Here is a 108,890-nt window from a genome sequence, read left to right as displayed (position 1 = left end):
GCCAGGTGCTCGTCCGCCAGCGCGACCAGCCGCTCCGCGGACGGGCGGTCCTCCGGGTCCTTCGACAGGCAGGACGTGACGATCGCGGCCAGATGCGCGTCGTTCTCGGGCAGCGCGCCGAGGTCCGGCTGCTCGTGGACGATGCGGTACAGCAGCTCGAGACCGGAGCCGTCACCGAACGGCGGCCGGTTGTTGGCGGCGTACAGCAGCAGGCTGCCGAGCGCGAACACATCGGCCGCGCCGGAGAGTTCACGACTGGCGACCGCCTGCTCGGGAGCCATGTACGCGGGCGTGCCGACGACCATCCCGGTCTTGGTGAGCCGGCTCTGGTCCGCGGCGCGGGCCACTCCGAAGTCGATGAGCGTCACGCCGTCCGCCGTCAGCATCACGTTGGACGGCTTGAGGTCGCGGTGCACCATGTCCGCCGCGTGCACCACCACGAGCCCCGCCGCCGCCTCGCGCAGCAGCCGCCACAGGGCCGGGCCGGGCAGCGGGCCGTCGTGGAGCCGTACCGCCTCGCTCAGGGTGATGCCGGGGATGTACCCGGTCGCGAACCATGGCGGCCGCGCGGTGCGGTCGCTGGCGAGGAGTCGGGCGCCGGCGTTCCCGGGCAGCCGGGCCAGGTTGTCCAGCTCGTGCCCGAAGTGCCGCAGGAAGTCCTGGTCCTCGGCCAGCGCCGGCAGCACCTGCTTGACCGCCGCGTACGAGCCCGGCCGCCCGGCCTCACCCCGCGTGGCGCCGAGATACACCCGGCCCATGCCGCCCGCGCCCAGCAGCCCCAGCAGCCGGAAGGATCCGATCCGTCGCGGATCGTCCGGTTGCAGCGGGGTGGCGCCGCTGCCGGTCAGAGTGACGTCGTGGTCCGTTCCCCCGGTCATGCGGGACAGGCTATCGGCTGTGATCCAGGGGGAGTTGGCCGGAGCGGCCCTCGGGGGCTAACCCCCGGCGAGGTCCGGCTGCTGCCCGGATGGGACGGTGACGCTCCGTCAGCAACTCTTGTCCCATGACCACTTACCGATGCACCACCACCCTGCTGGCCGCCCTGTCCACCGCCGTCGTCGTCGGCGCCCTGCTGCCCATGACCCCCGCCTCCGCCGTGTCCCCTTCCCCCGCCGCCCCGCTCGACTGGACGGCCTGCGGGCCCGAGGGGCAGGGCCAGGAGTGCGCGAAGCTGACGGTGCCGCTGGACTACCGCGACCCGGCCGGCGAGCAGATCGCCCTCGCCGTCACCCGGATCCGCAGCACCCGGCCGGAAGCCCGCCGCGGCACCCTCATGATGATCCCCGGCGGACCCGGAGGCTCCGGGGTGGAGCGGCTCACGCAGAAGGGCCCGCGGCTCGCGCAGGAGACCGGCGGGGCGTACGACCTCGTCGCCTTCGACCCGCGCGGCGTCGGCGGCAGCACCCGGGCCAACTGCCGGCTCGACGCCGCCGACCGTCTGATGGTGACCCTGCGGTCCTGGCCCGCCGCGGACGGCCGCGTCGACGAGAACATCGCGCGCTCCCGGCGTACCGCCGAGGCCTGCGCCCGCAACGGCGGCGCGATCCTCGACAGCCTCACCACCGCCAACCAGGTCCGCGACCTGGACCGGCTGCGCCGCGCCCTCGGCGAGCGGCGGCTCTCCGCCTGGGGCACCTCGTACGGCGCGTACGTCGCCGCCCAGTACGCCCAGAAGTTCCCGCACCGCACCGACCGCATCGTCCTCGACAGCAGCGCCGACCCCGACCCGAAGCGGGTCGCGCAGGGCTGGATGCGGGACATGGCGAAGGGCGCGGAGGACCGGTTCCCCGACTTCGCCGCCTGGGCCGCGCACGCCGACCGCGGCGGACTCCGGCTCGCCGAGCGGCCCGAGGACGTGCGCCCGCTGTTCCTGGCCCTCGCGGCCCGCCTGGACCGGGAGCCGGTACCGAGCACGACGCCCGGGGTGGCGGTCGACGGGAACGTCCTGCGGCAGGCCCTGCAGAACGCCCTCTACAGCGACGGCGCGTTCTCCTCCATGGCCCGGCTGATCAAGGCCGCCCAGGACCCGGCCGCCGGTACCGACCCCACCCGCCGGCCCGTCCTGCCGCCCGCGCTCACCGGGCCGCTCGGCGACGAGGACGCGGCGATCACGGTCGGCGTCATCTGCAACGACGTCCGCTGGACCGGCACCGTGGCGGACTACCGTACGGCCGTCGCCGCCGACCGCACCGCGCACCCGCTCACGGCCGGCATGCCGGCCAACATCACGCCGTGCACCTTCTGGAAGACCCCGGCCTCGGCGGAGGAGCCCACCCGCCTGACGTCCGACGGCCCGTCCGACATCCTGATGATCCAGAACCGCCGCGACCCCGCCACGCCGCACTCCAGCGGCCTGAAGATGCGCGCGGCCCTCGGCGACCGCGCCCGCCTCGTCACCGTCGAACGGGGCGGCCACGGGGTCTACCTCGGCAACGGCAACGCCTGCGGCGACGCGACGGTCACCCGCTTCCTGCTCACCGGCGAGCGCCCGGAGCGGGACACGACCTGCCCGTAGTGGTCCACGTGCTACCGCACGACGTCGAACACGTTCTTCTGCACCCCGTTGGCGTACGCCTCGGCCTCGACCAGCTTCAGCTTCTGGACGTCCTTGTCCGTCGTGCTGAACAGCCGCTTGCCCGCGCCGAGCAGCAGCGGGAAGACCAGCAGGTGGTAGCGGTCGATCAGCCCGGCGTCGGAGAGGGCCCGGTTGAGGGTGGCGCTGCCGTGCATGATGATCGGCCCGCCGTCGGTCTCCTTCAGCGCGGCGACGTCCTCGACGGACCGCAGGATCGTGGTCTCGCCCCAGTTCGACACCAGGTCGTCCTCGGTGAGGGTGGTGGAGACGACGTACTTCGGCATCAGCCGGTAGTCGGCGAATTCCTCCATGTCGGGCCACACGGGGCTGAACGCCTCGTAGCTGGTCCGTCCCAGGAGCATCGCCGCGGCCTCCTTCTGCTCCCGGCCCTTGATCTCGTACGCCTCGGGCAGGAACTCGGTGTACTTGAACGTCCACCCCGAGTTCCGGTAGCCGGGCTCGCCGCCGGGGGCCTCCACGACGCCGTCGAGGGAGACGAAGGCGGTGCTGATGAGAGTACGCATGTGAAGCTCCTGAGGAACGGCGTTGTGTTTCCCGGTATTTCCGGCCGGTCGGCCCGCATGGTGCGTGCCTGCATGAAGGGGGACCGGGTCCGGGTCGAAAACTCATCGCCCGCGCTCGAACCGATTCGGCACGCGTGCGACGCTGCCCGCGCCGGGGGGCGGCGTGGGCCGTGGGGCATGTGCCGTGCGCTACGGCCGCCCCGCACTCGGCGGGAAGATCTGCAGCCGGGTCACGGGGGTGTACGGGAACTCCCCGGCGGGCAGGCAGCTGTCCTCCCGGACGGTGCTGAGACCGTCGCAGTGCTCGGCGCTCAGCCGCATGAAGACCGTACTCGTGTGCCGGCCGATGCTGAGCGCGTCCAGCGGACCTGCCGCGAACGAGGCGAAGAGGAAGCCGGACGCCTGGTCGGTCGAGGTGCGGCGCAGGACCTCCGGGCCGAACGAGTAGGTGCGCTCCCGGCGGGTGCCGATGTCCTGGACGATGCGGACGCCGAGGAGCTTGGCGCGGAAGTCGCTCATGGGGTCGTCGGGCAGCGAGGTCGTGTAGTCGGACGGGTACAGGAGCGGCGGGTCGCCGGCCTGGCGGGGCTGCGCGGTGCCCCAGCTCGGGAAGGAGCGGTACAACGTCTCGTCGGAGAACGCCTCGCGGCAGTCGGGCGGCCCCACGATCCGGTCGGTGATGCCGAGAAACGAGTTGAGCTCGGTCCCGTCGGGGGAGAAGCAGATGTGCTCCCGGGGCGGGACGGCCCGTGCGGTGGCGGCGGTGGCGGTGGTCTCGCCGGCTGCGGGCGGCGCTGTGGTGGCCCGGGCGGGGCCGGCCACCGTCGCGGCGAGTACGCCCGCGAGGGCGGCGGCGAGGGCTGCGGCGCGGAGGCGGGCGGTCAAGGCGGATCTCTTCCTGCGGGTGTACATGGGTTCGCCTTTCGACTGGGGACGACGCCGGTGAGCGTGTGGCACGCAGGAGGGGTGGTGCGGGGGACACGCCGCCGGTCCGCCACTTGCCGGATCGATGATCAGGCGATTGCCGGGCAGATGGCGGCCGTCCCACCCCGGGCACTACGGTGCGGGGCCATGACTGCTTTCGTACTCGTCTCAGGGGCATGGCTCGGTGCGTGGGCGTGGGAGGACGTCGCGGCGGAACTGAGGGAGGCAGGGCACGGCGCGTACCCGGTGACGCTGTCCGGGCTGGCGGAGAAGCGGGACCTGCCGGCCGGGCAGCAGACGCACGTGGCCGACATCGTGGCCGAGGTGGAGCGGCTCGGCGCGGAGGACGTCGTCCTCGTCGGCCACAGCTACTCCGGCATCCCGGTCGGCCAGGCCGCGGAGCGGATCGGGGACCGGCTGCGGCGGGTCGTCTTCGTCGACTCCGCGGTGCCGGAGCACGGCGCGTCGATGGCCTCCGCGTGGTGGCAGGGGCAGTCGGCCTTCGAGTCGGCGCTGGCCGAGAACGACGGGTACTGGATCCCGCTCACCGCCCCCGAGTTCGCGGGCCAGGACCTCACCGACGACCAGATCGCCCGCATCGTCGCGGGTGCGACGCCGCACCCCGGGGCGACGACCACCGAACCGGCCGTCCTGACGGGCTCGTTGGCGGACCTCCCGGCGACGTACGTCAAGTGCCTCATGGACGGCGAGGAGCCGTCGCCGGACGTCGCGGAGCTGCTGAAGAGCGACCGCTGGCGCCTGGTCGAGATGGACACCGGCCACTGGCCGATGTTCTCCCGCCCGCGCGAACTGGCGGGCATCCTGCTGACGGAGACGGCGGGGGCGTGAGGGGTGGGAGCGGGCGCGAGCGGGTGCGTGGGCGTGAGCGGTGTGAACGGGCGGGTGGTCGTAAGGGCGTGAAGGGCGGGAACGGGCGTGTGGGCGTGAGGGGCGGGAACGGGCGTGCGACGATCACCGGATGAGTGAACTTCGTGTCCGCCTCGCCGGTGATACGGATCTGCCCACCCTCGTCCGCCTCCGCGACGACGCGGCGCGCTGGATGCTGACCCGGGGCATCACCGGCCAGTGGCGCCCGGGCGAGTTGGACGAGGACCACTTCCGCCGCGTGATGACGCGGGGGGAGGTCTGGCTCGCGGAGGACGCCGGAGGCGTCATCGGCGGGTGGGAGCTGTGGTGGGACGACGAGGCCGCCTGGGGCCCGCAGCCACCGGTCGCCGGGTACGTGCACCGGCTCATGGTCGACCACGCCACCGCCGCGCCGGGCACCGGCCGGCGCCTCCTGGCCGCCGCCGAACAACGGGTGGCCGAGGCGGGCCGGACGCACGTACGCCTGGACTGCCTGGCCGGCAACGTTCCCCTCAACTCCTACTACCGGCAGGCCGGTTACCGCGTGGTCGGGCACAAGGCGGGCAAGCCCCAGCCCGGCGGCCCCCCGAAGTCCTTCACCCTCCTGGAGAAGAACATCAGCGGGTGTACTCCTTGAGCTCGCGATTCCCCTCGTGGGCCGATTCGCGGATCGCTTCCGCGTAGGCGCGGACGCGGGCGGCGGGGAGGACGGGGGCGGGCCGGGCCGGGGCGGGCGGCACGAGGGTGTCGCCTCTGCAGGGCCCGCACTCGCCGCCGACCAGGGCTTCGACGTACCCCGGTGCCCGGCACTTGGCGCACTCCAGGAGCCGCAGGGGTGGTGGTTCGCGGCGCATGGGCGGGGGCGGGATCTTCGTGGTCAGGCGGTTGCGGACGAGGCCGGCCGGGTGGTGGACGGCCGGCGGCAGCCCGGTGGTGAGGGAGCGCAGTACGTCGGTGTCGGTGGCGTCCCGGGCGAACCACTCCTCGACGAGCGGCGCGAGTACGCGGCAGTCCGCGTGGGAGAGCGAGAGGGCGGAGTTCTCCCTGCCGAGCGCGGCGAGCAGGATGTACGCGCGGGAGCGTGTCGGCGGGCTCTTCCTGGGTGGTGCGTCGCCCCGCTCGAACGCCGACCACCACGTGTCGTCACGAGCCGTACGGGACCACCACGTTCGGGTGATCCAGCGGCCGGCGAGGCATTCGCGTCCGCGCCGGAGGTGGCCTGCCCGCTGGATCCGGTTGAGCGCGGTGCGGAGGGCGCACTGCCCGTAGGGCAGCTGCTTGGCCAGCGTCTTCACGGAGATGTCGGCGCCGTCGGGCAGCCGGTCGATGTACGCGGCGACGGCGGCCTCGCGAGGAGGCAAGTGCCGCCAGTCGTCCGGCCGGGGCGGATCCTCGTACGGCGCGGTGCGTTTTCCGTAGCCGGGGTTGGCGAGGGGGTGGGGGGCGCTACTAAAGTCGGCAACAGCCATGGATCGAACTCTCAGGCTTTCGATCTGGTTGGTGAGGCCCTCGTTCGGTGTTGGCGCACCGGCGGGGGCCGCTCTATGTCTGGATGTCGCTCACCGTAGAGGCATATGACGCTGCGTGGCAAGTCGCTCGCGGAGCGTCAACTCCCCGGGTGGGTGGGCGGGTTCAGTCCGGAGCCGTACCCATTCCTCAGAAGTAGGGCCCGAGGCTGAGGGCTTGAGCTTCGGGGGCGAGGAAGGGGAGGGGGTAGTCGGGGTGGGGGTGTCTGGTGGGCTTCTGGTGCGGCCGCCCTCTTTCCGAGTGTGGCCCCTGGAGGCACCGCGTCAAGGGCGCTCCTCCGTCGCGTCGCTTCGCGATTCCGCTAAAGCTCCACCCTTGACCCGGCACCTCCAGGGGCCTTTTCACACTCGGAGGGCGGCCGGGGGGCAGGGTCCGCGCGTAACCCTGCGATAGTGCCTGGCCGCCGCGGGCGGCTGGCGGGTGGGCACGCGGTCGTTGAGTGGGGCGCCCAATGCCGTCTCGGCGCCTGGAAGGCCGTCGCGGAGTACGGCACATGCCCGGCTGGTCATTGTCCGTGGGGATGGGGACGGGCGGGGGAACCGCGGCGAGGTGGTCTCTGCCCTTTCGCGCCACTGAAGCGAGCCGCGGCACCTCGCGAGTCACACCAACCCCGCCCCTTCACTCCCGTACCACTCCGGTGCGTTGGGAGCACCGAAAGGGCAATGGTGAGGGCAGGACCATGGTGTGTGCCCCCAGGGGCTGGGTGGGTCGAATAATGCGTTGGCAGCCCCGAAGGTGCCCGCTAGCCTGAGTGGGTCGTTCTGATTCGTTCTGGGCCTGTGTGCCCATAGAAAAGGGTGTTTGATGACCCGGCCCGCGCCGAGTGCGCCTCGCCGTACCGCGTAACCGTCCGTAGCTTCCGCTGCCCGTACTTCCGGGCCGCTGCCGGACGTGTCCTCCGGTGCTCTGACCTGCCTGTCCGCCGTTCCGCGGCGCCGTCGGGCTGCTCTTTGACGAGGCCACTCGGCCTGCTCTTGCTGTCTTGACCCATTCCCAGCAAGGAGCACCCGGGTGTCCAACCACACCACCAAGAACAACAACACTCTCAGCCTCAGCACCTTCGCCTGCGCGTGGTGCGGTCTGACCGTGTCCGCGTACGCCGCCGACGGCACGCCGCGTAACCACTGCCCGTCCTGCCTGCACTCCCGGCACGTTCTCGACCACGTCGAGGGCGGTCCGAGCGACTGCGAGGGCCGGATGTCCCCGATCGCCATCGCCGTGCTCCGCACCGGTGACTGGAGGGTGATCCACCGCTGCGTCCGCTGCGATGAGCTCACCTCCAACCCGGTCTGCACGGACGACAACCAACTCATCCTGATGCGCATGGCGGTCCGCCCGCTGGCCCAACCGCCTTTCCCGCTCGAAGCGTTCGGAACCCTCTGACCTTCCGAGAAGGAAAGGAGCACCCTCATGTCGCGCAACAACCGCAGCTACCGTGGGCGCCGTCGCCCGCAGCGGCTCAAGGATGTCCTGCACACTCAGGGCGGCCACCGGGCCAACGACTTCCGGTGCACGGCCTGCCGCCTCGATGTCTCCCTGGACGCACCCGGCACCGCGCACCGCAACCACTGCCCCAACTGCCTGGCCAGCCTGCACGTCGACCGGAAGATCCCCGGCGACCGCGACGCCGACTGCCATGGCCGGATGGAGGCCCTGGGCATGTCCGTCCGCCCGGACGGCGAGTGGATGATCATCCACCAGTGCGTCTCCTGCGGTGAGCTCAGCGCCAACCGCATAGCCGGTGACGACAATCCGCTCGCCCTGATCCGCCTCGCCCTCAGACCCCTCGCCGACCCCAAGGCCGCCGGCCGCGCCCTGCTCACCCTGTGACCGGGGCGGTTCCGGCAGCATGCAGACGGAAGACCACACAAGGAGGACGCATAGATCCCGATGAGCCGATGTACCGGTTCCGGCGCGATGCCACGGGGCAGGAGGGCATCCCGAACCCACTGGACGTGACAGAGGCACACGGTCTGGCCCAAGCCGCCGGCATCGCGAGCTTCTGGATCCGTAAGGGCGTCTCCGACCGTGTCGACGTACTCAACGGGGAACAACTGGTCCTGTCGATCTCACGATTCGACGTCCGCGTGCTCGATGAGCCGCCGGGACAGAGCACGTATCACGTCCGGACGCTGGACCGACAAGGCGCCTTGCTCCACCTCGGCCACGCCGCCCACCTGCGAGACGCATTGCTTGTCGCCGACGAGCAGTTGCTGTCCCGAGGTGAGTACGTCGTCGAGGTGGAGATCCGCAGGGACCGCAACCTCGTCGCCCTTCTGACCCGGGCGGACCGCGGCCGGGTGTGGCCCGGACGCCGCGTCGTCTCGACGTAGTCGGCGTCTGTCGTTTCGGTGCTGCGGAGCGAGAAGTGAAGGCTCCTGAGTCACACAGGTCTCGTCTCCTCACTCCCGCGTCGTTCCGGGGCGTTGGGAGCACCGAAACGGCAGGCTCCGGTTTGCCGACGTCCACGGACAATGACCGGCCGGGCATGTACCGCACCCCACGACGGCCTGGTCGCCGCCGAGACGGCAATGGGCACCCCACTCAACTGGTGCGTGCCCACCCGCCGGCCGCCCACGGCGGCCAGGCACCACCGCAGGGCTACGCGCGGACCCGCACCCCCGGCCGCCCTCCGAGTGTGAAAAGGCGGCTGGAAGGGGCGGGTCAAGGGTGGAGCGCAAGCGGAATCGCGAAGCGACGCGACGATAGGAGCGCCCTTGACGCGCCCCTTCCAGCCGCCACACTCGGAAAGAGGGCGGCCGCACCAGAAGCCCACCCGCAACCTCCGCCCCCAGCACCCCTCCCTACGGGCTCCCCACCGGGAACCGGCGCCTCCCGCAGGGCGTTTCAGTGAACGTGATTGCTGATGCGGGTGAACTGATCGACGACTGGGAGTCGATCTACCAGGGGTACTTCCTCGGGGAGCACGACGAGACCCTGCTGGACTGTGCGGAACGGCTCGACTCGGCGCGGGCTGCCCCGCCGGCCGACGATCCGGACGTGACGGCGTTCTACACGCTCGGCCTGGTGTGGACGTACGCCCACGCCGCCACCGAAGCCGACCCCGACGTCGCCCGCCGGGTCGTCGCCGCGCTGTCCACCGCAGGCGGCGCCGCTCCCGCAGCGTGCGATCACGACGCGCATCCGTGCGACGACGACCTGGACACGCACCTGGAGTCCTTCGAAGTCGTGCTCTCGTTGCTGGCCGGGCGCGACGCCGGCTACACGTGGCAGGACCTCGACGGGGGCGCCGGCTGGCGCTGCCCCCGCAACGTGGCCGGCTTCGCGCGCGCGGCCGCGGCCGCGATCGGGCGGTAGCGAAGAGGCGAAGACGTCAGCAGGAGCCTTCCGTCACTGACGTCTGGAGCGTCCGCTCGGCATACACGGGGCTGATCGGGTCCTTCTCCAGCAGCAGCTCCTTGACCTGCATGCAGAACTCCACCGTCGTGTCGTCCGTGCTGATCTCGTACTGCCCCTCGTCGTACTCGAACACCTTGACCCCCAGGTCGGGACCCACGCCGGTCTCCTCCACGGCATCCCGGATGTGGATGCTGACGGAGGAGTGCACGTACGGGGCGTGGACGCTCCCGTCGAGCGTCCGGTTCGCCTGCCGAACCGCGTCGCGCAGTTCGCCGTCGCTCCACGACGACTCGGCCTGCATGAGGAACAGCGCGCCGAACGCGATGATCGGCGTGAGGATGATCAGTGCGAGACCAACCGGGTTGTTGTGGTTGTAGACGTACCGGCTGGTCCCCCACTTGCTCCGTATGAAGACGGGCTCTTCGCTCAACGCCCTACCCGCACACCGCCGATGAACGCGGCCCAGGCGTCCGCCCGGAACACGAGCTTCGGACCGTCCGGGTTCTTGGAGTCCCGTACGGGGACGAGGCCGGGGTGGTCCTCGGAGATTTCGAGGCAGTTGCTGCCGTCGCCCGCGCTGTACGACGACTTGCGCCAGGTCGCGACCTCGACGCAGTCGCCACCGGTGGCGTCACTGAAGCTGGACCGGAACCACAGGGCTGTACTCAGTTCGCACTCAGTGTTTTCGATCTTCATGGGCGTAATCCTCCGCCACGGACTCGATCAGGGCCAGGGAATCGCTGGGTGGCAGCGCGACGGCTGTGAGCAGATCGTAGGTGAGGGTGTGTCGCGTCACCGTGGCCGGATCGTCTTCCAGCCGACCGGAGCCGAGGCCCTGGAGGTACGCCAGGGGCGGGGCATCCTTGAAGGACATCAACTTGAGTGGGCCGCCCAGCGATGCATGGGCTCCCGCCGTGAACGGGAGTACCTGGAGGATCACGGCGTGATTGCGCGTGAGCGTGGCCACGTGTCGTAGTGCCTCCGCCATCACCGCTGCCCCGCCCACTTCCTGCCGAAGCGCCGCCTCGCCGAGCATGACCCACAACAACGGCCTTGTTGGCTTGTCCAGCAGGCGACGACGTGTGAGTCGTGCCTCCACGAACTCGTCGCTCTGTGCTTCGTCGGCCGTCGGTCGGTACGCGCGGAACAACGCCTGCGCGTACGCCGGCGTCTGGATCAACCCCGGGATCAGCAGGGGCTCGAACTCCTTGATTGTCGTGGCCACAGCTTCCGCCTCCGCCGCCTCCGCAAAATGGTCCGGGTACTTCGACCTGTTCGCCGCCCGGCAGTTCCGCGCGAAGAAGCCCCCTGTCCCCAACACCTCGTCCAGTTGGGACGCGATGTCCTGCGGGATGCGTCTCGTTCCCGCCTCCATCTGACCGATGTACGAGCCGCTGACGAACAGCAGCTCGCCCAGCGCCTCCTGGCTGAGGGCCTTGCGGTCGCGGGCGTGGCGGAGTTCCGCGCCGATTATCGCTCTGGGGGAGGCAGAAGGGTCGGGTTTCCTCGGGCCGCCGGTTCCGGCCAGGGTCATCAACTCCCGCTCGTTGGAGCGGCTGCGTGCCGCGCAGCAGGTCGTCGATCAGCTGAAGGCGGCGCTGGACGCGGTGGACGTCGTCCTGCCGTCGATGGGTGTCGATCCGCTGACCATCGGCGGCAGCGGGCCCGCGGCGCCGTATCCGCTGATCGAGCTGGGACGGTGCAACATGGACACTGCGCGGCAGCTCGTGGCAGTCCTGAGTGGGAAGCGGCCTCAGGAGGAACCCGCGTCGCCCGGAGACGTACTGCGCGCCCGGGTGCGGGCGGTCAACCGCGAGTCGCTGCTCCCTTGAGGGCCGTGCCCGGCGGGCCGGATCCGGCGGCAGGGTGGCAGGGTTGCGGGATGCGGATGCCCAGAAGAGCGGCGAGAGTCGCGGTCGTGGAGCCGGCGGGGTCGGTCTTCCTGTTCCGGTACGACAACGAAGAGGTCGGCGTCCATTGGGCGATGCCCGGTGGCGGGCTGGATCCGGGGGAGTCGCCGCTGCAGGCCGCCGCGCGCGAGTTGCGCGAGGAGACCGGGTGGACCGACATCGAGATCGACGGCACCTTGCTGTGTCTGTGGGAGCACGACTTCACCAGGGCGGGAGTGCCGGTGCGCCAGCATGAGCACGTTTTCCTCGCGCGGGGGCCCCGCCGGGACCCGGTCGGTGACCTCGTCGCGTCCCACGCCGCGGACGGGATCCTGCGGTGGCGGTGGTGGTCGCCGGCCGAACTGGCCGGTGACGGTGAGCCGTTGTGGCCGCCACAGCTCCCGGGGCTGCTGGCTGGGGTGCGGGAGGACGGTGCAGGGGTGACACCCGTCGACCTCGGCTTCGTCGGGAACGGGGTCAACCGCGAGGGGCGGCTTCCCTGAGGCGGCGTTCCGGCGTCCACTCCGTCCGCTTCCTACGCTCCGCGAGCCACTCCCTCGTCTCGCGCGGAGCGCGGGGGCGGTAGCCGGGGCCCTCGCCGCAGCAGCCGGTCCGGTGGAAGCGGACGCCGGATTCGAGAAGCATGGTGAGGGCGCGCCACGCGGCGGTGTCCCTGCGGCGGGGCGGGGCGAAGGCGGAGCCGACGTGGATCATCGGCTCCGCGCAGCGCGGGCAGCGGCGTTCGCGTGTGCTGCCGTGGCTGTCGTGATCCTGCTTGTACGAGGCGCGGCACGGTACGCAGACGTACGAGGTCTTTGCATGGCCCATCGGGCCAGCGTACGAGCGGGCGGCGCCGGGCTCCACAGGGTTTCAGCGGGCGAGGACCCGGCGGAGCCAGCGGGTCCGGGCCTCCAGGGCGTCGCGGCTGATCGTGGCCTTCGGGACGATGGTGTCGTAGCCGCCGGCCGCCGGAGGTCGTCGCCCCTCCCTGATCTTCCCAGCCTTGCCGTTCTTTCAGGCCGCGGGCCGGGCGACGAAGGCGACTTCCTCCGAGTCGTCGTCGAGGGAGATGGTGAGGGACGCCTCGAGGGCGCCGGCCAGGCGGCGGAGCAGGGAGAGGGTCGGTACGGCGTCGGCTCCCTCGATGCGGGAGATCTTCGCCTGCGTCAGCCCGGCGCGGGCGGCGACCTCGACCTGGGACAGGCCCAGCTGGGTGCGACGGTCGTACACGGCCTTGGCGAAGGCCATGGCCAGCCGGATCTCCGCGCGCTCGGCAGCGATCTCGGGCGTCTCGGCGAGACCTTCGGCCAGTGCGCGGGCGCGCGGCGACTTCCAACGGGCGTGGCTCATGGGCGACTGCCTTTCTCGACTCGCTGGTACTCCACGTGCATGCGGGTTTTGCGGAAGACCGTCAGAAGGACGATGCGGCCGCCGGGGGCGAACCAGTAGCTGATCCGCGTGTCCTCTCCCTCCAGTGTCGGCCGCAATTCATAGACCCCGTCACGTAGCGGGCGCGCGAAAGGCATGGGTGTTCTCGTTCCGAGGGAGGCCAGGAGTGCGGCCTACTCCTCCACCTTGCGGTACTGCCTGTCCGGAAGGCTGTCCAGCCATGTGTGTACCTCTGGCTCCAGCTCGATCGTGTGCAGGTCCTCCATGCCGTGGACCGTAATATGTCGTTGACGACATATTACGGTCGAGGCGGGAGTTTCGTCCTTCAGGTGACGCGGGCTCCTCGTGCCTCGCCCGGGGCCGGGCCGGGCTCAGGCGCGGCGCCGGGCTCGACGTCGGGCTTCGGTTCCGCGTTCCACTCCGTCAGGAGTTCGTGGCTGAAGCCGAAGGCGTACGTCGCGGCGAAGCCCGTCGCGTAGCCGACCAGGAGGCCGCCGGCGTAGATCGCGGCTGTTTCGGCGAGGCCCTTGTCGCCCTGCAGGAGGGGGAAGAGGGCCCAGCCCGACGGGCCGATGGCCGTGGCGCCGACCTTGGTGCCGAGCATGTTGAACAGGCCGATGAAACCGCCGCCGAACGCGCCGCCCACGCATGCCGTGACGAACGGGCGGCCCAGGGGGAGCGAGACGCCGTAGATGAGCGGTTCGCCGACGCCCAGGAGGCCCGGGGGGAGCGCCGACTTCACCGTGCGGCGGATCGAGGCGTTGCGGCGGAGGCGTACGTACACCGCGAGCGCCGCGCCCACCTGGCCCGCGCCGGCCATCGCCAGGATCGGGAGCAGGACCGTGTAGCCCTGCTGCTCGATCAGCGTCGTGTGGATCGGGATCAGGGCCTGGTGCAGGCCCAGCATCACCAGCGGCAGGAACAGGCCGCCGAGCGCGAAGCCCGCCACCGCGCCCGCGTTCCCCAGGAGCCGGTTCGCCGCCTCCCCGATCGCCGTGGAGACCTCGCCCGCCACGTACATCAGGCCGTAGACCGTCGCCAGACCGGAGAGGAGGACGGTCAGCGTCGGGGTGAGCAGGACGTCCAGGGACTCCGGGACCCACCTGCGGCACCACTTCTCCACCTGCACCGCCAGCGCCGCCGCCGCCAGCGCGCCCAGGACCCCGCCCTGCCCCGGCGACAGCGACTGGCCGAACGCGTCGATCTTCGCGACCCCCGGGAACACCACGATCGCGGCCACCGCGCCGCCCAGGACCGGCGTGCCGCCGAACTCCTTCGCCGTGTTCAGGCCCACGAAGACCGCGATCAGGGCCATGAAGCCGGAGGCGATGGCCGCCAGCGCGGGGGTGACGGAGGGGAGCCACTTCAGGTTGATCAGCAGGCCGTTCAGGCCCGCGATGATGCCGCAGCCGATCAGGGCGGGGATCAGGGGGACGAAGATGTTCGCGATGCGGCGGAGAAGGTGTTTGAGGGGGGTGGCGTTCGCCCTCTTGCGCGAGGCTCTGAGCGCCGCGCCTCTCGCCGCCAGGTCCTCCGCCGAACGGTCCTCCGCCGAACCGTCCCCTGCCGAATGCCCCTCCGCCGAATGGCCCTCTGCCGAGCGGCCCTCCGTCGCCCCGCCCCCCGCCGACCCGCCCCCCTCCACCAGTGACGCGAACTCCCGCGTCACCCTCCCCACCACACCCGGGCCCAGCACGACCTGGTACGCGTCGCCGTCCGCCACCAGGCCCAGTACCCCAGGCAGCGTCCGCAGCTCTTCGTCGCGGGCCAGGGTGCGCTCCCGCAGGCCCAGGCGGAGGCGCGTCATGCAGTGTGCGACCGATTCCACGTTCTGCGCGCCGCCGACCAACGGGAGGATCTGTGCCGCGAGGGCACTGGGGTGCGGTGCGTCTGCTGTGCTCATGGGGCCTTACTGTCCCGCGGTCAGCGCCCCCCGCAGGTGACCGCGGCTCTCGGCGAGTCGGCGTTCCGCGCTCTTCGCGTCCACGTCCGCGAGGATCATCAGGATCGCCGTCTTGACCTCGCCGTCCGCCTCCGCGAGTGCCCGCTCGATGTCCGCGTCCGCCGCGCCGGTCGCCAGCGAGACGATCCGGCGGGAGCGGGCGTGCAGTTTGTCGTTGGAGGCGCGGACGTCGACCATCAGGTTCCCGTACGTCTTGCCGAGCCGGATCATCGTGATCGTCGAGATCATGTTGAGGACGAGCTTCTGCGCCGTGCCCGCCTTCAGCCGGGTGGAGCCGGTGAGCAGTTCGGGGCCGGTGACGATCTCGATGCCGTGGTCGGCGGCGGCCGCCAGCGGGCTGTCGGTGTTGCAGGACAGGCCGATGGTCAGCGCCCCGGCGGACCGCGCGTGGGCGACCGCGCCGACGGCGTACGGGGTGCGGCCGGAGGCGGAGATGCCGACGACCGTGTCGTCGGGCGCGAGGCCCAGCTGTTCCAGGTCCGCCGCGGCCAGTTCGGCGGAGTCCTCCGCGCCCTCGACCGCCTCCACCATCGCGGACGGGCCGCCCGCGATCAGGCCGACCACGCGGGACGGGTCGGTGTTGAAGGTCGGCGGGCACTCGCTGGCGTCCAGGACGCCGAGCCGGCCCGCGGTGCCCGCGCCGGCGTAGATCAGCCGGCCGCCGCGGGCCATCCGCGCGGCGGTGGCGTCGATCGCGGCGGCGATCTCGGGGAGCCGGGCCGCGACCGCGCCGGGCACGGTGGCGTCCTCGCCGTTCATGGTCCGGGCGATGTCGAGCGTGGGCAGCCGGTCGATCTCGGCGAGCTCGGGGCGGAACGCCTCGGTGGCGAGGGAGGCGAGCTGGGCCTGGAGGGCGGAGTAGTCCTGGGTGGTCATGGGGCGGGGGGCTCTTTCGACGTACGCCGGAGGGGTGCGAAGGAGGGGTCCGAACGAGGGGTGCGGAAGGGGCCGGCGCTCAGCGGCCGCGCGGGGCGTGGCGGTGGGCCAGGGCCTCGTACGACGCCGCGAGCGCGGGCGCGGCCGTCTCGTACGTCCGCTGGCACACCCCGGTGAACAGGCAGTCCACGACGAGGAGTTGGCTGGTGCGGGAGGACATCGCGGCCGGGCGGAGTTCGCTCTCGCGGGCCGTCGACGTGGTGAGTATGTGGTCCGCGTACTGCGACACCGGGCCGTCGGGTCTGCCCGTGATCGCGACCGTGGTCGCCCCGTGGTCGAAGGCCACCCGGAGCGGTTCGATCACGTCGCCCGTCGAGCCGGAGTGGGTGATCGCGACGGCGACGTCGCCGGAGCGGAGCTGGACGGCGTTGGTGACCGCGAGGTGAGGGTCGCTGTGCGCGTGGGCGATCAGCCCGATGCGGAGCAGTTTCTGGACCAGGTCCTGGGCGACGAGTCCGGACGCGCCGATGCCGTACACATCGATGCGGCGGGCGGCGGAGAGCGCGGTGACGGCCGCGCCGAGCTGCACGGTGTCCAGGTTCGCGGCGGTGTCGGCGAGGGTCTGCTGCTCGTCGTAGGCCAGCTTGGCGACGACGTCGGCGATCGGGTCGTCGACGGCGATGTCGGCGGTGACGGACGGCGCGCGGCCGGACTGCTGCTGGGCGGCCAGGCCGGCCAGGGCGAGCCGCAGGTCGCGGTAGCCGGGGTAGCCGAGGAGGCGGGCGGTGCGGACCACGGTGGCCTCGCTGGTGCCGGTGAGCTCGGCGAGGCCGGTGACGGTGAGGGCGGCGCAGCCGGCCGGGTCGCCGGCGACGGCCTCGGCGACCCGCTGCATGGAGCGGGTCATCGACGGCGCGAGGGTGCGGACCTTGGCGGCGAGGGCGGCGGGCGCGGGGGGTGCGTCGCCGGGGGGTGCGGAGGCGGTCGGCGCGGGGCCGGCGTCCGTACCGGTGAAAATTTCCTTCACGTCATTGGTCACATTTGAAAGATATTTTCGGTCCCGGGGGACCGTCAACCCCTCGTCCGGCCCGGGTGGCCCGGGTGGACAATGGCCTCATGGACGACATCGACCCCGTCGAGCAGGCGCTGCACACCGCTCGCGCGCTGGTGCTGGCCGATCTCGTGGCGCGCGACGTCGCCCAGGCGGAGGTCGTCTCGGTGGTGGAGGACGCGGTGACGCACCGCCGTTGGTGGGTGGAGCAGTGGCCGGACGGCGTGGCGTACGTGGCCGGGCTCGTCGCCCAGGACGTCCAGGACGCGCTCCTCGAGCGGTACGGCCGCTGGCCGCTCTGTCCGGTCTGCGCCACCGGCGACCCGCACGCTCTCGACGTGGAACCGGAGCTGGGTCCCGACCCGCACTGGGTGTGCGGGAAGCAGGGCGTGGTCGTCGCTCCGGTCGGCGGTCTGTCGTGACCTGTGATCCTCTGAGCCCATGACTCTCTACATCGACCCGCCTCAGTGGCCGGGCCACGGACGGATGTGGTCCCACCTGGTCAGCGACGTGTCGTTCGAGGAGCTGCACGCCTTCGCGGCCTCGATCGGCGCGCCCTCGCGCGCCTTCGACGGCGACCATTACGACCTGCCGTCCGAGCGGTACGCCGATGCGGTGGCGGCGGGTGCGGTCGAGATCGGCTCGAAGGAGCTGGTCCGCCGGATCACGGAGGCGGGGCTGCGGCGTCCGAAGCGGCGTGGGGAGCGTCGCGCTGTGGCGGATCCGGCGGCGCGAGGCTGAGGGCTCACGGCTGACAGGGCGGCTCCGGTCCGCCTTACCGGCTCCGGTCCGCCTTACCGGCGCTGCTTCGCCGGCTCCTGCTGCTCCGTGGCCGCCTCCGTCGTCGCCCCCATCACCACCCGCGAGCCGCTCGCCCGCCGCTGCAGCCGCAGCGCCACGGTCACGGCCGCGAGTGCGACCGCGGTCATCGCCGCGCCCGCCCACGCGGGCGAGGCGAAGCCGAAGCCGGCGTCGATGACGCTGCCGCCCAGCCAGGGGCCGCCGGTGTTGCCGATGTTGAACGATGCGGTGGCGGTGGCCCCGGCGAGGGTCGGGGCGGCGCCCGCGACGTTGAAGATACGGGCGTTGAGTGCCGGCGCGGTGTAGAAGCACGAGACCCCGAGCAGGAAGCTCAGGACGATCGCGGCGACCGGGCTGGAGGCCAGCAGCGCCAGCGCGACCAGGATCACCGTGGACGCCGTGATGCCGCTGAGCAGCACGCCGAAGGGATGTGCGTCGGCGACCCGGCCGCCGATGTACGTACCGATCAGCGCGCCGATGCCGAACAGCCCGAGGACGCCGGAGACCCAGCCGGCGTCGAGTCCGGCCACGTCGGTGAGCAGCGGGGCCAGGTAGGAGAAGGCGCAGAAGACGCCGCCGGCGGCGAGCGCGATGATCGTGACCGTGAGCAGCACCTGGCGGTCGCGGTAGATCGTCAGCTCGTCGCGGAGCCGGGGCGTGGTCTCGGGCAGCTGGATGTGCGGGATCCGGGTCAGTACACCGACCAGGGCGATCGCGGAGGCGGCGGCGACGGCCCAGAAGGCCGACCGCCAGCCCAGGTGCTCGCCGAGGAACGCGCCGGCCGGGACGCCGAGCACGTTGGCGATCGACAGTCCGCCGATCATGACCGCCATCGCCTTGGCCCGCGCGCCGACCGGCACCATGGCGATGGCGACGCCCGCGCCGACCGCCCAGAACCCGGCGCAGGCGAGCGCGCTGATCACGCGGGACGCGAAGAGCACCTCGTACGTCGGCGCGAGCGCGCCGGCGACCTGCCCGAGGCCGAAGACGGAGATCAGCGCGACGAGCGTGGTCTTCCGCGGCAGCCGCAGCGTGGCGGCGGCCAGGACCGGCGCGCCGACCACCATGCCGATCGCGAACGCCGAGATCAGCAGCCCGGCCTGGGGGATCGAGACGCCCATGTCGTCGGCGATCGGCGGCAGCAGCCCGGACAGCATGAACTCGCTCGTGCCGAGCGCGAACACGGACAGGCCGAGGATGTAGACGGCCAGGGGCATGCGGGCGGGCGGCGGCGATGACGTCGACGGTGAGGGCATGACATGGGTAAACCGGGGGTTTGTGCCTGTCATTCCCGGCGGGGGGACCGTCTCACGATGTGGATGGGAGGAGGGTCAGGCGGTCGGGTCCGCGGGACCGGTGGGCTCCGTCGGCTCCGTCAGCTCCGCCAGTTCCCGTTCCAGGTTGTGGCGGGCCCGGGTCTCCCACTGCTTCGCGCCGTACGGCGTGTGGAACAGGCGCGGCAGGGCGAGCAACTGGCGCAGGACGTCCGCGCGGCTGGCCCGGAAGAGGTCGTCCGGGACGAAGCCGTACTCCTCGCGGACCGCCCGCACGTACCCCCCGTAGGTGTCGGCGTCGCTCGCCAGGATCGCCAGGTCCGCGTCGCAGAGCAGCGCGCCGTCGGTGTCGTCCGGGGCCGGGTGGTGGGTGACGGTGAGGCGGACGAGGCGGGCGACCTCGGCGGTGACGGCGTCGGGGAGTCCGGCCTCCGGGAGGGCGCGCTCGGCGAGCGCCGCGCTGCGCTCCTCGTTCTCGGAGCGGTCGGGGCGGTACACCGCGTCGTGGAACCACGCCGCCAGGCGGACCACCGCGAGGTTCGCCGACTCCGGGGCGTGCGGGGCGAGTTCGTCGATGCGCCGCAGGACCGCCCGCAGGTGCGCGGTGGTGTGGTACCGGCGCTGCGGCTCGGCCCAGCGGCCGAGCAGGTCGAGGCCGTACGGGGCCGGGTCCGGGCCCTCGCCGCCGGCGCGGGCGGTGAGCAGGGCCGAGGCCCACTGGTGGAGGAGGTCCGCCTCGTCCGGGGGGAGTGCTGCGTCGGCTGCCATGGCGGCATTCTGCCGTGAGTTCCCTCAGCCCTCTGTGGTGCATACCCCCGGTGGGTATATTGCAGTGCCGCGGAGTGCCTCCTGGGGGTATGCCTCGGGGTCCGTTTCCCATGATCGTCGGCTCCGTCGTCGCGGCAGCGGTGCAGAGCGCCGTCGTCGAGATCGTCGGACGTGCCGTCCAGGGCGTCGGCGGCGCGCTGATCGCGCCCTCCGTGATGACCCGTGGGCTCGGCGCTCGGCCTGGCCGCGCTGACCGCGCTCGCGATGTCGCAGGGCGCGGACCGGCTCGGGAACCTGCCGGCCCTCACCGACGGCTTCTCCGCCGCGTTCGTGGGAGCGGCGGTGATCGCCGCCGTGGGTGGTGTCGTGACGCTGGTCGTCATGAAGCGCGACAGGGCTGCTGCCGGTGCTGCCGCCACACCAGCCTTCTCCGCCGCGTCGGCGGAGAAGGCTGGTGTGTGAGTGACAGGGGGTGCGTGGCCCCCTGTGCTGGCGGACCCGAAAGGGGCCGCCCTCCCGGAGGGCGGCCCCTTTCGGGTGTCGTCGTCGTGCGCGGGGTGGTGCGTGCTGGTCGACTGGGGTCGTCCGTCGTCCTCCGTCCACTGAGAGCGGTGTTCTCACCATGGCCGTACTCGTCGTCATCGACATCCCCGGCGGAACCAAGGAGCAGTACGAGGCGAACCACTCCCGGATCACCAGCGCGCCCTGGTTCCCGCCCAAGGGTCTCGTCTCCCACGTCGGCGCGCCCAACGACGGCGGGTGGATCATCGTCGACGTCTGGGAGTCCCACGACGACTTCCGCGCCTTCGCCGAACAGGCCCGCCCCATCTTCGCGGACACCGGCACCCCGCCGATGGAGCCGAAGGTCTACGAGGCCCTGAACGTCGTCATTCCCTGAGCGTCGTCATGCCCTGAACTCTCGCGTCCCGGGCGGTGCCGACCAGGCCCGCCTCGTACGCGATGATCACCAGGTGGACCCGGTCGCGGGCGTTTAGCTTCGCCAGCAGCCGGGTCACGTACGTCTTCGCCGTCGCGACGCTGATCACCAGCCGCTCCGCGATCTCCGTGTTCGTCAGGCCGCTGCCGACCAGCGTCAGCACCTCGCGCTCCCGGTCCGTCACCGCGTTCAGCGGGCGGGCCGGTGCGGGGTCCGCCGGGCGGCCCGCGAACTCCTTGATCAGCCGGCGGGTGACGCCCGGTGCGATCAGCGCGTCGCCCGCCGCGACGACGCGGACCGCGGTGAGGATCTCGTCCATCCCCATGTCCTTCACCAGGAAGCCGGACGCGCCGGCGCGCAGCGCCCCGTAGACGTACTCGTCCTCGTCGAAGGTCGTCAGGACGAGGACGCGGGCGGCGGCGTCGGCCGTGGTGATCCGGCGGGTCGCCTCGATGCCGTCCATGCCGGGCATCCGGACGTCCATCACGACCACGTCCGGGCGCTCCGCCGCGGCCAGCCGGACCGCCTCGTCGCCGGTCCCGGCCTCGCCGGCGACCTCCAGGTCCGGCAGCTCCTCGATGACGAGGCGCAGCGCGGTACGGATCAGGGGCTGGTCGTCCACCAGCAGGACGCGGACGGGCTCGCGGGCGCTCACGCTCACACGGTCTCCTCGGGTGCGGGAACAGGCAGTCTGGCGGACACCCGGAAGCCGCCCTCGGGGCGGGGGCCGGCGGCGAACTCCCCGTGCAGCAGGGCGACTCGCTCGCGCATCCCGGCGATGCCGTGCCCGGCGCCGGGGGCGTCGGGCGACCCGCCGCGGCCCTCGTCCGTCACGGTGACGGCCAGGTGCTCCTCGCCGAAGGCGACCCGCACCTCGCAGGACGGGGCCCCGGAGTGCCGTACGACGTTGGTGACGGACTCCTGCACGATGCGGTACGCCGACAGCTCCAGCTCCGGCGGCAGCGCCCGCTGTTCGCCGTCCCGCCGCAGGTCCACCCGTACGCCTGCGGCGGTGGTCGTGGCGGCCAGGCGGTCCAGGTCGGCGAGGGTGGCGGCGGGATTCAACTCGGCTGTGTTCCGGGCGGGTTCGTCCTCTCGCAGGGTGCCCACCATCCGGCGCAGGCCGGACAGCGTCTCGCGGCCCGCCGTCTCCACCGCCAGCATCGCCTCGCGGGCCCTCTCGGGGCGGGTCTCGACGATGCGGGCGGCCGCGCCCGCCTGCAGGGCGACGATGCCGATGGTGTGGGCGACGAGGTCGTGCATCTCCCGGGCGATGCGCAGCCGTTCGGCCGTGACCGCCTGTCGTTCGGCCTGCGCCGTCGCTTGTGCCGTGTGCTCACGCGACTGGCGCGCCGACCGGCCGAGGAGCCAGGCGACCACCGCGACGAGGGCCACCGCCAGCTCCGCGGACATCCCGGCCGGCCAGTGCCTCAGCAGGCGGTAGCCCTGGTGCAGGGCGAGAGTGCCGAGTGCCAGGGTCAGCGCGTGCCTCGCGGTGCGGCGCGGGTGCGCGGCGGCGATCGCGTACAGGGCGAGGTCGACGGTCACGAACTGAGCCATCGGTATCTCGCTCACGCTCAGCTGGGACGTGGCCGTCACCGACCCCAGCAGCATCAGTGCGAGTGCTCTGAGCGGGCGGCGGTGCAGGAGGTAGCAGCCGTACACCGTCAGCGCGGTCGCCAGGCCGAAGAGCACGGGGCCGTCCCAGCGGAACAACTGGGACCCCGCTCGGTACTGCGGCTCGCTCTCGCCGGGCAGGCGCAGCCTTGCCAGGATCGTGAGCGTCAGGCCCACACACCAGACGACTGCCGCCCATTCGCCGGGCGACAGTCGTGTGACCAGGGGGTGGTGGGCTGACGGGGTGGCGGGCATGTGGGTGAGCGTAGGCGGGAGTCGGTGGGTGGTCATCCGGCCTCGGGTGTACATCCGTGGTCGACACCGCCGGCGTGGTCTGTGCCGCGTGCGACGTTCCGGGGGTCGCATTCGGGACCGCATGATTTACGGCGCGCTCGGGTCGCTGGAGTTGGAGCCGTTTCTGCCGCGCCACACAACACGCTTTACGTCCCGAACGCGACCCCCTCCCCGTCCCCCGCTCCCGTTCGTGGTGCGCTACCTGTCCGTGGGCTGGAAGCCGCGGAGGCGGAGGCTGTTGCCGACCACGAAGACCGAGGAGAAGGCCATCGCCGCGCCCGCGATCATCGGGTTGAGCAGCCCGGCCGCGGCCAGGGGGAGGGCGGCCACGTTGTAGGCGAAGGCCCAGAACAGGTTCGAGTGGATGGTGCCGAGGGTCTTGCGCGCGAGGCGGATCGCGTCCGCCGCGGCGCGCAGGTCGCCTCGTACGAGGGTCAGGTCGCCGGCCTCGATGGCGGCGTCGGTGCCGGTGCCCATCGCCAGGCCCAGGTCGGCCTGGGCGAGGGCGGCGGCGTCGTTGACGCCGTCGCCGACCATGGCGACCGAACGGCCCTCGGTCTGCAGCCTCTTGACCACGTCCACCTTGTCCTGCGGCATGACCTCCGCGATCACGGTGTCGATGCCCACCTCGGCGGCCACCGCCTCGGCGACCGTCTTGTTGTCGCCGGTGAGGAGGATGGGGGTGAGGCCGAGGGACTTGAGGCGGCGGATCGCCTCGGGGCTCGTCTCCTTGACCGCGTCCGCGACCTCCAGGACCGCGCGGGGCTCGCCGTCCCAGGCGACCGCGATGGCCGTCCGGCCCTTCTTCTCGGCCTCCTGCTTGGCGGACTTGAGGGGCTCGGGGAGTTCCATCGCCCACTCGGCGAGGAGCTTCTCGCGGCCGACGAGGACGGCGTGGCCCTCGACGATGCCCTGGACGCCGAGTCCGGGGACGTTCGCGAAGTCCTCGGGCGTCGGGAGCGTGCCGAGTTTCGCGGCGGCTCCGGTGGCGACGGCCTGGGCGATCGGGTGCTCGGAGGAGTGCTCCAGGGCGCCGGCCAGGCGCAGGACGTCGGTCTCGGTCACGTTCTCCGCGGAGTGCACCTGCAGCAGGGTCATCCGGCCGGTGGTGACGGTGCCGGTCTTGTCCAGGACGATGGTGTCGACCTTGCGGGTGGTCTCCAGGACCTCCGGGCCCTTGATCAGGATGCCGAGCTGCGCGCCGCGGCCGGTGCCGACCATGAGGGCGGTCGGGGTGGCCAGGCCCAGGGCGCAGGGGCAGGCGATGATCAGGACGGCCACGGCGGCGGTGAACGCGGCGGTCAGGCCCTGCCCGGTGCCGAGCCAGAAGCCGAGGGTGCCGAGGGCGAGGGCGATCACCACGGGGACGAAGACCGCGGAGATCTTGTCGGCCAGGCGCTGGGCGGCCGCCTTGCCGTTCTGCGCGTCCTCGACGAGCCTGGCCATCCGGGCGAGCTGGGTGTCCGCGCCGACCCGGGTGGCCTCGACGACCAGACGGCCGCCCGCGTTCAGGGTGGCGCCGGTGACGGAGTCGCCGACGGTGACCTCGACCGGGACGGACTCGCCGGTGAGCATGGAGGCGTCGACGGCGGAGGAGCCCTCGACGACCGTGCCGTCGGTGGCGATCTTCTCGCCGGGGCGGACCAGGAAGCGGTCCCCGACCTGGAGTTCGGCGGTCGGGACGGTGAGCTCCTGGCCTCCCCCGAACTCTCCGCTTCGCTCGAGCAGGGGGGACCCCCGTCGCAGGACGGTGACCTCCTTCGCGCCCAGCTGCATCAGCGCCCTGAGGGCGGCGCCCGCCTTGCGCTTGGAGCGGGCCTCGAAGTAGCGGCCCGCCAGGATGAAGGCGGTGACGCCGGCCGCGGCCTCCAGGTAGATGTTCCCGGCGCCGTCGGTGCGGGCGATCGTGAACTCGAAGGGGTGCGTCATGCCGGGTGTGCCGGCGGTGCCGAAGAACAGCGCCCACAGCGACCACGCGAACGCGGCGATCGTGCCGACCGAGATCAGCGTGTCCATCGTGGCCGCGCCGTGCCGCGCGTTGGTCCAGGCGGCCTTGTGGAACGGCCAGGCGGCGTAGACGACCACCGGAGCGGCGAGGGTGAGGCTGAGCCACTGCCAGTACGAGAACTGGAGTGCCGGGATCATCGCCATCGCGATCACCGGGACGGCGAGCGCGACGGCGGTGATCAGGCGCTGCTTCAGGGGCCGGAGTTCGGCGTCGGCCTTCTCCTCGTCGGAGGGGCCGTCCGCGGCACCCGAGGTCTCGCTCTTCGGCGGCTCCGGCTCCTGGGCGGTGTAGCCGGTGGCCTCGACGGTGGCGATGAGGTCGGCGACGGAGACGTCGGCGTCGAAGACGACCTTCGCCTTCTCCGTCGCGTAGTTGACGGTGGCCTCGACCCCGTCCATGCGGTTGAGCTTCTTCTCGATGCGCGCGGCGCAGGAGGCGCAGGTCATGCCGCCGATGGCGAGCTCGACCTGGGCGGCGCCGGATGTCGTGGTGGTCATGAGTGCTGCTCCTCGTGGACGGATGCGTCGGGTCGGGGTGCGTCGGTTCAGGCGCGGCCGGTGAGCTCGTAGCCCGCGTCGTCGATCGCCGCGGCGATCCCCGCCTCGTCGGGCTCGCCGGTGGTGGTGACGGTGACCAGACCGCCGGCGATGTCGACCTCGACGGCGAGCACGTCGTCGAGCGCCGTGACCGCGCTGGTGATCGCGGTCCGGCAGTGGCCGCAGCTCATGCCGGAGACGCGGTAGGTGGTGAGGGTGCTCTCGGTGACGGACATGGCGGCCTCTTTCGGTGTGGGATACCCTTGGGGGGTATCGGCTCGGGTTCATGTATACCCCCCTCCCGTACTTCGCGCAAGCGCCTCGGCCCGCTTGACTTGATACCCCCCAGGGGTATGGTGAGGTGCAGGGAAAGGGCATGCGCAGTCATCAGGATGGGAGAGCCGCCATGTACACCGGAGTGAAGATCACCGCTTTCGCCGCCGCCCTGGCCGCGACGTTCGGGACCGCGTACGGGGTCGGCGCGGCCGTCGGTCCCGTGGACGGGCCGAAGAAGGCGGCGGAGCGCGCGCAGGCCGGCGACGGTCATGGGGGGCATGAGGGGGCCGCCGCCGCCGAGCCGGGGGCCGCCGATCCTGCCGCGGGCGGGCTCCAGGTCTCCGAGGGCGGTTACACGCTCGCGCTCGAGACGCCGAAGCCGGCGCAGGGGAAGAGCGTGCTGAAGTTCTCGGTCAAGGACGCGGCCGGGAAGAAGGTCACCGCGTACAAGACGGAGCACGACAAGGAGATGCACTTCATCGTCGCCTCGCGCGACCTGACGGTCTTCCGGCACCTGCACCCGGTGCGGGCGGCGGACGGCACGTGGTCGACGCCGGTGGATCTGCCGGCGGCGGGTGCGTACAAGGCGTTCGCGGACTTCGTGCCGGCGGCGAAGGGCGCGAAGCCGGTCACGCTCGGCGTGGACGTCTCGGTCCCGGGCGCGTACGCCCCGCAGCCGCTGCCGGCCGTCGCGCCGACGGCCACGGTGGACGGGTACCAGGTGCGGCTGGGCGGCACGCTGGACCCGGGGAAGGCGGGCGAGTTGAAGCTCACCGTCTCGAAGGCCGGCCGGCCGGTGACGGACCTGGAGCCGTACCTGGGGGCGTACGGGCATCTGGTCGCGCTGCGGGAGGGCGACCTCGCGTACCTGCACGTCCACCCGAACGAGGGCGGGCCCGGCCCGGACGTCTCGTTCACCGCGACGGCGCCGAGTGCGGGGGCGTACCGGCTCTTCCTGGACTTCCGGCACGAGGGGAAGGTGCGGACGGCGGCGTTCACCGTGTACGCGGGTGGGCAGGGTGGTGCGCACGATGCGTCCGCGCACTCCCACGGCTAGTCTGGTCCCGAACATTGGACTAGACCTGTAGCCGCAACCTGGGAGGATCGGGCTCGATGAGCGACCGTGCAGTGCTGGAGGTGATCGCCCTCGACGAGGAGGACGCGGTCGCGGCCCAGGCCGGCGGGGCGGACCGCCTCGAACTGGTCACCGACATGGCGGCGGACGGGCTGACCCCCTCCAAGGAGCGCTTCGCGGCCATCCGCGCGGCGGTGGACATCCCGCTGCGGGTGATGCTCCGGCTCGAGGACGGCTTCGCCGCGGGTGACGTGGACGCGCTGGTGGGGCGGGCGGAGTCGCTGCGGGAGGCGGGGGCGGAGGAGTTCGTCCTCGGCTTCCTGACGGCGGACGGTCAGCCGGATCTGGTGGCGGTGGAGCGGCTGCTCGCGGTGATCGACGGCTGCCGGTGGACGTTCCACCGGGCGATCGACCGCTGCGCGGACCGGGACGGGCTGCGGAAGCTGCTGGCGGATCTGCCGGGCCTCGACACGTACCTGACGGCCGGGGCGGCGACGGGGGTGGACGACGGGCTGCGGGTGCTGGCGGAGGAGGCGGGCCGGGTGGGGGAGCCGGGCTACGAGCCGGAGATCCTGGTGGGCGGCGGATTGCGGCTCGACCACCTGCCGGCGTTGCGCGCGGCGGGCCTTGCCGCGTTCCACATCGGCGGCGCGGCGCGTCCTCATGGGTGGACGGCGCCGGTCTCGGCGAAGGCCGTCGCGGAGTGGCGGCGCGCGGTGGAGGGGTTCTAGCCCCCCACCCCTTCCCGCAGTATCGATCAGCGGCTCCGCCGCGGGCCTGCCGGGGGCGGGGCCTCCGCCTGCGGGTCCACTGTGGCCGCTCGTGCAGTTCCCCGCGCCCCGAAGGGGCGGGGATCCGGCCGGACACGCCCGCCCCGTCAGGGCGCGGGGAACTGCGCGAGCGACGCCCCCGGCCCCCGGGCCGGGCCCTACGCCAGCTGCGTCGGCAGATCCGTGCCGTGGACGACCGTCAGGCCCGAGACCGCTCGGGTCAGGGCGACGTACAGGCGGCGGAGGCCCGTGCGTTCGTCGGGTTCGCCGTCGACGATCGCCGAGGGCTCGTCCAGGACCACGTAGTCGTACTCCAGGCCCTTCGCCAGCGACGCCGGGACCAGCGTCAGACGGGACTCCGCCGTCGTCTCCTCGCCGGGGGACAGGTACGCCAGGCCCGCCGCCCCCAGCGCCTCCGCCAGCGGCGCGATCCGCGCGTCCGCGGCGATCAGGCCGATGGATCCCTCCTGGGTGAGGGACGTGACGCAGGCCGCCACCACGTCCTCGGTGAGGGCCGACGACTGTGTGATCGTCAGCGACCCCGGCGCCTCTCGGACCGAGGACACCTCCGACAGGCCCGGGGACATGTGCGGGAGCAGTCGGGAGGCGTACGCGATGACCTCCTTCGGGACGCGGAAGCCCGCCGTCAGCTCCTCCACGACCGCGTCCGGCTTCCCCAGGTGCCCCAGCGCCTGGGCCCAGCTCTCCGTGGCCCACGGCGTGGTGCCCTGCGCCAGGTCGCCCAGGACCGTCGCCGAGCCTGTCGTGCAGCGCCGGCCCACCGCGCGGTACTGCATCGGCGACAGGTCCTGCGCCTCGTCCAGGACCACGTGGCCGAGCGAGTGCGTCCGCTCCACCAGGTCCTTCGCCTCGTCGATCAGCACCGCGTCCGCCGCCGACCACTTCGCCGACTTCACGCTCCGGTACGGCTTCGCCCAGAGCAGCAGCTTCTGCTCGTCCTCCGTGAGGACCCCCGCCGCGTGCTCCGCCAGGAAGTCGGGGTCGCCGAGGAGCCGGAGGACCAGCTTCGCCGGGTCCACCGGCGGCCAGCACGCCTTCACCGCCGCCTTCACCGCCGCGTTGCGCGCCACCGCGTCCTGCACCCGGTCGTCCGGCGCCTCGCCCGCCTGCTCCATCCGGACCAGGACCGTGTGCGCGATGCGCTGCGGCAGGGCGTCGCGGGCCGCGCCGTACCGGATGTCCCGGTTCAGCAACTCCCGGACGATCTCCTCCAGTTCGTACGCCGGCACCCGCCACCGCCGCGAGCCGCGGACCACCATCAGCGGCTCCGTCGGCAGCGTCACGTGCGAGCGGAGGGCGCGCCGCAGGACCTCCGCCATGCGCGCGTCGCCCTTCACCACGGCCGTCGCCGCCGCGTCCTCGCCCCGCACCTCGACATGCGCGACCAGGTCGTCCACGGTCGCCTGCTGGACCTCCAGCTCGCCCAGGGCGGGCAGCACCTGCTCGATGTAGTGGAGGAAGGAGCGGTTCGGGCCGATGACCAGCGTGCCCGTGCGGGCCAGACGTTCCCGGTGCGCGTAGAGCAGGTACGCGACGCGGTGCAGGCCCACCGCCGTCTTTCCGGTTCCCGGGCCTCCCTGTACGCACACCGTGCCGGACAGGTCGGAGCGGACGATCTCGTCCTGCTCGGGCTGGATCGTCGCGACGATGTCGCGCATGGGGCCGACGCGGGGCCGTTCGATCTCCGCCTGGAGCAGCTTCGAGACCGTCTCGGCCTCCGCCGGGTCGGTGAGGTGCTCGTCCTCGTACGCGGTGAGGTCGCCGCCGGTGTAGCCGAAGCGGCGGCGCAGCCCCACGTCCTGCGGGTCCTTCCTGGACGCCCGGTAGAACGGCTGCGAGACCGGCGCGCGCCAGTCGATCACCATCGGGTCGCCGGCGGCGTCGTGGACGTGCCGGCGGCCGATGTAGAAGCGCTGGCCGTGCTGGGTGGTGGGCAGGTAGTCGAGCCGGCCGAAGAACAGCGGGGTGTGCGCGAGGTCGGCGAGCGCCTTGATCCGGTCCTCGATCTGCCGTTGCAGGACGAGGGAGTTGACCCAGTTCGCGGTGACGTCCGTGATGTCGAGCGACTCCGCTTCCTCGCGCATCGCGCGCAGCGCGGAACGGGAGGCGGAGAGATGGGCGCGCTCGCGGGCGAGCGGGTCGGCCGGGTCGGTGGTGGACTCGGGCACGGACACGGGCACGGACACGGTGGAAGCCTCCGGGCGGATACGTACGCGGACACGACGAGGTGGCCGCCGGTTTCCGACCGGACGGAAACCGGGCAGCCGCCCGAAGGGCGTCCGTTGAGGGTGGCGGTGGGAGACGGGCGGGCACTCCGGTGAGGGAGGCGGGAAGCGGACGAGTGTAGCCCCCGCAGTGTCGTGGAGGCGAACGGTTTACGACCCGTAGGGGACGGGGTCCGCCCCGCGTCGTAGGGGGCGGGGGAGGGGGTTCCGACCGCAGGGCGATGTGCTCGGTATGTCCGGAAACCATGATGGAGACATGACCGCCGCGACCTTCACCCCAGTCCCGTCCGTTCCTCGCTCCCACCGCCTCGGCCTGGCCCTGCGCGCGGTGCTGGCCTACGGCGGCGCGGCCGTCGAGGTCGTCCTGTTCGGCGTGTACGACGTACGGGCCGGGGTGCGGGAGCCCCGGCCTGAGTACGTGGGGACGCGGGACTGAGTACGTCCGCGCATGCCCGGGCCCGGCCCGGCTGATGTGATCGGTGCATGACGACGACCGCGCAGACCGCCGAGACGCCCGAGCCCGCCGAAGCCACGCGGACCGCCGCGACCACGTGGACCGCCGAGCCCGCCCACGACGGGCCCACCCCCACCGCGCCCTCGTCCCGCAACCTGCGCTGGCTCGCGCTCGCCGGTCTGCTCGCGCTGTTCGTCTCCCTGGTCCTGACCGCCGTCGCCGTGCTGAACGACGCGATCAACGGCGACGGCTCCGGCGGCCCGCTGGCGAGTGCCGCGTTCTGGGCGCTCGGGCTCGGGACCACGGCGGGCGTGGTCGCCGCCGCGGCGCCGCGGGTGGCGCTCCCGCACCGCGCGCGCACCGGCGTCGTGATCGCCGAGTACGCGCTGGCGGTGCTCGCCCCGGTGCTCGCGCTCCTCGACTAGCCGGCCTGTTCGTCCCCGGCGAGCAGCTCGTCCGCGTCCACGATCCGGTACGCGTACCCCTGCTCCGCCAGGAAGCGCTGGCGGTGGGCCGCGAAGTCCTGGTCGACGGTGTCGCGGGCGACGACCGAGTAGAAGTGCGCCTGGTGCCCGTCGGCCTTCGGCCGCAGCACCCGGCCGAGTCGCTGCGCCTCCTCCTGCCGGGAGCCGAAGGTGCCGGAGACCTGGATGGCGACGGTCGCCTCGGGCAGGTCGATGGAGAAGTTGGCGACCTTCGACACCACCAGGACGCTGATCTCGCCGTTCCGGAACGCGTCGAAGAGCTTCTCGCGCTGGGCGTTGGAGGTCTCGCCCTTGATGACCGGCGCGTCCAGGTGTTCGCCGAGCTCGTCGAGCTGGTCGATGTACTGGCCGATGACGAGGATCTGCTGTCCGGCGAACTTCTTCACCAGCGCCTCGGTCACCTTCCGCTTGGTGTCCGTGGTGGCGCAGTAGCGGTACTTCTCCTCCGTCTCGGCGGTCGCGTAGGCGAGCCGCTCGGAGTCGGTGAGGTTGACCCGGACCTCGACGCAGTCGGCGGGCGCGATGTAGCCCTGCGCCTCGATCTCCTTCCACGGCGCGTCGAAGCGCTTGGGGCCGATGAGCGAGAAGACGTCGGACTCGCGGCCGTCCTCGCGGACCAGGGTCGCGGTCAGGCCGAGGCGGCGGCGGGCCTGGAGGTCGGCGGTGAACTTGAAGACCGGCGCGGGCAGCAGGTGCACCTCGTCGTAGACGATCAGGCCCCAGTCGCGGGAGTCGAAGAGCTCCAGGTGGGGGTAGATCCCCTTCCGCTTGGTCGTCAGCACCTGGTAGGTGGCGATGGTGACCGGGCGGATCTCCTTGCGGGTGCCGGAGTACTCGCCGATCTCGTCCTCGGTGAGCGAGGTCCGCTTGACCAGCTCGGCCTTCCACTGGCGGGCCGAGACGGTGTTGGTGACGAGGATCAGCGTCGTCGCCTTGGCCTGGGCCATCGCGCCCGCGCCGACGAGCGTCTTGCCGGCGCCGCAGGGCAGGACGACGACGCCGGAGCCGCCGTGCCAGAAGCCCTCGACGGCCTGCCGCTGGTAGGGGCGCAGGGCCCAGCCGTCCTCGGCGAGGTCGATGCGGTGGGCCTCGCCGTCGACGTACCCGGCGTGGTCCTCGGCGGGCCAGCCCAGCTTCAGCAGGGTCTGCTTGATCTGCCCGCGCTCGGAGGGGTGCACGGCCACGGTGTCCTGGTCGATCCGCGCCCCGACCAGCGGCGCGACCTTCTTCGACCGGAGCACCTCCTCCAGGACGGGCCGGTCGGTGGTGGTCAGCACGAGGCCGTGCGTGGGGTGCTTGCTGAGGGTGAGCCGCCCGTACCGCGCCATGGTCTCGGCGACGTCGACGAGCAGCGCGTGCGGCACGGGGTAGCGCGAGTACTCGACGAGGGCGTCGACGACCTGCTCGGCGTCGTGCCCGGCGGCCCGCGCGTTCCACAGCCCGAGCGGGGTGATCCGGTACGTGTGGATGTGCTCCGGAGCGCGCTCCAGCTCGGCGAACGGCGCGATGGCCCGCCGGCAGGCGTCGGCGAGCTCGTGGTCGACCTCCAGCAGGAGTGTCTTGTCGCTCTGGACGATGAGTGGACCGTTCACGTACGTGCTTCCCTTCCGCGCGGCCAAACATCCAGTCTGCACGATTCGCGGCCGATGTCGGAGGGGCCTGCCAGACTGCAGGCGACGGGTTCCACATGAGGGAGGTGGCGAGATGAGCGTCGCGCACGATCCGCACTACGGGCCCTGGACGGTAGAGCAGGTCCTGGCTCTGGGGGAGGACCGAGGTCAGCGTAGGGAGCTGATGGGGGAAGCGCTCATGGTGTCACCGGCTCCGGGGACGAAGCACCAGCGGGCGTCGCTCCGGCTGGCGTCGTTGCTGGATCGCACGATCCAGGCTGCCGGCCTCCAGGCCGAGGTCCTGGAGGCGGTGCATCTGATCCTGCCCGACGGGCTCTTCATCCCGGACATCGTCGTCGTCGAGGCCGCCGCCGCGGCCAAGGACCCGATCACCTACGACGCCGACGACGTCCTGCTCGTGGTCGAGATCGTCTCCCCCTCGTCCTCCGGCCGCCGCACGGACCGGCTGCTCAAGCCGCCGTACTACGCGGAGGCGGGCATCGAGCACCTGTGGCGGCTGGAGCTGGAGCCCGAGCCGGCCCTGATCGTCACCGGGCTGGTGGACGGGCGCTACGTGGACCGGGTGGTGGCCGAGGCCGGGCGCGCCACGCTGATCGAGGAGCCCTTCGCCGTCGAGGTCGACCCCGGTGCGCTCGTGAGCCCGCGGCGCGGGTAGGAGACGGCGCCGGGCAGGGCGAGCCGTCCCCCTACCCCGCCGTCGTTCTGACCAGCGCGTTGTTCGCTATCGAGTTGTGGACGGTGAAGCTGACCGCGTCCGGGCGGTAGCGGTCGTCGGACCATTCGACCGGGCGGCCGTCGTGGGTGGTCGTCACGCGGCGGACGCGGAGCAGGGGGCTGGTGCGGCGCAGGCCGAGGAGGTCGGCGTCGCGGGCGCCGGCGGCGACGGCGTCGATGACGTGCTCGCCGTGCGCGAAGACCAGGCCGGTGTCCTCGTACAGGCGCTGGGTGACCGAGGCGCAGTCGGAGGAGATCGCCTCGACGGTGGGGGAGATCCAGTCGGCGTAGACGGTGCGCTCGATCAGGACCGGCTCGCCGTCCAGGCCGCGCACGCGCAGGACGTTCAGCAGGGGTGCCCCCTGGGCCAGGTGCAGCCGCGTGGCGTCCTCCGCGGTGGCCGGGCGGTACTCCTGGTGGACGACGTGTCCGGTGGCGGTGCGGCCCATCGCCTGGGCCCACTGGGCGAAGCTGCGCAGTTCGCCGAAGCTTTGGCTGCGGTGGTCGGCCAGGACGACCCGGCGGGCGCCCTGGCGGGAGCCGATCAGGCCCTCCGCGGTGAGCGCGGCGACGGCCTGCCGGACGGTGCCGCGGGAGACCCCGTACTGCGTCGCGAGTTCCGTCTCGGCGGGCAGCCGGGTGCCGACCGGGTACTCCTCGCGCTGGATCGCCCGCCGCAGTTCCTCGGCGATCTGCTCGTGTCTCGCGGCCATGGGCTCCCCCGTGAGAGTGGACAGCTGTGCACAGTTGTGTGCTGCGCCTCAGCGTAATCGAGGTCGCGGTCGGCCGGAAAAAATCGCCACTGTGCAAAAAACAGCGGGGATCCGTTCCCATCGGGTTCACCTGTGTGTCACCATCGCCGGGCGTACTGAGGCCGACTTGTTCAGACAAGTTGTCCCCGTCGACGCTCCCCCTGGAGAAGCCGTGCCCGTCCCCGCGTCCCCGCTGAGAACCGCCGCCGGCGGCTCGCTCGCCCTTCTCGCCACCGAGGCGCAGGCCGACCAGGCCAAGACCACCCTGTCGCAGGGCTGGGGTAAGGCCCTCTCCGGATGACCTTCCCCTCCTCCGCCCGTCCCGCCCCGGCGGTGACGGCCCCCACGCGGAGGGCGGCCCAGGCGCCCGCCGCTTCCCCGGTCACGCCGGGGAGGCGGCGGCGCCGCACCCCGCCCGGCTCGCCGTCGTCTCGCTGCTCGCGGTCACCGGGCTCGCCTTCGGAGTCCCCGCCCTGGCCATGCCGTCCGGCGCGTTCACCGTCAAGGACCCGGTCAACGGCGCCACTTCGTACGGCCTGGACGACCTGCCTGGCCGGCCGCTACGCCCCCCGGCTGTCCGGCCAGCAGCAGCGCGTCGCGCTCGCCCGCGCTCTCGCCCTGCGCCCGCGCGTCCTGCTGCTCGACGAGCCGCTGTCCGCGCTCGACGCCAAGGTGCGGCTCACGCTGCGCGAGGAGATCCGCCGCATCCAGCAGGAACTCGGCATCACCACCCTGTTCGTGACACACGATCAGGAGGAGGCGCTGTCCATGGCGGACCGTGTCGCGGTGATGCACGGCGGGCGGCTCGAGCAGATCGCCCCGCCCGCGGAGCTGTACGGTCGGCCCGCGACCGCTTTCGTCGCCGAGTTCGTCGGCACGATGAGCCGGATCCCCGGGGACCTCGACGGCAGCACCGTCGAGGTCCTCGGCCGCCGGCTGCCCGTCGACGGCGAACCGCCGGCCGCGGGACCGGTCGACGTGCTCGTCCGCCCCGAGGACCTGACGGTCTCGGGCGACGCGTCCGGTACCGCCCTGGTCACGGCCGCCTCGTTCCTCGGCGCGGTCGTGCGGCTCACCGTACGGCTCGGCGACGGCACCGGGATCAAGGCCGACCTGCCCGCCCACGAGGCCCGCGCGCTCGCCGTCGGCGACGCCGTGACCGTCACCCCCCGCGAGCAGCCCGTCCTGGTGGCCGCGCGCGCGGCCGCGTGACGCGGTACGCCTTACCGACGCACGTACGCGTCCCCGACGCCGTACGCCTTCCCACGGAAAGAGAAGAAGACAACGTGACGCCGACCGCACCGCCCCGCCGGACCGCCCTCCAGGCCGTCCTGTTCGACATGGACGGCACCCTCGTCGACACCGAGGGCCTGTGGTGGGAAGCGGTGGAGCAGGTCGCGGGACGCCCGCTGACCGAGGCCGACCGGCCGGACGTGCTCGGCCGGCCCGTCGAGCACACCGCGCAGTGGCTGGCCGACGACGGCCGGGGATCCGCCGACGAGCTCGCCGCCCTGCTGCACCGGGAGTTCGCCGACCGCGTCCGGGCCGGGGTGGTGCCCCGGCCCGGCGCGCTCGCCCTGCTCTCCTCGCTGGCCCGCGACGGCGTCCCCACCGCCCTGGTCACCGCCTCGCCGCGGGCCGTCGCCGACACCGTGCTCGCCGCCCTCGGCGCGCTCGGCGCCCCCGCGTTCGCGGTCTCGGTCACCGCCGACGACACCGAGCGCACCAAGCCCGAGCCCGACCCGTACCTGGCCGCCTGCCGCGCCCTCGACGTCGACCCGGCCCGCTGCGTCGCCGTCGAGGACACCCCCACCGGCGTCGGCTCCGCCGAGGCCGCCGGCTGCCCGGTGCTCGCCGTCCCGTCCCTCGCGCCGATCGACGCCGCGCCCGGCCGGACCGTGCTCGGCAGCCTCACCGAGGTCACCCCGGACCGGCTGCGGGCCATGACCGCGGACGGCCCCCGGCTGAAGGTCATGAGCTGGAACCTGTGGCTCGGCGGCGGCATGGTCGACGACGGCCGCGCCAAGCAGGTCCGGGCGATCCGCGCCTCCGGCGCCGACGTCGTGGGCCTGCAGGAGGCCGGCCCGCAGACCACCGACGAGCTGGCGCAGGAGCTCGGCTGGCACGGGCACCACGTGGGCGACAACCTCGGCGTCGTCAGCCGCCACCCGATCGTCGCCCGCCTCGGCGACCCGGACGTCGGCTTCTACGGCGCGACCGGCGTGCGGATCCGTACGGACGAGGGCCACGAGGTCGACCTCTGGACCGCGCACCTGCACTACGACCCGTACGGGCCGTACGAGGCCGACTTCGACGGGCTGCCCGCCGAGGAGCTGGTCGCCCACGAGGACGTACGGCTCGGGCAGATGCGGGACACGCTGGAGCGGATCGCCGCGGAGGGCGGCGACACGCGGCCGGTGGTGCTCGTCGGCGACTTCAACGCGCCCTCGCACCTGGACCGGACCGACGTGCCGTGGCCGGTGACGCTGGCCGCGGAGGCCGCCGGGCTGCGCGACTCGTACCGCGAGATGCACCCCGACCCGCGGCGCGAGCCCGGCCACACCTGGTCGCCGATCCACGTCATGCACCCCGACGAGGGCTCCGGCAGCGGCCGCCCCGAACCGCAGGACCGCATCGACTACGTCCTGCACAACGGCCGTGGCCTGCAGGTCCTCGACTCCCGCACGCTCGTCACGGGTACGCCGAACCCGTGGCCGGAGGTCGCGGCCAACGCGTGGCCGTCGGACCACGCGGCGGTGCTGACGACGTTCGTACTGGGCTGATCCCCGGTACGACGCTCGTACGCGGCCGAGCCCGGCCCTACGCGTCGTCCTCCTCCAGCTCCGCCACGCCCGTGATTCGGTGCAGCGGGAAGGTGCGGACCTCGTCCGCGGTGTGGTCGTAGCCGGTGACGAAGCCGCCCTCCACCCGGACCGGTGCGATCACCCGCTGGCTCGCGGCGCCGTCGGCGTTCACGAACCCGATCCAGACCGCCGAGCCGGTCATCGCCGCGGCCTGCACGGTGGCGAGGGTCTCGGCGGCGGAGGTGCGGGGCAGCTCGCCGGGCGCGCGCGGGGGCGCGTCCGGGCGCTCCTTGCGCACCGCCGTCGACGCCAGGTCCCCCGCGCGGATCGCGCGGACCGCCGCCTTCAGGAGCGTGCCGTCGGGGGCCGGCGGCCCGTCCGGCACCGGCACGGGCGCGGCACGGGGCGGGGTGCGGACCGCGTCGGCGCGGGTGATCAGGACGTCGCCCGCCGCGGACTCGGCGGCCGGCGCGTACCCCATCGCGCGCAGCCCGTCGAGCAGCGAGGCGGGGTCGGTCTGCGCGGCGAGCACGGTCGGCGCGAGGCGGCGCAGCCGGAGCGACGCCGAGCGCCGGTCGGCGAGGATCTCGCCGAGCAGCGTGTCGTCGTCGCAGCGCACGTACGCGGACGCCGCGCCGATCCGCAGATGGCCGTGCTTGCGGGCCACGTCGTCGATCAGGTACGCGAGCGGCTGCGGCACCGGCGTGCGGGAGTGAGCCTGCAGGAAGTCCTGCAGGTCGGAGGCGCTCCGGCCGGCGTCGAGGGCGCGGCGCACGGACGCCGGGGTGAACCGGTAGACGGTCGCGCCGCCCTTCGACTCGACGTCCGCGAGCACGGCGAGGGTCTCGGCGAGCGGCCGCTTCAGGGGCCCCGGCGCGACGGCGGTCAGGTCGGCCTGGAGCAGGACGTGGTCCACGGGCTCGGGCAGCAGCGGCGCGAGCAGCGTGGCCGCCCGGGAGGCGGCGACGGACAGCTCGACCCCGCCGCCGGCCTCGCCGGACGGGACGTCGGGGCAGGGCTCGGCGAGCGGCAGGTTGAGCAGCGCCCGGGCCGGGCCGGACAGCGCGCCGCGCCCGGTGAGCCCGAGCAGCTCGGCCTCCTCGAGCGCCCAGAGGGCGAGGCGCGAGCGGAGGTCGGTGGGGGCGGCCGGGGTGGGGGCGGCCGCCCCGGTGGCCGTGGGCGGCGTCGTACGGGGGGCGTCGCCCGCGGCCGAGCCGCGCAGCGGGCGCTCCCAGGCCAGCCGGGCGAGGACGGACTCCGGGGAGCCGGCCGCGCCCGGCGGGAGGGTGGCCTGGAGGGTGAGGACGCGGCGGCGTACCTCGGGGGCGGGGGACCGGTCGAGTTCCGGCCCGAGCGCGGACAGGGCGCGCCCCTTCGCGTCCTGGCCGCCGACCAGGCCGGAGGTCCGGGTGCCGGGGAGCCAGGCGGTGACGAGGCGGGCCCAGCGTTCGGCCGGGGGCAGGTCGAGCCAGTCGTCGTACGCGGGCGTCGGCGCGTACCGCTCGTCCGCCTCGCCGTCGGAGGCGAGCAGCCCGGCCCCGTGGCAGAGCTCCAGCCAGAAGGCGGCGACGGGTTCCGCGACGTCGAGGGCGACGGCGGTGCGCTTGAGGTCGCGTACGGACAGGCCGCCGGCGCGGAGCACCTGGGGCCCGCCCTCGTTCCACTCGCGGAGCAGCTCCTCGACGGTGGAGAGCGCCGTGTACGCCTGGCCGGCGGCGGCACTGTCCACAGCCTGTGGACGGTACTCGCGCAGCACCTCGACGCGGGGCGGCGCGGGCTCGACGACGCGGTGGGCGCGGCCGCCGCGCAGATGGAGCGCGGCCTCGCGCGGCAGGACGAGGGTGCGGGTGGACACCGGCAGCAGCAGGCCCCGGTCGCGCAGCCAGCGGACCGGCGGCGGCGGATCGGCGGTGACCTCGCCGTACGGCGGTCCCCACACGAGCCGGTCGAGGACGGCGAGCGCGTCGGGCGGGGCGGTGTCGAGGAGGGCCGCCATGCGGGCGCGGTCGGCGAAGAGCCCGGTCAGCGCGGCGACGGCGGACACCGGGTCGTGGGTGGCGGGCAGCCCCGCGGTGGCGATGATCTCCTGCAGCCGGCCGGGCGACATGCCGGCGGTGGCCTCGGAGACGGACGGCCCGAGGCCGGTCGGGGAGGGGTGCTGCGGGGACGGGGCGAGCAGCTCGCGGGCGGTGCGGACGAGCCGGAGCCGCTCGTCGTCGCCCCAGACGAGGGCCTGGGTGCGGAGCTGCTCGACGGCGCGGGGGAAGGCGGCGGCGACGGCCGGGTCGCCCTCGCCGTTCTCGCCGTCTCCGGTGAGGAGGGCGAGGAGCACGGGGTACGGGGCGGGGTCCGGGGCCACCGCCAGGGCCTCGGCGGTCTGCAGGGCGAACCGGTCGAGGCGCTCCAGTGCCCGGACCACGGAGGCGCGGGTACCGGCGCGGGTGGCGAGCTGCGTGAGGTCGTTGGGCACCGGCGACAGCAGGTCGGGGCGGGCGCGCAGCAGTGCGGCGAGCCCCTCGTCGCCGCGGGTGCGGAGGGCCTCCGCGAGGGTGCGGGGCGGTGTCGCGCCGCCGCCTGCGTTCCGTTCGGGCACGTGCGCCTCCCGATTGCGCTCTCCGGTCCCCATCCGCCCCACGTTAGCCCCTGTTCAGGCGCTAACGTCATGACGAAGCGGCACGGGAGGGCGGATGGGCATCGAGAGCGACCAGTTGGTCTTCGACTACCTGAGCCGGGTCGGGGACCTGGCGCAGCAGCGGCAGTTGCCGTCCGGGGAGCGGATGAACCTGGTCGCGGGGCTGCGCAAGGAGATCGAGAAGACCCTGGGCGGCACCGAGAGCCCCGCGGCGGTGCGCCGCGTCCTGAAACGCCTCGGCACCCCGGACGAGGTCGTGGACCGCGTGGGCGGCACGGTACCGGCCCCGCGGTCGGAGGTGTCGTCCTCCAGGGCGCCGTCCTCGGAGGCGCCGGGGGAGGACTGGTGGTCGGCGGAGGCCCCGCCGGACCTCCCGGGCTTCGTGGGCGGGGTGGAAGTGGCGGAGATCCTCCGCCCGCCACCGGAAACGGAAGAGGAGGACGCGGCCGAGCCGGAGGAGCCGGAGGAGCCGGAAGGGGCGGCCGAGGACGAGGTCCCCCGCAGACGCGCCCTCCCCACCCTCTCGCGAGCCTCGTTCCCGAACCCGATGCTCCTGCTGGCGGCGGCGCTGCTGGTGGTGGGCGCCGTACTGGGCTCCCTGCTGGCCCTGGCGGGCGGCTGGCTCCTGGCGTACGCCTCGCGCCGGCTGACCCGCTTCGAGGCGAAACTGGCGGTCCTGGGTCTGCCCGGGACGGCCGCGGCGGCCGGCGTCGTATGGCTCTGGGGCCGCATGAACGGCCGCTGGGGCGACCCGATCCCCGCGGGCGGCGAAGCCCTGACCCAGGCACTGGCCGCGACCTGGCCCTGGACCCTCCGTACCGCGGCGATCGCCTCGGCGCTGTACCTCGTCTGGCGCTCCCGGCGCGCGTAACCGGGCGGCGCCGGGGCCCTCGGCCGTGGTAGAGATTCAGGCTCGACGCTCGAACGGACAGACGAGGAACCGTGTCTCAGGACATCACCGACTCCCACGGCCGACGCGTGGTGCTCGAGGACATCACCGACGACAACTGGCGCGCCGTCGCCGACGTGGCCCCCACCGACGACCAGCGCCGCTTCGTGGCCGCGCTCGGTGCCCGCTACCTGTTGCTGTCGATGCGCGGCGGGCTGTGGCACTCCCTCGGGGTCCGGGCCGACGACACGATCGTGGGCCACGTCATGTGGGCCTACGACGACGAGGGCGGCGCGCACTGGATCGGCGGCATGATCGTCGACGCCGCGGAACAGGGCCGAGGCGTCGGACGGGCCACCATGCGCGCCCTGATCCGCCGCCTGACGGCCCTGCCGGACTGCCAGGAGATCCGCCTCTCCTACGACCCCGCCAACACCCCCGCCGCCCGCCTCTACACCTCCCTCGGCTTCACCCCCACCGGCGACCGGGAGGACGAGGAGATCGTCGCCGCCCTCCCGGTCACCCCCGGGACCTGACACGGGAAACGGCCGACGGACGGACCCTGCGGGGCAGCCCCGGCGTCCCTCAGACGTCCGTCCACGGCGAGTTCGGGACCACCAGGGGACTGCCCGTGACCGGGTCCGGGATGACCAGGGAGCGAAGGCCGAAGACGTCCGCCACCAGGTCCGCCGTGACCACGTCCGCCGGCGCGCCCTCCGCCAGTACGCGGCCCGACTTCATCGCCACCAGGTGGTCCGCGTAGCGGGCCGCCTGGTTCAGGTCGTGGAGGACCAGCACCACCGTCCTCCCGCGCGTGCGGTTCAGGCGGCGGACCAGGTCCAGGACCTCGACCTGGTGCGCGATGTCCAGGTACGTCGTCGGCTCGTCCAGGAGCAGCAGGTCCGTCTCCTGCGCCAGCGCCATCGCGATCCACACCCGCTGCCGCTGACCGCCCGACAGCCTGTGGCAAGTCGACGACGCTGCGGGCGCTGGGGCGGCACCACCTGCGCGTCGTCGCCGGTCCCGCCGTGCAGCAGCGCGTCGAGCACGGTGGACGGCGGTACGGCGCGGGCGCCCACGGCGAGGCTGAGCAGGACGGCGAGGAGGAGGGCGACGAGTGCCGCCGAGGTCGCGAGGACCCGTCTCGAACGGAAAGCGGCAGTCATCGGCACCCATCGACCAGGTGAGGTTTGGTAAGGCTTAGCTCAGTAGAGCGCCCCCGCGGTCTATGCGCCGCCCCTTCCCCGGCCGTTCGACCCCGCTTTCGAACGACCCGGCACAATGACGCCCATGACTACGATCCCCCTCACCGTCGGCTTCGACCTCGACATGACGCTGATCGACTCCCGGCCGGGCATCAAGGCCGCCTACGAGGCGTTCTCCGCCGAGACCGGGGTGTTCATCGACGCGGACCTCGCGGTCAGCCGCCTCGGACCGCCGCTGGCGCAGGAGCTGGCGAACTGGTTCCCGGCGGAGGAGGTCGAGGAGCGGGTGACGCAGTACCGCGCGCTCTACCCCACGTACGCGATCGAGCCCTCGCACGCGATGCCCGGCGCGCGGGATGCGATCCAGGCCATTCGCGAGGCGGGCGGCCGGGCCATCGTCGTCACGGCGAAGAACGAGGCGCACGCCAAGCTGCACATGGTGCACCTCGGCATCGACCCCGACGCCGTGATCGGCGGACTGTGGGCGGAGGGCAAGGCGGAGGCGCTGCGCGAGTACGGCGCGGCGGTGTACGTCGGCGACCACACCGGCGACGTACGCGGCGCCGCGGCCGCCGGTGCGCTGTCCCTCGCGGTGCCGACCGGCCCGTGCGACGATGCCGAACTCCGCGCCGCCGGCGCGGACGTGGTCCTGCCGGACCTGACGCACTTCCGCGCCTGGTGGGACGCGTACCGAGCGGGCTGACGCCCCGGGGCGCGGGCCTACGACCCCGCGCCCGCCGCCTCCCGCGCCTGCCGCCGCTGCACCGCGACCGACCGCAGCACGCCGGCCCCGGCGACCGCGAACCCGACGCCCATCAGCATCGACACCAGGTACGCGACGGTCGGGAACGGCTCGGTGCCCAGGAACAACGGCGCCACGGTCACCAACGTGGCCGCGGCCCCGACGATGAACACGATCGCACCGACACGAACCAGCCCGTCACCCGGAGCTGCGGTGCCCGAAGGCTTCGTGGGGGTTTCGTTACGCATTCGGCCAGGGTAGTTCGCGCGCCGGAGGACAGGCGACGAGCGGCTGTTGTGCTCCTGGTTACAACCGGCCGGTCAGACGGGCATTCCGCCTGGATTCACCGTGCGTTCTCCGATCGCCCGCCGTGTTTCGCCGGGGGAGGAGCGTGAGGTGTACGTCCGCAGGTATCCGCTGTCCAGCCGTCCCGGGGGTGTGCTGTGATGTGCGTGCCTTCTCGCCCGAGTGGGCTGCGAACGATGTCGGCCAGAACTGGTGGCCGGTATGGATGGAGCGGCTTGACGGAGGGTACAGAGCTGGCGAGGCTTCCAGGCGACACGGCAGGCACGAGCAATCGCGCTAGATAGCCTGACCTGCGACGACAGTGGTTCGGCTGACTGGTGGAATGGGGTGCGTGCTTTGCCTACCGGCAAGGTCAAATGGTTCAACGTCGAAAAGGGCTTCGGCTTTCTCTCCCGCGACGACGGCGGTGACGTCTTTGTGCACTCGTCGGTGCTCCCTGCCGGAGTGGACGCCCTCAAGCCCGGTCAGCGCGTGGAGTTCGGTGTGGTCGCGGGGCAGCGGGGGGATCAGGCGCTGTCCGTGACGATTCTCGACCCGGCGCCGTCCGTGGCCGCCGCGCAGCGGCGGAAGCCGGACGAGCTGGCGTCGATCGTGCAGGATCTGACGACGCTTCTGGAGAACATCACGCCCATGCTGGAGCGCGGCCGGTACCCCGAGAAGGCGGCGGGCAAGAAGATCGCCGGGCTGCTGCGGGCGGTCGCGGACCAGCTCGACGTGTAGCGGGCCCTACGGGAAGTGCAGGGCGTCCGGGCCGAGGGGCGGTACGAGTCCCTCGGCCGCCGCGCGTGTGAGGAGGCCGCGGACGGCCGCGTAGCCGTGCTCGCCGAGGTCGGCGGTGAACTCGTTGACGTAGAGCCCGATGTGCTGGTCCGCCACCTTCGGGTCCATCTCCTGCGCGTGCTCGACCACGTACGGCCGGGAGGCCTCCGGGTCGTCCCAGGCCATCCGGACCGACGCCCGCGCCGAGTCGGCGAGCAGCTGCAGCGTCTCCGCGCCCAGCGAGCGCTTGGCGATGATCGCGCCCAGCGGGATGGGCAGGCCGGTGGTGTCCTCCCAGTGCTCGCCCATGTCGGCGAGGCAGTGCAGGCCGTAGTCCTGGTACGTGAACCGGGCCTCGTGGATGACGAGCCCGGCGTCGACCTTCCCGTCCCGCACGGCGGGCATGATCTCGTGGAACGGCATCACGACGACGTTCCCGACGCCGCCGGGAACGACGTCCGCCGCCCAGAGGCGGAAGAGCAGGTACGCGGTGGAGCGTTCGCTCGGGACAGCGATGGTCCTGCCGGTCAGGTCGACGCCCGGTTCCCTGGTGAGGACGAGCGGGCCGCAGCCGCGGCCCAGCGCGCCGCCGCAGGGGAGCAGGGCGTACTCGTCGAGGACCCAGGGCAGCACCGCGTAGGAGACCTTCAGGACGTCGTACGCGGAGTCGCCGTGCTCGGCCCAGCCGTTGGTGACGTCGATGTCGGCGAAGGTGACGTCGAGGCGCGGCGCGCCGGGGACGCGCTCGTGGGCCCAGGCGTCGAAGACGAAGGTGTCGTTCGGGCAGGGCGAGTACGCGATCTTCAGCTTCACATCGGCTCCCTGAACACGGTGCTGCTGAGCAGCTGGAAGGCGTACCGCAGCGCGTCCATGGCCTGCCCGATGCGCCAGTTGGCGCGGTCGCGGGGGCCGACGGCGTTGGAGACGGCGCGGATCTCGGCGACGGGCACGCCGTACGCGGCGGCGGCCTCGGCGACGCCGAAGCCCTCCATCGCCTCGGCGGCGGCGCCCGGGTGACGTTCCGCCAGCTCGGCCGCGCGGGCGGCGGTGCCGGTGACGGTGGAGACGGTGAGGACGGGGCCGACGCAGTGGCGCTGGACGCCGTCGCCGAGGGCCTGCGCGATGCGGTGGGCGAGGGCCTGGGGGACGGGGTGCGCGGAGCGGCCGAAGCCGAGTTCCTCGACGGGCAGGTAGCCGTCGGGGGTCTGGGCGCCGAGGTCGGCGGCCACGATGGTGTCGGCGACGACGACGGAGCCGAGGGGGGCGTGCGGCGCGAAGCCGCCGGCGATGCCGGTGGAGACGACGAGGTCGTACGGGGTGTGGCCCAGGGTCGCCCAGGCGAGGGCGGCGGAGGTGGCGGCCGCGGCGGCCGCGGGGCCGACGCCGGCGACGAGGACGTCGACGACGGGGTGGTGCGGGCCGGGGAGCGGGATCCGGCCGCCGGGCGGGGCGAGCGCGCCGGCGGAGGCGGCTCCGGAGAGCGGCCCGTGGGCGGAGAGAGGGCCGCCGGGGCCGACGGGGAGCGGATCCGTGGACGTGTGGCGGTGCAGGGCGTATCCGCCGGGGAGGGCCTGGAGGAATGCGCCGCCCGGCTTGTCGCCGGTGAGGCCCCGGGCGACGGAGTCGGCCTCCGCCGCCACGGCCGTCACGATCAGGATCCGGTCGGCCACCTGGGGGTCAGGACTTCTTCTTCAGCTCGAACTGCCAGATGCCGGTGAGCTTCCGGCCGGTGTTCTCGACGATGGTGACCTGGGTCTTGTTGGTCGCCTCGCCGGTCTGGGTGGAGAAGAAGGCGCTGGCCGGGATGGTCCGGTAGGTCTTCTTGTACGGCTCCGGCTCGGCCTGCTGGCCGCCCAGGAAGATCGTCCAGCCGTTGTCGGCGATCGACGGGTCGACGCCGAAGCGGATCTTGTCGTCGGCGGAGACGGAGATGGAGGCCGTGGGCTTCTTCTGCAGGCAGCCCTGGACCAGCGACTCCTTGATGGCGTCGCCGTCGTTGTAGCAGGCGGCCTCGGTGTGGACCGACTCCGTCCCGACCGTCACGGTCGCGAGCGGCGTCGGCTTGTCGCAGGCGGAGAGTACGAGGAGCCCGGCGGAGACGGCCCCGAGGGCCACGGCGGCCCGGCGGCGCGAGCCGGAGTAGAACGCAACGGTCATGAGCCGAAGGCTATCGGTCGCGCGCCCGGCGGGCTCCCCGACCCCCCGGTTCACTCCCACCCCGCCCGCAACCGGGGGGTGCGCCCGCCCGCCGTGCGGGCGCCTCAGTTCACGCGGGCGCCCCGTGGACGGGCGGCGGACGGGCGACGGGGGGCGGCCAGGAGGCCGCGGACGGACAGGGCGGCGCCCGTCGCCAGGATGCCCGCCGCCACCGCCATGCCGACCGTTCCGTTCAGCGGCAGGGAGATGCCGATGGCGCCGCCGGCGACCCACGCCATCTGCAGGAGCGTCTCCGAGCGGGCGAAGGCGGAGGTGCGGACGACCTCCGGCACGTCGCGCTGGATCAGCGCGTCGAGGGACAGCTTGGACAGGGCCTGGGACAGGCCCGCCACCCCGCCCAGGACGGCCACCCACGCCGGGCTGAAGAACAGTGCGGCGCAGATCGCCGCCGCCAGTTCCACGAGGATCATCGTGGCGATGATCACTTCGGGGGTGCGGGAGCGCAGCAGCGCGCCGACCGCGGTCCCGCAGGCGTTGCCGACCCCCGCCGCGACGCCCACGATGCCGAGCGAGACGACGGCGCTCTGGCCTTCCAGGGGGTGCACGCGCAGCAGGAACGCGAGGAAGAAGATCAGGAAGCCGGAGAGTCCGCGCAGTGCCGCGTTCGCCTGCAGTCCGTGCAGCACGGACGGTCCCACGGTCCGCAGGCTGGGTTTCTTCTCGCCGTGCGTCAGCAGATGGGCCGGCCGCTCACCCTTGGCGGAGTCCACTTTGTGCGGCATCCGCAGCGCCCAGTACGTGCCGAGCAGGAACAGCGCGCACGCCCCGTACAGCGGATAGGCCGGACCGATCCGCTGGAGTGCCACGCCGATGGGCGCGGCGATGCCGGTGGCGAGCAGTCCGGCCAGGGTCACCCGCGAGTTCGCCTTGACGAGGGAGAAGCCCGGTGGCAGCAGCCGTGGTACGACGGCGCTGCGCACCACCCCGTACGACCTCGACGCCACGAGCACGCCGAGCGCCGCCGGGTACAGCTCCAGGCCGCCGGTGGCGACCGCGCCGGACATGGTGACGGCCAGGACCGCGCGGGCCAGCATCGCGCCGGCCATGGCCCAGCGGCGGCCGTGCGGCAGCCGGTCGAGCAGCGGGCCGATCACCGGCGCGAGGAGGGTGAACGGGAGCATCGTGACGGCCAGGTAGAGCGCGACACGGCCGCGGGCCTGGTCGGTCGGTACGGAGAAGAACACGGTGCTCGCCAGCGCCACGGTGATCATCACATCGCCGGCGCCGTTGACCGCGTGCAGTTCGATGAGCTTGCCGAGTCCGGACTCGCCCGCTCCGTGCGCGTGCGTGGCGCGCCGGATGCCGGTGAAGGGCAGGTGCAGGGCGCGCGCGCACTTCCGGGCTGCCCGGCTGAGCGGCCCGGCCCGGCTGTACGATCCCGATCCCGCCGACGACGCCGCGCGCGATGACGACTTCGGCGGCCTCGCGGCTGCCACTCCCTCATCGTCCCCCACTCACCTGCTCTCCACCCCCCTTCCGCGACCCGGGTTGGAGGTCTCTTGGGGCGGGCAGGTGGGAAGGGGGCTGCGGACGGGGTAGCGTGCGTAGCGCGCCACCGGCGGAAGTTCTCGGCCGCGCGCCTCTTCGGCATCCCGCAGAATGGATGCTGGTAGGTGTGCCCGAGACTCGCGAGACTCACGAGAAACGTCGGGCGCGGACGTCGATGCGGCCCCCAGGTCCGCTCCGCCCGCCGCCCGTACACCGCTCGTCACTGCTCGCTCCTCGGCCGGCGCACCCGTGAGACGGCGTATGGAGAGAAGCGAGACCTGTGAGTGCTGCGAGTGCTGCGACGACGCGAAGCCGTACCCCGCGTGCCACGCGTACGCGTACCCCCGACCGTCTGTGCGCCGAGGCGGTAGACCTCGCCCGCGCGGCGGCGGAGGAGCTCGCGGCGCCCGGCATCGTCGGGGAGCACGCCGGGGTGGTCGCGGACGGCGACCGGGTCGTCACGCACTACTTCGAGTGCCAGGAGCCGGGCTACCGCGGCTGGCGGTGGGCGGTCACCGTCACGCGCGCCTCCCGCGCCAAGAACGTCACGCTTGACGAAACCGTCCTGCTGCCGGGCTCCGACGCGCTGCTCGCGCCGGAGTGGGTGCCGTGGAGCGAGCGGCTGCGGCCGGGCGACATGGGCCCGGGCGACCTGCTGCCGACGGAGGCGGACGACCTGCGGCTGGAGCCCGGGTACAGCGGCGAGGACGCGCCGCCGCCGAACTCCGCGGTCTCGGAGGAGATGGCGGACCACCTCGACGCCGAGGACGCCGAGATCACCTCCCGCACCCCCTCGCGCGGGGCGATCGCCTCGGTCGCGGAGGAGCTCGGGATGCGGCGGGCGCGGGTCCTGTCGCGGTACGGGCTGCATGTGGCGGCGGACCGCTGGGACGAGGCGTTCGGCGCGAAGACGCCGATGGCGCAGGCGGCGCCGGCGTCCTGCGAGTCGTGCGCGTTCCTGGTGCCGCTGGCGGGGTCGCTGCGGCAGGCGTTCGGCATCTGTGCCAACGAGTTCTCGCCGGCGGACGGCCGGGTCGTGTCGCTGTCGTACGGCTGCGGCGGTCACTCGGAGGCCGCGGTCATGCCGAAGCCGCCGCGCCCGGCGGCCCCGGTCCTCGACTCGATGGCCGCGGACGAGTTCCCGCTGCGTCCGGACAAGGACTCCGGCTCGGTGCCGGAGGCCGACACCACGTCGGACGACCTGGGTCACTCGTAGGCCGGCGGGCGGCGGGCCCCGGGCCCGGCCCGCACTCCTCGCGCGGTACCTTCGGCGGCACCGGGTACACGACCTGCTGTACCCGCCGTACACGAGGAGTCAGCCGTGAGGACCAGCGTCCGGACGACGACCGACGGAGCCGACCCCTTCGGCACCGCCCGCCTGCGCCGGGGCGTCCTCGACGCCTGGGGTGCGAGCGGGGCGCGGTTCCGTGAGGACGCCAACGCCGAGGAGGACCTCGTCCTCGGCGGGTACCGCGACCGTCTCGTCGTCGAGCTCGCCCAGAACGCCGCCGACGCCGCCCGCCGGGCCGGCGTCACCGGCCGGCTCCGGCTGACCCTGCACCCGGCGGACGCCGAGGGTCCTGCCGCGCTCGCGGCCGCCAACACGGGCGCGCCGCTCGACGCGACCGGTGTCGAGTCGCTGTCGACGCTCCGGGCGTCCGCGAAGCGGGAGCACGACACCGCGGCGGTCGGCCGGTTCGGCGTCGGCTTCGCCGCCGTCCTCGCCGTCACCGACGAGCCCGCCGTCCTGGGCCGGCACGGCGGCGTCCGCTGGTCCCTCGCCGAGGCCCGCGAGCTCGCCGCCGAGACGGCCCGGCACAGCCCCGGCCTCGGCGACGAGTTGCGCCGCCGCGACGGTCACGTACCGCTGCTGCGGCTGCCGCTGCCCGCCGAGGGCACCGCGCCCGACGGGTACGACACGGTCGTCGTGCTGCCGCTGCGCGACTCCGCCGCCGTCGACCTCGCCGAGCGGCTGCTGGGCGGCATCGACGACGCGCTGCTGCTCACGCTGTCCGGCCTCGCCGAGATCGTCGTCGAGACCCCGGACGGCGTCCGTACGCTGCGCCGTTCCGAGGAGTACGGCTATGTCGTCGTCGACGACTCCGCCGCGCCCGCGCCCCGCCGCTGGCGGACCGTCGCCCGGGGCGGCCCGCTCGACCCGGCGCTCCTCGCGGACCGGCCCGTCGAGGAACGCCTGCGTCCGCACTGGTCGGTGACCTGGGCCGTACCGGTGGACGCCGAGGGCGCCCCGGAGCGCCCGGCCACCGCGCCGGTCGTCCACGCGCCGACGCCCACCGACGAGCCGCTCGGCGTCCCCGCCCTGCTCATCGCGTCCCTGCCGCTGGACACCGCGCGCCGGCACCCGGCGCCCGGCCCGCTGACGGACTTCGTCGTCGCGCGGGCGGCGGAGGCGTACGCCGAACTCCTCGGCGACTGGCAGCCCGTGGGCACCGGCACCCTCGACCTGGTGCCCGGCCCGATCGGCAAGGGCGTCCTGGACGGGGCGCTGCGCGCCGCGATCCTGGAGCGGCTGCCGCGCGTCGCGTTCCTCGCGCCGGCGGTGCCGAGCGAGGAGCTGCCGGCGCTGCGGCCGGTGGAGGCCGAGGTCGTCGAGGGCGCGGGCGCCGAGACGGTACGGGTCCTGGCGGAGGTCTTCCCGACGCTGCTCCCCGCCGGTCTGGAGCGCCGCGCCGAGCTGCGCGCGCTGGGCGTCGGCCGGGTGCCGCTGACGGAGGCGGTGGACCGGCTGGCCGCCGTGGACCGGGCGCCGTCGTGGTGGTGGCGGCTGTACGACTCGCTGTCGGGTGTGGACCCGGACCGTCTGACGGGTCTGCCGGTGCCGCTGGCGAACGGGCGGGAGCAGGAGGAGCCGGGGGAGGGCGCGTACGAGGCGTCGGGCGAGGGCGCGGAGACGCCGTCGGGCCCCACGCGTACCGCCGTCGGCCCCCGCCACCTGCTCCTCCCGCAGGAGCACACCCCCGCGGACCTGACGCGGCTCGGCCTGAAGGTGGTGCACCCGGACGCCGCGCACCCGCTCCTGGAGAAGCTGGGGGCGCTGCCGGCGACGCCCCGGGCGATCCTGACGACCCCGCAGGTACGGGCCGCGGTGGCGGGTTCGCTGGACGCGGGCGAGGTCTGGGACGAGGACGCGGACGCGCCCGACGCCGACGAGCTCGCGGAGATCGTCCTCCAGCTGGTCCGCGAGGCGGAACTGGAACCGGGCGACGAACCGTGGCTCGGTGCCCTGGCCCTCCCGGACGAGGACGGCGAACTCGCCCCGGCGGGTGAGCTGGTCCTGCCGGGCAGCGCCTTCGCGGCGGTGATGCGCGAGGACGAACTCCCCTTGGTGGACGCGGAGGTGGCGTCCCGCTGGGGCGAGCAGCCGCTGGCCGCCTGTGGTGTGCTGGCGAACTTCGCCCTCGTACGGGCCACGGACCTGGTCCTCGACCCGGACGAACTGGAGCCCCGCGAGAGCGACTTCCCGGAGCCGGACGACCCGGGCCTGCTCGACGCGGTCGACGTGTGGTGCGAGGACGTCCTGGACCGTCTCCCGGAGACGCCGGTACCGCCCGTCGCCACGGAGATCGTCGCGGTACGGGACCTGGACCTGGTCGACGACGACGCCTGGCCGCAGGCGCTGGCGCTGCTCGCGCAGCCGCCGCTGCGGGACGCGCTGACGCAGCCGGTGCGGGTGCTGCTGCCGGACGGCACGACGGAGACGGTGCGCTCGTACACGGCGTGGTGGCTGCGCGACCACCCGGTCCTGGACGGCCGCCGCCCGGCCGGTCTGCGCGCCGCGGGCACGGATCCGCTGCTGAAGGGCCTGTACGACTCCGCCGACGCGACCGGCTTCGAGGACGAGCAGGTCCTGCGGGCCCTGGGTGTCCGCACCTCGGTGGCCGCGCTGCTCGACGAGCCCGGCGGCGCGGCGGAGCTCCTGTCCCGCCTGGCCGACCCGGACCGCGAGGTCTCCGGCGCCCAGCTGCACGCCCTGTACACAGCCCTGGCCGACCTGGACCCGGACCAGGTCACGCTCCCGGACGAACTGCGCGCGGTGGTGGACGGCGAGCTGGTGGTCGTGGACGCGGCGGAGGCCCTGGTGGCGGACGCCCCTGACCTCCTCCCGCTCACGGGGGGCCTCCCGCTCCTCCCGGTGTCCCCCGCCCGGGCGGCGGACCTTGCGGAGCTCTTCCAGGTCCGCCGTCTGAGCGAGGCGGTGGAGGCCGAGGTCACGACGACGGGCGAGGAGCACGAGGTCCCGCAGTCCGTCCACGCCCTTCTGGGCCCGGCGACCCCGTCGTCGTACGTCGAGCACGAGGAACTCCGTGCCGGCGGCGTCGAACTGGACTGGCGCCGCACGCCCGACGGCGTCATCCACGCCGCGACCCTGGAAGGCGTCGCCGCCGGCCTCGCCTGGGCGGCAGGCCAATGGCCCCGCCGCTTCGAGGTCGCCGCCCTCCTCGAGGACCCGTCCCGGACGACGGAACTCGCCCGGGACAGGTGGTTCGACTAGCCGGCTCGGACGGGTCAGTTCACGAAGACGGGGGCGCCGCCCTGGGTGGTGTCCTTGACCGGGCCGTACGTGGCGCTGAAGTAGCCGTTGGCGGGGCAGGTGCCGGGGCCGGTCGCCTTGGTGAACTGCTGGTTGGCGAAGGCGAGGGAGTTGTCGGCGTTGTTCGGGGTGGCGGTGAGGCTCGTCGCGCGGTAGACGCAGGTCGTCACGCCGAGGACCGTGTTGATCTTCAGGGTGGTCTGGATCGGGCCGGTCGCGCCGGCCGTGACCTGGAGGGTGCCGCCGGACGTCACGGACGTGGCGTACGGGAGGTTGTTCACCGTGATGCTCTGGACGCCCGTGGCGCCGAAGATGTTCGTCGTACAGCTGCTTAACGTGTGCGCCGTCAGCGTCTCGGTCGCCGTGCCCGGTGCGGCCGGGTTGGTGTCGACCGTGGCGGTGAAGGCCGAGGCGTTGCAGGTGATGCCGGTGCTGCCGCCCAGCGTGGTGGCGATCTTCGCCTGGTTGCCGGTGGCGAGCGAGGCGGTGAGCACGTCGCCGGCGGCGACGGCCGTGCCGCCGGCGCTGCCGGTGGTCAGCACGTTGCCCGCGGTGGCGGTCGCGTGCGCGGTGGCGGTCAGGGCGGCGGTCAGCGTCGCGGCGATCGCGAGGCCGGTGGCGGTGAGGGCGCGCTTGCCCATGGCGGTTGCCTTTCTTCGGGGTGGGGTGACGTAACGCGGCGGTACGCGTGGGTGGGGTGCGTACCGGGGGATGTCCGGTTGCGTGTGTGCGCGGCTCTTGCCACCGCCGGAACGGTCCGGCGCCACGGATGTCCCGGCGGCGGTGTTCTGTTGCGCGTTCGGGCGTGATACTCGATCGGTGCGGGACATCGACTCCGGCTCGATCACGTGGAGTCGATGCTTCGTGCACCTAGAGGAAAACCCATGAGGGTTGTAACTCTGCCCGTCCGTGCCGTCAACACCCCGGGAGGATGTGGCCGATGAGCGACGCATTCGTTCTGCCCGGTGCCCGCACCGGGCGGGAGCCGGAGCGTTCGCTGCGGCCCGGGCCGCGGCGGCTGACCGCGGAGCAGGTCGCCTCGCGGCAGCGGGAGCGGCTGCTCGACGGGGTCGCCCGTACCGTCGCCGCCAACGGCTATGCGGGTGCCCGGATCAGCGACATCTGCCGGGCCGCCGGAGTGACCCGTCCGGTCTTCTACGAGCTGTTCTCCGGCAAGGAGGACGCCGTCATCGCCGCGTATCTCGGCGGCACCCGGATCGTCGTCCGTGCCATGGAGCAGGCGTACGGCGGGGCCGGCGGGGCGGCCGCCTGGCCCGCCGCCGTACGGGCCGGGCTGCGGGCGATGCTCGAGCTGCTGGCCCGCAATCCGGTGTTCGCGAGCATGGTGGTCGAGATCGAGTGCGTGGGGCCCGCGGGGCGCCGTGCCCGGGCCGAACTTCTGGCCAGTTTTCGGCGGTTCTTCTCCGACGCCCCGCCCGGACCGGACGGCGTCGAGCGGGGCGAGCTGGTCGACACCGTCGTGGGGGCCGTGCACGCCGCGGTGCACCGGGCCGTCGACGAGGGGCGGGGGGACGCGCTGCCGCTGCTTCTCGAATCCCTGGTGCATGTGGTGGTCTCGCCGTTCCGCAGGCCCTGACGGACGGCAACAAGCGGTTTCTGCACGGCAATTGACTCGCGAGTAATAACGGGCGTACGTTCCGGAACGGTTCCCTGCGGCACGGCTGCCTCAGTACGTCGGTACGTCAGCGCGTCAGCACGGAGGAAGACCCAGGCGGGTCGGGGGACCGTTCGTCGTCCGCGCCAGGACAACGCCGCGCAGGTCTGTTTCCTCATCTATGTCAGGAGCACCTCATGGCACTGTCCGAAGCTCCCCGCGGCGCCGGAGAGTCCGAGCGCCGCGGCCGGGTCCGCTACCGCCGCGCGGCGTACATGGGCTTACCGGCGCTGGCCGCCGCCGCCGGGCTCGTCGTCCTCACCGCCCAGGGTGCGCTCGCCGCCCAGTTCGCCATCTCCGGCATGCCGTTCACCGTCGCCGCGGACTCCCTCGAAGGCCGGGGCTTCGGCCAGTTCGGGGGCCTGGACCACATGGCCGAGGGCAGTCCGAACGAGGGCGACACCGGCGGCCAGGTCCTCGTCATCGTCACCGCCATCCGCGAGGCGCAGCTCACCAACCTCTGCCAGAGCGTCGAACTCGGCGGCACCTTCCTGAAGATCACCGCCGGGAACAAGGGCACCGACGTCAAGGCCACGGGCCTCACCACCGACTCCACCGACATCTCCGGCAAGCTCGCCGCCTTCGACAACATCGAGATCGGCGGCGACGCGTCCACCTTCGACAAGCCCCCGGTCAAGGGCCCCCTGGGCGTCTTCGGCCAGCAGGCCGACACGGTCACGCTCAAGGACCTGCGGCAGACCAACTACGCCACCACCGCCGCCCGCTTCACCCTGCCCGATCTGCGCATGACCTTCGCCTCGGAGGGCTGCTGACGATGACGCAGGGCACCGACGGCAGCACGGTCGACGAGACGACCGCTGCGGGGCGTCGCCGTACGCATCCCTGGGCGGCCTTCCGCCGCTGGCGGCACCGCCGGCCGTTCGGTGCGGGTCTCGCCGTCGCCCTCGGCGGCGGCGAGATCCTGCTCACCCAACGGGCCAGCATCTCCGTGATCCTCACCGCCGGCGCCGACAGCCTCATCGGCTACGTCATGCCGGTGATCATGGTCGTCTGCGGGCTGCTGATCGTCTTCAACCCGCGCCAGCGGCTGTTCTACTCGGTCGTCGCCGTCCTCGCGTCCCTCGCGAGCTGGCTGACCTCCAACCTCGGCGGCTTCTTCATCGGCCTGCTGCTGGGAGTGGTGGGCAGCTCGCTCGCCTTCGGCTGGGATCCCGACCAGCCGGCCCGGGCCCGGCGGCGGTGGCTGCGGAGCCGTAAAGCGCCAGCCTGAACCTAAGCCGGGAACTTGCTGTCCACCCACCGCCACGCGAACTCCAGCAGCCCGGCCCCCGCCGCCGCGATCGCGACCGCCGTCCACGGCATCGTCACCCCGACCAGCTTCAGCGCGAAGAAGTCCTGCAGCCACGGCACGACCAGGACCAGCAGGAACGCCCCGCTCATCGCCCCGACCAGCGCGATCCGCCACCAGGTGTACGGGCGGGCGACGATCGCCAGCACCCACATGGCGACCAGGAACAGCGTCAGCGTGGCCGCGCTGGTCTCCGCCTCCAGCGCTCCCGTCCCGCTGTAGTGCGAGCGGGCGATCAGGTACGTGGCGAAGGTCGCCGCGGCGGCGATCACGCCGCCCGGGATCGCGTACCGCATCACCCGCCGCACGAAGTTCGGTTTCGCCCGCTCCTTGTTGGGCGCGAGGGCGAGGAAGAACGCCGGGACGCCGATGGTCAGCGTGGACAGCAGCGTGAGGTGGCGGGGCAGGAAGGGGTACTCGACCTGGGAGCAGACCACCAGGATCGCGAGCAGCACCGAGTACACCGTCTTCACCAGGAAGAGCGTGGCGACGCGGGTGATGTTGCCGATGACCCGGCGGCCCTCGGCGACCACCGACGGCAGCGTGGCGAAGCTGTTGTTCAGGAGCACGATCTGCGCGACCGCCCGGGTCGCCTCGGAGCCCGAGCCCATGGCGACGCCGATGTCCGCGTCCTTCAGGGCGAGGACGTCGTTCACGCCGTCGCCGGTCATGGCGACCGTGTGCCCGCGGGACTGCAGCGCCCCGACCATGTCCCGCTTCTGCTGCGGGGTGACCCGGCCGAAGACGGTGTGGGCGTCCAGGTCCCGGCCCATCGCCTCCCGCTCCTCCGGCAGGCGGCGGGCGTCGACGGTGTGCGCGGCGCCGGGCAGGCCGAGCTTGCCGGCGACCGCGCCGACCGAGACCGCGTTGTCGCCGGAGATGACCTTCGCGGCCACGTTCTGGTCGGCGAAGTACGCGAGCGTGGCCGCGGCGTCCGGCCGCAGCCGCTGCTCCAGGACGACCAGGGCGGTGGGCGTGGCCCCCTTCGCGACCTCGGGGGAGTCGAGGTCCCCGGCGGCCCGGGCCAGCAGCAGCACCCGCAGGCCCTGCTCGTTGAGCCGGTCGGTCTCGGCCAGCGCCGGGTCCCCGGCCGGCAGCAGCACGTCGGGCGCGCCGAGCAGCCAGGTGGACGACTCCCCATCGCCCTCGCTGAAGGCCGCGCCGCTGTACTTGCGGGCGGAGGAGAAGGGCAGGGACTCCGTGCAGCGCCAGTCCACGCTGTCGGGGTAGGCGTCGATGATCGCCTGGAGGGAGGCGTTGGGCCGGGGGTCGGACTCGCCGAGCGCGCCGAGGACCTTCCGTACGTACGTCTCGTCCGCGCCGTCCAGGGTGCGCAGCTGGGTGACGTCCATGCCGCCCTCGGTGAGCGTGCCGGTCTTGTCGAGGCAGACGACGTCGACGCGGGCCAGGCCCTCGATGGCGGGCAGCTCCTGCACCAGGCACTGCTTGCGGCCGAGCCGGATCACCCCGATCGCGAAGGCGACGGAGGTGAGCAGGACCAGGCCCTCGGGGATCATCGGGACGATGCCGCCGACGGTTCGCGCGACCGAGTTCTTGAAGTCGCTCTCCTTGACCACCAGCTGGCTGACGACGAGCCCGATCGCGGTCGGCACCATCATCCAGGTCACGTACTTGAGGATCGTGGAGATGCCGGAGCGCAGCTCGGAGTGGACGAGGGTGAAGCGCGACGCCTCCTCGGCGAGCTGCGCCGCGTACGCCTCGCGCCCCACCTTCGTGGCGGTGAAGGCGCCGCCGCCGGCGACCACGAAGGACCCGGACATCATCCGGTCGCCGGGCTTCTTCAGTACGGGGTCGGCCTCGCCGGTCAGCAGCGACTCGTCGACCTCGAGGCTGTCCGCCTCGGCGACCTCGCCGTCGACCACGATCTTGTCGCCGGGTCCGAGTTCGATCAGGTCGCCGAGCACGATCTCGGAGGTGGACACCTCGCCGGCGACGCCGTCGCGCCGGACGGTCGGCTTGGCCTCGCCGATGACGGCGAGCCCGTCGAGGGTCTTCTTGGCGCGCAGTTCCTGGACGATGCCGATGCCGGTGTTGGCGATGATCACGAAGCCGAAGAGGCTGTCCTGGATGGGCGCGACGATCAGCATGATCACCCAGAGCACGCCGATGATGGCGTTGAACCGGGTGAAGACGTTGCCCCGGACGATGTCGGCGGTGGAGCGGGAGCTGCGTACGGGTACGTCGTTGATCTCGCCGCGGGCGACCCGCTCGGCGACCTCGGCCGAGGTCAGTCCGGCGGCGCGGTGCACGACATGCGCGTGCGCCTCCGTGTCGCCGGGTGGCGTGTCTCCGTCGGTGTCGATCTTCGCCCGCTGGGTCATGTTTCCGACGGTACGGCCGGAAGGGCGGCTTCACCCGCCGAGCGAACGGAAGTTCAGACCAGGGTAGGACGGAAATGGTCCCGTGGTGCTACGGGGTTTCCCTCGGCCCCGAGGGCTACGGGGTCTCCCCGTCGGTGGACCCGGCCGCGCCCGCCGCCTGCGCGCGCTTGATCGCGGCGTCGCGCTTGCGGACGTACCAGATGCCGATGAGGCCGAGGCCCGCGCCGGCGAGGCAGGTCCAGATCCACGAGGTCGCGTTGTGGTCGGCGTACCAGCCGTAGAACGGGACCTGGACGACGAACAGGACGAACCACAGGATCGTGCCGCCGGTGATGGTGGCGACGACGGGCCCCTCCAGGGGCTCGGGCGCCTCGTGCTTGGGGGTCCACTTCGCCATGGGCTCAGTTTAGAGGCAGGCCCTGGGGGGTCTACGCGCGGAGATAGACGCTCTTCGGATTATGTGTTCATACTGAAACGGTTTCCCTCAGGCCGGTTTTCCTCGTATGAACCGCCAACGAGGACCCCCCATGAGGAACACCCGAGGACCTTCCATGAGCACCACGGCCCCCGCCAAGGCCCTGTCTCCCGAGCCGTCCGCGCCGCAGCAACAGCCGGCCTCGGCGGTCGACCGCTACTTCCGGATCTCCGAGCGCGGCTCCACCGTCGCCCGCGAGGTCCGCGGCGGCTTCGCCACCTTCTTCGCGATGGCCTACATCATCGTGCTGAACCCGATCATCCTCGGCAGTGCCAAGGACATGTACGGGCACCAGCTCGACAGCGGCCAGCTGGTCACCGCCACGGTGCTCACCGCGGCCCTGTCCACGCTGCTCATGGGCGTCATCGGCAACGTCCCGATCGCGCTGGCGGCCGGCCTCGGCGTCAACACGGTCGTCGCCCTCCAGCTCGCCCCGCGGATGTCCTGGCCGGACGCCATGGGCATGGTCGTGCTCGCGGGTGTGGTCGTGATGCTGCTGGTGGCGACGGGTCTGCGGGAGCGCGTGATGAACGCCGTCCCGGTCGGCCTGCGCAAGGGCATCGCGATCGGCATCGGCCTGTTCATCATGCTGATCGGCCTGGTCGACTCCGGTTTCGTCTCCCGTATCCCGGACGCCGCCCACACCACCGTCCCGCTGCAGCTCGGCGCCGACGGCCACCTCGGCGGCTGGCCGGTGCTGGTCTTCGTCGTGGGCACCCTGCTCACCCTCGCACTGATCATCCGCAAGGTCCCCGGCGCGATCCTGATCTCCATCGTGGTCATGACGCTCGTGGCCATGGTGATCAACACGGTGGCGAAGGTCCCGTCCTGGGGCCTGACCACGCCGGAGTGGCCGGGCAACCCGGTCGCGAGCCCCGACTTCGGGCTGGTCGGCGAGGTCAGCCTGTTCGGCGGCTTCGAGAAGGTCGGCCTGCTGACCGGCAGCCTCTTCGTCTTCACCGTGCTGCTGTCCTGCTTCTTCGACGCGATGGGCACGATCCTCGGCGTCGGCGACGAGGCCAAGCTGACGGACAAGGACGGCAACTTCCCCGGCATCAACAAGGTCCTGCTCGTCGACGGCCTGGCCGTCGCGTCCGGCGGTGCCACCTCGTCCTCCGCGACCACCTGCTTCGTGGAGTCCACGGCGGGCGTCGGCGAGGGCGCGCGCACCGGTCTGGCGTCGGTGGTGACGGGCGCGCTGTTCTCGGTGGCGCTGTTCCTCACGCCGCTGGCCACGATGGTGCCCTCGCAGGCGGCCACGCCCGCGCTCCTCGCGGTGGGCTTCCTGATCCTGGCCGGGTCGATCAAGGAGATCGACTGGAGCGACTACACCATCGCGGTGCCGGCGTTCCTGGCGATGGTGATGATGCCGTTCACGTACTCGATCACCAACGGCATCGGCATCGGCTTCATCTCCTTCGCCGTGCTGCGGCTGGCGGCCGGCCGGGGTCGTGAGGTCCCGGCGGCCATGTACGTCGTCTCGGCGGTGTTCCTCTTCTACTACGCGATGCCGGCGCTGGGCCTCACGTAAGCGGTTCAGGCTCCGACGCACGGCCGTAGAACTTCTCGGTCTCGTCGACCGCGGCCTTGAACCGCTCGTCGAAATCGTCGCGAATGAGCGTCCGAAGGACATAGTCCTGGACGCTCATTCCGCGTTTGGCGGCATGCCCCCGGAGCCGGTCGAGCAGCTCACCGTCTATGCGCAGGCTGAGCACTGTCGATCCCATGCGAGTCAGGGTCGCGCCACGGAGCGGTCCGATGCGTCACTTTCCGGCTGGGTCTCACTCATTTGGGTGACACATTCAACGACTCCGCATGGCCGGTCGCGCGCGGCGCAGGCTGACACGGGGATACCGGGTGGTCTTTAGGAAGAGTAATGAGTTACGCTAAAGAACATGCCTGACCTGTCCCACGGCACCGCCGAAGACGCGGCGGCCGTGAACGCGCTCCGCTCCGCGGTGATGCGGCTCGGCCGTCGCCTGAAACACCAGCGCGTCGACGAGTCGCTCAGCCCCACCGAGATGTCGGTGCTCGGCACGCTGCACCTGTGCGGCTCGGCCACCCCTGGCGAGCTCGCCCGCAAGGAGCACGTCCAGCCGCCGTCGATGACCCGCATCGTCGCGCTGCTGGAATCCAAGGGACTGGTCAGACTGGAGCCCCATCCCGACGACCGCCGGCAGAAGGTGGTCAGCCCGACCGAGGTGGCCGAAGCCATGCTCGAGGAGAGCCGCCGCAAGCGGAACGCCTGGCTGGCCGCGCTCGCCGAGGGCCTGGACGAGGACGACTGGGCGAGGCTGCGTGCGGCCGCGCCCGTCCTGGAGAAGCTCGCACACCTCTGACCCCCGACGCCGAGGAGGCGACGCACCTTGAGCACGGGACCCGGAGCAGACTCCGCACCCGTCCGCACAGCCACCCACGACACGACCGCGGAACGCCGAGGAACGTTCTCCTCCCTCAGGATCCGCAACTACCGCCTCTTCTTCACCGGTGCGATCGTCTCCAACACCGGCACCTGGATGGCCCGGATCACCCAGGACTGGCTGGTGCTCACCCTCACCGGCTCCTCCGCCGCCGTCGGCATCACGACGGCCCTGCAGTTCCTGCCGATGCTGCTGTTCGGCCTGTACGGCGGTGTGCTCGCCGACCGGTACCCGAAGCGGCGCATCCTCCTCTTCAGCCAGGGCGCGCTCGGCCTGTGCGGCCTCGCGCTCGCCGTCCTCACGCTCTCCGGCCACATCCAGGTCTGGCACGTCTACCTGGTCGCCTTCCTGCTCGGCATGGTCACCGTCGTCGACAACCCGGCGCGGCAGTCCTTCGTCTCGGAGATGGTCGGACCCGAGCAACTGCGCAACGCGGTCTCCCTGAACTCCGCGAACTTCCAGAGCGCCCGCCTCGTCGGCCCGGCCGTCGCCGGTCTGCTGATCGCCTCGGTGGGCAGCGGCTGGGCGTTCCTGCTCAACGGCCTCTCGTTCTTCGCGCCGCTGATCGGACTGCTCCTGATGCGGCCCGCCGAACTGCACCCGTCGGCCCGCCCGCCGCGCGGCAAGGGGCAGCTGCGGGAGGGGCTGCGGTACGTCGCCGGGAGACCCGAACTGATCTGGCCGATCGTGCTCGTGGGCTTCGTCGGCACCTTCGGCTTCAACTTCCCGATCTGGCTGACCGCCTTCTCCGACGACGTGTTCCACGTCGGCGCCGGCACGTACGGCTTCCTGAACACGCTGATGGCGGCCGGTTCGCTGGCCGGCGCGCTGCTCGCGGCGAAGCGCGGCAGCACGCGGCTGCGGGTCCTCGTCGGCGCGGCGGCGCTCTTCGGCGTCCTGGAGGTCCTGGCGGCCGTCGCCCCGTCGTTCTGGCTCTTCGCGCTGCTCCTCGTCCCGATCGGCATGGTCGGCCTCACGGTGAACGTGACCGCGAACTCGGCGGTCCAGCTCGCGACGGACCCGGAGATGCGGGGCCGGGTCATGAGCCTGTACATGATGGTCTTCGTCGGCGGCACCCCGATCGGCGCGCCGATCGTGGGCTGGCTGACCGACGAGTACGGCGCCCGGGTCGGCTTCGCCACGGGCGGCCTGATGACGCTCGCCGCCGCCGCGACGGTCGGCCTCATTCTGACCAGGGCGGTCGGCGTGAAGCCCCGCCTCCGCTGGCACCACGGCCACCCGCGCTTCCACCTGGTGCGCCGCCACCCCGAACCGGCCCTGGAGCCGGCGGCGTAAGGCCCGGCCGGGGCGGGGCGCACAGCGGTCACACCCGCTGTTCGAGCACCTGCCCCGGCCAGTCCTTCACCGTGAACGCCTGCGTCCGGGTGAAGCCCTGGTCCTCGTAGAACTCGACCAGACGCCCCTCCCCGCCCGCGTAACAGTCGACCCGCAGCAGCGAGACGCCCTGCCGGCGGGTCTCCTCCACCGCGTGCGCGAGCAGCGCCGCGCCCACGCCGCGGCCGTGGCAGCGGGCATCGGTCACCAGGAGATGGACGTACACCTCCGGCTCGTCCACCGGCTCGACGTACGGGGTGGGGTGCGGCGTCAGCGTCACCGTGCCCGCCGGCCGCCCGTCGAGCTCCGCGATCCACGGCGTCCCCGACGCCACGATCTCCTTCACCCTCTCCACCGACGACGCCCGGGCCGACCACGGCTCGGTCCCCCACTGCTCGGTGTTCCCCCGCGCGTTCAGCCACACCACCGCGCTGTCCAGCATCGCCAGTATCGCGGGCACGTCATCCGCCCCGCCCTTCCTGATCGTCAAGGTCATGACCCGAGGCTAGGGCTGCCAGACTCGCGGCATGAGGCTTTTCACCGCCGTCCTGCCGCCGCCCGACCAGCTTGCCGAGCTCGCCGCCGAGGTCGACGCACTGCTCCGGCTCCCCGGGGCCGACGCCCTGCGCTGGACCGGGCGGCCAGGGTGGCACTTCACGCTCGCGTTCATGGGAGAGGTCGACGAGGCGCTGCTCCCCGACCTGCGCACCCGCCTCGCCCGCGCCGCGCACCGCACCGCGCCCTTCCCGCTCCGGCTCCACGGCAGCGGCCACTTCGGGCAGCGCACCCTGTGGACCGGCGCGGCCGGGGCGCTGGACGACATGCGGCTGCTCGGCGAGCGCTCCGACGCCGCCGCCCGCCGGGCCGGCATCCCCATGGACGAGCACCGGGCCTACCACGCCCACCTCACGCTCGCCCGCGCCCGCACCGGCGTCCACGCCGACCTGCGGCCCTTCGTCGACGGGCTCGCGCACTTCGAGGGCGCCCGCTGGCAGGTCTCCGAGCTCGCCCTCGTCCGCTCGAACCTCCCCGCCGGCGGCACCCCCGGCGAGGGCCCCCGCTACGAGACCCTCGACACCTGGCCCCTCGGGCAGGGCGGCTGACCGCCCGGGTTACGCTCGATACGTGGATCCGAAGACCCGAAACCAGATCATGGCCGGCGTGCTGGTCCTGCTGTTCGCGATCATCGCCGTGGCGTCCGTGACGGGCCGGTAGCCGCCGGGGCCCCTTGCCTGGAGCGGACTCCAAGCAGTTGGCTGGCCGCATGAAGTACACACAGCTCGGACGTACCGGACTCAAGGTCAGCCGTCTCGTCCTCGGCACGATGAACTTCGGCCCGCAGACGGACGAACCCGCCAGCCACGCCATCATGGACGCCGCCCTCGACGCCGGCGTCAACTTCGTCGACACCGCCAACGTCTACGGCTGGGGCGAGAACAAGGGCCGCACCGAGGAGATCATCGGCTCCTGGTTCGCCCAGGGCGGCGGCCGCCGCGACAAGACCGTCCTCGCCACCAAGGTGTACGGGAGCATGGAGCGGGAGGCCGACCGCTGGCCGAACCACGACCGGCTCTCCGCGGTCAACATCCGCCGCGCCGTCGACGCCAGCCTCAAGCGGCTGCAGACCGACCACATCGACGTCTACCAGTTCCACCACATCGACCGGCGGACCCCGTTCGAGGAGATCTGGCAGGCGATCGACGTCCTGATCCAGCAGGGCAAGATCCTCTACGCGGCCTCCTCCAACTTCCCCGGCTACAAGATCGCCCAGGCCAACGAGGCGGCCGCCCGGCGCGGCATGGTCGGCCTGGTCAGCGAGCAGTGCCTGTACAACCTCGCGGAGCGGCGCGCCGAGATGGAGGTGATCCCGGCGGCCCAGGACTACGGGCTCGGTGTCATCGCCTGGTCCCCGCTGCACGGCGGGCTGCTCGGCGGCGTCCTGAAGAAGGAGGCCGAGGGGAAGCGGCGTACGGAGGGCCGGTCGGCGGACGCGCTGGCGGTGACGTCCGTGCGGGCGCAGGTCCAGGCGTACGAGGACCTGCTCGACAAGCACGGTCTGGAGCCGGGCGAGACGGCGCTGGCCTGGCTGCTGACCCGGCCCGGCGTCACGGGGCCGATCGTCGGCCCGCGCACGCAGGAGCAGCTGGAGTCCGCGCTGCGGGCGGTCGAGCTGGAGCTCCCGGAGGAGGTCCTGACGGGTCTGGACGAGATCTTCCCGGGCCTGGGTCCGTCGCCGGAGGCGTTCGCCTGGTGAGCGAGCGGTCGCACCGGGTCCGGCGGTGAGCGAGCGGTCGCTCCCGGTCCGGCGGCGCTCGGCGAGCGCCGCCGGACCGGGGACGGTCCTGAACGGTCGAACCCGGGACGGAGGGGGAACCTAGAAGGTCAGGTTCCAGGCGTCGATCCTGCCGACGTCCTGCGCGGCGTTGTCGTTCACGCGCAGCTTCCAGACGCCGTTCGCGACCTCGGAGGAGGCGTTGACGGTGTACGTCTGGAGGATGTTGTCCGTGCCGCTGCCGGTCCGGTTGTGCAGCGTGTACACGGTGCCGTCCGGGGCGACTAGGTCGACCTTCAGGTCACCGATGTAGGTGTGCTTGATGTCGACGCCCACCTTCAGCGTGGCCGGCGCGTTGCCCGCGACGCCGCTGACCGTGATCGGGCTCTCGACCGTCGCGTTGTCGGCGATGGCGACGTCGGCGAGGTTCTCGAAGGACGCGCCGGGCGGCGGGGTGCTGCCGGAGACCGCCTTCAGCGCGTCGACCTGGCCGTCGCCGAAGAAGCCGTTCTTGGCCGTGGTGCCCGTGCAGCGGCTGTCGGAGGGGCAGGCGGTGTCGTTGGCCTGCGAGTTCAGTCGGTCACGGAGGTCGGCCGGGGTGAAGGTCGGGTTGGCGCTCGCGAGCAGCGCGGCGACGCCCGCCACGTGCGGCGAGGCCATCGACGTGCCGTTCTTGTTCCCGTACTTGCCGCCCGGCAGCGTCGAGTACACGCCGTAGGAGCCGTCGCCGCCCGGGGCCGCGACGTCGATGACGCCGTTGCCGAAGTTGGAGTACGACGCCTTGACGTTGCCCCGGCCCATGGCCGCGACGGTGACGACGCCCGGCAGCTCGGTCGGGATGTCGATGCAGTCGTTCGTGAGCGTCCGGGTGACCGGCGTCGAGTCGTTGGGGCTCTCGGAGTCGGTCGTCTTGTTCGCCAGGTCGTAGTTCGAGTTGCCGGCCGCGGCGACCTGCAGCGAGCCCTTGCCCTCGGCGTACGCCTGCGCGCGCCGCACACCCTCGATGATGGCGGCCTGGTCGACGTTGTCCGGGCAGTTGAACTGCCACGGGTCGGTGAAGTAGCTGTTGTTGGTGACCTTGAAGCCGTGGTCACCGGCCCAGACGAAGCCGCAGATCGTGTTCTCCGCGAAGAACAGGCCGCTCGGCTGCTCCGCGATGCGGACCGAGGAGATCTTGACGCCCGGCGCGACGCCGATGACGCCCTTGCCGTTCTTCGCCGCCGCGATGGTGCCCGCGACGTGCGTGCCGTGGGTGTCGATGTCCCGCCACGCGCCCGGACGGGTGTCCGCCTTGCCGTAGGCGCAGGAGACGGAGTCGGCGGAGTTGAAGTTCGGCGCGATGTCCTGGTGCTGGTCGTCGACGCCGGTGTCGAGGACGCCGACCTTGACCGCGGCGGAGCCGGTGGTGACGGCCCAGGCCTGGTCGGCCTTGATCTGGGTCATGTCCCAGCGGTTGGACTCGGTCAGCGTCGTCGGCGACTGCGACGGGTTGGCGGGCAGCGCCGGGTTGTACGCGTCCGCCGGGACGTCCGACGTGCGCGTCGCGCCGACCTGCTGGACACCGCTGACGCCGCGCATCGTCGAGGCGAAGCCGGCCGACGTCGCGTGGGCCACGATCACGCCGATGGCGTCGTACGAGGCGAAGACGGAACCGCCGTTGTTCGCGACCGCGGTGCGTACGGCGGAGGTGTCACCGGGGGCGGTGATCACCAGGTACGCGCGGGTGCCGGCGGCCCACGCGGTGGTGGCCGCCTTCGCCGTGGCGGCGGCCGACGAGGTCGTCGTGCGCGCGGCGGCGGAGGAGGGTTCGGGGGTGTCGTACGGCGCCGCGTGGGCGAGTCCGACGGGCCCGGCGAGGGCCATGGTCGCCCCGAGGGCGACGGCCGTCACGGCCGAGAGTCTCAGCCGGCTGGATATGCGGGAAAACAATGCGTCCTCCGATGGCCCGGTGGCGCTGGTGGCGCCGGCCGAACCGTGAATGGTGTGGGGAGGACGCAAGATCCCAGAGGAGGCGGTGCGGAAGGAAGGGTTCTGTCCGACAAGTCTGGTGATGTTACAGAGAGTTGATCTGACTGGGTGTCGGATGTCGGGTGTTGGCGTGAGGTGGACAGACGCGTAGTCCCTGCGGGTGAGCGGGGCTCGCCGTCGTATCCACCGGCCCTCCCCTTCGCTTCAATGCGAAGGGTGACCTCCCCCCGCGCCCTCGCCATGGCCCTCGTCGTCGTGCTCGGTACGGCCCCCGCGTCCACGTCCGCGTCCACGCCCGCCTCCGCGCCCGTCCCGACGGTGTTCCTCGGCGACGGGGTCGTCGGCGGGTACGGCATCGCGCCGGTCGACGAGGGTGCACGGCTCTCGTGCGTACGGGCGCAGGAGAACCTGCCGGACGTGGTCGAGGACCAACTCGCCGACCAGTCGATCCTGTTGGACATCACGGCCGATGTCTCGTGCGCGGGCGCGGAGTTGCGCCACGTCTGGGAGGAGCAGCAGCTGGGCGGCGACGTGCCGCCCGCGCCGCCGCAGAAACGGGCGCTGACGAAGGACACGCGGCTGGTGGTGGCGGGGCTGGGCGCGGGGACGCTGGGCCTGGGCCGGATCCTGAAGCAGTGCTCGGCGAAGCTGCGGGGTACGGCGGGGGCGCTCCTGCCGGAGAAGCCGGTGGACGAGAGATCTGCGGCGGGCGACTGCGCCGCGTACTTCGCGAAGGGCGCGGGCGCGGACTGGCTGGCGGGGCGGTTCGAGCAGGTCGACAAGGACCTGGAGAAGCTGTTCTCGGAGGTCGGCAGCGAGTCGCCGTCGGCGAGCGTGGTGCTGGTCGGCTACCCGAGGCTGGTCCCGAAGGACGTGAAGCGCTGCCGGACGGCGCTCCCGGAGGGGGCCGGGCGCCCCCTCGCCGACGTCCCCGAGTCGGCCTGGCCCTTCCTGGACCAGCAGGTCCAGTCCCGGCTCAACTCCCTGATGGCGCAGCGCGCGAAGGCCGCGGGCGCGGTGTTCGTCGACCTGTACGCGACGACGGGCGGGGCGACGGCCTGCGACGGCGACGCCCGCACGACCGGCGGCCTCCTGGAGCCCTCGAACGTGACGCTGCTGCACCAGCGGCATCCGTGGTTCCTCCACCCGAACGAGCCGGGCCGGGACCAGAACGGCGACGCCGTGGCGCAGGCGATCGCGACGGGGGTGTTCGGGCGGGGGCCGGCGTGAGGGTCAGCCGCGACGGAACTTGTCGGTCGGGAGGGTGAGTTCGAGGACAGTCTGAGTGAGGTCCACCTCCAAGCCGAAGGCGACGGGCAGCTCGCTTGTGTACTCGCCGTTCTTCGGTTCGGTGTAGATGTGGCACTTGCCCTGATACGGATCGGCGATGAGGTAGACAGGGATCTCCGCGACAGCGTAGGCGGTCTTCTTGGGGCCGTAGTCGTTTCGCGCCGTGTCCTTGGAGATGACCTCCGCGATGAATTCGATGTCGTCGTAGCTCCACTGTTCCCGACTGTCAGGCACCGCTCCGGTCCGGAGCTTCACGACGTCAGGACAGAACCCGTTTCCCGCACCGGGGAAGTCGATCCGTACGTCGGACAGAACATTGACGTCCCTGCCGAACTTGTCCTCCAGTGACTGGATGATCCTGAAGATGATCTGCCAGTGAACGCTCCGTTGCGGCGTCATGTAGACGGCCCCCCCGACGATCTCGACCTTGTATCCCTCGGGGACGGGCATGCGCTCCAGGGCCTCGAACAGTTCGTCCAAGGTCGGCCCACCGCTGGTCTCGGCCATCTCGATCCGTTCGTCGACGGCAGTCATCGTGGCGCTCCTCCCCGGCTGCCGCTCGATGCATGCAGCCGCGCGTTTCAACGATACGCACGCCAAAGCCGACACGCCGGTGGCGAGACTTGCCAACGCCTCGCGTCATGCGCCCCCGAGCCAGCTCGTCGCGTCGAGCCGGTACGCCGTCTCCGGCGGGACGACGGCACGGAGCGCGGCCTCCATGTCCCGTACCCGCTCCGTGCCCAGCGTCTCCGCCCACTCCGCCCGCAGCTCGTCGAAGATCGCGGCCGAGCGGGACAGGGCGTCCACGCCGGCCGGGGTGAGGCGGACGAGTTTGCGCCGGGCGTCGGCGGGGTCGTCGGTGCGTTCGAGGTAGCCGAGGGCGAGGAGGCGGTCGACGGTCTTGCCGGCCGCCTGCTTGGAGACACCGAGCCTGCGTCCGACGTCGCTGGCCGTCGCCCCGGCCGGGCCGCCCGCGGCGACGGCCTGCAGGGCGAAGCCGTGCGCGGGGCGGAAGTCGGCGTGCCCCTCCTGGGCGAGGCGGGCGTGCAGGCGGTCGATGAGCGTGCGGAAGCCGCCGAACAGGAGGAGCGGCAGCTCGTATCCGCGGCCGTCCTCAAGTCCCTTGCCGTTATCGACAACCTGGTTTACGTTTTTCTCGTCGAACCGGTCAACCATGTTGTCCATTCTATCTCCGGGGGTTTCCCTTGTCGTCCGACCTCGCCACTCGCGCCGCCCACGCCGTCACCCTCATCAAGGAGTCACCGCACACCTTCGACGGCTTCATGAAGCTCGTCGAGATCTTCGACTCCACCACCCTCGACCCGCACTCCCGCGAGACCGTCGTCCTGACCGTCGCCGCGCGCAACCAGTGCCATCTCTGCGTCGACATGCACGAGGCGAAGTTCGCCGCGCTCGGCCAGGTCCCCGGGAAGGATCTCGAACGCCTCGCCGCAGTGCGGGAGTTCACCCTCCAGGTCCTCGCCTCCACCGGGGCCGTCAGCGACGCCGAGCTGGCCGCGTTCCAGGCGCACGGCTACACCCGCCAGAACGCCCTCGAAGTCGTCCTCGGCATCGGCGCGTACACGATCTCGACCTTCGCCAACCGTCTGAACCGCTGTTGACGGCCCGTCGGGGGGCGGGGTTGGCTGCCGGGATGCATGCCATGCAGCAGTTGCGCTTCGAAGTGCCCGGCACCGACGTCGTCCTCGCGGACTGGCGGCACGTCCACAACGTGATCGTCCCGCCCGCCGCGCTCAGCCTCGACGAGGTGCGGGAGCGGGCGGGGCGGTACGTGCTGGAGGTCGCCTACCTCGAAGGCGTGCTCGTCGGGTGCACGACGGTCCGCCCGCCGGACCCCGAATCCCGTACCGCCACCGTCATCGCCCGCGTCCTCCCCGAGCACCGCGGCCGCGGGCACGGCACCGCCCTGTACGACCGTTCGCTCGCGAAGGCGCGGGCGCTGGGCGCGGAGGCCGTCGAGACCTGTGTGCTCGCCGTCAACGTCGACGGGCTGCGGTTCGCCGAGCGCCGCGGGTTCGCCGAGGTCGAGCGGTACACGCTGCCCGGCGAGGACGACCTCTGGATCGACCTGAGGCGGCCCGCCGCTCAGTAGGCGTACGGCGCGCCCACGCCCCACGCCTGGTACAGCGCGTCCGCGAACGCCGCCGCCAGCTTGTGCTCGCCCGTCGGGCCCGGGTGGGTGCCGTCGTACGTGTCCGTCGCCAGCTCGTACGGCTCCGGGGGCGAGGCGAGCAGCAGCGGGGACGCGGCCGTGTCGAGGTCGGCCACGGCCTTGGCCAGGAGTTCGTTGAAGCGCTCGCACTCCGCGGCGAACGGCGCGTCCCACCCGGCCCGCACGTTCGGGATCACCGGGAGCACGACCGCCCGCACCCGCGGGTTCGCCGCGCGGGCCGCGGCGACGAACGCGCGGACGTTGTCGGCGGTCTGGTCGCTGTTCGTGTAGAAGCCCAGGTCGATCAGGCCCAGCGAGACCAGCAGCACGTCCGCCCCGGTCTCCTCGACCGCCTCGCCGATCAGCGGCGCCATGTGCAGCCAGCCCTCGCCCCAGCCGGACAGGTGGCGCCGGGCGTCCGCGGGGAAGTCCGGGTCGGCGTACGCGTCCGAGACGGCCGCGTCGGCCCCGGCCTCGTACAGCGCCGTGCGCGGGCCGACGATCTCGTACGGACCCTCCGGGCAGCGGCCGAAGTGCTGCCAGATGCGGTAGCGCCACGTGTAGTCGCCGGCGCGTCCGATGGTGCAGCTGTCGCCGACGAACATGAAACGCATCAGGTCATCATCCCGGACCCCGCGGCCGACCTGCGACGTGATCCCCAACACCTCCGCCGGGCCCGTGGCACGCTTGGGCGCATGCGAATGTCCTTCCGTGCCACCTGCGCCGTGGCTCTCGTCCTGTGCACGGCCGTCGCCCCGGCCGCCGCCGCGGAGGCCGGTCCCGACCAGGACTTCACGCTCGAGGACACCCGCATCACCGAGTCCAGCGGGCTCGCCGCCAGCCGCGCCCACCCGGGCGTGTACTGGACGCACAACGACCAGGACCAGCCGCGCGTCTTCGCCGTCGACTCCCGCACCGGCAGGACCGTCGCCACGGTCACCCTCCGCGGCGTCGGCACCCCCCGCGACATGGAGGCGATCTCCGTCGGCCCCGACGGGAACGTCTATGTCGGCGACATCGGCGACAACCTCGACGGCACCTGGGACCACGTCTGGATCTACCGCTTCCCCGAGCCGAAGACCCTGAAGGACCGGACCGTCGAGGCGACGCAGTACGACGTGAAGTACGCGGACGGGCCGCGCAACGCCGAGGCGCTGATGGTCCATCCGAAGACCGGCCGGGTCTATATCGCCAGCAAGCACGAGGACGGCGGCGGCCTGTACGAGGGCCCCGCGAAACTCACGACGAAGGGGACCAACACCTTCCGGCGGGTCGCCGAGGTCCCCTGGGTGACGGACGGCGCGTTCTCCCCGGACGGGAAGCAGCTGCTGCTGCGCGGCTACCTCATGGCCCGTGTGTACGAGTGGAACGGCGGCCGTCTCGGCGCGGACCGCTCGGTCGGCGCGCCGTTCCAGGGCCAGGCGGAGTCGGTGACGTACACCCTCGACGGCTCGGCGGCGATGTTCGGCTCGGAGGGCACGCGCAGCCGGGTGCTCCGCGTGGACCTGGACGACGCCCGCCCCGACGACGGCCCCACGACCTCCCCGCCGTCCGGGAACGGCGGCGCGGACGCTGACGCCGGCGGGCAGGGTGACCGGAACGGGCAGGACGGCCAGGGCCAGGGCAGCTTCGGGCTCGGCGTCGTCGTCCTCGCCGTCGCCACCGCCCTCGTCGTCGGCTTCAAACGCCTGCTGCGCCGCGACTGACCGGCTGACCTGCGCCGTCCCCGGCCGGGTTCGACAATGGAACCAGGGGGACCGTCCGTGGAGGAACCATGACGGCATTCACCCGCGAGGACGTCCCCGTCGCCATCCAGGCGAACGGTGTGGAGGTCCGGCTGCAGGAGGTCGGGGAGATGACCCTGTCCTTCATCCATCTCCCTCAGGGCACGGACATGGGCCCGGCGCTCAAGGGGCTGCAGGACGACCTGTGCCAGTGCCCCCACTGGGGTTACCTGTTCAACGGCCGCATCAGGATGCGCACCGCCTCCGGCGAGGAGGTCTACGAGGGCGGACAGGCGTACTACTGGGCCCCCGGCCACGCCCCCGAGGCGCTGGAGGATTCCGACGTCGTCGAGTACTCGCCGACCGCCGCGTTCAACGAGGTGATCGATCACGTGAAGGCGCAGATGGGCTGACCGCCGCCCGCGCCACCAGCGCCTCGAAGCCGTCCATCAGTCGCGCCAGGCCGAAGGCGAACTGGTCGATCTCGAAGGCGAAGGTGTCCTCGGCCAGGCCCGCGACCGTCGGGAACTCGCCGGAGGCCATGGCCCGTTCCAGGAACGGCGTCTGCGCGGCCCAGAAGTCCTCGTCGCTGACGCCGGTCTCCTGCGCCGCCTCGGCGGCCTGCAGTTCCATGCGCGCGACGCCGGCCACGAAGCTCTGGACGGTGACGATGACGGAGACGGTCTCCGGGTCGGTCAGGCCCATCCCGCGCGGGCCCTTCAGGCCGGTCATGCACAGCTCGAAGCCGCGCAGCGTGTTCGGGCCGAGGAGCGAGCGGGTCTCGTTGACCTTGAGCAGCCAGGGGTGCGCCCGGTAGAGGGCGAGGTGGCCGCGGGCCAGGGTCTCGACCGCCCCCCGCCAGTCCGCCGCCGGCTCCCGGGGGCCCGCGGCGAGCGACTCGCCCTGCACCCGGTCGAGCATCAGGTCCAGCAGCTGCGTCTTGCCGGGCACGTACCGGTACAGCGACATCGTGCCGACGCCCAGCTCCGCCGAGACCCGCCGCATCGACACGGCGTCCAGCCCCTCCGCGTCCGCGAGCGTGACCGCCGCCCCGACGATCCGGTCGAGGGTGAGCCCCGGCCGGGGGCCCCTGCTGGGGCGCTCGCCCGTGCCCCACAGGAGGTCGAGGCTGCTGGTGGTCGTCTCCTTGGGCTCCGTCATGGGCCTCAGCTTAAAACTGAGTACACCGTACCCATAATGGAGTACGGTGTACTCAGTTTCGCTGAACGGAGGCTTCCATGCATGAACACGCCGTCCTCGCAAAGGACTTGCGCAAGCGGTACGGCGGCAGGAGCGACGCCGCGTACGCCCTCGACGGCTTCGACCTCGCCGTCCGCCCCGGCACCGTCCACGGCCTGCTCGGCCCCAACGGCGCCGGCAAGACCACCGCCGTACGGATCCTCGCCACGCTCCTCAGGGCCGACGGCGGTCGCGCCGAGGTCGCCGGGCTGGACGTGGCCCGCGACCCCCGCGCCGTACGCGCCCGGATCGGTCTCGCCGGCCAGTACGCCGCCGTCGACGAGGGCCTCACCGGCCGCCAGAACCTCGAACTCTTCGGCCGGCTCTTCCACCTGGACGCCCGGCGCTCCCGCGCCCGCGCCGCCGAACTCCTCGACCGGTTCGATCTCGCCGACGCCGCCGACAAGGGCGCCGGCGACTACAGCGGCGGCATGCGGCGCCGGCTCGACCTCGCCGCCTCGATGATCCTCGCGCCCGACGTGCTCTTCCTCGACGAGCCGACCACCGGACTCGACCCGCGCAGCCGCGGCGAGGTCTGGGACAGCGTCCGCTCCCTCGTCGCCGGCGGCACGACCGTGCTGCTCACCACCCAGTACCTGGAGGAGGCCGACCGGCTCGCCTCCCGCGTCACCGTCATGGAGCGCGGCCGCGCCATCGCCGACGACACCCCCGAGGGCCTGAAGAACCGCATCGGCGGCGACCGCGTCGAGGTCGTCGTCACCGAACCCGCCGACCTGCCCGCCGTCCGCAAGGTCGTCGCCCGCGTCGCCGAGGGCGAGCCCGGCGTGGACGCGACCGAACGCCGCGTCCACGCGCCCGTCGCCGACCGCGTGGCCGCGCTCACCGAGGTCGCCCGGACCCTCCAGGACGAGCGGATCCCCGTCGAGGACATCGGCCTGCGCCGCCCGAGCCTCGACGACGTGTTCCTCAGCCTGACCGGCCACCAGCCCCGTACCGAAGGAGCGAACGCCGCATGACCGCCCTGGACATCACGGTCCGTACGCGCGGCCGCGCCCACTGGGCCGTCGCCGACGGGCTCACGCTCGTCCGCCGCACCCTGCTCAACTACCGCCGGCAGCCCGTCGCCATCGTCTGGCAGCTCGGCTTCCCCATCGTGTCCGTCCTGCTCTACGGCTTCGTCTTCGGCAGCGCCATGCGGGTGCCCGGTGGCGGGGACTACAAGGACTTCCTGATGCCCGGCATGTTCACCATGACGATGACCTTCGGTCTGATGAACACCGCCACCGCCGTCGTCTCCGACTCCGGCAAGGGCGTCATGGACCGCTTCCGCTCCATGCCGATGGCCCCCTCCGCCGTCGTCACCGGCCGCGGCCTGTCCGACCTGCTCGTCGCCTCCGCCGAACTCGCCATCCTCGCCGCCACCGCCCTCGCGATCGGCTGGACCTCCGACGGCGGTGCCGGCGGCACCCTGCTCGCCTTCGGGCTGCTGCTCCTGCTGCGCTTCAGCCTGATCTGGGTGGGCGTGTGGTGCGGGCTGCTCGTGCCGAACACGGAGACGGCCGGCGCGCTCTACGCGGTGATCTTCCCCATCACGATGATCTCCAGCGTGTACGTGGCGCCCTCGCTGATGCCGGACTGGCTGGCGCCCGTCGCCGCCTGGAACCCGATCTCCTCCACCGTCGCCGCCACCCGCGAACTGTTCGGCAACCCGGGCGCGGGCGGCGCCACCTGGGTGGAGCAGCACGCCCTCCTGATGGCCTGCGTCTGGCCGCTGGCGATCACGGCGGTGTTCCTGCCGCTGGCGGTGCGCCGGTTCCAGCGACTGAGCAGGTGAGAAAGCGAGGGCCCGGCGGGCGGAGGCGTACCTCCGCTGCCGGGCCCCTTGAGCGCCGAGGGTGTTACAGCTTCTCGATCACGTAGTCGATGCAGGCCGTCAGCGCCTGCACGTCCGCCGGGTCGATCGCCGGGAACATCGCGATCCGCAGCTGGTTGCGGCCCAGCTTGCGGTACGGATCGGTGTCCACGATGCCGTTGGCGCGCAGCACCTTGGCGACGGCGGCCGCGTCGATCTCGTCCGCGAAGTCGATCGTGCCGATGACCTGCGAGCGCTTCGCCGGGTCGGTGACGAACGGCGTCGCGTACTTGGACTCCTCGGCCCAGCCGTACAGGGCCTGCGAGGAGGCGCCCGTACGGGCCACGGCCCACTCCAGACCGCCCTGGCCGTTGATCCACTTCAGCTGCTCGTTGAGCAGGAAGAGGGTGGAGAGGGCCGGGGTGTTGTACGTCTGGTTCTTCAGCGAGTTGTCGATCGCGGTCGGCAGCGAGAAGAACTCCGGGATGTGCCGGCCCGACTCGTGGATCTTCTTCGCGCGCTCCAGCGCGGCCGGGGAGAAGGCCGCCAGCCACAGGCCGCCCTCGGCGGCGAAGGACTTCTGCGGGGCGAAGTAGTAGACGTCGGTCTCGGTGATGTCCACCGGCAGACCGCCCGCGCCGGAGGTCGCGTCGACCAGCACCAGCGCGCCCTCGTCCGCGCCCGCGACCCGCTTCAGCGGGGCGGCGACACCGGTCGAGGTCTCGTTGTGGGTGTAGGCGTACACGTCGACGCCGGCCTCGGCCTGCGGCTCCGGGTGGGTGCCCGGGTCGGAGGAGATCACGGTCGGCTCGGCCAGCCAGGGGGCCAGCTTCGCGGCCTTGGCGAACTTGGAGGAGAACTCGCCGAAGGTCAGGTGCTGCGACTTGTTCTCGATCAGACCGTGGGTCGCGATGTCCCAGAAGGCGGTGGAGCCGCCGTTGCCCAGGATCACCTCGTAGCCCTCGGGGAGGGAGAACAGCTCGCGGATGCCGGTGCGCACCTCGCCGACCAGGTTCTTCACCGGAGCCTGGCGGTGGGAGGTGCCGAGCAGGGACGTGCCCGTGGCGGCCAGGGCGTCCAGCGCCTCCGTACGCACCTTGGAGGGGCCCGCGCCGAAACGGCCGTCGGCGGGCTTCATGTCAGCGGGAATCTGGATCTCAGCCACGAGGCGGAGCGTATCGGGTCGGAAGGGCGGAGGCTGAACGATGTCCGCCGGATGAGACGCCGACTGATGGATGCTGAACCTCGTGGGAACACACGAATCACCGCGGGACGAGCCGCGCGACGAGCTGCGGGCCTCGCTGCGCCGGGCGATGGCGGGCGAGGTCGACTTCAGCGCCACCGCCCGCGCTCTGACCAGCATGGACGCCTCCAACTACCGCCGTGTGCCGCTGGGTCTGGTCGCCCCGCGCGACGCCGACGACGTGGCGGCGGCCCTCGAGGTCTGCCGGGCGCACGGGGTCCCGGTCGTGGCGCGCGGGGCCGGTACGTCGATCGCGGGGCAGGCCACCGGTACGGGTGTGGTGTTCGACTTCACTCGCCACATGCGGGAGATCGTGTCCGTCGACCCCGCCGAGCGGACCGCCGTCGTCCGGCCGGGCGTCGTCCTGGACCGGCTGCGGGAGGCAACCCGCCCGTACGGGCTGACCTTCGGCCCCGACCCGTCCACGCACAGCCGCTGCACCGTCGGCGGCATGATCGGCAACAACGCCTGCGGGGCGCACTCGGTGGCGTGGGGGACGACGGCGGACAACGTGACGGGGCTGTCCGTCCTCACCTATGGGGGCGAGTCGCTGCGGCTGGGCCGGGAGTGGCAGGGCGCGCCGGCCGGACTGCGCGAGCTGATCGCCGGTCGTCTCGCCGCCCTGCGGACCGGCTACCCGCCCGGCCTGCCGCGCCGGATCTCCGGGTACGCGCTCGACGCGCTGCTGCCGGAGCGGGGCGGGGACGTCGTCCGCTCGTTCTGCGGGAGCGAGGGGACGCTGGGGGTGGTGACGGAGGCGACCGTGCGCCTGGTGCCGCTGCCGTCCGCCCCGGTGCTGGCGGTGCTCGGGTACGCGGACGAGAGCGCGGCGGCGGAGGCGGCGGCGGGGCTGCTGCCGTTGCGGCCGCTGACCGTGGAGGGCATGGCGGTCGATCTCGTACGGGGCGCGGAGGGGCTGCTGCCACGGGGCGGGGCGTGGCTGTTCTGCGAGGTGGACGGGGCGGACGCGGCGGAACGGCTGGTCCGGGCCGCGGACGCGGTGGACGCGACGATCGTCACGGACCCGGCCGGGCAGCGGGCGCTGTGGCGGATCCGCGAGGACGCGGCGGGGACGGCGACACGGATGCCTGGGGGCCCGTCCCGGACGGAGTCCGGGGGAGGCACGGAGGCGTGGCCCGGCTGGGAGGACTGTGCGGTGCCGCCGGCCCGGCTCGGCGCGTACCTGCGGGACTTCCGGGCGCTGTTGGCGGAGCACGGGCTGCGCGGCACGCCGTACGGGCACTTCGGGGACGGCTGCATCCACGTCCGCATCGACTTCGACCTGTGGACGGGAGCGGGGGTCGGTCGCTTCCGCCGGTTCTCGGAGGAGGTCGCGGACCTGGTGGTGGCGCACGGCGGCTCGCTGTCGGGCGAGCACGGGGACGGCGTCGCGCGGGCGGAGCTGCTGCCGAAGATGTACGGGGCGGAACTGGTCGGGCTGTTCGGCGAGGTCAAGGACGTCTGGGACCCGGCGGGCGGCCTGAACCCGGGGATGCTCGTGCGGCCGGGGCGGCTGGACGAGGACCTGCGGTTCGCGGGACTGCCGGTGGTGGGCCTGGGCCGGGAGGTCGCGCGGTGCGTCGGGGTGGCGAAGTGCCGGGTGGACGGGCCGAGTTCGGGCCCGTCGGTGATGTGTCCGTCGTACCGGGCGACGGGGGAGGAGCGGCACTCGACGCGCGGCCGGGCGCGGCTGCTGCACGAGATGGCGCTCGGTGAGGTGATCACGGACGGGCTGCGCTCGGAGGAGGTCCGCGAGGCGCTCGACCTGTGCCTGTCGTGCAAGGGCTGCCGCAGCGACTGTCCGGTGGGAGTGGACATGGCCGCGTACAAGGCGGAGTTCACGGCCGGGTACTACGCCGGCCGGCCGTGGCGGCGGCCCCGCTCGCACTGGACGGTGGGCCGGCTGCCGGAGTGGCTGGCGCGGTTCCGGTGGCTGGTGGCGGCGGGCGCGCGGCTGCCGTTCGCGGCGCGGCTGGCGGGGGTGACGCCTGAGCGGCCGCTGCCGCGGCCGGCGGCGCGGAGCTTCGTGTCGCGGTACGGGGGGCTCGCGGGCGGCGACGCGCTGCTGTGGCCCGACACCTTCACCAATCACCTCGCGCCGGAGGTGGGGGAGGCGGCGGTACGGGTCCTGGGCGCGGCCGGGGTCGCGGTGGGGCTGCCGCCGGGGCGGGTGTGCTGCGGGCTGACGTACGTGTCGACCGGGCAGCTCGACCGGGCGCGTGCGGTGATGCGGCGCACGCTGGACGTCGTGGAGCCGGTGCTCGCCGAGGGCCGGCCGGTGGTGGTCCTGGAGCCGTCGTGCGCGGCGACGCTCCGGACGGACCTGCCGGAACTGCTGCCGGACGACGCGCGGGCGGCCCGGCTGGCGGGGGCCGTGCGGACGTTCGCGGGCGCGCTGGAGGAACTGGCCCCCGGGTGGACGCCGCCGCGCCTCGACCGCCCGGTGGCGGGCCAGACGCACTGCCACCAGCACGCGGTCCTGGGAGAAGCGGCGGACCGCCGCCTCCGTGAACGGGCGGGTCTGGTAGGCGGGTTGAGCGGAGGATGCTGCGGCCTGGCGGGCAACTTCGGCTTCGAGCCGGGTCACTACGAGGTCTCGGTGGCGTGCGCCGAGGACCAGCTCCTCCCGTCGGTCCGCGCGGCCGGCGAGGACGCCGTCCTCCTGGCCGACGGCTATTCCTGCCGCACCCAGCTCGACCAGCTGGCGGGCCGACGGGCCCGGCATCTGGCGGAGGTACTGGCGGAAGGGCTCGACGCATGAACGGCTGGTTCGCCCAGGACCCTGACCTGGACCCCACCGAGGAGTCCCGCCGCTTCCTGACCGCCCTCCGCGAGCACGCGGCCGGCTGGCCCTGCGACCCGGAGGACACCTACGCGAGCTTCGAGGTCTTCGAGCACCGCACCGAACTGCTGGTGACCCTGTACCTGTACGACGGCGAGCACCACCTGCTCACCGTCGGCGCCTTCCTCACCGGCGCGGGCACCCGTCTCTCCGGCGGCGAGTTCCACGACCAGCTGTACACGCTGGAGCAGCACCCGGAGACCCTGATCGAGGCGCGCGGCACCCCGGAACACCTGGCCGAGCGGGCCGCGGAGTGGTTCCTGCGGATGGCGGCGCTTCCGGTGCTGCGCAACGAGTTCGCGGTCGGCGGCCGGGTCGTCAACCGGCAGTGGGTGCTGGCCGGCTCCGGCCGGGAGCTGACCGCGCGGTTCCGCGTGCAGCCGGGCGACCCGCTGGCCCGCACGGTCCGGGTGCGGGGCGGATCCGCGTAGCCGCGGGGTCTCCGGCGCGGGTCCGGCACGTGGTCCGGCAAAGGGAACGGGCTAGGCGTTGAACGGGTTCGAAATTCGATGCGGCTCGGTGATCTCCACTGGTACTGTCGCCCTCGCGCGCGGGGACGAGCGGCGGTTTCCTGTGCGCCCCCTCCGCGCCGAACGCCTTGGGGAGGGGCTCTCTCGTGATTCGTCCACTGGACAGACGGGCCACGCGCCGTCAGCGCGCGCTGGGTCGCACCGCTCTTACTGTCACGCTCGCCGTGACCGCCGGAATCGGTACCGCCGCGGGAACGGCTGTCGCGGCCCCCGTCGCCTCCGCCGATCCCGTCGTCATCAGCCCGGGCGCACGCTTCGTGCCCCGCGCCACCATCGTCCTGAACGCCGGCGAGACCGGGTTCCTCACCGCCCAGGAAGGCGACGACCGCCTCCGCTGGATCGACTACGCCACCGGCGCGACGACCGTCCTCGAGCACCGGCTGCCCGAGCCGCTCGCCTATGACGTGGACGACTTCCGCTTCGCCGCGTACCCGGCGGACTTCGGCCACGGTTCGGACACCGTCGCCGTCTACGGCCCGTCCCCGTCCCCGCATGTGACGCTCCAGCAGCGGGCCGGCGGCGGTACGGCGGTCACGGTTCCGATCCCGCAGGGCCAGACGTACATGGCCACCTACGGCGACACGGTCGTCACCCGCACCGGTACCGAGAACGCCGAGACGGGCCTGCACCTGTTGCGCGTGGAGAACGGCGAGGTGCGGGACCAGAAGGTGGAGGGCCTGCCGGAGGGCTGGAACCTCACCATCAGTGAGGGCGACGCCCGGTCCGTCGCCGTCCGCGCCATCAAGTGGGAGGACACCACGATGTCCCAGGGGTGGTGGGTCGTCGACCTCGCCTCCGGGAAGCTGAAGACGCTCTCCTCGCACGGCGAGAGCGTCTCGTTCGACCGGGACACCGTCTTCCACCTCGGCGCCCCGGAGCCCTACGCCGCCCAGGTGTACCGCCGGGACGACCCGGATGCCGAGCCGACCACCCTCGATCTGCGGGACGTGTCCTACGACGACACCGTCCGGCCTTTCGCCGGTGGCCTCGCCACCGTGTCCCCGCCGAACCCGGGCAACAACGAGTACCGGGGCACCGCGCTCACCCTGCGCGACCTCCAGGGGCAGTACCGGAGTTCCCTGCTGGCCGTCGCCGCCCCCTCTTTGCACCGCACGCCCGACGGCTCGCTCCTGGTGGCCGGCGCGGAGCAGGACACCGAGCGCGGCGCGCTCGACTGGGGGTACTACCTCTTCACTGCCGCCGCGGACGGCACCGTCACCCGCAAGCGCGTCGCGGACGTCGAGAACCGGGAGGCCGATCCGGCCGGCATCTCGCTGGGCAGCGGCATTCTCACCACCGCCGACGACTCGAACCTCTTCATGCCGCACACCTACCTCGGCGGCTACCGCAGCACCCGGCTGAAGACCTCCGGCCGTCCGGAGGAACTCGACTCGACCGTCGACGGTCTCGTGGCGGGCCGCGACAGCGACTGCGGCGACGCCGAGAACGGCTACTGCGTGACGATGTTCGCGAGCGGTGACGGGCACCACGGCCGCAAGGCCGGGACCGAGCAGGACGTCACCCTGCTCTACCGCAACGGCGCGGCCTCGTGGGGGCCGAGGGTGACCTCCGGACTCGGCAGCCCGGAACTCGTCGACCTCTCCGGCCGGTTCGGTGTCGTGAACCAGGCATGGGGCGGTCAGCAGGCGGTCCTCCACTTCAAGGACGCCGACACCGGGAGCGTGCTCGAGAAGCGGAAGCCGGTCGCGGCCTCCGTCTGGGGCAACACGCTGTGGAGCGCCACCGGCCAGTGGGACGACACCAGCTCGGGCGTGCCGACCCGCGTGGAGGCGAAGAACCTGTCGACGGGCGCCGCCGGTGAGTTCTTCGACGCGGGCTGCGTCCCCAGCGACCTCCAGGCCGTGGGCCGTTGGGTGTACTGGCGCTGCAGCAACTACTGGCACGACTTCAAGGGCGCCGGCGTCTACGACCGGCAGACCAAGCGCTCCCTGAAGCTCGGGGGCGACTCGACGCTCCTCGGCGACGGCTACCTGGTCCGCCGCTCGGACGCGGCCGGTCTCACCCTCGTCGACCTGCACAACGGCTTCCCGGCCGGCGGCCAGGAGGCCGACCTGCCGCAGCGCGTGGTCGCCACCGCCGCCGAGCTCGGCGACCGGACGGGGCGGCGGTCCGGGTGGACCGTCGATCGCTTCGGCGGTCACGTCGCCTACACGGGTGCGGATCGCCGGGTGCGGGTCGTCCCGTCCGGTGTTCCGGCCTCCCCGATCGCCGTCATCGACGCCGACACGCCCGCCCTGGACCTCAAGGCTGGTGCGTGGAAGCCGCGTTGGTGGGTCTCGAAGCCCGCGGCGTCGTGGTCGCTGACGCTGAGGAACAAGGCGACCGGGGCGACCGTACGGACGCTCTCCGGCGGGGAGGCCCGGGGCCTGGTCGCGCCGTCGTGGGACGGCAGGGACGAGGCCGGGAAGACCGTCTCGAACGGGGCCTACACCTGGATCCTGACCGCGAAGCCCTCCGACGGCGTCCAGGCGGATCTCTCCGCCTCCGGGACGCTGCTGGTGACCGGCGGCGCCGACCCCGTCGACCCCGTCGATCCCGTCGCCCCCGCCGAGCGCCGTGACTACGTCGGCGACGACGGACACCCCGATCTGTACGCGCGCGGGACGAACGGCTCGCTGCGGGTCTACCTGGGCAACGCGACCGGAAGGGTGTCGGCGCAGGCCGACGGCGGCGTCTGGCCCACCACCTCCACCGTCGTCCCGTTCGGCGACCTGACGGGTGACGGCGCCAACGACACCCTCGTGACGAACGCGGCGGGCGAGCTGTACCGCTACAGCCCGCAGCGGGGCGCCGTGGTGACCCCGCAGTCCCCGAACGCGAAGATCGGCACGGGCTGGGCGGCGTTCGACGGCCTGACCTACTCCGGCGACTTCACCGCCGACGGCCTGCCGGACCTGGTGGCCCGCCAGAAGGCGACGGGCGACCTCTACCTCTACGCGGGCACCAAGACGGGCGGCTTCCTTCGCACCGGGAGGATCGGCACCAGCTGGAAGTCCCTCACCATCGTCGGCGCCGGCGACCTGAACAAGGACACGCGCGCCGACATCGTCGCCCGTACCGCCAACGGCGACCTCTACCGCTACTACGGCACCGGCAAGGGCACCATCTCCTCCGGTACCAAGATCGGGTCCGGCTGGGGAGGCATGGCCGACTTCGTCGGCATCGGCGACCTCACCGGCGACGGCAAGGACGACATCCTCGGCCGCACCACCACCGGCGACCTCTACCGCTACGCGGGCAACGGCACCGGCGGCATCGGCTCCGGCGTGAAGATCGGCACCGGCTGGAAGAGCTTCGCCGGCGTGCGTTAGGACCCTGACCCGCCCGCTCCGTGTTCGTGGGCGATGGTACGGGCCAGTTCCTCCAGGGCCGGGATCGCGGGGTGCGGGGCCGCGTCGCGCCAGGCGAGGAGGACGGGGACGGGCGGGGCGTCCGTGAGGGGGCGGTAGACGACGCCGGGGTGCGGGTGCATCTCGGCCGTGGAGGCGGCCGAGACGCCGATGCCGCGGCCGGCGGCGATCGCGGTGAGCCAGTCGTCGGTGTTGGCGACGGTGAGGGTGGCGGTCGGGCGGGAGTCCGGCGGCCACAGGCCCAGCGTGGTGGTGCCGGAGACCGGGTTGAGGATCGCGGTCTCCGGCGCCAGGTCCGCGAGCGTCAGGGACGCGCGGGCGGCGAGCGGGCTGTCCGCCGGGAGCGCGGCCACGCGGGGCTCGGCGACCAGCTCCACCGTCGCCAGTCCCGCCGCGTCGACCGGGCCGCGGAGCAGCGCCGCGTCGACCTCGCCGCGGGTCAGCCCGGCGGTGCGGTCGTCGATGCGCAGGAGTTCCAGCGGGGTGTCCGGGTGCGCCTGCTGCCAGCGCCGCAGCAGGGGCGTGGTGTACGGACCGAAGGCCGACCAGGCGTGTCCGAGGCGCAGCGGGCGGCGGCGCAGCAGCTCCGGGTCGGCCGCCGCGTCGAACGCGGCGACCGCCGCGGCGGCCCGGTCGTGGAAGGCGCGGCCTTCGGGGGTGAGCGCGAAGCGGTGGGTGGTGCGGTCGACGAGCCGTGCGCCGAGGTGCCGCTCCAGGGCGGCGAGGGTGCGGGAGACGGCGGGCTGGGTGAGGTGCAGCCGGACGGCGGCCCTGGTCAGGTTGCCTTCTTCGGCGATGGCCAGGAAGCAGCGGAGGTGTCGGAGCTCGATGCCCATGCGTCCGGAGCATAACCGCAGCGCAATCGGCATTTCACGCGCCGCGCGGGCGGTCGTAGCGTGAGTTCGGGAGCGAGGTTGACGGGTTCAGTATCCTGAACTTGTGGTCCACTGAGATGGACCTCGCGCGTCGTGCACATGCAAGGAGGAGCCGGTGGACAGCCCGGTCAAGGACATCGCCGCCGTCTCCGTACCCGAGGCCGCCGCGGCGCCGGCCGCGCAGCCCTCCCGGGCGACCCGGCTCGGACCCGTCGCCCTCGTCGTCGCGGGCGGGCTCTCCGTCCAGTTCGGCTCGGCCGTCGCCGTGCTGCTGATGCCGCGGGCCGGCGCGCTCGGCGTGGTCACGCTCCGGCTCGTCCTCGCCGCGGCCGTGCTGCTGATCGTCTGCCGGCCCAAGGTGTGCGGGTACAGCCGCGCCGACTGGGGCACCGTCGTGGCCTTCGGCACCGCCATGGCCGGCATGAACATCCTCTTCTACCAGGCCGCCGACCGGATCCCGCTGGGCGCGGCGGTCACCCTGGAGGTCCTCGGCCCGCTGGTCCTGTCCGTCATCGCCTCGCGCCGCCTGGTCAACCTGCTGTGGGCCGGCCTCGCCCTCGGCGGCGTCCTCCTGCTCAGCGGCGGCGGCTTCGACCGGCTCGATCCGGTCGGCGCGGCGTTCGCGCTCGCCGCGGGCGGGATGTGGGCCGCGTACATCGTCTTCAGCGCCCGTACCGGCCGACGCTTCCCGCAGGCCGACGGCCTGGCCCTCGCCATGGCCTTCGGCGCGGTGCTCAGCCTGCCTCTGGGCCTCGCCGAGGCCGGGGACAAGCTGCTCGTCCCCTCGACGATCGGCCTGGGCCTCGCCGTCGCGCTGATGTCCTCCGTCCTGCCCTACACCCTCGAACTCCTCGCCCTGCGTCGCCTGCCCGCGTCCACGTTCGCCGTCCTGATGAGCCTCGAACCGGCCATCGCCGCCACCGCCGGCTTCCTCGTCCTGCACCAGGCCCTCGCCGCGACGGATGCCCTGGCCATCGCCCTGGTCGTCGCCGCGAGCATGGGCGCGGTCCGCACCCAGGCCCGCCGGCAGCTCTGACCGTCCCGCCGGCCCTGACGGCCCGATCCTGACGATCTTCGGCCCGGACCCCCGCTGTCCGGAACCTCGCGCACCGGCAGGATCGGGCCATGGCTCTGGACATGCGCGAGATCTGCGAACGCTGCGAGACGACGACCCTGCCCGCCGACGGCCCCGCCCGTATCTGCACCTACGAGTGCACCTTCTGCGTGCCCTGCAGCGAGGCCATGGACGACGTCTGCCCCAATTGCGGGGGCGAGCTCGTACCCCGGCCGCGGCGCGCCAACTCCGGTTCGAAGTAAGGAAGTTCGCGGCGCGCGGGCAAGCTCAGATGTTTCTCAAATAGTCCCCGATTCCCTTGTGGCGGGTGTGGCGCGCGGCAAAGATCGTGAGCGACCACACGGCGGCCCTGACCAAGCCGCCCGAATCAGGGGGTTATTTCTTGTCGCTCGGAATCAAGAAGTTCGCCGTCGTCGGCGCCGCCGCTCTCGGTGTCATCGCCTTCAACGCGCCCAATGCCTCGGCCACGTCCCAGCAGACGGGCTGGGTCAAGATGAAGATCAACACGAACTGCACCATCAAGCTGTACGTGGACGACCACCAGTTCCCCGGAAAGATCCGCGCGCAGGCCCACCTCGGCTGCAGCCGGGGCGGGAACCTCTTCACCGCACACCTCTCCATAGACCGGGACCGGTCGTACAGCCTGAGCCGGAAGACCGTCGCCCTCAAGTGGATCGACGAGGACAAGGGCTTCGGCGGCTGGGAGACCACCACCGCGGACAAGCCCGGCACGCAGTGCTACAAGGCCAGGATCCACCTGATCTACCCCGAGCCCGGTGACACCGCGAACAGCCAGCAGATCGTCAAGACTCCTTGCCTCAACACCTGAGGTGAGGGGGAAAAGCCCCTGGCTGCAACTTCCCCGCAGCCGGGGGCTTTTCCCTGCCTTTCTCAGTAGGACTTCGGCAGGCCCAAAGACTGGTGCGAGACGAAGTTCAGGATCATTTCCCGGCTCACCGGCGCAATACGTGCCACCCGCGCCGCCGTGATCAGGCGGGCCAGGCCGAATTCCTTTGTCAGGCCGTTTCCGCCCAGCGTGTGGACCGCCTGGTCCACCGCCTTCACGCACGCCTCCGCCGCCGCGTACTTGGCCATGTTCGCGGCCTCGCCCGCGGCCATGTCGTCGCCCGCGTCGTACAGCGCCGCCGCCTTCTGCATCATCAGCCGGGCCAGCTCCAGCTCGATGTGCGCCTGGGCGAGCGGATGGGCGACGGCCTGGTGAGCGCCGATCGGGGACTTCCAGACCTGGCGCTCCTTGGCGTACTGCACCGCCTGCGCCAGCGCGTACCGGCCCATGCCGATCGCGAAGGCGGCGGTCATGATCCGCTCCGGGTTCAGGCCGGCGAACAGCTGGAGCAGGCCCGCGTCCTCGTCGCCCACCAGGGCGTCGGCCGGCAGGTGGACGTCGTCGAGCGTCAGCTCGAACTGCTTCTCCTCCGCCCGCAGCTCCATCTCGATGTGGCGGCGCTCGAAGCCCGGGGTGTCGCGCGGGACGATGAACAGACACGCCTTGAGGTTGCCGGTACGGGCGTCCGACGTACGGCCCACGATCAGCGTGGCGTCCGCGATGTCGACGCCCGACACGAACACCTTGCGGCCGTTGAGCACCCAGCCGTCCTCGGTGCGGGTCGCCGTGGTCGTGATGCGGTGCGAGTTCGAGCCCGCGTCCGGCTCGGTGATGCCGAAGGCCATCGTGCGGGAGCCGTCCGCCAGGCCGGGGAGCCAGGCCGCCTTCTGCTCCTCCGTGCCGAAGCGGGAGATCACCGTGCCGCAGATGGCCGGCGAGACGACCATCATCAGCAGCGGCGCGCCCGCCGCGCCGGCCTCCTCCAGGACGATGGACAGCTCGGCCATGCCGCCGCCCCCGCCGCCGTACTCCTCGGGCAGGTTCACCCCGAGGTAGCCCAGCTTGCCGGCCTCGGCCCACAGCGTGGCCCGGTCGAAGCCGGGGCCGTGGCGGTGGCCGAGGGCGGAGACGGCGGCGCGCAGCGCGGTGTGCTCCGGCGATTCGATGATGCTGCTCATGAGGCGGATTCCTCCTGTGCTTCGGTCGGTACGTCCGAGGGCTGTACGACGGCGAGCAGGGCGCCGACCTCGACCTGGCGGCCGGGAGCGGCGTGGAGCGCGGTCAGGGTGCCGGAGGCGGGAGCCGAGACGCGGTGCTCCATCTTCATGGCCTCCAGCCAGAGCAGGGGCTGCCCGGCGGCGACCGCGTCGCCGACGGCGAGACCCTCCGCCACCCGCACGACCGTGCCGGGCATCGGAGCGAGCAGGGAGCCCGGCTCCTGGCGGTCGGTGGGGTCGTTGAAGCGGGGGTGGGCGGTGAGGCGGTGCGGGCCGGCGTGGACCGTGCCGTCGGGGTACGCGGTGACCTCGTACTCCCGCACGACGCCCGACACCTCCAGGCGTACGCGGTCCGGTGCCGCCGAGACGACCCGCACGCCCTCCGGCGCCGTGACCGTGTAGCCGCTCCGGTCCCGGCGGTAGCGGACCTCGTGGTCGCCGTACGTCTTCACCTGGTCCTGCGACCGTACGTTGCGCCAACCGCCGCCGAACCGGCCCGCGTTGCGGGCCGCGTCCGCCAGCGCCACGGCGACCGCCCCGTACGCCTCGCCGTCCTTCGGGCGGGTCAGCGCGTCGAGGTTCCGCCCGTAGAACCCGGTGTCCAGCAGGGCGGGCTCCCGGAACTCCGGGTGCCGCAGCGACGCGACCAGCAGGTCCCTGTTGGTGACCAGGCCGTGCAGCGTCGCCCGCTCCAGCGCGTACGACAGGCGGCGCACCGCCTCGTCCCGCGTCGCCGCGTGCACGACGACCTTCGCCAGCATCGCGTCGTAGTGGACGGGGACGGTGTCCCCGGAGACGTACCCCGTGTCGACGCGCACGCCCGGCCCGAAGTCCATCCGGTGCAGCGCGCCCGTCTGCGGGGTCCAGCCGCCCGCCGGGTCCTCCGCGTACAGACGGGCCTCGATCGCGTGGCCGGCCGCGGACGGGGACTCCGCCGGCAGCGGCGTGCCCTCCGCCACCGACAGCTGCAGGGCCACCAGGTCGACGCCGTACACCGCCTCCGTCACCGGGTGCTCGACCTGGAGCCGGGTGTTCATCTCCAGGAAGTGCGCGCTGGGGGTCCCCCCTGCTCGAGAGGAGCCGAGAGCTTGGGGGACGTCGGCGACCAGGAACTCCACCGTGCCCGCGCCCACGTACCCGACCGCCTTCGCGGCCGCCGCCGAGCGCTCGTACAGCTCGTCGACCAGTGCGGCCGGCAGACCCGGCGCGGGCGCCTCCTCGACGACCTTCTGGTGGCGGCGCTGCAGCGAGCAGTCGCGGGTGCCGAGCGTCCACACCGTGCCGTGCCCGTCCGCGAGGACCTGCACCTCCACATGGCGGCCGTTCTCCACGTACGGCTCGACGAACACCTCCCCGTCGCCGAAGGCGCTCTCCGCCTCCGCCGACGCCGCCGCCAACTCCTCCCGCAGCGCGCCCAGTTCGCGGACGACCCGCATCCCCCGCCCGCCGCCGCCCGCCGCCGCCTTCACCAGGACCGGCAGGTCCGCCTCGGTGAGGTCGCCGGAGTCGAGCGGCGCGACGCCCATCAGCTCCTTCGCCCGGGTCTTCGAGGCCATCGCCTCGATCGCCTCCGGCGGCGGCCCGACCCACACCAGGCCCGCCCGCACCACCGCCCGCGCGAAGTCCGCGTTCTCCGACAGGAAGCCGTACCCGGGGTGCACCGCGTCCGCGCCCGCCGCCAGCGCGGCGGCGACGACCAGATCGCCGCGCAGATACGTCTCCGAGGGCGTCGCCCCCGGCAGCCGCACCGCCGCGTCGGCCTCCCGGACGTGCAGCGCGTCCGCATCCGCGTCGGAGTGCACCGCGACCGTCGCGATGCCCAGCTCGCGGCAGGTCCGGAAGATCCGGCAGGCGATCTCGCCCCGGTTGGCGACAAGGACAGTAGAGATCATGGAGCTCATCGGAGGAGTCCTCACATCCTGAAGACGCCGAAGCCGCCGCGCGCGCCCTCGACCGGTGCCGTGTGGATCGCGGACAGGCACAGCCCGAGGACCGTGCGGGTGTCGCGGGGGTCGATGACGCCGTCGTCGTACAGCCGCCCGGACAGGAACATCGGCAGCGACTCGGACTCGATCTGCGCCTCGACCATCGCCCGCAGCCCGGCGTCCGCCTCGTCGTCGTACGGCCGGCCCTTCGCCGCGGCCGAGGCGCGCGCCACGATCGACAGCACGCCCGCCAGCTGCTGCGGGCCCATGACGGCGGACTTCGCGCTCGGCCACGCGAACAGGAACCGCGGGTCGTACGCCCGGCCGCACATGCCGTAGTGCCCGGCGCCGTACGACGCGCCCATCAGGACCGACAGGTGCGGGACCTTCGAGTTCGACACCGCGTTGATCATCATCGCGCCGTGCTTGATGATCCCGCCCTGCTCGTACTCCCTGCCGACCATGTAGCCGGTGGTGTTGTGCAGGAAGACCAGCGGGATGTCGCGCTGGTTGGCGAGCTGGATGAACTGCGCCGCCTTCTGCGACTCGGCGCTGAACAGCACGCCCTGCGCGTTCGCGAGGATGCCCACCGGATATCCGTGCAGCGACGCCCAGCCGGTGACGAGGCTGGTCCCGTACAGCGGTTTGAACTCGTCGAAGTCCGAGCCGTCGACCAGCCGCGCGATCACCTCGCGCGGGTCGAACGGGGTCTTGAGGTCGCCCGGGACGATGCCGAGCAGCTCGTCCTCGTCGTACTTCGGCGGCTCGACGTCCGCCGGATCCGCGTGCGCCTTGCGGTGGTTGAGCCGGGCGACGATCCGGCGGGCCTGGCGCAGCGCGTCCGCCTCGTCGACGGCGTAGTGGTCGGCGAGGCCGGACGTGCGGGCGTGCATCTCGGCGCCGCCGAGCGACTCGTCGTCGCTCTCCTCGCCCGTCGCCATCTTCACCAGCGGCGGACCGCCGAGGAAGACCTTCGACCGCTCCTTGATCATCACGGTGTGGTCGGACATGCCCGGCACGTACGCCCCGCCGGCCGTCGAGTTGCCGAAGACCACCGCGATCGTCGGGATCCCGGCCGCCGACAGGCGGGTGATGTCGCGGAACAGCCCGCCGCCCGGGATGAAGATCTCCTTCTGCGACGGCAGGTCCGCGCCGCCGGACTCGACGAGCGCGATGCACGGCAGCCGGTTGGCGTACGCGATCTCGTTGGCCCGCAGCGCCTTCTTCAGCGTCCACGGGTTCGAGGCCCCGCCGCGCACGGTCGGGTCGTTGGCCGTGATCAGGCACTCCACGCCCTCGACGACCCCGATGCCGGTGACGATCGACGCGCCGACCGGGTAGTCGCTGCCCCAGGCGGCGAGCGGGGACAGCTCCAGGAACGGGGTGTCCGGGTCGATGAGCAGCTCGATCCGCTCCCGGGCCAGCAACTTGCCTCGCCTGCGGTGCCGTTCGATGTACTTCTCGCCGCCGCCCGCGAGCGCCTTGTCGTGCTCGGCGTCGAGCGCGGCGAGCTTCTCCAGCATCGCGGCGCGGTGCGCGGCGTAGTCGGGTCCGGCCGTGTCGAGGGCCGAGGCGAGCACGGTCACAGGAGTTCCTCCGGTACGTCGAGAACGCGGGCGCGCAGCCACTCGCCGAGGGCCTTGGCCTGGGGGTCGAAGCGGGCCTGCGAGGCGACGCCCTCGCCGAGCAGCCCGGCGACGGTGAAGTTGACCGCGCGCAGGTTCGGCCATACGTGCCTGGTGACCGTCAAGCCGGCGGTCTCCGGCAGCAGTTCGCGCAGGCGCTCCTCGGTCAGGGTGTGTACGAGCCAGCGCCAGGCCGCGTCGGTGCGCACCCAGACGCCCACGTTGGCGTCGCCTCCCTTGTCGCCGCTGCGGGCTCCGGCGACGCGGCCGAGGGGGACGCGCCGGGTGGGCCCGGCGGGCGGGGGCTCCGGGAGCGGGGGTTCCCCGACCGGCTCCAGTGCGCGGGTCACGTCCGGGGCGGGGATGGGTCGCCGGGTCCCGTCCGGGAGGACGGCGACGTGCGGGACGTCCGCGGCCGGCACGTACGCGGCCTCGAAGACCCCGTACGGCGCGCCCTTCCCCGGCGGGGCGGTGACGTGGAAGCCCGGGTAGCTGGCCAGCGCCAGCTCGATCGCCGCGCCGGACAGGGAGCGGCCGACGGCCTCGGCGTCCGGGTCGCGGACGACGAGCCGGAGCAGGGCGCTCGCGGTCTCCTCGGTGTCCGCGTCCGGGCGGTCGGTGCGGGCCAGTTCCCAGCGGACGTCCGCCGGGCGGGACTTGGCGTGGGCGAAGGCGTCCTCGATCTGGTCCCGCACCAGCTGGGCCTTGGCCTCGACGTCGAGTCCGGTGAGCACGAAGACGACCTCGTTGCGGAAGCCGCCGAGGCGGCTGCGGCCGACCTTGAGCGTGGGCGGCGGGGCCTCGCCGCGCACCCCGTCGATCCGGACGCGGTCGGGGCCCTCCTGGGTGAGCCGCACGGTGTCGAGCCGGGCGGTGACGTCGGGTCCCGCGTAACGGGCGCCGGCCGTCTCGTACAGGAGCTGCGCGGTGACCGTGCCGGTGTCGACGAGGCCGCCGGTGCCGGGGTGCTTGGTGATCACGCAGCTGCCGTCCTCGTGCAGCTCGGCGAGCGGGAAGCCGGGACGGCGGAGGACGGCCCGGTCGTGCCCCGCGAAGAAGGCGTAGTTGCCGCCGGTGGCCTGAGTGCCGCACTCCAGGACGTGCCCGGCGACGACCGCGCCGGCCAGCCGGTCGTACTCCTCCGGGCCCCAGCCGAACCGCCACTGCGCGGGCCCGGTGACGAGCGCGGCGTCGGTCACCCGGCCGGTGACGACGACGTCCGCGCCGGCGGTCAGACAGGCGGCGATGCCCGCGCCGCCGAGGTACGCGTGGGCGGTCAGCGCGCCGCCGTCCGGGGGCAGTCGGTCGCCCTCGACATGCGCGACACGTACCGGCAGCCCGAGCCGCTCGGCCAGCGCGCGCAGGGCGTCGGCGAGGCCGGCAGGGTTGAGACCGCCGGCGTTGGTCACGATCCGGACGCCGCGCTCGTGGGCGAGCCCGAGGCCCTCCTCCATCTGGCGCAGGAAGGTCTTCGCATACCCGGCGGCGGGGTCCTTCAGGCGGTCGCGGCCGAGGATGAGCATGGTCAGCTCGGCGAGGTAGTCGCCGGTGAGAACGTCGAGCTCGCCGCCGGTCAGCATCTCGCGGACGGCGTCGAACCGGTCACCGTAGAAGCCGGAGGCGTTGCCGATGCGGAGGACGCCGGGGGAGGGAGCCGCGAGCCGGCCGCCGGGGGAGGCCGCCGCGCGGGGGTCGTCCGGGGCGCCGGCCGCGCGCTGGTCGCCGGCCGGGAAGCCTTCCGTGTGCGAGCCGGCCGGGGCGGCCGTCGGGTGCGGCTCGCCCGTCGGCGGTGTCGCGCCCGTCGCGTCCGGGGTCGTCATCGGGCCCCCTTCGGGGCGCGGCCCTCGCCCGCCGGGCCGGCGAAGGCCTGGGCGATGGCGAGCCAGGCGTTCGCGTCGGGGCCGACGGCGGTCAGCGCGGTGTCGTCCCGGTGGGCGCGCTGGGTGACGAGCAGGCAGAAGTCGAGGGCCGGGCCGCTGATCCGCTGGGCGGCGTCCTCGGGCCCGTACGTCCACAACTCCCCGTCGGGGCCGCTCAGTTCGACGCGGAACGGTTCGGCGGGCGGGGTGAGGCCGCGGACGAGGTACGCGTAGTCGCGGGCCCGCAGTCCGATCCAGGCGACGTGCCGGAGCCGGGCGGTGGGGCGGCGGACGACCCCGAGGGCGTCCGCGACGTCCTGCCCGTGCGCCCACGTCTCCATCAGCCGCGCGGTCCCCATCGACACGGCGCTCATCGGCGGCCCGTACCAGGGGAACCGGCTGCCGGGCGGCGCGGCCCGCAGGGCCTCCTGCAGTCGCTCCCGCCCGTCCCGCCAGCGGGCGAGCAGCTCGGCGGGCGGCAGGGCGGCGCCCTCCGCCGCCCCGTCGTCGACGAACGTGTCCGGCGCGGCGAGCGCCTTCTCCGTCTCGGCGGCGAAGGCGCCGGCGTCGGTGGCGGCGAGCAGCGCCGCCCGGTCGGTCCAGGCGAGATGCGCGATCTGATGGGCGACCGTCCAGCGCACGGCGGGCGTGGGCGTCGCCCACTCCTCGGCGCTCGACTTCCCGACCAGCAGGTCGAGTTCCTCGCTCTCACTGCGCAGGTCGTCGAGGACGACGGCAGGGTCGGACACGGTGACGCTCCCCTCGGCAGGGCGGGACACGGGGCGTGTGCGGAGGAGCATGGCAGCGCCGACAGAAACAATCAAGCGTGCTTGCTTTATTGACGGGCTGCTGTCAGGGTCTCCCCAAGCCGCCATGACCCGGGGGATTCTGTCGTCCACCTTTCCCACACTCCAGGGGGCACGACGCATGGTGTTCAACGTGTTCAGCAGCGAGTACGCGGACGTTCCGGCCCTGTCCCTGCCCATCCACGACGCCGTCCTCGGCGAGGCCGCCGCGCGCGGCGAGACGCCCGCCCTGATCGACGGGAACGGCGGTCCCGGGGCGCTCACCCTCACGTACGCGCAGGTAGACGCGTTCCACCGGCGGGTCGCCGCCGGGCTCGCCGAGGCCGGGGTGCGCAAGGGCGACGTCCTCGCCCTGCACAGCCCCAACACCGTGCTGTTCCCGGTCGCGTTCTACGCGGCCACCCGGGCCGGCGCGTCCGTCACCACGATCCACCCGCTGGCCACCGCGGAGGAGTTCGGCAAGCAGCTGCGCGACTCCGCCGCCCGCTGGATCGTCACCGTCTCCGCGCTCGCCGACACCGCCCGCCGGGCCGCCGAACTCGCCGGCGGCGTCGCGGAGATCTTCGTCTGCGACACGGACGGGGAGCACCGCTCGCTGCAGTCCTTCCTGGCCTCCGCCGCGCCCGAGCCGGACGTCGCGATCGACCCGGACGAGGACATCGCCGCCCTGCCGTACTCCTCCGGCACCACCGGCGTCCCCAAGGGCGTGATGCTCACCCACCGCTCCATCGGCACCAACCTGAACCAGCTCGAACCGCTCATCCCGATGGGCCCCGGCGACCGCATCCTCGCCGTGCTGCCGTTCTTCCACATCTACGGGCTGACCGCCCTGATGAACGCCCCGCTCCGCAAGGGCGCCACCGTCGTCGTCCAGACCCGCTTCGAGCTCGACGCGTTCCTCGGCGCGATCCAGGAGCACCGGATCACGGGCCTGTACGTGGCCCCGCCGATCGTCCTCGCGCTGGCCAAGCACCCGGCGGTCGATGCGTACGACCTGTCCTCCCTGAAGTACATACTCAGCGCCGCCGCCCCGCTCGACGCCTCCCTCGCCGAGGCGTGCCGGGCGCGGCTCGGGCTGCCGGTCCGGCAGGCGTACGGGATGACCGAGCTGTCGCCGGGCACCCACGTCGTCCCGCTGGCCGTCGCCGACCCGCCGCCCGGCGCGGTCGGCAAGCTGCTGCCCTCCACCGAACTGCGCATCCTCTCCCTCGACGACCCGTCGAAGGACGCCGCCCCCGGCGAGGAGGGCGAGGTGGCGATCCGCGGCCCGCAGGTCATGAAGGGCTACTTCGGCCGGCAGGAGGCCACCGACGCGATGATCGACGCGGACGGCTGGCTGCACACCGGCGACATCGGCCGGGTCGACGGCGACGGCTGGCTGTACGTCGTCGACCGGGTCAAGGAGCTCATCAAGTACAAGGGCTTCCAGGTCGCCCCGGCCGAACTGGAGGCGCTGCTGCTCACGCACACGGCGGTGGCGGACGCGGCGGTCATCGGGGTGTCGGACGACGACGGCAACGAGGTCCCGAAGGCGTTCGTGGTCCGGCAGCCCGGCGAGCCGGAGCTGACCGAGGACGACGTGATCACGTTCGTCGCGGGGCAGGTAGCCCCGTACAAGAAGATCCGCAGGGTGGAGTTCATCGACGCGGTGCCGAAGGCGGCGTCCGGGAAGATCCTCCGCCGCGAACTGAGGGAGCGTCCATGACCCTGGTCCCCGTCGCCGACGAGCGCGGCATCCGGACCCTGACCCTCGACTCTCCCGGCACGCGCAACGCGCTCTCGGCGGCCCTGGTCGCCGAGCTCGCGGACGCGCTCACCGCGGCGGGCAAGGACCCGGCGGTCCGGGCGGTGGTGCTCACGCACACCGGGACGACGTTCAGCGCCGGCGCGGACCTGAAGGCGCCGCCGAACCCGTACGCGTTCGTGGCGCTGCTCCGGCAGATCGTGGAGCTGCCGAAGCCGGTGGTGGCGCGGGTCGAGGGCAAGGTACGGGCCGGGGGCCTCGGCCTGCTCGGCGCCTGCGACGCGGTGGTGGCCTCGCCGGACTCGGACTTCGCGCTCACCGAGGTCCGGATCGGTGTCGCGCCCGCGGTGATCTCGCTGACGCTGCTGCCGAAGCTGGAGCCGCGGGCGGCGTCGCGGTACTACCTGACGGGGGAGCGCTTCGGGACGGCGGAGGCGCTCGGGATGGGCCTGGTGACGGCGGGCTCCGCGGAACTGGACGGGATCCTGGACGGCCTGCGCCGGGCCTCCCCGCTGGGCCTGGCGGCGGCGAAGCGGCTGGTCACGGCTAGAGTCCTGGAGACCTTCGAACGGGACGCGGAGGAACTCGTGCAGGAGTCCGCGTCCCTGTTCGCCTCCGCCGAGGCGCGCGAAGGGATGACGGCCTTCCTCGAGCGACGGGACCCTGAGTGGCGTCTGTGACCGCACCCAAGCAGGACAGGAGCCGCGCCACCCGGCAGCGGCTCCTGCAGGCCGCGGTGGCCTGCCTGGCCGAGCGCGGCTGGGCGGGCTCCACGGTCACGGTCGTCGCCGAACGTGCGGGGGTCTCGCGGGGGGCCGCCCAGCACCACTTCCCGACCCGGGAGGACCTGTTCACGGCGGCGGTCGAGTACGTCGCCGAGGAACGCTCGCACGCGCTGCGGGCGCTGGTGGCGCGGGACCGCCGGGAGGTGGTCGCGGCGATCGTGGACCTGTACACCGGCCCGCTGTTCCGGGCCGCGCTGCACCTGTGGGTGGCGGCCTCCAACGAGGACCAGCTGCGGGCCCGGGTGACGGAGCTGGAGGCCCGGGTCGGCCGCGAGTCGCACCGCATCGCGGTGGAGCTGCTGGGCGCGGACGAGTCGGTCGCGGGCGTCCGCGAGACCGTCCAGGGCTTGCTGGACATGGCCCGCGGCCTGGGCCTGGCCACCCTCCTCACCGACGACACGGCCCGTCGCCAGAGGGTCGTGTCCCAGTGGGCCGCCCTGGTGGACGCGGCGCTGGAGTAGCTGCGGCGGCAGTCCGGCCCGGCTCCGGCCGGGCGCGGGGTGGCGGGGGCCGGACTGGGACCCGGACCCGTTCCGGCCCGAGGGACCCGCGGACCGTGGTGTCCCGGCCACGGACCCGTTCCGGCCCGAGGGACCCGCGGACCGTGGTGTCCCGGCCACGGACCGCACGCGGGCCTGAGGCGTGCAGGGCCGGACGCGGGGTGGTGCGGCCCACGACGTCGGGTCGGTATCGGCCCGGGCCCGCCGGGGCCGACGTCGCGTGCTGCCGGACCTGGACGCGTTCCGGTCCGCGGGCCCGCGTCGATGCGGTCCGGGCCCAGGCCGTCGCGGCCGTCCCCGCTGTGATCCACGCCACGCGCGTTTCGTGAGGCCCGCAGTACGCTGGTCGCATGCTTTCGCTCGTGCGCCGCCGTCACGTGGACTACGTCCGCGTCACGACCATGGGCTGTCGGCGCTCCGTCTGATCTCGGAGCCCCCTTTTCCTCACCCGGCCCGGAGCCCCCGCACCACCCCTCGCGGCCGCCCCGGGTCCCGTACACCCCGCGGATGCATCCCATGACGAACACCCAGTCGTACGCGCAGCTCCCCGTCATCGACCTCTCCGCCGCCGACCGAGGTCCGCAGGCCCGCCGTGAGCTGCATGCGCAGCTGCACGCCGCCGCGCACGAGGTCGGGTTCTTCCAGCTGGTCGGGCACGGCGTGACCGAGGCGGAGACCGAGGCGCTGCAGAGCGCGATGCGGGCCTTCTTCGCGCTGCCCGAGCCCGCCCGGCTCGCCCTCGACAACGTGAACTCGCCGCACTTCCGCGGCTACACCCGCATCGGCGACGAGCGCACCGCCGGCGCCCGCGACTGGCGCGACCAGCTCGACATAGGCGCCGAGCGCCCCGCCCGCGTCCCCGCCCCCGGCGAGCCGCCGTACTGGTGGCTCCAGGGTCCCAACCAGTGGCCCGCCGCCCTGCCGGAGCTGCGTACCGCCGCGCTGCACTGGATCGACCGGCTCAGCGCCGTCGCCGAGCGGCTGCTGCACGAGCTGCTGGCGGCCATCGGCGCGCCGCCGCGGTTCTACGACGACATCTTCGGGGCCCACGCCCACCCCCACCTGAAGCTGGTCCGCTACCCGGGCAGCTCCGGCGACGAGGGCGACGAGCAGGGCGTCGGCATCCACAAGGACTACGGCTTCCTGACCCTGCTGCTGCAGGACCAGGTCGGCGGCCTTCAGGTGCTGCGCGGGGACGGGCAGTTCCACGAGGTGCCGCCCATGAAGGGCGCGTTCGTGGTCAACCTCGGCGAGCTGCTGGAGGTGGCCACCAACGGGTACCTCGTCGCCACCAGCCACCGTGTCGTGTCCCCGTCCGGGGCCACCGAGCGGTACTCCGTGCCGTTCTTCTACAACCCGCGGCTCGACGCCCGCATCGCGCCCGTCCCGTTCCCCTACGCCTCCGACGCCCCCGGCGTCACGGCCGACCCGGCGAACCCGCTGTTCGCCGAGTACGGCCGCAATGAGCTGAAGGGCAAGCTGCGCGCCCACCCGCTGGTCGCCGCGCGCCACCACGCCGACCTGCTGCTCCGGGACGGTCAGCCGGCGATGTCGGCGTAACCCTCGATCTCCTGCGGGTTGCGCTGGCCCGGGCCCACGTACGTGGCGGACGGCCGGACCAGCCGGCCGGTGCGCTTCTGCTCCAGGATGTGCGCCGACCAGCCAGCCGTACGGGCGCAGGTGAACATCGAGGTGAACATGTGCGCCGGCACCTCGGCGAAGTCGAGCACGATCGCCGCCCAGAACTCCACATTCGTCGCCAGGACGCGGTCCGGGCGCCGGTTGTGCAGCTCCTCGAGCGCCGCCTTCTCCAGCGCCTCCGCGACCTCGAACCGCGGCGCGGCCAGCTCCTTCGCGGTACGGCGCAGCACGCGGGCGCGCGGGTCCTCGGCGCGGTACACGCGGTGGCCGAAGCCCATCAGCCGCTCGCCCTTGTCCAGCGCCTGCCGGACGTACGCGGCGGCGTCGCCGGTCCGCTCGATCTCCTCGATCATGCCGAGGACACGGGACGGCGCCCCGCCGTGCAGCGGACCGGACATCGCGCCGACCGCGCCGGACAGCGCCGCGGCCACGTCCGCGCCGGTGGAGGCGATGACGCGGGCGGTGAAGGTGGACGCGTTCATGCCGTGCTCGGCGGCGGACGTCCAGTACGCGTCGACGGCCTTGACGTGCTTCGGGTCCGGCTCGCCGCGCCAGCGGATCATGAACCGCTCGACGACGGACTGCGCCTTGTCGATCTCGCTCTGGGGGACCATCGGCAGCCCCTGCCCGCGCGCGGACTGCGCGACGTACGACAGCGCCATGACGGCCGCGCGGGCGAGGTCGTCGCGGGCTCGCTCGGGCGAGATGTCGAGCAGCGGCTTCAGACCCCACACGGGCGCCAGCATGGCCAGCGCGGACTGCACGTCGACGCGGATGTCGCCGGAGTGCACCGGGATCGGGAAAGGCTCGGCGGCCGGCAGGCCGGGGTTGAACGCCCCGTCGACCAGCAGACCCCAGACGTTGCCGAACGAGACGTGACCGACCAGATCCTCGATGTCGACGCCGCGGTACCGGAGCGCGCCGCCCTCCTTGTCCGGTTCGGCGATCTCCGTTTCGAACGCGACGACTCCCTCGAGTCCGGGTACGAAGTCGGACATGCGGCGGCTCCTCGTGATGGGTGGTTGATCGATGATCAATCAGCAGGCGGGTCTGGGTCGTGGGGAGGCAACAGTCATCCAGCCGAAGAGTCTGTACGGTTCCGACGATGCGGGGAAGCGTGACATCCGGCACACTCTGCCGATCCGGGGACGGAGGATTAGAGAAACGCTTCTGCGGGCAGAATGGGGCCGCTCCGGGGTGCTGCGGCCGTCAACACGCCGTACTGCGGCAGGATGAATCGTGTGACACACATCCTCGATCCCGCAGACATGCGCGAGCAGTACCGCACCAAGGAGCTGCACGTGGAGGACCTCGCGCCGGACCCGATCGAACAGTTCGCCCGCTGGTTCGAGGAGGCGGCGGAGAACCCGGAGATCCACGAGCCCAACGCGATGGTCGTGTCGACCGCCACCCCCGACGGCCGCCCCTCCTCCCGTACGGTGCTGCTGAAGCACTACGACGACGGCGGCTTCGTCTTCTTCACGAACTACGGCTCCCGCAAGGGCGGCGAGCTGGCCGCCAATCCGTACGTCTCCCTGCTCTTCCCCTGGCACCCGGTCGCCCGCCAGGTCATCGTCACCGGCACGGTCGTCCGGACCGGCCGGGACGAGACCGTCGCGTACTTCCGCACCCGCCCGCACGGCTCCCAGCTGGGCGCCTGGGCGAGCGCGCAGTCCACGGTGATCGACTCCCGCGAGGAGCTGCTCGCCCGCTACGAGGAGCTGGCCGCCCGCTACCCGGAGGCCGAGCAGGTCCCGGTCCCGCCGGAGTGGGGCGGCTTCCGGGTGGTCCCGGAGACCGTCGAGTTCTGGCAGGGCCACGAGAACCGCCTGCACGACCGGCTGCGGTACGTCCGGGAGGGCGACAGCGGCTGGCAGGTGGAGCGGCTGTCGCCGTGACGGGCCCGGGTCCGGGGCCCGGGGCGCGGACCTTAGCGGCTGCACAGACCCGGATCAAGCGAATAAGAGCGTGCCCCAACGGCCGAAAACGATCGTCCCCCGTCAGAGCCCGGCATAACGTGATCAGCGACCAACTCAACCTGTTCACAGGGGGATTCACATGCGCAGGACCCTGACCAAGTCCCGCAAGTCCGTGGTCGTCGGAACGCTGGCAGCGATGCTCGTCGGCGTTCCGGTCGCCACCGCGGTGGCCGCGGAGATCTCGTCCAGCCGTATTCCGTTCGCCATCGCGACCGGAGGAAGCAAGGAGGACGGCGACCGCTGGAGGGGCCCGGGCAGCGGCCACGCCAAGGCGTGCGGCGATGTACCGGTGAACGACACCCGGACCTTCAGCGCGTACATATACCAGGACCGGAGCCTCCGCCCCGACCCGCAGATCGCCAGCACGTCCCGCAGCTACCGCAGCGGCTACGGCTGCGGGGCGTACAAGGGGACCAGCACCGGCTCCAAGTACTACACCAAGGCCACCTGGGCGGGCATTCCCGGCAGCCGCGCCTACGGCTACGTGAACGCGCAGAACTGATCACGAGGAACACCGTGTCCTTGAGCAACAACGTCGCCGCGGCCGGCTCCTCGCCGGCCGCGGCCGTCGCGTCGGTGACCGTCCGGTACGGACAGGCCACCGCTCTCGACGGTGTCTCGCTGGAGTTCTCCTCCGGCGTCACCGGCCTCCTCGGGCCGAACGGGGCCGGGAAGAGCACCCTGCTCTCGCTGCTGAGCACCGCACGCAGGCCCACGGCCGGCACGGTGACCCTGCTCGGCGAACAGGCCCCCCGGGGCGCCGCGGTGGAGCGGGTGCGCCGGAACATCGGGGTGCTGCCGCAGTCGTTCGGCTTCTACCCGAAGTTCACCGTCCTGGAGTTCACCGAGTACGCGGCCTGGCTGCGCAAGGTGCCGTCGTCGCGGCGCCGGGACCGGGCGCGCGAGGCGCTGCGCCTGGTCGAGATGGAGCAGCACGCCGACCGCCGGATGGGCGCGCTGTCCGGCGGCATGCTGCGGCGCGTCGGCATCGCCCAGGCCGTCGTCAACGAACCCTCGCTCGTCCTGCTCGACGAGCCGACCGTCGGCCTCGACCCGGCGCAGCGCGTCGGCTTCCGCGGGCTGATCCGCGGGCTCGGCGAGCGGTGCGCCGTCGTGATGAGCACCCACCTGGCCGAGGACGTCGCGCATGTCTGCGACCGCGTGGCCGTCCTGCTGGAGGGCAGGGCCCGGTTCACCGGCACCGTCGCCGAGCTGTGCGGCCTGCCCGAGGCGGGCGCGGATGCGGACGCCGACGGGCCCGAGGTGAACGGCTCCTCCGTGGAGGCCGGATACCTGCATCTGGCCGGCGCGCAGGCGGTGACCGGATGATCCGCGTCCTGCTGACCGAACTGCGGCGCGGCGAGGCCAAGTGGGCCGCCGCGCTCATGACGCTGACCGGCTGCTGGTACCTCGCCTCGGAGAGCCCCGCGCAGAGCGACTGGATCGGCTGGTGGACGCAGACCAGCCTGCAGGTCCAGCTGTTCGGTGTGATCGTCATGGGCTCGGTGATGAGCAGCGCCGCGGCGTGGGGCGCCGGCCGCGCCCACCGCCACCGCACCCTCCCGCTGGCCGACACCGCCGCCAGGACCGGCTGGACGCAGGCGCTCGTGGTCGGGCTCGCGGCCTGGCTGTGCGCCCTGCTCGGCTACGCCGTCCTCACGGCCGTCGCGTTCGCCCGGACCGCCGGCGTCAGCGAACTCACCGCCCCGGTGTGGGCGCCGCTGCTGCTCGGCGCCGCCGTGCTCGCCCTGCAGACCGCCTTCGGCACGGCCCTCGGCGCCGCGCTCCCGTCCCGGGTCGTCGCGCCCTTCGCCGGCGTCTTCTGGTACGGGCTGTTCGTCGTCCTCGGGTTCCTGCCGGACAGTCCCGTGAACAAGCTGGTCCCGGCCGTCGACGAGCACTGGGACACCGTCTTCGCGCCGAACACGACCCGGATGCTGATCGCCGGGGTGTGGTGCCTGGCGCTGGCGCTGCTCCTGCCCGCGCTCCCGGCGCTGCTGCGTTCCGCCGCCCGCCCCCGGCCGTACGCGCCGGTGGCGCTCGCCCTCGTCGCGCTGGGCGCGGGCGCGGCACTGGCGTCCTTCCCGACGCCGAAGCCCGACCCGTACTGGGCGGTGCGCAAGGAGCAGCCCGCCGAGCCGGTCTGCGCGACGAGCGGCCGGACGACCGCCTGCCTGTGGCCGGAGGACCGGCACCTGCTGGCCCGCGCCCGGGCGGCCGCCGGCCGCGTCGACGCCGGCCTGGGCGGCCTGAAGGGCCTCAACCGCGGCTTCTACGCGACCGGCCTGGACCGCCCGCCCGGCACCACGGCGGAACTCCCGCTGACGAGCCCGGCGGAGACCGAGGAGCAGCTGACCGAGGCCATGTACGCGGCGTCGCTGCCCCTGCCGCCCGAGGACTGCGAGCCCCGGCCGCGGGACGACATCGGCGGGTACCCGGACACCTTCCTCTTCGAGGCCGCCGTGCGGCAGCGCATCGGCGCCCCGTCCGAGTACTACGGCGACCGGTTCGGCGCCGCCGTCGAGCGGATCGCCCGTGCCCCTCGCGCCGCCCAGGACACCTGGATCGAGCAGGCCGCCGGGGCGATCCGGACCTGCCGGCCCGTCCCGCCGCTGCCCGGGCCGCCCCGGTGAACGCCGCGGTCGCCTTCGCGCGCAGCCGCGGCCTGCCCGTGGCCGTGGGCTGCGCGACGGCCGTCGCGGTCGTGGCGTCGGTGTTCGCGAGCCGGCGCGTGGCGGTGCCCGAGTTCCGCTACCTCGTCGACTTCAGCGTGCCCGTCGCGGAACTCGCCCCGCTCGCGTACGCGGTGCTGCTCGCCGGCACGCTGTTCTCGCCCATGGCGGAGCTGGAGCGGACGTCCGCCCAGCCGATGCGGCGTCACCGCGCGGTGCAGCTGCTGGTGCTGCTCGGCTGCGCCGTGGCCCTGAGCGCCCTGCCGCTGCTGGCCGGGGCGTCCGGCGAGATGGTCCTCGCCGCGGCGCGCAACGCGGTGGGCTACCTGGGGCTCGGCATGATCGGCGCCCGGCTCTTCGGTAGCGGCCTGGCCTGGCTGCCGCCGCTGGGCATGTTCGGTCCCACGCTGCTGCTCGGCGTGCGCTTCGACAACACTCCGGAGCCGTGGGCCTGGGCGCTCCACCCGGCGGCGAGCACGTCGGCCGCCGTGGCGGCCGCGCTGCTGTGGCTCGTCGGCGCCGCCCTGGCGGCCACCGGGTCGCCGCGCGGCGCGGAACGGGCCGAGCAGCGGTAGGGGGTGCCTGACAATTCCCCGCGACGCCGCGGGGAATTGTCAGACACCCCCGGGGCCTGCCCGGCTCAGGCGCTCTCGGCGAGGGCGCGGGCCTGCCGCAGCGCCGTGTCCACGGCCGCCGGGATGTCGGTGACCGGGTACTGGACGTGCCGTACCGTCCGGTCCCGGTCCACGACCAGGACCAGCCGCTTGAGCCGCAGCATCTGCCCGGTGCGGAAGGTCGGCAGCCGCAGCGGGGCCGAGAGCCGGTTGTCGGCGTCGGAGAGCAGCGGGAAGGGGATGTCCTCCGCGGCCGCGAACGCCCGCTGCTCGTCGGAGCGCTGCGCGGAGACGCCGCGTACGGCGATCCCGGCCGCGGTGAAGGACGCGTACGCGTCCCGGAACAGCCGGTTCTCCAGGGTGCAGCCGAGGGTGCCCGGGATGTCGTTCCAGCCCTCCGGCAGCGGGCTCGGCCGCCCGGTCGCCGGGTAGCAGAACAGCACCGTCGCGGCCGCGTCCGGGTCCACCGGGTCGAGCTCGCCGCCGGTGTGCGCGGGCAGCGGCAGCGGCGCCGGCAGCCGTGCGCCGGGCAGGTCGTGGACGCGGTGCGCCTCGGCGCCGTCCTCGTCGGCGAGCGCGGTGAGCCGGCCGTCGCCGAGGACCCAGCGGTCCGCCCAGTCCTGCATGGCGACGAGTACGGGCAGCAGCGCGCGGCCCGCGTCGGTGAGCCGGTACTCGTACCGCACCGGTCCCTGCTGGTACGGGACCTTCTCCAGGACCCCGGAGTCCACGAGGTGGCCGAGGCGCTCGGTGAGCACCTTGCGGGAGATGTCCAGCTCGCGCTGCAGCTCGTCGAAGCGGTGCCGACCGCGGGCGGTCTCCCGGACCAGCAGCAGGCTCCACCAGTCGCCGATGACGGCGGCCGCCTGGGCGACGGCGCAGACGGCGTCGCGGTCGGGTACGGCTCGGGCCATGTCGGTCTCTCCTTCGGTTCCGGCGGTCCCATCTTGCGCCACGGGGTGAGTTCCCGATAGAAACTCTCTCGCACAAGGGTAAGTTCCCGAAAGAGACTCACCGGCGTTCGCCGGCTCCTCTCCGGGATCACCCCACCGATTCACCGGACCAACAGGGGGGATGTCCGTGTCCGTGCCCATCGCCTGGGCCACCGCATGGCGCACCTGGCAGATGACGCGCCGCAGCTATCCGTGGTCGTACGCGGTCGGCACCGTGCTGCCCGCCGCGCTCACCATCGCGCTGGCCTACCTCGGCTACCACGCCGTCGGCGACGGAGCGGTGGCCGCCGACTTCACCGCCGGCGCCGGCACCACCGCCTACCTGGCCTACATCGCCGTCGGCGCCGCCGCCTTCACGCTCACCGTCCGGCTGGTCCTCTGGTCCGCCAAGGCGCTGATCACCGAGCAGCGCGAAGGCACGCTCGGCGCGCTGCTCGTCGCGCCCGCCGGCCGCTTCCCGTACCTGCTCGGCTTCACCGGCTTCGCCGTCACCAGCAGCCTCGTCGAGTTCCTGGCCCTGGGCGCCGTGATCGCCGCCTTCGGCATCGCGATCCCGGTCTCCTCGCCGCTCGGCCTGCTGCTCGGCGCGCTCGCCCTGGTCTCCACGGTGTTCGCGCTCTGCGTCGGCCTCGGCGGGCTGATGATCGCGGCCGGCGAGGCGCACATCTCGCAGAACACCGTCTTCATCCTCCTCGGCCTGCTCGGCGGCTACACCTTCCCCCGCTCCTACCTGCCCGACTGGGCCCAGTGGCTCGCCGAGCTGCTGCCCACCACCGCCGCCGTCGACGTCCTGCACGGCGCGACCACCGGCGGCCAGAGCCTCACCGAACTGCTGCCGCGGCTGGGCGTCTGCGCCCTCGTCGCCGCCGGCTACCTGCTGCTCGGCCTGATGTACCTGCCGCGGGCCGAGGCCCGCGCCGTGGAAAGGACCTACTGACAATGACGGGCAAGACAGGCACGACGGGTACGACGGGCGCGACCGCCGCTGCAGGTATTCACGTACGCGACCTCCGCAAGGACTTCCCCGTACGCGACAAGGGCCTCTTCGGCCCCCGCAGCACCAAGCGGGCCGTCGACGGACTCGACCTCGACATCCCCGCCGGCCGCATCACCGGCCTCCTCGGCCTCAACGGCGCCGGCAAGACCACCACCATCAAGATCCTCGCCACCCTGCTGCGCCCCAGCTCCGGCACGGTCCGCGTCGACGGCCTCGACACCGTCGCCGACGCCCGCGCCGTACGCCGCCGGATCAACCTCATCGCGGGCGGCGAACGCATGGTCTACACCCGCATGACCGGCCGCGAGAACCTCTGGTACTTCGGCCAGCTCTACGACGTCCCCAAGGCCGAACTCCGCACCCGGATCGACGAACTCCTCGACCTCGTCGGCCTGACGGACGCCGCCGACACCATGGTCGAGCGGTACTCGCGCGGCATGACCCAGCGCCTCGCCATCGCCCGCGGCCTGGTCAACCGCCCCGCGTACCTGCTCCTCGACGAACCCACCCTCGGCCTCGACGCCCCCATCGCCCGCGACCTGCGCCGCGTGGTGGCGGAACTGGCGGCGGCGGGCACCGGCGTCCTCCTCACCTCCCACTACCTCACCGAGGTCGAGGAGCTATGCGGCCACGTGTACGTGATCTCCGAGGGCAGGCACCTCGCGCAGGGCAGCCCGGCGGAGCTCAAGGCGGCCACCGGCAGCCACCGCACGGTCCGCGTGACGGTCACCAACCCCGGCGAGCGCACCGCCGCCGTCGCCGCCCGCTTCGGCGCGACCCGCGAGCCCCTCCCCGGCGGCGGCGAGGCCATCGTGCTCCGCCACCCCGACGACGTGGCAGGCCCGCTGGCCGCCGCGATCGTGGAGGCGGGCGGCTCGATCGGCGGCCTGGAGATCGCCGAGGCGAGCCTCGAGGACGCGATCCTGAGGCTGGCGGACGGCACGGCCGTCCCCGCACCCGAGGCGGCGATGGCCGGATGAACACCGCGCAGCAGGCCGCGAGGCACGCCCTCCGCATCTTCGCCGCGGAGGCCCTGAAGCAACACCGCCGGCTCTTCGGCCAACCCCTCGTCGTCTTCTCGATGCTGGTCTGGCCGGTCCTCCAACTCGCCACCACCTACTACACGCTGCGCCCCGTCGCGACCGCCTCCCCGGCGGCCGCGAACTGGCCGCTGGCCGCCGACCCGGAACGCCTCCTCGCCTTCCTGGCCACCGGCACCCTCGCGTACGCGTTCTTCTTCTCGCTCGTCCAGTCCGCCTGGCACTTCTCCTTCGAGCGCACGACGGGCACGCTGGAGCTGCTGTTCCTCTCCCCGGCGGGCCGCCTCACCCTGATGATCGCCAACGGGGCGGGCGCGCTGGTCCAGAACGCCTGGCTGCTGACCTGCTTCACCGTCGCCGCCCTGACCGGCTTCGGCGCACTGTCGGTGTCGGCCTGGTGGATGTACGGCGTGGTCTTCCTCGCCCTGCTGATCCCGGCGGTGGCGTGGGGCGCGTTCCTGAACAGCCTGCTGGTGTTCTCGCGCGACTCGACGTTCCTGTACACGATCCTGGACGAACCGCTGTGGTTCGTCGCAGGCGTCCGCCTCCCCAACTTCGCGCTCCCGACGGCGATCCAGGTGATCGGCGTGTTCTTCCCCCTCACCGGCAGCCTGGTCGCCCTCCGCGGCGCGCTCCTGGAACACCGCACGCTCACGGACCTGGCCCTGCCGCTGACCGGCCTGGGCGTGCTGAGCGCGGTGCTGCTGGGAGCATCGGCGCTGATCCTGAAGGTGGGCGAGGCGAGGGCACAGAGGACGGGCGGCCTGGCGCTGGCGTGAACCACCGGAATCACAAGCCGAGTTCGCGGGCAAGCCGATCCATCGCCCGCCGCAGCTCACGCCCCGCGCCCGGCAGGAGCGCGGCCCGGCCCGGGACCCGCACGCCACCGGTGAGCGCGACGCGGGTCCCGCCGCCCGGCTCCGCGGCGGCGGCCATCCCGACGATCAGGAACCGGCTCTGCAGCCGGCACCACCCCGGCCGCAGCACCCCGCGGAACCGGGCCCGCATCCCGTACCGGCTCCACGCCACCGCCTCGACCCGGTCGCCGGCGACCCTTCGTTTCCGGGCTGTCACCCGCCCGGAAACGCAGACGACCCGTGGGCCTTGGTCCCGTCCGCTCGAGTTCGGACGGGAGCCGGCCGGACTTACCGGCGGCCCACGGGTCGGGTGACTGCTTGGGTGTTCGGCAGAAGGCCTGCCGAGGTGCACAGAGTGCGACGGCAGGCCTTAGCCCGCAGTCACCTCACGAGTCCGAAAAGAAATCATTTTTCCGGATCACCTCCTTTCGCGTGTACCCACACACTAAGAGGGCGGTCGGGGCGGCTCAAGCGAATTAATCGGCGGATTTCCCGGGCCTGCGTTCCGCGACGATCCGTGCCATCTCGGTGACCGGCAGACCCGGGTTCCGGCCTGCGGCTTCGGCGGCCTGCCGGTCCTCGTCCGCGAGGAGCGCGAGCAGGAACGGGAGCGGCAGCCGCGGGTGGTCGGCGACGGCGCGGCGGACGCGCGGCTCGGGGTCGGTGGCCAGCTCCTCCAGGAGTCCGCCCGGGAGGTCCGGATCGCGCGGTGCCAGCTCGCGGATGCCGCGCAGGACGTCTTCGGTGTGCATGGCCCTCATGCTGGATTCAGAGGGGCAACGATTTACGCGAATCAGGTGTGCCCTGCGTCACATTCGAGTTGAATGGCCGGGGCGTGCGGTTCGGGCGTACGCGTTCACCGTCCTGCAGGGGGTGCGGGGATGAGTGCGGTCGGGAGTGGGACCGCGGAGCGGCGTGCCGAGGGGCCCGGGGGTGATCTGCTGGCCGCGTTGCTCGACGGGATGGACGCGGCGCTGTGCGCCTTCGACGCCGGGGGGACCGTCACCCACTGGAATCGGGAGGCCGAGCGGATTCTCGGGTGGTCCGCCGAGCAGGCCGTCGGGCGGCGCGGGTTCGCCGGGTGGGCCGCGCGGCGGGCCGATGCCGACGAGGTGCTGGGGCGGCTGATGGCCGCCATGCACGCGCCCGGGCGGCAGGTGCACGAGTTCGCGCTGCTGCGGAAGGACGGGGGGCGTGTGCTGGTGCGCACGCAGTCCGCCGGGGTCCGCGGGGCCGACGGGCAGCCGGCCGGGGTGTACTGCGCCTTCAGCGAGGTGCATGCGCAGATCGATCTGGAGCGGTCGATCGCGCTCAGCGAGGCGCTTCTCGAGGACGCCTCCTGGGGCGTTGTGCTCGTCGATGTCGATCTGCGCCCCGCTGTCGTCAACGCGCGGGCCGCGCGTGCGCTCGGGACCGGGCGTACCACCGCCCTCGGGCGGCCCCTGGGGGAGTTGATCGCGCAGGGGGTCGAGGAGGTCGAGGGCGCGCTGCAGCACGTGCTCGCCGAAGGTGCGCCGCGGGGTCTCGTCGAGTTGTGGGTGACGCTGCGCGGGGGCGACGGGCAGGTACGGCGGCGTTGTCTGCGCAGTGGTTTTCTGCGGCTCGCCTCGCCGCTGGCGGAGGAGCCCGTGCCGCTGGGCGTCGGCTGGCTGTTCCAGGACGTCACCGAGGCCCGGCTCGCCGAGCAGGAGGCGGACCGGATGCGGTTCCGCAGCAGCCAGCTGCACCGGGCGGGCGCCGCGGCAGCGGAGTGCGAGGACCCCATGGAGGCGGCGACGGTGCTGCTGGACTTCGCCGTCGCCGGGTTCGCCGATCATGCGCTGCTCGACCTCAGCGTCGATGAGCGGCGGCTCGTTCGGGCCGCTTCGACCCCGGTCGGCGCCCCCGGGCCCGTCGCCCTCGTCGCGGGCGGGGGCGTCCCCGTCCCGTACCAGGACGGGCACCCCGCCCTGCAGGCCCTGGCCCGTACCGGTCCGGTCCGCGCCTCCGCCGCCGCGGCCCGGCCGCACGCGGCCGGCGAGTGGGCGGCCGAGCGGCGCTGGCCGGTCGACGCGGCCCACGCCCTGTGCATCCCGCTGCGCAGTCGCGGCCGCACCCTCGGCATCGCGACCTTTCTCCGGTCCGACTCCCGCCCGGCCTTCGAGCGGCCGGACGCCGTGTACGCGGAGACGGTGACGACGCGGCTGGCCGCCTCCCTGGACCTGGCGGAGGCGCTGCGGGGGAGATGAGCGCCGGGGCGTGCTTCCACACGCCCCCCGCTCACGCCGTCAGCCGTCAGCCGTCAGCCGTCCCGCCGTCACGCGCTCACGCGCGGTAGAAGATCCGGTCCGCGTACTCCGTCATCACGCGCCCGTTCCACTCGTGCCCGCCGTCCACGTTCCCCGAGCGCAGCAGCGGCGGCTCGATCCCGCGGGCGACCAGCTCCTCGGCCGCCGCGGCCATCGTGGCCTGCATCAGCGCGCTGGTGACCACCGTCGACGCCGGGGCGAACGGGGCCTCGATGCCCTCGTGCGTCAGCTCCGCGTCGCCGACCGCGATCCGCGAGTCCAGCACGATGTCGCAGTGGTCCTTCAGGTACGTGCCCGAGACGTGCCGGGACTTCGTCTCCGTCGCGTACGCCACCGACGTCACGCCGATCACGGTGAGGCCGAGCGCCCGCGCGTTCATCGCCATCTCCACCGGCAGCGCGTTGCGCCCGGAGAGGGAGATGACGATCAGCAGGTCGCCCGCCCTCGCCGGCGAGCAGTCGAGGACCGCGCCCGCCAGGCCGTCCACCCGCTCCAGCGCCGAGCCCAGCGTCGCCGGCATCACGTCCACGCCCACGACGCCCGGCACCGCCAGCAGGTTCATCAGCGCGAAGCCGCCCGCCCGGTACACGACGTCCTGTGCGGCCAGCGAGGAGTGCCCCGCGCCGAACGCGAACAGCCGGCCCCCGGACGCCACGGTGTCGGCGATCGCGGCGCCCGCCGCGGCGATCTCCGCCCCGTCCTCGTCCCGCACCTGCCGGAGCAGGCCGATCGCCGCGTCGAAGAACCGGTCGGACAGCTTCCCGCCGCCGCTGTTCCCGCCGTCGCCGCGCGCGCTCTCGCCCATACCGAAGCCCCTTTTCGTCGTGGTCGCCGATCACGGTGCGGTCTGGACCATTGCTCTGTCAATACCGCCCCGCGCACCGCGCCGGACGTCGCCCACGCCCGGCATTCAGACGGCGAGGCACGGTTGTCGGCGCCATGCGTAAGAATTGGTGCAGGGCCAGCGCACGACTCAATCGAGGGGCACGTATGTCCGGACTGATCGACACCACGGAGATGTATCTCCGCACCATCCTCGAACTCGAGGAGGAAGGCGTCGTCCCGATGCGCGCCCGGATCGCGGAACGGCTCGACCAGAGCGGTCCGACGGTCAGCCAGACGGTGGCCCGCATGGAGCGCGACGGCCTGGTGGCCGTCGCCAGCGACCGCCACCTGGAGCTCACCGAGGAGGGCCGCAGGCTCGCCACCCGCGTGATGCGCAAGCACCGCCTCGCGGAGTGCCTGCTCGTCGACGTGATCGGTCTGGAGTGGGAGCAGGTGCACGCCGAGGCCTGCCGCTGGGAGCACGTGATGAGCGAGGCGGTCGAGCGGCGCGTCCTGGAGCTGCTGCGCCACCCGACCGAGTCGCCGTACGGCAACCCGATCCCGGGCC

The 108,890-nt window shown here is 72.9% G+C and carries 112 protein-coding genes and 2 pseudogenes (2 of these 114 running past the window's edge); 62 read left to right on the top strand and 52 right to left on the bottom strand.

The window, feature by feature from the left end; translation table 11 throughout:
• Positions 1–878 carry the 5' end (the start) of a protein kinase domain-containing protein gene (locus ABZO31_RS14905; protein WP_406861698.1) on the bottom strand. It extends 979 nt beyond the left edge of the window, so only the first 878 of its 1,857 coding nucleotides appear in the window; it begins with the start codon at positions 876–878; its stop codon lies beyond the left edge, outside the window.
• Positions 879–1,003: 125 nt separating this feature from the next.
• On the opposite strand from ABZO31_RS14905, the gene ABZO31_RS14900 reads away from it, so the two are divergent.
• Positions 1,004–2,515, top strand: coding sequence for an alpha/beta hydrolase (locus ABZO31_RS14900; protein WP_406861697.1), 1,512 nt, complete (start codon positions 1,004–1,006; stop codon positions 2,513–2,515).
• An 11-nt stretch (positions 2,516–2,526) separates the two neighbouring features.
• Here the strand turns inward: ABZO31_RS14900 and ABZO31_RS14895 are convergent, their stop codons facing one another.
• Both ABZO31_RS14895 and ABZO31_RS14890 read right to left on the bottom strand, forming a co-directional pair.
• Positions 2,527–3,099 carry a dihydrofolate reductase family protein gene (locus ABZO31_RS14895; protein ID WP_406861696.1) on the bottom strand — a complete coding sequence of 191 codons (573 nt, stop codon included), beginning with the start codon at positions 3,097–3,099 and terminating at the stop codon, positions 2,527–2,529.
• Positions 3,100–3,288: 189 nt separating this feature from the next.
• Complete coding sequence (locus tag ABZO31_RS14890; RefSeq protein WP_406861695.1) at positions 3,289–3,984, bottom strand: hypothetical protein; 696 nt, start codon at positions 3,982–3,984, stop codon at positions 3,289–3,291.
• Between the two features lie 186 nt (positions 3,985–4,170).
• On the opposite strand from ABZO31_RS14890, the gene ABZO31_RS14885 reads away from it, so the two are divergent.
• Both ABZO31_RS14885 and ABZO31_RS14880 read left to right on the top strand, forming a co-directional pair.
• Entirely contained in the window at positions 4,171–4,872 is a 702-nt protein-coding gene (locus tag ABZO31_RS14885; RefSeq protein ID WP_406861694.1) for an alpha/beta fold hydrolase, read from the top strand.
• A 130-nt stretch (positions 4,873–5,002) separates the two neighbouring features.
• Positions 5,003–5,527, top strand: a complete 525-nt coding sequence (locus tag ABZO31_RS14880) for a GNAT family N-acetyltransferase (protein WP_406861693.1) — start codon at positions 5,003–5,005, stop codon at positions 5,525–5,527.
• On the opposite strand, the gene ABZO31_RS14875 is transcribed toward ABZO31_RS14880, so the two are convergent.
• On the bottom strand, positions 5,508–6,359 hold the full coding sequence (locus tag ABZO31_RS14875) for a hypothetical protein (protein WP_406861692.1): 852 nt from the start codon (positions 6,357–6,359) through the stop codon (positions 5,508–5,510). The genes ABZO31_RS14880 and ABZO31_RS14875 overlap by 20 nt on opposite strands.
• A 1,069-nt stretch (positions 6,360–7,428) precedes the next feature.
• Here ABZO31_RS14875 and ABZO31_RS14870 point away from each other — a divergent pair.
• The 4 genes from ABZO31_RS14870 (at position 7,429) to ABZO31_RS14855 (ending at position 9,735) form a co-directional block, all read left to right on the top strand.
• Positions 7,429–7,800, top strand: a complete 372-nt coding sequence (locus ABZO31_RS14870) for an RNHCP domain-containing protein (protein WP_406861691.1) — start codon at positions 7,429–7,431, stop codon at positions 7,798–7,800.
• Positions 7,801–7,827: 27 nt separating this feature from the next.
• Positions 7,828–8,247 carry an RNHCP domain-containing protein gene (locus ABZO31_RS14865; RefSeq protein ID WP_406861690.1) on the top strand — a complete coding sequence of 140 codons (420 nt, stop codon included), beginning with the start codon at positions 7,828–7,830 and terminating at the stop codon, positions 8,245–8,247.
• A gap of 68 nt (positions 8,248–8,315) precedes the next feature.
• Positions 8,316–8,750 (top strand): hypothetical protein, encoded by a 435-nt coding sequence (locus ABZO31_RS14860; RefSeq protein WP_406861689.1) that lies wholly within the window; start codon positions 8,316–8,318, stop codon positions 8,748–8,750.
• A gap of 517 nt (positions 8,751–9,267) precedes the next feature.
• Entirely contained in the window at positions 9,268–9,735 is a 468-nt protein-coding gene (locus ABZO31_RS14855) for a hypothetical protein (RefSeq protein ID WP_406861688.1), read from the top strand.
• Positions 9,736–9,751: 16 nt separating this feature from the next.
• Here ABZO31_RS14855 and ABZO31_RS14850 read toward each other — a convergent pair whose 3' ends face one another.
• From ABZO31_RS14850 to ABZO31_RS14840, 3 genes are read right to left on the bottom strand one after another with little or no spacing between them, the layout of a single operon-like run.
• Complete coding sequence (locus tag ABZO31_RS14850) at positions 9,752–10,207, bottom strand: hypothetical protein (protein WP_406861687.1); 456 nt, start codon at positions 10,205–10,207, stop codon at positions 9,752–9,754.
• A complete protein-coding gene (locus tag ABZO31_RS14845; protein ID WP_406861686.1) occupies positions 10,204–10,473 on the bottom strand; it encodes a DUF397 domain-containing protein in 270 nt (89 codons plus the stop codon). The genes ABZO31_RS14850 and ABZO31_RS14845 overlap by 4 nt, the downstream gene beginning before the upstream one ends.
• Complete coding sequence (locus tag ABZO31_RS14840; RefSeq protein ID WP_406861685.1) at positions 10,454–11,311, bottom strand: helix-turn-helix domain-containing protein; 858 nt, start codon at positions 11,309–11,311, stop codon at positions 10,454–10,456. Before ABZO31_RS14840 ends, ABZO31_RS14845 begins: the two co-directional genes overlap by 20 nt.
• Before the next feature lie 13 nt (positions 11,312–11,324).
• Between ABZO31_RS14840 and ABZO31_RS14835 the strand changes: the two genes are divergently transcribed.
• Both ABZO31_RS14835 and ABZO31_RS14830 read left to right on the top strand, forming a co-directional pair.
• Positions 11,325–11,609 carry a hypothetical protein gene (locus tag ABZO31_RS14835; protein ID WP_406861684.1) on the top strand — a complete coding sequence of 95 codons (285 nt, stop codon included), beginning with the start codon at positions 11,325–11,327 and terminating at the stop codon, positions 11,607–11,609.
• 50 nt (positions 11,610–11,659) lie between these two features.
• Positions 11,660–12,169, top strand: a complete 510-nt coding sequence (locus ABZO31_RS14830) for an NUDIX hydrolase (RefSeq protein WP_406861683.1) — start codon at positions 11,660–11,662, stop codon at positions 12,167–12,169.
• Here ABZO31_RS14830 and ABZO31_RS14825 read toward each other — a convergent pair.
• The 6 genes from ABZO31_RS14825 to ABZO31_RS14800 all read right to left on the bottom strand — a co-directional run bounded on the left by ABZO31_RS14825 (position 12,144) and on the right by ABZO31_RS14800 (position 16,933).
• Entirely contained in the window at positions 12,144–12,494 is a 351-nt protein-coding gene (locus ABZO31_RS14825) for a deoxyxylulose-5-phosphate synthase (RefSeq protein ID WP_406861682.1), read from the bottom strand. The two genes, ABZO31_RS14830 and ABZO31_RS14825, sit on opposite strands and share 26 nt — an antisense overlap.
• A 186-nt stretch (positions 12,495–12,680) precedes the next feature.
• Complete coding sequence (locus ABZO31_RS14820; RefSeq protein ID WP_406861681.1) at positions 12,681–13,016, bottom strand: helix-turn-helix domain-containing protein; 336 nt, start codon at positions 13,014–13,016, stop codon at positions 12,681–12,683.
• Complete coding sequence (locus ABZO31_RS14815) at positions 13,013–13,219, bottom strand: type II toxin-antitoxin system RelE/ParE family toxin (RefSeq protein WP_406865360.1); 207 nt, start codon at positions 13,217–13,219, stop codon at positions 13,013–13,015. The genes ABZO31_RS14820 and ABZO31_RS14815 overlap by 4 nt, the downstream gene beginning before the upstream one ends.
• Positions 13,220–13,380: 161 nt before the next feature.
• Positions 13,381–14,958, bottom strand: a complete 1,578-nt coding sequence (locus ABZO31_RS14810; RefSeq protein WP_406861680.1) for a PTS transporter subunit EIIC — start codon at positions 14,956–14,958, stop codon at positions 13,381–13,383.
• 6 nt (positions 14,959–14,964) lie between these two features.
• On the bottom strand, positions 14,965–15,894 hold the full coding sequence (gene murQ / locus ABZO31_RS14805; protein WP_406861679.1) for an N-acetylmuramic acid 6-phosphate etherase: 930 nt from the start codon (positions 15,892–15,894) through the stop codon (positions 14,965–14,967).
• 79 nt (positions 15,895–15,973) lie between these two features.
• Positions 15,974–16,933, bottom strand: coding sequence for a MurR/RpiR family transcriptional regulator (locus ABZO31_RS14800; protein WP_406861678.1), 960 nt, complete (start codon positions 16,931–16,933; stop codon positions 15,974–15,976).
• 77 nt (positions 16,934–17,010) lie between these two features.
• Here ABZO31_RS14800 and ABZO31_RS14795 point away from each other — a divergent pair, with 77 nt between their 5' ends.
• Both ABZO31_RS14795 and ABZO31_RS14790 read left to right on the top strand, forming a co-directional pair.
• On the top strand, positions 17,011–17,367 hold the full coding sequence (locus tag ABZO31_RS14795; protein ID WP_406861677.1) for a hypothetical protein: 357 nt from the start codon (positions 17,011–17,013) through the stop codon (positions 17,365–17,367).
• Positions 17,368–17,386: 19 nt separating this feature from the next.
• Positions 17,387–17,686: a DUF4031 domain-containing protein gene (locus ABZO31_RS14790; RefSeq protein ID WP_406861676.1), complete on the top strand. Its 300-nt coding sequence runs from the start codon at positions 17,387–17,389 to the stop codon at positions 17,684–17,686.
• A 53-nt stretch (positions 17,687–17,739) separates the two neighbouring features.
• On the opposite strand, the gene ABZO31_RS14785 is transcribed toward ABZO31_RS14790, so the two are convergent.
• Positions 17,740–18,963 carry a Cmx/CmrA family chloramphenicol efflux MFS transporter gene (locus ABZO31_RS14785; protein WP_406865359.1) on the bottom strand — a complete coding sequence of 408 codons (1,224 nt, stop codon included), beginning with the start codon at positions 18,961–18,963 and terminating at the stop codon, positions 17,740–17,742.
• A 114-nt stretch (positions 18,964–19,077) separates the two neighbouring features.
• Positions 19,078–19,788, bottom strand: a complete 711-nt coding sequence (locus ABZO31_RS14780; RefSeq protein ID WP_406861675.1) for a hypothetical protein — start codon at positions 19,786–19,788, stop codon at positions 19,078–19,080.
• Positions 19,789–20,010: 222 nt separating this feature from the next.
• Here ABZO31_RS14780 and ABZO31_RS14775 point away from each other — a divergent pair, with 222 nt between their 5' ends.
• Both ABZO31_RS14775 and ABZO31_RS14770 read left to right on the top strand, forming a co-directional pair.
• Positions 20,011–20,250, top strand: coding sequence for a hypothetical protein (locus tag ABZO31_RS14775; protein WP_406861674.1), 240 nt, complete (start codon positions 20,011–20,013; stop codon positions 20,248–20,250).
• Between the two features lie 160 nt (positions 20,251–20,410).
• The gene (locus tag ABZO31_RS14770) at positions 20,411–20,686 is read left to right on the top strand and encodes a hypothetical protein (protein WP_406861673.1); all 276 of its coding nucleotides are present in this window, start codon (positions 20,411–20,413) and stop codon (positions 20,684–20,686) included.
• Here the strand turns inward: ABZO31_RS14770 and ABZO31_RS14765 are convergent.
• The 4 genes from ABZO31_RS14765 to ABZO31_RS14750 form a co-directional block, all read right to left on the bottom strand.
• Positions 20,676–21,386, bottom strand: a complete 711-nt coding sequence (locus ABZO31_RS14765; RefSeq protein ID WP_406861672.1) for a response regulator — start codon at positions 21,384–21,386, stop codon at positions 20,676–20,678. The genes ABZO31_RS14770 and ABZO31_RS14765 overlap by 11 nt on opposite strands.
• Positions 21,383–22,597 (bottom strand): sensor histidine kinase, encoded by a 1,215-nt coding sequence (locus ABZO31_RS14760; RefSeq protein ID WP_406861671.1) that lies wholly within the window; start codon positions 22,595–22,597, stop codon positions 21,383–21,385. The genes ABZO31_RS14765 and ABZO31_RS14760 overlap by 4 nt, the downstream gene beginning before the upstream one ends.
• 237 nt (positions 22,598–22,834) lie before the next feature.
• Positions 22,835–25,141, bottom strand: a complete 2,307-nt coding sequence (locus ABZO31_RS14755) for a heavy metal translocating P-type ATPase (protein ID WP_406861669.1) — start codon at positions 25,139–25,141, stop codon at positions 22,835–22,837.
• Positions 25,142–25,188: 47 nt separating this feature from the next.
• On the bottom strand, positions 25,189–25,416 hold the full coding sequence (locus ABZO31_RS14750) for a cation transporter (RefSeq protein WP_406861668.1): 228 nt from the start codon (positions 25,414–25,416) through the stop codon (positions 25,189–25,191).
• A gap of 170 nt (positions 25,417–25,586) precedes the next feature.
• On the opposite strand from ABZO31_RS14750, the gene ABZO31_RS14745 reads away from it, so the two are divergent.
• Together ABZO31_RS14745 and ABZO31_RS14740 are read left to right on the top strand one after the other, a co-directional pair.
• Positions 25,587–26,513, top strand: coding sequence for a hypothetical protein (locus ABZO31_RS14745; protein ID WP_406861667.1), 927 nt, complete (start codon positions 25,587–25,589; stop codon positions 26,511–26,513).
• 56 nt (positions 26,514–26,569) lie between these two features.
• The gene (locus tag ABZO31_RS14740; protein ID WP_406861666.1) at positions 26,570–27,262 is read left to right on the top strand and encodes a copper homeostasis protein CutC; all 693 of its coding nucleotides are present in this window, start codon (positions 26,570–26,572) and stop codon (positions 27,260–27,262) included.
• A 197-nt stretch (positions 27,263–27,459) separates the two neighbouring features.
• On the opposite strand, the gene ABZO31_RS14735 is transcribed toward ABZO31_RS14740, so the two are convergent.
• Positions 27,460–29,406 carry a HelD family protein gene (locus ABZO31_RS14735; protein ID WP_406865358.1) on the bottom strand — a complete coding sequence of 649 codons (1,947 nt, stop codon included), beginning with the start codon at positions 29,404–29,406 and terminating at the stop codon, positions 27,460–27,462.
• 397 nt (positions 29,407–29,803) lie between these two features.
• Between ABZO31_RS14735 and ABZO31_RS14730 the strand changes: the two genes are divergently transcribed.
• Both ABZO31_RS14730 and ABZO31_RS14725 read left to right on the top strand, forming a co-directional pair.
• Positions 29,804–29,983 (top strand): hypothetical protein, encoded by a 180-nt coding sequence (locus ABZO31_RS14730; RefSeq protein WP_406861665.1) that lies wholly within the window; start codon positions 29,804–29,806, stop codon positions 29,981–29,983.
• Positions 29,984–30,030: 47 nt separating this feature from the next.
• Complete coding sequence (locus tag ABZO31_RS14725; protein ID WP_406861664.1) at positions 30,031–30,426, top strand: hypothetical protein; 396 nt, start codon at positions 30,031–30,033, stop codon at positions 30,424–30,426.
• Here ABZO31_RS14725 and ABZO31_RS14720 read toward each other — a convergent pair.
• A complete protein-coding gene (locus tag ABZO31_RS14720; RefSeq protein WP_406861663.1) occupies positions 30,423–32,078 on the bottom strand; it encodes a DNA repair helicase XPB in 1,656 nt (551 codons plus the stop codon). The two genes, ABZO31_RS14725 and ABZO31_RS14720, sit on opposite strands and share 4 nt — an antisense overlap.
• A gap of 112 nt (positions 32,079–32,190) precedes the next feature.
• Here ABZO31_RS14720 and ABZO31_RS14715 point away from each other — a divergent pair, with 112 nt between their 5' ends.
• A complete protein-coding gene (locus ABZO31_RS14715; RefSeq protein ID WP_406861662.1) occupies positions 32,191–32,772 on the top strand; it encodes a Uma2 family endonuclease in 582 nt (193 codons plus the stop codon).
• A 31-nt stretch (positions 32,773–32,803) separates the two neighbouring features.
• On the opposite strand, the gene ABZO31_RS14710 is transcribed toward ABZO31_RS14715, so the two are convergent.
• Positions 32,804–33,544, bottom strand: a complete 741-nt coding sequence (locus ABZO31_RS14710) for a GntR family transcriptional regulator (RefSeq protein WP_406861661.1) — start codon at positions 33,542–33,544, stop codon at positions 32,804–32,806.
• A 211-nt stretch (positions 33,545–33,755) separates the two neighbouring features.
• Between ABZO31_RS14710 and ABZO31_RS14705 the strand changes: the two genes are divergently transcribed.
• The 3 genes from ABZO31_RS14705 (at position 33,756) to ABZO31_RS14695 (ending at position 36,366) form a co-directional block, all read left to right on the top strand.
• Entirely contained in the window at positions 33,756–33,884 is a 129-nt protein-coding gene (locus ABZO31_RS14705) for a hypothetical protein (protein WP_406861660.1), read from the top strand.
• Positions 33,881–34,795 carry an ABC transporter ATP-binding protein gene (locus tag ABZO31_RS14700; protein WP_406861659.1) on the top strand — a complete coding sequence of 305 codons (915 nt, stop codon included), beginning with the start codon at positions 33,881–33,883 and terminating at the stop codon, positions 34,793–34,795. The genes ABZO31_RS14705 and ABZO31_RS14700 overlap by 4 nt, the downstream gene beginning before the upstream one ends.
• Before the next feature lie 74 nt (positions 34,796–34,869).
• Positions 34,870–36,366, top strand: coding sequence for an HAD-IA family hydrolase (locus tag ABZO31_RS14695; RefSeq protein WP_406861658.1), 1,497 nt, complete (start codon positions 34,870–34,872; stop codon positions 36,364–36,366).
• A gap of 37 nt (positions 36,367–36,403) precedes the next feature.
• On the opposite strand, the gene ABZO31_RS14690 is transcribed toward ABZO31_RS14695, so the two are convergent.
• Positions 36,404–39,013, bottom strand: coding sequence for a helicase-associated domain-containing protein (locus ABZO31_RS14690; RefSeq protein WP_406861657.1), 2,610 nt, complete (start codon positions 39,011–39,013; stop codon positions 36,404–36,406).
• A 61-nt stretch (positions 39,014–39,074) separates the two neighbouring features.
• Here ABZO31_RS14690 and ABZO31_RS14685 point away from each other — a divergent pair, with 61 nt between their 5' ends.
• Positions 39,075–39,890, top strand: a complete 816-nt coding sequence (locus ABZO31_RS14685; RefSeq protein ID WP_406861656.1) for a hypothetical protein — start codon at positions 39,075–39,077, stop codon at positions 39,888–39,890.
• A gap of 71 nt (positions 39,891–39,961) precedes the next feature.
• Entirely contained in the window at positions 39,962–40,444 is a 483-nt protein-coding gene (locus ABZO31_RS14680; protein WP_406861655.1) for a GNAT family N-acetyltransferase, read from the top strand.
• A 49-nt stretch (positions 40,445–40,493) separates the two neighbouring features.
• Here ABZO31_RS14680 and ABZO31_RS14675 read toward each other — a convergent pair.
• Together ABZO31_RS14675 and ABZO31_RS14670 are read right to left on the bottom strand one after the other, a co-directional pair.
• Positions 40,494–40,868: pseudogene (locus tag ABZO31_RS14675) on the bottom strand (ABC transporter ATP-binding protein); the annotation flags it as partial.
• 17 nt (positions 40,869–40,885) lie between these two features.
• Positions 40,886–41,074, bottom strand: a pseudogene (locus ABZO31_RS14670) (iron ABC transporter permease); the annotation flags it as partial.
• Positions 41,075–41,189: 115 nt separating this feature from the next.
• Between ABZO31_RS14670 and ABZO31_RS14665 the strand changes: the two are divergent.
• Positions 41,190–41,816, top strand: coding sequence for an HAD family hydrolase (locus ABZO31_RS14665; RefSeq protein ID WP_406861654.1), 627 nt, complete (start codon positions 41,190–41,192; stop codon positions 41,814–41,816).
• A 17-nt stretch (positions 41,817–41,833) separates the two neighbouring features.
• Here ABZO31_RS14665 and ABZO31_RS14660 read toward each other — a convergent pair whose 3' ends face one another.
• Complete coding sequence (locus tag ABZO31_RS14660) at positions 41,834–42,103, bottom strand: hypothetical protein (RefSeq protein ID WP_406861653.1); 270 nt, start codon at positions 42,101–42,103, stop codon at positions 41,834–41,836.
• Between the two features lie 394 nt (positions 42,104–42,497).
• On the opposite strand from ABZO31_RS14660, the gene ABZO31_RS14655 reads away from it, so the two are divergent.
• Positions 42,498–42,881, top strand: coding sequence for a cold-shock protein (locus ABZO31_RS14655; RefSeq protein ID WP_406861652.1), 384 nt, complete (start codon positions 42,498–42,500; stop codon positions 42,879–42,881).
• A gap of 6 nt (positions 42,882–42,887) precedes the next feature.
• Here the strand turns inward: ABZO31_RS14655 and ABZO31_RS14650 are convergent, their stop codons facing one another.
• The 4 genes from ABZO31_RS14650 to ABZO31_RS14635 all read right to left on the bottom strand — a co-directional run bounded on the left by ABZO31_RS14650 (position 42,888) and on the right by ABZO31_RS14635 (position 46,573).
• Positions 42,888–43,733: a 1,4-dihydroxy-6-naphthoate synthase gene (locus tag ABZO31_RS14650; protein ID WP_406861650.1), complete on the bottom strand. Its 846-nt coding sequence runs from the start codon at positions 43,731–43,733 to the stop codon at positions 42,888–42,890.
• Positions 43,730–44,590 carry a futalosine hydrolase gene (locus tag ABZO31_RS14645; RefSeq protein ID WP_406861649.1) on the bottom strand — a complete coding sequence of 287 codons (861 nt, stop codon included), beginning with the start codon at positions 44,588–44,590 and terminating at the stop codon, positions 43,730–43,732. Before ABZO31_RS14645 ends, ABZO31_RS14650 begins: the two co-directional genes overlap by 4 nt.
• A gap of 7 nt (positions 44,591–44,597) precedes the next feature.
• Complete coding sequence (locus ABZO31_RS14640) at positions 44,598–45,077, bottom strand: DUF2771 domain-containing protein (protein WP_406861648.1); 480 nt, start codon at positions 45,075–45,077, stop codon at positions 44,598–44,600.
• Positions 45,078–45,181: 104 nt separating this feature from the next.
• Positions 45,182–46,573, bottom strand: a complete 1,392-nt coding sequence (locus ABZO31_RS14635) for an MFS transporter (protein ID WP_406861647.1) — start codon at positions 46,571–46,573, stop codon at positions 45,182–45,184.
• Positions 46,574–46,905: 332 nt separating this feature from the next.
• Between ABZO31_RS14635 and ABZO31_RS14630 the strand changes: the two genes are divergently transcribed.
• Both ABZO31_RS14630 and ABZO31_RS14625 read left to right on the top strand, forming a co-directional pair.
• Complete coding sequence (locus tag ABZO31_RS14630) at positions 46,906–47,841, top strand: DUF3027 domain-containing protein (RefSeq protein WP_406861646.1); 936 nt, start codon at positions 46,906–46,908, stop codon at positions 47,839–47,841.
• A 105-nt stretch (positions 47,842–47,946) separates the two neighbouring features.
• On the top strand, positions 47,947–51,138 hold the full coding sequence (locus ABZO31_RS14625) for a sacsin N-terminal ATP-binding-like domain-containing protein (RefSeq protein ID WP_406861645.1): 3,192 nt from the start codon (positions 47,947–47,949) through the stop codon (positions 51,136–51,138).
• Between the two features lie 14 nt (positions 51,139–51,152).
• Here the strand turns inward: ABZO31_RS14625 and ABZO31_RS14620 are convergent, their stop codons facing one another.
• Positions 51,153–51,818 carry a Tat pathway signal sequence domain protein gene (locus ABZO31_RS14620; protein WP_406861644.1) on the bottom strand — a complete coding sequence of 222 codons (666 nt, stop codon included), beginning with the start codon at positions 51,816–51,818 and terminating at the stop codon, positions 51,153–51,155.
• Between the two features lie 299 nt (positions 51,819–52,117).
• On the opposite strand from ABZO31_RS14620, the gene ABZO31_RS14615 reads away from it, so the two are divergent.
• The 3 genes from ABZO31_RS14615 (at position 52,118) to ABZO31_RS14605 (ending at position 54,083) form a co-directional block, all read left to right on the top strand.
• Positions 52,118–52,774, top strand: a complete 657-nt coding sequence (locus ABZO31_RS14615) for a TetR/AcrR family transcriptional regulator (RefSeq protein WP_406861643.1) — start codon at positions 52,118–52,120, stop codon at positions 52,772–52,774.
• A gap of 215 nt (positions 52,775–52,989) precedes the next feature.
• Positions 52,990–53,625, top strand: a complete 636-nt coding sequence (locus ABZO31_RS14610; protein ID WP_406861642.1) for a DUF6230 family protein — start codon at positions 52,990–52,992, stop codon at positions 53,623–53,625.
• Between the two features lie 2 nt (positions 53,626–53,627).
• The gene (locus ABZO31_RS14605) at positions 53,628–54,083 is read left to right on the top strand and encodes a DUF6114 domain-containing protein (protein WP_406861641.1); all 456 of its coding nucleotides are present in this window, start codon (positions 53,628–53,630) and stop codon (positions 54,081–54,083) included.
• Positions 54,084–54,085: 2 nt separating this feature from the next.
• Here ABZO31_RS14605 and ABZO31_RS14600 read toward each other — a convergent pair whose 3' ends face one another.
• Both ABZO31_RS14600 and ABZO31_RS14595 read right to left on the bottom strand, forming a co-directional pair.
• The gene (locus tag ABZO31_RS14600; protein WP_406861640.1) at positions 54,086–56,503 is read right to left on the bottom strand and encodes an HAD-IC family P-type ATPase; all 2,418 of its coding nucleotides are present in this window, start codon (positions 56,501–56,503) and stop codon (positions 54,086–54,088) included.
• Between the two features lie 115 nt (positions 56,504–56,618).
• Positions 56,619–56,900 carry a DUF2530 domain-containing protein gene (locus ABZO31_RS14595; protein ID WP_406861639.1) on the bottom strand — a complete coding sequence of 94 codons (282 nt, stop codon included), beginning with the start codon at positions 56,898–56,900 and terminating at the stop codon, positions 56,619–56,621.
• A 154-nt stretch (positions 56,901–57,054) separates the two neighbouring features.
• Between ABZO31_RS14595 and ABZO31_RS14590 the strand changes: the two genes are divergently transcribed.
• Positions 57,055–58,509: an NCS2 family permease gene (locus ABZO31_RS14590; protein ID WP_406861638.1), complete on the top strand. Its 1,455-nt coding sequence runs from the start codon at positions 57,055–57,057 to the stop codon at positions 58,507–58,509.
• On the opposite strand, the gene ABZO31_RS14585 is transcribed toward ABZO31_RS14590, so the two are convergent.
• The gene (locus ABZO31_RS14585) at positions 58,502–58,705 is read right to left on the bottom strand and encodes a ribbon-helix-helix protein, CopG family (RefSeq protein ID WP_406861637.1); all 204 of its coding nucleotides are present in this window, start codon (positions 58,703–58,705) and stop codon (positions 58,502–58,504) included. The two genes, ABZO31_RS14590 and ABZO31_RS14585, sit on opposite strands and share 8 nt — an antisense overlap.
• Positions 58,706–58,873: 168 nt before the next feature.
• On the opposite strand from ABZO31_RS14585, the gene ABZO31_RS14580 reads away from it, so the two are divergent.
• Together ABZO31_RS14580 and ABZO31_RS14575 are read left to right on the top strand one after the other, a co-directional pair.
• Entirely contained in the window at positions 58,874–59,317 is a 444-nt protein-coding gene (locus tag ABZO31_RS14580; RefSeq protein ID WP_406861635.1) for a MarR family winged helix-turn-helix transcriptional regulator, read from the top strand.
• A 27-nt stretch (positions 59,318–59,344) separates the two neighbouring features.
• On the top strand, positions 59,345–60,694 hold the full coding sequence (locus tag ABZO31_RS14575) for an MFS transporter (protein ID WP_406861633.1): 1,350 nt from the start codon (positions 59,345–59,347) through the stop codon (positions 60,692–60,694).
• 28 nt (positions 60,695–60,722) lie between these two features.
• Here the strand turns inward: ABZO31_RS14575 and ABZO31_RS14570 are convergent, their stop codons facing one another.
• Positions 60,723–61,229: a GNAT family N-acetyltransferase gene (locus ABZO31_RS14570; protein ID WP_406861632.1), complete on the bottom strand. Its 507-nt coding sequence runs from the start codon at positions 61,227–61,229 to the stop codon at positions 60,723–60,725.
• Positions 61,230–61,260: 31 nt separating this feature from the next.
• Between ABZO31_RS14570 and thpR the strand changes: the two genes are divergently transcribed.
• On the top strand, positions 61,261–61,836 hold the full coding sequence (thpR, locus tag ABZO31_RS14565; RefSeq protein WP_406861631.1) for an RNA 2',3'-cyclic phosphodiesterase: 576 nt from the start codon (positions 61,261–61,263) through the stop codon (positions 61,834–61,836).
• A gap of 161 nt (positions 61,837–61,997) precedes the next feature.
• Positions 61,998–62,987, top strand: a complete 990-nt coding sequence (locus ABZO31_RS14560; RefSeq protein WP_406861630.1) for an aldo/keto reductase — start codon at positions 61,998–62,000, stop codon at positions 62,985–62,987.
• A gap of 120 nt (positions 62,988–63,107) precedes the next feature.
• Here ABZO31_RS14560 and ABZO31_RS14555 read toward each other — a convergent pair whose 3' ends face one another.
• Positions 63,108–64,895, bottom strand: coding sequence for a S8 family serine peptidase (locus ABZO31_RS14555; RefSeq protein WP_406861629.1), 1,788 nt, complete (start codon positions 64,893–64,895; stop codon positions 63,108–63,110).
• Positions 64,896–65,189: 294 nt separating this feature from the next.
• On the opposite strand from ABZO31_RS14555, the gene ABZO31_RS14550 reads away from it, so the two are divergent.
• Positions 65,190–66,203 (top strand): SGNH/GDSL hydrolase family protein, encoded by a 1,014-nt coding sequence (locus ABZO31_RS14550; protein WP_406861627.1) that lies wholly within the window; start codon positions 65,190–65,192, stop codon positions 66,201–66,203.
• Between the two features lie 3 nt (positions 66,204–66,206).
• On the opposite strand, the gene ABZO31_RS14545 is transcribed toward ABZO31_RS14550, so the two are convergent.
• Entirely contained in the window at positions 66,207–66,797 is a 591-nt protein-coding gene (locus tag ABZO31_RS14545; protein ID WP_406861625.1) for a Uma2 family endonuclease, read from the bottom strand.
• 105 nt (positions 66,798–66,902) lie between these two features.
• Complete coding sequence (locus ABZO31_RS14540) at positions 66,903–67,439, bottom strand: MarR family winged helix-turn-helix transcriptional regulator (RefSeq protein WP_406861623.1); 537 nt, start codon at positions 67,437–67,439, stop codon at positions 66,903–66,905.
• A 29-nt stretch (positions 67,440–67,468) separates the two neighbouring features.
• Between ABZO31_RS14540 and ABZO31_RS14535 the strand changes: the two genes are divergently transcribed.
• Complete coding sequence (locus ABZO31_RS14535) at positions 67,469–67,885, top strand: carboxymuconolactone decarboxylase family protein (protein ID WP_406861622.1); 417 nt, start codon at positions 67,469–67,471, stop codon at positions 67,883–67,885.
• 41 nt (positions 67,886–67,926) lie between these two features.
• On the top strand, positions 67,927–68,376 hold the full coding sequence (locus ABZO31_RS14530) for a GNAT family N-acetyltransferase (RefSeq protein WP_406861621.1): 450 nt from the start codon (positions 67,927–67,929) through the stop codon (positions 68,374–68,376).
• Here the strand turns inward: ABZO31_RS14530 and ABZO31_RS14525 are convergent.
• Entirely contained in the window at positions 68,370–69,050 is a 681-nt protein-coding gene (locus tag ABZO31_RS14525) for a GDSL-type esterase/lipase family protein (protein WP_406861620.1), read from the bottom strand. The two genes, ABZO31_RS14530 and ABZO31_RS14525, sit on opposite strands and share 7 nt — an antisense overlap.
• A gap of 81 nt (positions 69,051–69,131) precedes the next feature.
• On the opposite strand from ABZO31_RS14525, the gene ABZO31_RS14520 reads away from it, so the two are divergent.
• Positions 69,132–70,142, top strand: coding sequence for a WD40 repeat domain-containing protein (locus ABZO31_RS14520; RefSeq protein WP_406861619.1), 1,011 nt, complete (start codon positions 69,132–69,134; stop codon positions 70,140–70,142).
• A 68-nt stretch (positions 70,143–70,210) separates the two neighbouring features.
• Positions 70,211–70,573, top strand: a complete 363-nt coding sequence (locus ABZO31_RS14515; protein ID WP_406861618.1) for a hypothetical protein — start codon at positions 70,211–70,213, stop codon at positions 70,571–70,573.
• Here ABZO31_RS14515 and ABZO31_RS14510 read toward each other — a convergent pair.
• Positions 70,533–71,321, bottom strand: a complete 789-nt coding sequence (locus ABZO31_RS14510) for a TetR/AcrR family transcriptional regulator (RefSeq protein WP_406861617.1) — start codon at positions 71,319–71,321, stop codon at positions 70,533–70,535. The genes ABZO31_RS14515 and ABZO31_RS14510 overlap by 41 nt on opposite strands.
• A gap of 77 nt (positions 71,322–71,398) precedes the next feature.
• Here ABZO31_RS14510 and ABZO31_RS14505 point away from each other — a divergent pair, with 77 nt between their 5' ends.
• Entirely contained in the window at positions 71,399–72,376 is a 978-nt protein-coding gene (locus ABZO31_RS14505; RefSeq protein WP_406861615.1) for an ATP-binding cassette domain-containing protein, read from the top strand.
• Complete coding sequence (locus ABZO31_RS14500; RefSeq protein ID WP_406861613.1) at positions 72,373–73,194, top strand: ABC transporter permease; 822 nt, start codon at positions 72,373–72,375, stop codon at positions 73,192–73,194. The genes ABZO31_RS14505 and ABZO31_RS14500 overlap by 4 nt, the downstream gene beginning before the upstream one ends.
• A 64-nt stretch (positions 73,195–73,258) precedes the next feature.
• Here ABZO31_RS14500 and serC read toward each other — a convergent pair whose 3' ends face one another.
• Positions 73,259–74,377: a phosphoserine transaminase gene (gene serC / locus ABZO31_RS14495; protein WP_406861611.1), complete on the bottom strand. Its 1,119-nt coding sequence runs from the start codon at positions 74,375–74,377 to the stop codon at positions 73,259–73,261.
• A gap of 70 nt (positions 74,378–74,447) precedes the next feature.
• Here serC and ABZO31_RS14490 point away from each other — a divergent pair, with 70 nt between their 5' ends.
• The 3 genes from ABZO31_RS14490 (at position 74,448) to ABZO31_RS14480 (ending at position 81,159) form a co-directional block, all read left to right on the top strand.
• On the top strand, positions 74,448–77,216 hold the full coding sequence (locus ABZO31_RS14490; protein WP_406861610.1) for an FAD-binding and (Fe-S)-binding domain-containing protein: 2,769 nt from the start codon (positions 74,448–74,450) through the stop codon (positions 77,214–77,216).
• Positions 77,213–77,728 carry a hypothetical protein gene (locus ABZO31_RS14485; protein WP_406861609.1) on the top strand — a complete coding sequence of 172 codons (516 nt, stop codon included), beginning with the start codon at positions 77,213–77,215 and terminating at the stop codon, positions 77,726–77,728. Before ABZO31_RS14490 ends, ABZO31_RS14485 begins: the two co-directional genes overlap by 4 nt.
• Positions 77,729–77,991: 263 nt before the next feature.
• Positions 77,992–81,159 (top strand): FG-GAP-like repeat-containing protein, encoded by a 3,168-nt coding sequence (locus ABZO31_RS14480; RefSeq protein ID WP_406861607.1) that lies wholly within the window; start codon positions 77,992–77,994, stop codon positions 81,157–81,159.
• Here the strand turns inward: ABZO31_RS14480 and ABZO31_RS14475 are convergent.
• The gene (locus tag ABZO31_RS14475; RefSeq protein ID WP_406861605.1) at positions 81,156–82,034 is read right to left on the bottom strand and encodes a LysR family transcriptional regulator; all 879 of its coding nucleotides are present in this window, start codon (positions 82,032–82,034) and stop codon (positions 81,156–81,158) included. The genes ABZO31_RS14480 and ABZO31_RS14475 overlap by 4 nt on opposite strands.
• A gap of 154 nt (positions 82,035–82,188) precedes the next feature.
• On the opposite strand from ABZO31_RS14475, the gene ABZO31_RS14470 reads away from it, so the two are divergent.
• From ABZO31_RS14470 to ABZO31_RS14460, 3 genes are all read left to right on the top strand, one after another.
• On the top strand, positions 82,189–83,109 hold the full coding sequence (locus ABZO31_RS14470) for an EamA family transporter (protein ID WP_406861604.1): 921 nt from the start codon (positions 82,189–82,191) through the stop codon (positions 83,107–83,109).
• Positions 83,110–83,198: 89 nt separating this feature from the next.
• Positions 83,199–83,390, top strand: coding sequence for a DUF1272 domain-containing protein (locus tag ABZO31_RS14465; protein ID WP_406861603.1), 192 nt, complete (start codon positions 83,199–83,201; stop codon positions 83,388–83,390).
• A gap of 140 nt (positions 83,391–83,530) precedes the next feature.
• Positions 83,531–83,977, top strand: a complete 447-nt coding sequence (locus ABZO31_RS14460) for a hypothetical protein (RefSeq protein WP_406861601.1) — start codon at positions 83,531–83,533, stop codon at positions 83,975–83,977.
• 62 nt (positions 83,978–84,039) lie between these two features.
• On the opposite strand, the gene ABZO31_RS14455 is transcribed toward ABZO31_RS14460, so the two are convergent.
• The 5 genes from ABZO31_RS14455 to ABZO31_RS14435 are packed head-to-tail and all read right to left on the bottom strand — an operon-like array spanning position 84,040 to position 91,370.
• Complete coding sequence (locus ABZO31_RS14455; protein ID WP_406861600.1) at positions 84,040–85,173, bottom strand: acyl-CoA dehydrogenase family protein; 1,134 nt, start codon at positions 85,171–85,173, stop codon at positions 84,040–84,042.
• On the bottom strand, positions 85,170–87,104 hold the full coding sequence (locus ABZO31_RS14450) for an acetyl/propionyl/methylcrotonyl-CoA carboxylase subunit alpha (protein WP_406861599.1): 1,935 nt from the start codon (positions 87,102–87,104) through the stop codon (positions 85,170–85,172). Before ABZO31_RS14450 ends, ABZO31_RS14455 begins: the two co-directional genes overlap by 4 nt.
• Positions 87,105–87,124: 20 nt before the next feature.
• Positions 87,125–88,723 (bottom strand): acyl-CoA carboxylase subunit beta, encoded by a 1,599-nt coding sequence (locus ABZO31_RS14445; RefSeq protein WP_406861597.1) that lies wholly within the window; start codon positions 88,721–88,723, stop codon positions 87,125–87,127.
• Positions 88,720–90,582 carry an acyclic terpene utilization AtuA family protein gene (locus tag ABZO31_RS14440; protein WP_406861596.1) on the bottom strand — a complete coding sequence of 621 codons (1,863 nt, stop codon included), beginning with the start codon at positions 90,580–90,582 and terminating at the stop codon, positions 88,720–88,722. The genes ABZO31_RS14445 and ABZO31_RS14440 overlap by 4 nt, the downstream gene beginning before the upstream one ends.
• Entirely contained in the window at positions 90,579–91,370 is a 792-nt protein-coding gene (locus tag ABZO31_RS14435) for a TIGR03084 family metal-binding protein (protein WP_406861595.1), read from the bottom strand. The genes ABZO31_RS14440 and ABZO31_RS14435 overlap by 4 nt, the downstream gene beginning before the upstream one ends.
• A gap of 178 nt (positions 91,371–91,548) precedes the next feature.
• Between ABZO31_RS14435 and ABZO31_RS14430 the strand changes: the two genes are divergently transcribed.
• The 4 genes from ABZO31_RS14430 to ABZO31_RS14415 all read left to right on the top strand — a co-directional run bounded on the left by ABZO31_RS14430 (position 91,549) and on the right by ABZO31_RS14415 (position 96,016).
• Positions 91,549–93,132, top strand: a complete 1,584-nt coding sequence (locus tag ABZO31_RS14430; RefSeq protein WP_406861594.1) for a 4-coumarate--CoA ligase family protein — start codon at positions 91,549–91,551, stop codon at positions 93,130–93,132.
• Positions 93,129–93,851 (top strand): enoyl-CoA hydratase family protein, encoded by a 723-nt coding sequence (locus tag ABZO31_RS14425; protein WP_406861592.1) that lies wholly within the window; start codon positions 93,129–93,131, stop codon positions 93,849–93,851. The genes ABZO31_RS14430 and ABZO31_RS14425 overlap by 4 nt, the downstream gene beginning before the upstream one ends.
• On the top strand, positions 93,839–94,417 hold the full coding sequence (locus ABZO31_RS14420) for a TetR/AcrR family transcriptional regulator (protein WP_406861590.1): 579 nt from the start codon (positions 93,839–93,841) through the stop codon (positions 94,415–94,417). The genes ABZO31_RS14425 and ABZO31_RS14420 overlap by 13 nt, the downstream gene beginning before the upstream one ends.
• 555 nt (positions 94,418–94,972) lie before the next feature.
• Entirely contained in the window at positions 94,973–96,016 is a 1,044-nt protein-coding gene (locus ABZO31_RS14415) for an isopenicillin N synthase family dioxygenase (protein ID WP_406861588.1), read from the top strand.
• Here the strand turns inward: ABZO31_RS14415 and ABZO31_RS14410 are convergent.
• Positions 95,995–97,095 carry a citrate synthase 2 gene (locus tag ABZO31_RS14410; protein ID WP_406861586.1) on the bottom strand — a complete coding sequence of 367 codons (1,101 nt, stop codon included), beginning with the start codon at positions 97,093–97,095 and terminating at the stop codon, positions 95,995–95,997. The two genes, ABZO31_RS14415 and ABZO31_RS14410, sit on opposite strands and share 22 nt — an antisense overlap.
• Before the next feature lie 270 nt (positions 97,096–97,365).
• On the opposite strand from ABZO31_RS14410, the gene pdxH reads away from it, so the two are divergent.
• The 5 genes from pdxH (at position 97,366) to ABZO31_RS14385 (ending at position 101,323) form a co-directional block, all read left to right on the top strand.
• Positions 97,366–97,995, top strand: a complete 630-nt coding sequence (gene pdxH, locus ABZO31_RS14405) for a pyridoxamine 5'-phosphate oxidase (protein WP_406865357.1) — start codon at positions 97,366–97,368, stop codon at positions 97,993–97,995.
• 160 nt (positions 97,996–98,155) lie between these two features.
• Positions 98,156–98,578, top strand: a complete 423-nt coding sequence (locus ABZO31_RS14400) for a hypothetical protein (protein ID WP_406861584.1) — start codon at positions 98,156–98,158, stop codon at positions 98,576–98,578.
• 14 nt (positions 98,579–98,592) lie between these two features.
• A complete protein-coding gene (locus tag ABZO31_RS14395; protein ID WP_406861583.1) occupies positions 98,593–99,405 on the top strand; it encodes an ATP-binding cassette domain-containing protein in 813 nt (270 codons plus the stop codon).
• Positions 99,402–100,709 (top strand): DUF7224 domain-containing protein, encoded by a 1,308-nt coding sequence (locus ABZO31_RS14390; RefSeq protein WP_406861582.1) that lies wholly within the window; start codon positions 99,402–99,404, stop codon positions 100,707–100,709. The genes ABZO31_RS14395 and ABZO31_RS14390 overlap by 4 nt, the downstream gene beginning before the upstream one ends.
• A complete protein-coding gene (locus ABZO31_RS14385; RefSeq protein ID WP_406861581.1) occupies positions 100,706–101,323 on the top strand; it encodes a hypothetical protein in 618 nt (205 codons plus the stop codon). Before ABZO31_RS14390 ends, ABZO31_RS14385 begins: the two co-directional genes overlap by 4 nt.
• Before the next feature lie 65 nt (positions 101,324–101,388).
• Here ABZO31_RS14385 and ABZO31_RS14380 read toward each other — a convergent pair whose 3' ends face one another.
• Entirely contained in the window at positions 101,389–102,276 is an 888-nt protein-coding gene (locus tag ABZO31_RS14380; protein WP_406861580.1) for a winged helix-turn-helix transcriptional regulator, read from the bottom strand.
• A 166-nt stretch (positions 102,277–102,442) separates the two neighbouring features.
• Between ABZO31_RS14380 and ABZO31_RS14375 the strand changes: the two genes are divergently transcribed.
• Genes ABZO31_RS14375 through ABZO31_RS14365 form a run of 3 tightly spaced genes read left to right on the top strand, consistent with a single transcriptional unit; the run spans position 102,443 to position 105,131 of the window.
• Complete coding sequence (locus ABZO31_RS14375; RefSeq protein ID WP_406861579.1) at positions 102,443–103,252, top strand: ABC transporter permease; 810 nt, start codon at positions 102,443–102,445, stop codon at positions 103,250–103,252.
• A 2-nt stretch (positions 103,253–103,254) separates the two neighbouring features.
• Positions 103,255–104,292 carry an ABC transporter ATP-binding protein gene (locus ABZO31_RS14370; protein ID WP_406861578.1) on the top strand — a complete coding sequence of 346 codons (1,038 nt, stop codon included), beginning with the start codon at positions 103,255–103,257 and terminating at the stop codon, positions 104,290–104,292.
• Complete coding sequence (locus ABZO31_RS14365) at positions 104,289–105,131, top strand: ABC transporter permease (RefSeq protein WP_406861577.1); 843 nt, start codon at positions 104,289–104,291, stop codon at positions 105,129–105,131. Before ABZO31_RS14370 ends, ABZO31_RS14365 begins: the two co-directional genes overlap by 4 nt.
• Before the next feature lie 10 nt (positions 105,132–105,141).
• On the opposite strand, the gene ABZO31_RS14360 is transcribed toward ABZO31_RS14365, so the two are convergent.
• Positions 105,142–105,426: a hypothetical protein gene (locus ABZO31_RS14360; protein ID WP_406861576.1), complete on the bottom strand. Its 285-nt coding sequence runs from the start codon at positions 105,424–105,426 to the stop codon at positions 105,142–105,144.
• A 259-nt stretch (positions 105,427–105,685) separates the two neighbouring features.
• Entirely contained in the window at positions 105,686–105,961 is a 276-nt protein-coding gene (locus tag ABZO31_RS14355; RefSeq protein WP_406861575.1) for a hypothetical protein, read from the bottom strand.
• 129 nt (positions 105,962–106,090) lie between these two features.
• Here ABZO31_RS14355 and ABZO31_RS14350 point away from each other — a divergent pair, with 129 nt between their 5' ends.
• Entirely contained in the window at positions 106,091–107,437 is a 1,347-nt protein-coding gene (locus ABZO31_RS14350) for a PAS domain-containing protein (protein ID WP_406861574.1), read from the top strand.
• A 76-nt stretch (positions 107,438–107,513) separates the two neighbouring features.
• Here ABZO31_RS14350 and ABZO31_RS14345 read toward each other — a convergent pair whose 3' ends face one another.
• Positions 107,514–108,302, bottom strand: coding sequence for an SIS domain-containing protein (locus ABZO31_RS14345; protein WP_406861573.1), 789 nt, complete (start codon positions 108,300–108,302; stop codon positions 107,514–107,516).
• 185 nt (positions 108,303–108,487) lie between these two features.
• On the opposite strand from ABZO31_RS14345, the gene ABZO31_RS14340 reads away from it, so the two are divergent.
• On the top strand, positions 108,488–108,890 hold the 5' portion of the coding sequence (locus tag ABZO31_RS14340; RefSeq protein WP_406861572.1) for a metal-dependent transcriptional regulator. 290 nt of this gene lie beyond the right edge of the window; only the first 403 of its 693 coding nucleotides appear in the window; it begins with the start codon at positions 108,488–108,490; its stop codon lies beyond the right edge, outside the window.

The organism is Streptomyces solicamelliae (genome assembly GCF_045348655.1).
Classification (GTDB): domain Bacteria; phylum Actinomycetota; class Actinomycetes; order Streptomycetales; family Streptomycetaceae; genus Streptomyces; species Streptomyces solicamelliae.
This window is presented reverse-complemented; position numbering and strand designations above follow the sequence as displayed.

Bases quoted from the DNA above. Each gene is read 5' to 3' on its own strand.
- ABZO31_RS14900 (WP_406861697.1), top strand. From the start codon at position 1,004: ATGACCACTTACCGATGCACCACCACCCTGCTGGCCGCCCTGTCCACC.
- ABZO31_RS14895 (WP_406861696.1), bottom strand. From the start codon at position 3,099: ATGCGTACTCTCATCAGCACCGCCTTCGTCTCCCTCGACGGCGTCGTG.
- ABZO31_RS14885 (WP_406861694.1), top strand. From the start codon at position 4,171: ATGACTGCTTTCGTACTCGTCTCAGGGGCATGGCTCGGTGCGTGGGCG.
- ABZO31_RS14880 (WP_406861693.1), top strand. From the start codon at position 5,003: ATGAGTGAACTTCGTGTCCGCCTCGCCGGTGATACGGATCTGCCCACC.
- ABZO31_RS14875 (WP_406861692.1), bottom strand. From the start codon at position 6,359: ATGGCTGTTGCCGACTTTAGTAGCGCCCCCCACCCCCTCGCCAACCCC.
- ABZO31_RS14865 (WP_406861690.1), top strand. From the start codon at position 7,828: ATGTCGCGCAACAACCGCAGCTACCGTGGGCGCCGTCGCCCGCAGCGG.
- ABZO31_RS14860 (WP_406861689.1), top strand. From the start codon at position 8,316: ATGTACCGGTTCCGGCGCGATGCCACGGGGCAGGAGGGCATCCCGAAC.
- ABZO31_RS14845 (WP_406861686.1), bottom strand. From the start codon at position 10,473: ATGAAGATCGAAAACACTGAGTGCGAACTGAGTACAGCCCTGTGGTTC.
- ABZO31_RS14840 (WP_406861685.1), bottom strand. From the start codon at position 11,311: ATGACCCTGGCCGGAACCGGCGGCCCGAGGAAACCCGACCCTTCTGCC.
- ABZO31_RS14830 (WP_406861683.1), top strand. From the start codon at position 11,660: ATGCGGATGCCCAGAAGAGCGGCGAGAGTCGCGGTCGTGGAGCCGGCG.
- ABZO31_RS14825 (WP_406861682.1), bottom strand. From the start codon at position 12,494: ATGGGCCATGCAAAGACCTCGTACGTCTGCGTACCGTGCCGCGCCTCG.
- ABZO31_RS14820 (WP_406861681.1), bottom strand. From the start codon at position 13,016: ATGAGCCACGCCCGTTGGAAGTCGCCGCGCGCCCGCGCACTGGCCGAA.
- ABZO31_RS14810 (WP_406861680.1), bottom strand. From the start codon at position 14,958: ATGAGCACAGCAGACGCACCGCACCCCAGTGCCCTCGCGGCACAGATC.
- murQ (WP_406861679.1), bottom strand. From the start codon at position 15,894: ATGACCACCCAGGACTACTCCGCCCTCCAGGCCCAGCTCGCCTCCCTC.
- ABZO31_RS14795 (WP_406861677.1), top strand. From the start codon at position 17,011: ATGGACGACATCGACCCCGTCGAGCAGGCGCTGCACACCGCTCGCGCG.
- ABZO31_RS14790 (WP_406861676.1), top strand. From the start codon at position 17,387: ATGACTCTCTACATCGACCCGCCTCAGTGGCCGGGCCACGGACGGATG.
- ABZO31_RS14785 (WP_406865359.1), bottom strand. From the start codon at position 18,963: ATGCCCCTGGCCGTCTACATCCTCGGCCTGTCCGTGTTCGCGCTCGGC.
- ABZO31_RS14780 (WP_406861675.1), bottom strand. From the start codon at position 19,788: ATGGCAGCCGACGCAGCACTCCCCCCGGACGAGGCGGACCTCCTCCAC.
- ABZO31_RS14770 (WP_406861673.1), top strand. From the start codon at position 20,411: ATGGCCGTACTCGTCGTCATCGACATCCCCGGCGGAACCAAGGAGCAG.
- ABZO31_RS14760 (WP_406861671.1), bottom strand. From the start codon at position 22,597: ATGCCCGCCACCCCGTCAGCCCACCACCCCCTGGTCACACGACTGTCG.
- ABZO31_RS14755 (WP_406861669.1), bottom strand. From the start codon at position 25,141: ATGACCACCACGACATCCGGCGCCGCCCAGGTCGAGCTCGCCATCGGC.
- ABZO31_RS14750 (WP_406861668.1), bottom strand. From the start codon at position 25,416: ATGTCCGTCACCGAGAGCACCCTCACCACCTACCGCGTCTCCGGCATG.
- ABZO31_RS14745 (WP_406861667.1), top strand. From the start codon at position 25,587: ATGTACACCGGAGTGAAGATCACCGCTTTCGCCGCCGCCCTGGCCGCG.
- ABZO31_RS14740 (WP_406861666.1), top strand. From the start codon at position 26,570: ATGAGCGACCGTGCAGTGCTGGAGGTGATCGCCCTCGACGAGGAGGAC.
- ABZO31_RS14735 (WP_406865358.1), bottom strand. From the start codon at position 29,406: ATGCGCGAGGAAGCGGAGTCGCTCGACATCACGGACGTCACCGCGAAC.
- ABZO31_RS14730 (WP_406861665.1), top strand. From the start codon at position 29,804: ATGACCGCCGCGACCTTCACCCCAGTCCCGTCCGTTCCTCGCTCCCAC.
- ABZO31_RS14725 (WP_406861664.1), top strand. From the start codon at position 30,031: ATGACGACGACCGCGCAGACCGCCGAGACGCCCGAGCCCGCCGAAGCC.
- ABZO31_RS14715 (WP_406861662.1), top strand. From the start codon at position 32,191: ATGAGCGTCGCGCACGATCCGCACTACGGGCCCTGGACGGTAGAGCAG.
- ABZO31_RS14710 (WP_406861661.1), bottom strand. From the start codon at position 33,544: ATGGCCGCGAGACACGAGCAGATCGCCGAGGAACTGCGGCGGGCGATC.
- ABZO31_RS14700 (WP_406861659.1), top strand. From the start codon at position 33,881: ATGACCTTCCCCTCCTCCGCCCGTCCCGCCCCGGCGGTGACGGCCCCC.
- ABZO31_RS14690 (WP_406861657.1), bottom strand. From the start codon at position 39,013: ATGGGGACCGGAGAGCGCAATCGGGAGGCGCACGTGCCCGAACGGAAC.
- ABZO31_RS14685 (WP_406861656.1), top strand. From the start codon at position 39,075: ATGGGCATCGAGAGCGACCAGTTGGTCTTCGACTACCTGAGCCGGGTC.
- ABZO31_RS14665 (WP_406861654.1), top strand. From the start codon at position 41,190: ATGACGCCCATGACTACGATCCCCCTCACCGTCGGCTTCGACCTCGAC.
- ABZO31_RS14660 (WP_406861653.1), bottom strand. From the start codon at position 42,103: ATGCGTAACGAAACCCCCACGAAGCCTTCGGGCACCGCAGCTCCGGGT.
- ABZO31_RS14640 (WP_406861648.1), bottom strand. From the start codon at position 45,077: ATGACCGTTGCGTTCTACTCCGGCTCGCGCCGCCGGGCCGCCGTGGCC.
- ABZO31_RS14620 (WP_406861644.1), bottom strand. From the start codon at position 51,818: ATGGGCAAGCGCGCCCTCACCGCCACCGGCCTCGCGATCGCCGCGACG.
- ABZO31_RS14615 (WP_406861643.1), top strand. From the start codon at position 52,118: ATGAGCGACGCATTCGTTCTGCCCGGTGCCCGCACCGGGCGGGAGCCG.
- ABZO31_RS14610 (WP_406861642.1), top strand. From the start codon at position 52,990: ATGGCACTGTCCGAAGCTCCCCGCGGCGCCGGAGAGTCCGAGCGCCGC.
- ABZO31_RS14605 (WP_406861641.1), top strand. From the start codon at position 53,628: ATGACGCAGGGCACCGACGGCAGCACGGTCGACGAGACGACCGCTGCG.
- ABZO31_RS14600 (WP_406861640.1), bottom strand. From the start codon at position 56,503: ATGACCCAGCGGGCGAAGATCGACACCGACGGAGACACGCCACCCGGC.
- ABZO31_RS14595 (WP_406861639.1), bottom strand. From the start codon at position 56,900: ATGGCGAAGTGGACCCCCAAGCACGAGGCGCCCGAGCCCCTGGAGGGG.
- ABZO31_RS14590 (WP_406861638.1), top strand. From the start codon at position 57,055: ATGAGCACCACGGCCCCCGCCAAGGCCCTGTCTCCCGAGCCGTCCGCG.
- ABZO31_RS14585 (WP_406861637.1), bottom strand. From the start codon at position 58,705: ATGGGATCGACAGTGCTCAGCCTGCGCATAGACGGTGAGCTGCTCGAC.
- ABZO31_RS14580 (WP_406861635.1), top strand. From the start codon at position 58,874: ATGCCTGACCTGTCCCACGGCACCGCCGAAGACGCGGCGGCCGTGAAC.
- ABZO31_RS14570 (WP_406861632.1), bottom strand. From the start codon at position 61,229: ATGACCTTGACGATCAGGAAGGGCGGGGCGGATGACGTGCCCGCGATA.
- thpR (WP_406861631.1), top strand. From the start codon at position 61,261: ATGAGGCTTTTCACCGCCGTCCTGCCGCCGCCCGACCAGCTTGCCGAG.
- ABZO31_RS14560 (WP_406861630.1), top strand. From the start codon at position 61,998: ATGAAGTACACACAGCTCGGACGTACCGGACTCAAGGTCAGCCGTCTC.
- ABZO31_RS14545 (WP_406861625.1), bottom strand. From the start codon at position 66,797: ATGACTGCCGTCGACGAACGGATCGAGATGGCCGAGACCAGCGGTGGG.
- ABZO31_RS14540 (WP_406861623.1), bottom strand. From the start codon at position 67,439: ATGGTTGACCGGTTCGACGAGAAAAACGTAAACCAGGTTGTCGATAAC.
- ABZO31_RS14530 (WP_406861621.1), top strand. From the start codon at position 67,927: ATGCAGCAGTTGCGCTTCGAAGTGCCCGGCACCGACGTCGTCCTCGCG.
- ABZO31_RS14525 (WP_406861620.1), bottom strand. From the start codon at position 69,050: ATGCGTTTCATGTTCGTCGGCGACAGCTGCACCATCGGACGCGCCGGC.
- ABZO31_RS14520 (WP_406861619.1), top strand. From the start codon at position 69,132: ATGCGAATGTCCTTCCGTGCCACCTGCGCCGTGGCTCTCGTCCTGTGC.
- ABZO31_RS14515 (WP_406861618.1), top strand. From the start codon at position 70,211: ATGACGGCATTCACCCGCGAGGACGTCCCCGTCGCCATCCAGGCGAAC.
- ABZO31_RS14510 (WP_406861617.1), bottom strand. From the start codon at position 71,321: ATGACGGAGCCCAAGGAGACGACCACCAGCAGCCTCGACCTCCTGTGG.
- ABZO31_RS14505 (WP_406861615.1), top strand. From the start codon at position 71,399: ATGCATGAACACGCCGTCCTCGCAAAGGACTTGCGCAAGCGGTACGGC.
- ABZO31_RS14500 (WP_406861613.1), top strand. From the start codon at position 72,373: ATGACCGCCCTGGACATCACGGTCCGTACGCGCGGCCGCGCCCACTGG.
- ABZO31_RS14490 (WP_406861610.1), top strand. From the start codon at position 74,448: ATGCTGAACCTCGTGGGAACACACGAATCACCGCGGGACGAGCCGCGC.
- ABZO31_RS14485 (WP_406861609.1), top strand. From the start codon at position 77,213: ATGAACGGCTGGTTCGCCCAGGACCCTGACCTGGACCCCACCGAGGAG.
- ABZO31_RS14475 (WP_406861605.1), bottom strand. From the start codon at position 82,034: ATGGGCATCGAGCTCCGACACCTCCGCTGCTTCCTGGCCATCGCCGAA.
- ABZO31_RS14465 (WP_406861603.1), top strand. From the start codon at position 83,199: ATGGCTCTGGACATGCGCGAGATCTGCGAACGCTGCGAGACGACGACC.
- ABZO31_RS14455 (WP_406861600.1), bottom strand. From the start codon at position 85,173: ATGAGCAGCATCATCGAATCGCCGGAGCACACCGCGCTGCGCGCCGCC.
- ABZO31_RS14450 (WP_406861599.1), bottom strand. From the start codon at position 87,104: ATGATCTCTACTGTCCTTGTCGCCAACCGGGGCGAGATCGCCTGCCGG.
- ABZO31_RS14440 (WP_406861596.1), bottom strand. From the start codon at position 90,582: ATGACGACCCCGGACGCGACGGGCGCGACACCGCCGACGGGCGAGCCG.
- ABZO31_RS14430 (WP_406861594.1), top strand. From the start codon at position 91,549: ATGGTGTTCAACGTGTTCAGCAGCGAGTACGCGGACGTTCCGGCCCTG.
- ABZO31_RS14425 (WP_406861592.1), top strand. From the start codon at position 93,129: ATGACCCTGGTCCCCGTCGCCGACGAGCGCGGCATCCGGACCCTGACC.
- ABZO31_RS14415 (WP_406861588.1), top strand. From the start codon at position 94,973: ATGACGAACACCCAGTCGTACGCGCAGCTCCCCGTCATCGACCTCTCC.
- ABZO31_RS14410 (WP_406861586.1), bottom strand. From the start codon at position 97,095: ATGTCCGACTTCGTACCCGGACTCGAGGGAGTCGTCGCGTTCGAAACG.
- pdxH (WP_406865357.1), top strand. From the start codon at position 97,366: ATGCGCGAGCAGTACCGCACCAAGGAGCTGCACGTGGAGGACCTCGCG.
- ABZO31_RS14400 (WP_406861584.1), top strand. From the start codon at position 98,156: ATGCGCAGGACCCTGACCAAGTCCCGCAAGTCCGTGGTCGTCGGAACG.
- ABZO31_RS14390 (WP_406861582.1), top strand. From the start codon at position 99,402: ATGATCCGCGTCCTGCTGACCGAACTGCGGCGCGGCGAGGCCAAGTGG.
- ABZO31_RS14380 (WP_406861580.1), bottom strand. From the start codon at position 102,276: ATGGCCCGAGCCGTACCCGACCGCGACGCCGTCTGCGCCGTCGCCCAG.
- ABZO31_RS14370 (WP_406861578.1), top strand. From the start codon at position 103,255: ATGACGGGCAAGACAGGCACGACGGGTACGACGGGCGCGACCGCCGCT.
- ABZO31_RS14365 (WP_406861577.1), top strand. From the start codon at position 104,289: ATGAACACCGCGCAGCAGGCCGCGAGGCACGCCCTCCGCATCTTCGCC.
- ABZO31_RS14355 (WP_406861575.1), bottom strand. From the start codon at position 105,961: ATGCACACCGAAGACGTCCTGCGCGGCATCCGCGAGCTGGCACCGCGC.
- ABZO31_RS14350 (WP_406861574.1), top strand. From the start codon at position 106,091: ATGAGTGCGGTCGGGAGTGGGACCGCGGAGCGGCGTGCCGAGGGGCCC.
- ABZO31_RS14345 (WP_406861573.1), bottom strand. From the start codon at position 108,302: ATGGGCGAGAGCGCGCGCGGCGACGGCGGGAACAGCGGCGGCGGGAAG.